Source organism: Micromonospora sp. NPDC005979, from assembly GCF_040614415.1.
Lineage (GTDB): Bacteria > Actinomycetota > Actinomycetes > Mycobacteriales > Micromonosporaceae > Micromonospora.
The window spans coordinates 1-113,666 of record NZ_JBEXUR010000018.1; the positions used below are offsets into that span (position 1 = coordinate 1).

At 72.3% G+C, this 113,666-nt stretch carries 101 protein-coding genes, 2 tRNA genes and 1 other RNA gene; 45 read left to right on the plus strand and 59 right to left on the minus strand.

What is annotated here, in order from left to right; translation table 11 throughout:
• Both ABZ272_RS25690 and ABZ272_RS25695 read left to right on the plus strand, forming a co-directional pair.
• Positions 1–538: SAM-dependent methyltransferase (locus tag ABZ272_RS25690; protein ID WP_355052480.1), on the plus strand; the 538-nt coding region annotated here is incomplete at its 5' end.
• On the plus strand, positions 535–1,722 hold the full coding sequence (locus tag ABZ272_RS25695; RefSeq protein ID WP_355052481.1) for an NADH-quinone oxidoreductase subunit D: 1,188 nt from the start codon (positions 535–537) through the stop codon (positions 1,720–1,722). The genes ABZ272_RS25690 and ABZ272_RS25695, both read left to right, overlap by 4 nt.
• 6 nt (positions 1,723–1,728) lie before the next feature.
• Here ABZ272_RS25695 and ABZ272_RS25700 read toward each other — a convergent pair whose 3' ends face one another.
• From ABZ272_RS25700 to ABZ272_RS25715, 4 genes are all read right to left on the minus strand, one after another.
• Positions 1,729–3,501 (minus strand): hypothetical protein, encoded by a 1,773-nt coding sequence (locus ABZ272_RS25700; protein WP_355052482.1) that lies wholly within the window; start codon positions 3,499–3,501, stop codon positions 1,729–1,731.
• A gap of 107 nt (positions 3,502–3,608) precedes the next feature.
• Positions 3,609–4,613 carry a glycine betaine ABC transporter substrate-binding protein gene (locus ABZ272_RS25705; RefSeq protein WP_355052483.1) on the minus strand — a complete coding sequence of 335 codons (1,005 nt, stop codon included), beginning with the start codon at positions 4,611–4,613 and terminating at the stop codon, positions 3,609–3,611.
• Positions 4,614–4,835: 222 nt separating this feature from the next.
• On the minus strand, positions 4,836–5,573 hold the full coding sequence (locus ABZ272_RS25710) for an ABC transporter permease (RefSeq protein WP_355052484.1): 738 nt from the start codon (positions 5,571–5,573) through the stop codon (positions 4,836–4,838).
• Entirely contained in the window at positions 5,570–6,256 is a 687-nt protein-coding gene (locus tag ABZ272_RS25715) for an ABC transporter permease (protein WP_355052485.1), read from the minus strand. The genes ABZ272_RS25710 and ABZ272_RS25715 overlap by 4 nt, the downstream gene beginning before the upstream one ends.
• Positions 6,257–6,258: 2 nt before the next feature.
• Here ABZ272_RS25715 and ABZ272_RS25720 point away from each other — a divergent pair, with 2 nt between their 5' ends.
• Positions 6,259–7,260: an ABC transporter ATP-binding protein gene (locus ABZ272_RS25720; protein WP_355052486.1), complete on the plus strand. Its 1,002-nt coding sequence runs from the start codon at positions 6,259–6,261 to the stop codon at positions 7,258–7,260.
• Positions 7,261–7,269: 9 nt separating this feature from the next.
• Here ABZ272_RS25720 and ABZ272_RS25725 read toward each other — a convergent pair whose 3' ends face one another.
• The 7 genes from ABZ272_RS25725 to folP form a co-directional block, all read right to left on the minus strand.
• A complete protein-coding gene (locus tag ABZ272_RS25725; protein WP_355052487.1) occupies positions 7,270–7,770 on the minus strand; it encodes a hypothetical protein in 501 nt (166 codons plus the stop codon).
• A 56-nt stretch (positions 7,771–7,826) separates the two neighbouring features.
• A complete protein-coding gene (locus tag ABZ272_RS25730; protein WP_355052488.1) occupies positions 7,827–8,135 on the minus strand; it encodes a hypothetical protein in 309 nt (102 codons plus the stop codon).
• A 52-nt stretch (positions 8,136–8,187) separates the two neighbouring features.
• Complete coding sequence (locus ABZ272_RS25735; protein WP_355052489.1) at positions 8,188–9,402, minus strand: ABC transporter permease; 1,215 nt, start codon at positions 9,400–9,402, stop codon at positions 8,188–8,190.
• 118 nt (positions 9,403–9,520) lie between these two features.
• Positions 9,521–10,051, minus strand: a complete 531-nt coding sequence (locus tag ABZ272_RS25740; protein ID WP_355052490.1) for a DUF3180 domain-containing protein — start codon at positions 10,049–10,051, stop codon at positions 9,521–9,523.
• A 19-nt stretch (positions 10,052–10,070) separates the two neighbouring features.
• Positions 10,071–10,598: a 2-amino-4-hydroxy-6-hydroxymethyldihydropteridine diphosphokinase gene (gene folK / locus ABZ272_RS25745; RefSeq protein ID WP_355052491.1), complete on the minus strand. Its 528-nt coding sequence runs from the start codon at positions 10,596–10,598 to the stop codon at positions 10,071–10,073.
• On the minus strand, positions 10,595–10,960 hold the full coding sequence (gene folB / locus ABZ272_RS25750) for a dihydroneopterin aldolase (RefSeq protein ID WP_355052492.1): 366 nt from the start codon (positions 10,958–10,960) through the stop codon (positions 10,595–10,597). The genes folK and folB overlap by 4 nt, the downstream gene beginning before the upstream one ends.
• On the minus strand, positions 10,957–11,844 hold the full coding sequence (gene folP, locus ABZ272_RS25755) for a dihydropteroate synthase (protein ID WP_355052493.1): 888 nt from the start codon (positions 11,842–11,844) through the stop codon (positions 10,957–10,959). The genes folB and folP overlap by 4 nt, the downstream gene beginning before the upstream one ends.
• A gap of 345 nt (positions 11,845–12,189) precedes the next feature.
• On the opposite strand from folP, the gene ABZ272_RS25760 reads away from it, so the two are divergent.
• Genes ABZ272_RS25760 through ABZ272_RS25790 form a run of 7 tightly spaced genes read left to right on the plus strand, consistent with a single transcriptional unit; the run spans position 12,190 to position 20,594 of the window.
• A complete protein-coding gene (locus ABZ272_RS25760; RefSeq protein ID WP_053654780.1) occupies positions 12,190–12,504 on the plus strand; it encodes a hypothetical protein in 315 nt (104 codons plus the stop codon).
• A gap of 13 nt (positions 12,505–12,517) precedes the next feature.
• Positions 12,518–12,880 carry a hypothetical protein gene (locus ABZ272_RS25765; RefSeq protein ID WP_204942430.1) on the plus strand — a complete coding sequence of 121 codons (363 nt, stop codon included), beginning with the start codon at positions 12,518–12,520 and terminating at the stop codon, positions 12,878–12,880.
• A 46-nt stretch (positions 12,881–12,926) separates the two neighbouring features.
• The gene (locus ABZ272_RS25770; protein WP_355052494.1) at positions 12,927–16,301 is read left to right on the plus strand and encodes an ATP-binding protein; all 3,375 of its coding nucleotides are present in this window, start codon (positions 12,927–12,929) and stop codon (positions 16,299–16,301) included.
• Position 16,302: 1 nt separating this feature from the next.
• Entirely contained in the window at positions 16,303–18,255 is a 1,953-nt protein-coding gene (locus tag ABZ272_RS25775; RefSeq protein ID WP_355052495.1) for an MFS transporter, read from the plus strand.
• Positions 18,252–18,809, plus strand: coding sequence for a hypothetical protein (locus ABZ272_RS25780; protein ID WP_355052496.1), 558 nt, complete (start codon positions 18,252–18,254; stop codon positions 18,807–18,809). The genes ABZ272_RS25775 and ABZ272_RS25780 overlap by 4 nt, the downstream gene beginning before the upstream one ends.
• Entirely contained in the window at positions 18,806–19,981 is a 1,176-nt protein-coding gene (locus ABZ272_RS25785; RefSeq protein ID WP_355052497.1) for a M23 family metallopeptidase, read from the plus strand. The genes ABZ272_RS25780 and ABZ272_RS25785 overlap by 4 nt, the downstream gene beginning before the upstream one ends.
• 13 nt (positions 19,982–19,994) lie before the next feature.
• Positions 19,995–20,594: a hypothetical protein gene (locus ABZ272_RS25790; protein WP_355052498.1), complete on the plus strand. Its 600-nt coding sequence runs from the start codon at positions 19,995–19,997 to the stop codon at positions 20,592–20,594.
• Positions 20,595–20,597: 3 nt separating this feature from the next.
• Here the strand turns inward: ABZ272_RS25790 and ABZ272_RS25795 are convergent, their stop codons facing one another.
• Positions 20,598–21,155 carry a hypothetical protein gene (locus ABZ272_RS25795; protein WP_355052592.1) on the minus strand — a complete coding sequence of 186 codons (558 nt, stop codon included), beginning with the start codon at positions 21,153–21,155 and terminating at the stop codon, positions 20,598–20,600.
• 194 nt (positions 21,156–21,349) lie between these two features.
• On the opposite strand from ABZ272_RS25795, the gene ABZ272_RS25800 reads away from it, so the two are divergent.
• Positions 21,350–23,983: an FtsK/SpoIIIE domain-containing protein gene (locus ABZ272_RS25800; RefSeq protein ID WP_355052499.1), complete on the plus strand. Its 2,634-nt coding sequence runs from the start codon at positions 21,350–21,352 to the stop codon at positions 23,981–23,983.
• 7 nt (positions 23,984–23,990) lie between these two features.
• Positions 23,991–24,710, plus strand: coding sequence for a hypothetical protein (locus ABZ272_RS25805; RefSeq protein ID WP_355052500.1), 720 nt, complete (start codon positions 23,991–23,993; stop codon positions 24,708–24,710).
• A gap of 37 nt (positions 24,711–24,747) precedes the next feature.
• On the opposite strand, the gene folE is transcribed toward ABZ272_RS25805, so the two are convergent.
• From folE to ABZ272_RS25825, 4 genes are all read right to left on the minus strand, one after another.
• Positions 24,748–25,413, minus strand: a complete 666-nt coding sequence (folE, locus tag ABZ272_RS25810; RefSeq protein WP_355052593.1) for a GTP cyclohydrolase I FolE — start codon at positions 25,411–25,413, stop codon at positions 24,748–24,750.
• A gap of 35 nt (positions 25,414–25,448) precedes the next feature.
• Positions 25,449–27,470, minus strand: a complete 2,022-nt coding sequence (ftsH, locus tag ABZ272_RS25815) for an ATP-dependent zinc metalloprotease FtsH (protein WP_355052501.1) — start codon at positions 27,468–27,470, stop codon at positions 25,449–25,451.
• A gap of 445 nt (positions 27,471–27,915) precedes the next feature.
• Positions 27,916–28,491: a hypoxanthine phosphoribosyltransferase gene (gene hpt, locus ABZ272_RS25820; protein WP_355052502.1), complete on the minus strand. Its 576-nt coding sequence runs from the start codon at positions 28,489–28,491 to the stop codon at positions 27,916–27,918.
• Positions 28,492–28,591: 100 nt separating this feature from the next.
• Complete coding sequence (locus ABZ272_RS25825) at positions 28,592–28,741, minus strand: hypothetical protein (protein WP_355052605.1); 150 nt, start codon at positions 28,739–28,741, stop codon at positions 28,592–28,594.
• Positions 28,742–28,879: 138 nt separating this feature from the next.
• Between ABZ272_RS25825 and ABZ272_RS25830 the strand changes: the two genes are divergently transcribed.
• Positions 28,880–29,860 carry a helix-turn-helix domain-containing protein gene (locus ABZ272_RS25830; RefSeq protein WP_355052503.1) on the plus strand — a complete coding sequence of 327 codons (981 nt, stop codon included), beginning with the start codon at positions 28,880–28,882 and terminating at the stop codon, positions 29,858–29,860.
• Here the strand turns inward: ABZ272_RS25830 and tilS are convergent.
• From tilS to dacB, 3 genes are all read right to left on the minus strand, one after another.
• Positions 29,847–30,839, minus strand: a complete 993-nt coding sequence (gene tilS / locus ABZ272_RS25835) for a tRNA lysidine(34) synthetase TilS (protein WP_355052504.1) — start codon at positions 30,837–30,839, stop codon at positions 29,847–29,849. The two genes, ABZ272_RS25830 and tilS, sit on opposite strands and share 14 nt — an antisense overlap.
• Before the next feature lie 10 nt (positions 30,840–30,849).
• Complete coding sequence (locus ABZ272_RS25840; RefSeq protein WP_355052505.1) at positions 30,850–31,920, minus strand: zinc-dependent metalloprotease; 1,071 nt, start codon at positions 31,918–31,920, stop codon at positions 30,850–30,852.
• Positions 31,921–32,056: 136 nt separating this feature from the next.
• On the minus strand, positions 32,057–33,601 hold the full coding sequence (dacB, locus tag ABZ272_RS25845) for a D-alanyl-D-alanine carboxypeptidase/D-alanyl-D-alanine-endopeptidase (RefSeq protein WP_355052594.1): 1,545 nt from the start codon (positions 33,599–33,601) through the stop codon (positions 32,057–32,059).
• 455 nt (positions 33,602–34,056) lie between these two features.
• On the opposite strand from dacB, the gene ABZ272_RS25850 reads away from it, so the two are divergent.
• Positions 34,057–34,563: an inorganic diphosphatase gene (locus ABZ272_RS25850; RefSeq protein ID WP_355052506.1), complete on the plus strand. Its 507-nt coding sequence runs from the start codon at positions 34,057–34,059 to the stop codon at positions 34,561–34,563.
• A 31-nt stretch (positions 34,564–34,594) separates the two neighbouring features.
• On the opposite strand, the gene eccD is transcribed toward ABZ272_RS25850, so the two are convergent.
• Positions 34,595–35,998 carry a type VII secretion integral membrane protein EccD gene (eccD, locus tag ABZ272_RS25855; RefSeq protein WP_355052507.1) on the minus strand — a complete coding sequence of 468 codons (1,404 nt, stop codon included), beginning with the start codon at positions 35,996–35,998 and terminating at the stop codon, positions 34,595–34,597.
• A gap of 101 nt (positions 35,999–36,099) precedes the next feature.
• Between eccD and eccCa the strand changes: the two genes are divergently transcribed.
• The 4 genes from eccCa to ABZ272_RS25875 all read left to right on the plus strand — a co-directional run bounded on the left by eccCa (position 36,100) and on the right by ABZ272_RS25875 (position 43,066).
• Positions 36,100–40,083: a type VII secretion protein EccCa gene (gene eccCa / locus ABZ272_RS25860; protein WP_355052508.1), complete on the plus strand. Its 3,984-nt coding sequence runs from the start codon at positions 36,100–36,102 to the stop codon at positions 40,081–40,083.
• Between the two features lie 74 nt (positions 40,084–40,157).
• On the plus strand, positions 40,158–41,489 hold the full coding sequence (gene mycP, locus ABZ272_RS25865) for a type VII secretion-associated serine protease mycosin (protein WP_355052509.1): 1,332 nt from the start codon (positions 40,158–40,160) through the stop codon (positions 41,487–41,489).
• Between the two features lie 52 nt (positions 41,490–41,541).
• Positions 41,542–42,333 carry a phosphatase PAP2 family protein gene (locus ABZ272_RS25870; protein WP_355052510.1) on the plus strand — a complete coding sequence of 264 codons (792 nt, stop codon included), beginning with the start codon at positions 41,542–41,544 and terminating at the stop codon, positions 42,331–42,333.
• Between the two features lie 37 nt (positions 42,334–42,370).
• The gene (locus ABZ272_RS25875) at positions 42,371–43,066 is read left to right on the plus strand and encodes a phosphatase PAP2 family protein (protein ID WP_355052511.1); all 696 of its coding nucleotides are present in this window, start codon (positions 42,371–42,373) and stop codon (positions 43,064–43,066) included.
• Between the two features lie 14 nt (positions 43,067–43,080).
• Here the strand turns inward: ABZ272_RS25875 and ABZ272_RS25880 are convergent, their stop codons facing one another.
• From ABZ272_RS25880 to ABZ272_RS25905, 6 genes are all read right to left on the minus strand, one after another.
• Positions 43,081–44,259 carry a MarP family serine protease gene (locus tag ABZ272_RS25880; RefSeq protein WP_355052512.1) on the minus strand — a complete coding sequence of 393 codons (1,179 nt, stop codon included), beginning with the start codon at positions 44,257–44,259 and terminating at the stop codon, positions 43,081–43,083.
• Positions 44,260–44,323: 64 nt separating this feature from the next.
• Positions 44,324–45,016: a CoA pyrophosphatase gene (locus ABZ272_RS25885; protein ID WP_355052513.1), complete on the minus strand. Its 693-nt coding sequence runs from the start codon at positions 45,014–45,016 to the stop codon at positions 44,324–44,326.
• Entirely contained in the window at positions 45,013–45,657 is a 645-nt protein-coding gene (locus tag ABZ272_RS25890) for a TlpA disulfide reductase family protein (RefSeq protein WP_355052595.1), read from the minus strand. The genes ABZ272_RS25885 and ABZ272_RS25890 overlap by 4 nt, the downstream gene beginning before the upstream one ends.
• A gap of 5 nt (positions 45,658–45,662) precedes the next feature.
• Positions 45,663–46,451 (minus strand): endonuclease III, encoded by a 789-nt coding sequence (gene nth / locus ABZ272_RS25895; protein ID WP_355052514.1) that lies wholly within the window; start codon positions 46,449–46,451, stop codon positions 45,663–45,665.
• Positions 46,452–46,491: 40 nt separating this feature from the next.
• Positions 46,492–47,670 (minus strand): CapA family protein, encoded by a 1,179-nt coding sequence (locus tag ABZ272_RS25900; protein WP_355052515.1) that lies wholly within the window; start codon positions 47,668–47,670, stop codon positions 46,492–46,494.
• A 56-nt stretch (positions 47,671–47,726) separates the two neighbouring features.
• Positions 47,727–48,389: an adenosylcobinamide amidohydrolase gene (locus tag ABZ272_RS25905; RefSeq protein ID WP_355052516.1), complete on the minus strand. Its 663-nt coding sequence runs from the start codon at positions 48,387–48,389 to the stop codon at positions 47,727–47,729.
• 143 nt (positions 48,390–48,532) lie between these two features.
• On the opposite strand from ABZ272_RS25905, the gene ABZ272_RS25910 reads away from it, so the two are divergent.
• Together ABZ272_RS25910 and ABZ272_RS25915 are read left to right on the plus strand one after the other, a co-directional pair.
• Positions 48,533–49,210, plus strand: coding sequence for a Crp/Fnr family transcriptional regulator (locus ABZ272_RS25910; RefSeq protein ID WP_007466162.1), 678 nt, complete (start codon positions 48,533–48,535; stop codon positions 49,208–49,210).
• A gap of 110 nt (positions 49,211–49,320) precedes the next feature.
• Entirely contained in the window at positions 49,321–50,064 is a 744-nt protein-coding gene (locus ABZ272_RS25915) for a metallophosphoesterase family protein (RefSeq protein WP_355052517.1), read from the plus strand.
• 95 nt (positions 50,065–50,159) lie between these two features.
• Here ABZ272_RS25915 and ABZ272_RS25920 read toward each other — a convergent pair whose 3' ends face one another.
• A complete protein-coding gene (locus ABZ272_RS25920; protein WP_355052518.1) occupies positions 50,160–51,407 on the minus strand; it encodes an NAD(P)-binding protein in 1,248 nt (415 codons plus the stop codon).
• A 161-nt stretch (positions 51,408–51,568) separates the two neighbouring features.
• Between ABZ272_RS25920 and ABZ272_RS25925 the strand changes: the two genes are divergently transcribed.
• From ABZ272_RS25925 to ABZ272_RS25955, 7 genes are read left to right on the plus strand one after another with little or no spacing between them, the layout of a single operon-like run.
• Positions 51,569–52,174, plus strand: a complete 606-nt coding sequence (locus ABZ272_RS25925) for a TetR/AcrR family transcriptional regulator (RefSeq protein WP_355052519.1) — start codon at positions 51,569–51,571, stop codon at positions 52,172–52,174.
• Positions 52,175–52,210: 36 nt separating this feature from the next.
• Positions 52,211–53,008, plus strand: a complete 798-nt coding sequence (locus ABZ272_RS25930; protein WP_355052520.1) for a TIGR03084 family metal-binding protein — start codon at positions 52,211–52,213, stop codon at positions 53,006–53,008.
• On the plus strand, positions 53,005–54,669 hold the full coding sequence (locus tag ABZ272_RS25935; RefSeq protein ID WP_355052521.1) for an acyclic terpene utilization AtuA family protein: 1,665 nt from the start codon (positions 53,005–53,007) through the stop codon (positions 54,667–54,669). The genes ABZ272_RS25930 and ABZ272_RS25935 overlap by 4 nt, the downstream gene beginning before the upstream one ends.
• A complete protein-coding gene (locus ABZ272_RS25940) occupies positions 54,666–55,862 on the plus strand; it encodes an acyl-CoA dehydrogenase family protein (RefSeq protein WP_355052522.1) in 1,197 nt (398 codons plus the stop codon). The genes ABZ272_RS25935 and ABZ272_RS25940 overlap by 4 nt, the downstream gene beginning before the upstream one ends.
• Positions 55,859–57,460 carry a carboxyl transferase domain-containing protein gene (locus ABZ272_RS25945; protein WP_355052523.1) on the plus strand — a complete coding sequence of 534 codons (1,602 nt, stop codon included), beginning with the start codon at positions 55,859–55,861 and terminating at the stop codon, positions 57,458–57,460. The genes ABZ272_RS25940 and ABZ272_RS25945 overlap by 4 nt, the downstream gene beginning before the upstream one ends.
• Before the next feature lie 9 nt (positions 57,461–57,469).
• Complete coding sequence (locus tag ABZ272_RS25950; RefSeq protein ID WP_355052524.1) at positions 57,470–59,464, plus strand: biotin carboxylase N-terminal domain-containing protein; 1,995 nt, start codon at positions 57,470–57,472, stop codon at positions 59,462–59,464.
• Positions 59,464–60,627 (plus strand): acyl-CoA dehydrogenase, encoded by a 1,164-nt coding sequence (locus tag ABZ272_RS25955; protein WP_355052525.1) that lies wholly within the window; start codon positions 59,464–59,466, stop codon positions 60,625–60,627. Before ABZ272_RS25950 ends, ABZ272_RS25955 begins: the two co-directional genes overlap by 1 nt.
• Here the strand turns inward: ABZ272_RS25955 and ABZ272_RS25960 are convergent.
• The gene (locus ABZ272_RS25960; protein WP_355052526.1) at positions 60,621–61,784 is read right to left on the minus strand and encodes a hypothetical protein; all 1,164 of its coding nucleotides are present in this window, start codon (positions 61,782–61,784) and stop codon (positions 60,621–60,623) included. The two genes, ABZ272_RS25955 and ABZ272_RS25960, sit on opposite strands and share 7 nt — an antisense overlap.
• Complete coding sequence (locus tag ABZ272_RS25965; RefSeq protein ID WP_355052527.1) at positions 61,781–62,722, minus strand: transporter substrate-binding domain-containing protein; 942 nt, start codon at positions 62,720–62,722, stop codon at positions 61,781–61,783. Before ABZ272_RS25965 ends, ABZ272_RS25960 begins: the two co-directional genes overlap by 4 nt.
• A 169-nt stretch (positions 62,723–62,891) precedes the next feature.
• Here ABZ272_RS25965 and ABZ272_RS25970 point away from each other — a divergent pair, with 169 nt between their 5' ends.
• Entirely contained in the window at positions 62,892–63,233 is a 342-nt protein-coding gene (locus tag ABZ272_RS25970) for a hypothetical protein (RefSeq protein WP_355052528.1), read from the plus strand.
• Here ABZ272_RS25970 and ABZ272_RS25975 read toward each other — a convergent pair.
• From ABZ272_RS25975 to ABZ272_RS26005, 7 genes are all read right to left on the minus strand, one after another.
• Positions 63,220–64,728, minus strand: a complete 1,509-nt coding sequence (locus ABZ272_RS25975) for a serine/threonine-protein kinase (RefSeq protein WP_355052529.1) — start codon at positions 64,726–64,728, stop codon at positions 63,220–63,222. The two genes, ABZ272_RS25970 and ABZ272_RS25975, sit on opposite strands and share 14 nt — an antisense overlap.
• Positions 64,729–64,758: 30 nt before the next feature.
• Positions 64,759–65,214 (minus strand): hypothetical protein, encoded by a 456-nt coding sequence (locus tag ABZ272_RS25980; RefSeq protein ID WP_355052530.1) that lies wholly within the window; start codon positions 65,212–65,214, stop codon positions 64,759–64,761.
• A gap of 145 nt (positions 65,215–65,359) precedes the next feature.
• On the minus strand, positions 65,360–68,995 hold the full coding sequence (locus ABZ272_RS25985; protein ID WP_355052531.1) for an adenylate/guanylate cyclase domain-containing protein: 3,636 nt from the start codon (positions 68,993–68,995) through the stop codon (positions 65,360–65,362).
• A complete protein-coding gene (locus tag ABZ272_RS25990) occupies positions 68,992–69,828 on the minus strand; it encodes an MBL fold metallo-hydrolase (RefSeq protein WP_355052532.1) in 837 nt (278 codons plus the stop codon). The genes ABZ272_RS25985 and ABZ272_RS25990 overlap by 4 nt, the downstream gene beginning before the upstream one ends.
• A gap of 113 nt (positions 69,829–69,941) precedes the next feature.
• Complete coding sequence (locus tag ABZ272_RS25995) at positions 69,942–70,403, minus strand: RidA family protein (RefSeq protein WP_355052533.1); 462 nt, start codon at positions 70,401–70,403, stop codon at positions 69,942–69,944.
• A gap of 55 nt (positions 70,404–70,458) precedes the next feature.
• On the minus strand, positions 70,459–70,614 hold the full coding sequence (locus tag ABZ272_RS26000; RefSeq protein ID WP_007466198.1) for a DUF4177 domain-containing protein: 156 nt from the start codon (positions 70,612–70,614) through the stop codon (positions 70,459–70,461).
• 44 nt (positions 70,615–70,658) lie between these two features.
• Positions 70,659–71,144: a hypothetical protein gene (locus tag ABZ272_RS26005; RefSeq protein ID WP_355052534.1), complete on the minus strand. Its 486-nt coding sequence runs from the start codon at positions 71,142–71,144 to the stop codon at positions 70,659–70,661.
• A 711-nt stretch (positions 71,145–71,855) separates the two neighbouring features.
• Here ABZ272_RS26005 and ABZ272_RS26010 point away from each other — a divergent pair.
• The 3 genes from ABZ272_RS26010 to ABZ272_RS26020 are packed head-to-tail and all read left to right on the plus strand — an operon-like array spanning position 71,856 to position 74,710.
• Positions 71,856–72,500 carry a hypothetical protein gene (locus ABZ272_RS26010; protein ID WP_355052596.1) on the plus strand — a complete coding sequence of 215 codons (645 nt, stop codon included), beginning with the start codon at positions 71,856–71,858 and terminating at the stop codon, positions 72,498–72,500.
• Positions 72,501–72,526: 26 nt separating this feature from the next.
• On the plus strand, positions 72,527–73,504 hold the full coding sequence (locus ABZ272_RS26015) for an ArsA-related P-loop ATPase (RefSeq protein WP_355052535.1): 978 nt from the start codon (positions 72,527–72,529) through the stop codon (positions 73,502–73,504).
• 57 nt (positions 73,505–73,561) lie between these two features.
• Positions 73,562–74,710, plus strand: coding sequence for an ArsA-related P-loop ATPase (locus ABZ272_RS26020; protein WP_355052536.1), 1,149 nt, complete (start codon positions 73,562–73,564; stop codon positions 74,708–74,710).
• A 6-nt stretch (positions 74,711–74,716) separates the two neighbouring features.
• Here the strand turns inward: ABZ272_RS26020 and ABZ272_RS26025 are convergent, their stop codons facing one another.
• Positions 74,717–75,037: a WhiB family transcriptional regulator gene (locus tag ABZ272_RS26025; protein WP_355052537.1), complete on the minus strand. Its 321-nt coding sequence runs from the start codon at positions 75,035–75,037 to the stop codon at positions 74,717–74,719.
• A 403-nt stretch (positions 75,038–75,440) separates the two neighbouring features.
• Between ABZ272_RS26025 and ABZ272_RS26030 the strand changes: the two genes are divergently transcribed.
• Positions 75,441–77,879, plus strand: a complete 2,439-nt coding sequence (locus ABZ272_RS26030) for a transglycosylase domain-containing protein (RefSeq protein ID WP_355052538.1) — start codon at positions 75,441–75,443, stop codon at positions 77,877–77,879.
• A gap of 87 nt (positions 77,880–77,966) precedes the next feature.
• Here the strand turns inward: ABZ272_RS26030 and ABZ272_RS26035 are convergent, their stop codons facing one another.
• Positions 77,967–78,422 carry a GatB/YqeY domain-containing protein gene (locus tag ABZ272_RS26035; RefSeq protein ID WP_355052539.1) on the minus strand — a complete coding sequence of 152 codons (456 nt, stop codon included), beginning with the start codon at positions 78,420–78,422 and terminating at the stop codon, positions 77,967–77,969.
• A 25-nt stretch (positions 78,423–78,447) separates the two neighbouring features.
• Here ABZ272_RS26035 and ABZ272_RS26040 point away from each other — a divergent pair, with 25 nt between their 5' ends.
• Both ABZ272_RS26040 and ABZ272_RS26045 read left to right on the plus strand, forming a co-directional pair.
• Positions 78,448–79,341 carry a metallophosphoesterase gene (locus ABZ272_RS26040; protein WP_355052540.1) on the plus strand — a complete coding sequence of 298 codons (894 nt, stop codon included), beginning with the start codon at positions 78,448–78,450 and terminating at the stop codon, positions 79,339–79,341.
• Positions 79,342–79,512: 171 nt separating this feature from the next.
• Positions 79,513–79,589, plus strand: a tRNA-Pro gene (locus ABZ272_RS26045).
• 62 nt (positions 79,590–79,651) lie between these two features.
• On the opposite strand, the gene ABZ272_RS26050 is transcribed toward ABZ272_RS26045, so the two are convergent.
• Positions 79,652–80,503, minus strand: coding sequence for a hypothetical protein (locus ABZ272_RS26050; RefSeq protein WP_355052541.1), 852 nt, complete (start codon positions 80,501–80,503; stop codon positions 79,652–79,654).
• 93 nt (positions 80,504–80,596) lie between these two features.
• On the minus strand, positions 80,597–81,070 hold the full coding sequence (locus ABZ272_RS26055) for a hypothetical protein (protein WP_355052542.1): 474 nt from the start codon (positions 81,068–81,070) through the stop codon (positions 80,597–80,599).
• Positions 81,071–81,197: 127 nt separating this feature from the next.
• Between ABZ272_RS26055 and ABZ272_RS26060 the strand changes: the two genes are divergently transcribed.
• Positions 81,198–82,475, plus strand: a complete 1,278-nt coding sequence (locus ABZ272_RS26060) for an MFS transporter (protein ID WP_355052543.1) — start codon at positions 81,198–81,200, stop codon at positions 82,473–82,475.
• Positions 82,476–82,862: 387 nt separating this feature from the next.
• Here the strand turns inward: ABZ272_RS26060 and ABZ272_RS26065 are convergent, their stop codons facing one another.
• The 3 genes from ABZ272_RS26065 to ABZ272_RS26075 all read right to left on the minus strand — a co-directional run bounded on the left by ABZ272_RS26065 (position 82,863) and on the right by ABZ272_RS26075 (position 86,296).
• Positions 82,863–84,569 carry a bifunctional metallophosphatase/5'-nucleotidase gene (locus tag ABZ272_RS26065; protein ID WP_355052544.1) on the minus strand — a complete coding sequence of 569 codons (1,707 nt, stop codon included), beginning with the start codon at positions 84,567–84,569 and terminating at the stop codon, positions 82,863–82,865.
• Positions 84,570–84,852: 283 nt separating this feature from the next.
• Positions 84,853–85,506 carry a histone deacetylase gene (locus ABZ272_RS26070; RefSeq protein WP_355052545.1) on the minus strand — a complete coding sequence of 218 codons (654 nt, stop codon included), beginning with the start codon at positions 85,504–85,506 and terminating at the stop codon, positions 84,853–84,855.
• A gap of 10 nt (positions 85,507–85,516) precedes the next feature.
• On the minus strand, positions 85,517–86,296 hold the full coding sequence (locus tag ABZ272_RS26075; protein WP_355052546.1) for a phosphodiesterase: 780 nt from the start codon (positions 86,294–86,296) through the stop codon (positions 85,517–85,519).
• 163 nt (positions 86,297–86,459) lie between these two features.
• On the opposite strand from ABZ272_RS26075, the gene ABZ272_RS26080 reads away from it, so the two are divergent.
• A complete protein-coding gene (locus tag ABZ272_RS26080; RefSeq protein ID WP_355052547.1) occupies positions 86,460–87,869 on the plus strand; it encodes a sensor domain-containing diguanylate cyclase in 1,410 nt (469 codons plus the stop codon).
• A gap of 148 nt (positions 87,870–88,017) precedes the next feature.
• Here ABZ272_RS26080 and ABZ272_RS26085 read toward each other — a convergent pair whose 3' ends face one another.
• Both ABZ272_RS26085 and ABZ272_RS26090 read right to left on the minus strand, forming a co-directional pair.
• On the minus strand, positions 88,018–89,079 hold the full coding sequence (locus tag ABZ272_RS26085; protein WP_355052548.1) for an aspartate-semialdehyde dehydrogenase: 1,062 nt from the start codon (positions 89,077–89,079) through the stop codon (positions 88,018–88,020).
• Positions 89,080–89,084: 5 nt separating this feature from the next.
• On the minus strand, positions 89,085–90,350 hold the full coding sequence (locus ABZ272_RS26090) for an aspartate kinase (RefSeq protein ID WP_354856481.1): 1,266 nt from the start codon (positions 90,348–90,350) through the stop codon (positions 89,085–89,087).
• Positions 90,351–90,618: 268 nt separating this feature from the next.
• Here ABZ272_RS26090 and ABZ272_RS26095 point away from each other — a divergent pair, with 268 nt between their 5' ends.
• Positions 90,619–91,404, plus strand: coding sequence for a hypothetical protein (locus tag ABZ272_RS26095; RefSeq protein ID WP_355052549.1), 786 nt, complete (start codon positions 90,619–90,621; stop codon positions 91,402–91,404).
• Positions 91,405–91,488: 84 nt separating this feature from the next.
• A complete protein-coding gene (locus ABZ272_RS26100) occupies positions 91,489–92,019 on the plus strand; it encodes a nitroreductase family protein (protein WP_355052550.1) in 531 nt (176 codons plus the stop codon).
• Positions 92,020–92,021: 2 nt separating this feature from the next.
• Here ABZ272_RS26100 and ABZ272_RS26105 read toward each other — a convergent pair whose 3' ends face one another.
• The gene (locus ABZ272_RS26105) at positions 92,022–93,008 is read right to left on the minus strand and encodes a MarR family transcriptional regulator (RefSeq protein WP_355052551.1); all 987 of its coding nucleotides are present in this window, start codon (positions 93,006–93,008) and stop codon (positions 92,022–92,024) included.
• Between the two features lie 80 nt (positions 93,009–93,088).
• Between ABZ272_RS26105 and ABZ272_RS26110 the strand changes: the two genes are divergently transcribed.
• Together ABZ272_RS26110 and leuA are read left to right on the plus strand one after the other, a co-directional pair.
• Positions 93,089–94,360 (plus strand): MFS transporter, encoded by a 1,272-nt coding sequence (locus tag ABZ272_RS26110; protein WP_355052552.1) that lies wholly within the window; start codon positions 93,089–93,091, stop codon positions 94,358–94,360.
• 247 nt (positions 94,361–94,607) lie between these two features.
• Positions 94,608–96,359, plus strand: a complete 1,752-nt coding sequence (gene leuA / locus ABZ272_RS26115) for a 2-isopropylmalate synthase (protein WP_355052553.1) — start codon at positions 94,608–94,610, stop codon at positions 96,357–96,359.
• A 66-nt stretch (positions 96,360–96,425) separates the two neighbouring features.
• Here the strand turns inward: leuA and ABZ272_RS26120 are convergent, their stop codons facing one another.
• The gene (locus ABZ272_RS26120) at positions 96,426–97,919 is read right to left on the minus strand and encodes an MFS transporter (RefSeq protein ID WP_355052554.1); all 1,494 of its coding nucleotides are present in this window, start codon (positions 97,917–97,919) and stop codon (positions 96,426–96,428) included.
• 137 nt (positions 97,920–98,056) lie between these two features.
• On the opposite strand from ABZ272_RS26120, the gene ABZ272_RS26125 reads away from it, so the two are divergent.
• Together ABZ272_RS26125 and ABZ272_RS26130 are read left to right on the plus strand one after the other, a co-directional pair.
• On the plus strand, positions 98,057–98,671 hold the full coding sequence (locus ABZ272_RS26125; RefSeq protein ID WP_355052597.1) for an HNH endonuclease family protein: 615 nt from the start codon (positions 98,057–98,059) through the stop codon (positions 98,669–98,671).
• Entirely contained in the window at positions 98,671–99,063 is a 393-nt protein-coding gene (locus ABZ272_RS26130) for a hypothetical protein (protein ID WP_355052555.1), read from the plus strand. The genes ABZ272_RS26125 and ABZ272_RS26130 overlap by 1 nt, the downstream gene beginning before the upstream one ends.
• Positions 99,064–99,114: 51 nt before the next feature.
• On the opposite strand, the gene ABZ272_RS26135 is transcribed toward ABZ272_RS26130, so the two are convergent.
• From ABZ272_RS26135 to ABZ272_RS26175, 9 genes are all read right to left on the minus strand, one after another.
• Positions 99,115–100,215, minus strand: coding sequence for an oligopeptide/dipeptide ABC transporter ATP-binding protein (locus tag ABZ272_RS26135; RefSeq protein ID WP_355052556.1), 1,101 nt, complete (start codon positions 100,213–100,215; stop codon positions 99,115–99,117).
• The gene (locus tag ABZ272_RS26140; protein WP_355052557.1) at positions 100,212–101,198 is read right to left on the minus strand and encodes an ABC transporter ATP-binding protein; all 987 of its coding nucleotides are present in this window, start codon (positions 101,196–101,198) and stop codon (positions 100,212–100,214) included. The genes ABZ272_RS26135 and ABZ272_RS26140 overlap by 4 nt, the downstream gene beginning before the upstream one ends.
• A gap of 52 nt (positions 101,199–101,250) precedes the next feature.
• Positions 101,251–102,210: an ABC transporter permease gene (locus tag ABZ272_RS26145; RefSeq protein WP_355052598.1), complete on the minus strand. Its 960-nt coding sequence runs from the start codon at positions 102,208–102,210 to the stop codon at positions 101,251–101,253.
• A gap of 65 nt (positions 102,211–102,275) precedes the next feature.
• Positions 102,276–103,283 (minus strand): ABC transporter permease, encoded by a 1,008-nt coding sequence (locus ABZ272_RS26150; RefSeq protein ID WP_355052558.1) that lies wholly within the window; start codon positions 103,281–103,283, stop codon positions 102,276–102,278.
• A 97-nt stretch (positions 103,284–103,380) separates the two neighbouring features.
• Positions 103,381–105,054 carry an ABC transporter substrate-binding protein gene (locus ABZ272_RS26155; protein ID WP_355052559.1) on the minus strand — a complete coding sequence of 558 codons (1,674 nt, stop codon included), beginning with the start codon at positions 105,052–105,054 and terminating at the stop codon, positions 103,381–103,383.
• 254 nt (positions 105,055–105,308) lie between these two features.
• Positions 105,309–105,752, minus strand: a complete 444-nt coding sequence (locus tag ABZ272_RS26160) for a hypothetical protein (RefSeq protein ID WP_355052560.1) — start codon at positions 105,750–105,752, stop codon at positions 105,309–105,311.
• 86 nt (positions 105,753–105,838) lie between these two features.
• Positions 105,839–106,432, minus strand: coding sequence for a recombination mediator RecR (recR, locus tag ABZ272_RS26165; protein ID WP_355052561.1), 594 nt, complete (start codon positions 106,430–106,432; stop codon positions 105,839–105,841).
• 8 nt (positions 106,433–106,440) lie between these two features.
• Positions 106,441–106,749 (minus strand): YbaB/EbfC family nucleoid-associated protein, encoded by a 309-nt coding sequence (locus tag ABZ272_RS26170; RefSeq protein ID WP_007466279.1) that lies wholly within the window; start codon positions 106,747–106,749, stop codon positions 106,441–106,443.
• 153 nt (positions 106,750–106,902) lie between these two features.
• Positions 106,903–108,105, minus strand: a complete 1,203-nt coding sequence (locus tag ABZ272_RS26175; RefSeq protein WP_355052562.1) for a hypothetical protein — start codon at positions 108,103–108,105, stop codon at positions 106,903–106,905.
• Positions 108,106–108,227: 122 nt separating this feature from the next.
• Between ABZ272_RS26175 and ABZ272_RS26180 the strand changes: the two genes are divergently transcribed.
• Positions 108,228–108,968 carry a DUF998 domain-containing protein gene (locus tag ABZ272_RS26180; RefSeq protein WP_355052563.1) on the plus strand — a complete coding sequence of 247 codons (741 nt, stop codon included), beginning with the start codon at positions 108,228–108,230 and terminating at the stop codon, positions 108,966–108,968.
• On the opposite strand, the gene ABZ272_RS26185 is transcribed toward ABZ272_RS26180, so the two are convergent.
• Positions 108,865–111,840 carry a DNA polymerase III subunit gamma and tau gene (locus tag ABZ272_RS26185; protein ID WP_355052564.1) on the minus strand — a complete coding sequence of 992 codons (2,976 nt, stop codon included), beginning with the start codon at positions 111,838–111,840 and terminating at the stop codon, positions 108,865–108,867. The genes ABZ272_RS26180 and ABZ272_RS26185 overlap by 104 nt on opposite strands.
• A 204-nt stretch (positions 111,841–112,044) precedes the next feature.
• An RNA gene (ffs, locus tag ABZ272_RS26190) (signal recognition particle sRNA small type) lies at positions 112,045–112,134 on the minus strand.
• Positions 112,135–112,216: 82 nt separating this feature from the next.
• On the opposite strand from ffs, the gene ABZ272_RS26195 reads away from it, so the two are divergent.
• A tRNA-Ser gene (locus ABZ272_RS26195) sits at positions 112,217–112,301 on the plus strand.
• A gap of 76 nt (positions 112,302–112,377) precedes the next feature.
• Positions 112,378–113,214 (plus strand): class I SAM-dependent methyltransferase, encoded by an 837-nt coding sequence (locus ABZ272_RS26200; RefSeq protein ID WP_355052565.1) that lies wholly within the window; start codon positions 112,378–112,380, stop codon positions 113,212–113,214.
• Between the two features lie 78 nt (positions 113,215–113,292).
• Here ABZ272_RS26200 and ABZ272_RS26205 read toward each other — a convergent pair whose 3' ends face one another.
• Complete coding sequence (locus tag ABZ272_RS26205) at positions 113,293–113,535, minus strand: flavin reductase (protein WP_355052566.1); 243 nt, start codon at positions 113,533–113,535, stop codon at positions 113,293–113,295.
• Positions 113,536–113,666 lie beyond the last annotated feature (131 nt).

Consider the following 113,666-nt stretch of genomic DNA (forward strand, 5'->3'; position numbering starts at 1 on the left):
GGCAGCCCGGCCGGCGCAGGGATCAAGCCTGACCGCCCGGAGCCGGCCGGGCTGCCCCGAAACCCCCCACGGTGACCACCGGGCAGAGATCGGCAGACCGCGGGACGAGGCGTGGGCCGACGCGGTGCGGCAGATCAGCCGAGGGTTGGCGGTGGCGGTCGACTACGGGCATCTGCGGGAGGGGCGGCCGGTGGACGGGACGTTGACGGGTTACCGGGGTGGGCGGCAGGTGCCTCCGGTGCCGGACGGGTCGAGCGATGTCACCGCGCACGTGGCCATGGACTCGGTCGCCTCCGCCGGCGCAGCGGTCGCCCGGTGTGCGTACTCCCTGGTCTCTCAGCGGGAGGCGCTGCGGGCGCTCGGGGCCGACGGCGGCCGACCGCCGCTCAGCCTGGCCGGCACCGACCCGGCGGGGTACGTGCGGGCGCTGGCCGCGGCGTCGGCGGTGGCCGAGCTGACCGATCCGGCCGGGCTCGGCGGGCACTGGTGGCTGCGGCAACCGGTCGGCATCGGGCTACCGCAGGCCGTGGCACGATGACGGGCATGAGCACCGACGCCGGGGACCTCCGCGAACTGACCGTCGGCACCGGGGCCGGGCTGGTCGCCGGCACCGGCGGTCAGCAGCTCGGCACCGACATGGTGCTCAACATCGGCCCGCAGCACCCGTCGACGCACGGCGTGCTGCGACTGAAGCTCGTGCTCGACGGCGAACGGGTGGTCGCCTGCGAACCGATCGTCGGCTACATGCACCGGGGTGCGGAGAAGCTCTTCGAGGTACGCGACTATCGGCAGATCATCGTGCTGGCCAACCGGCACGACTGGCTGTCGGCGTTCTCCAACGAGCTGGGCGTGGTGCTCGCTGTGGAACGCCTGATGGGCATGGAGGTGCCCGAGCGGGCGACCTGGCTGCGGATGGCTCTCGCGGAGCTGAACCGGGTGCTGAACCACCTGATGTTCCTCGGCTCGTACCCGCTGGAGATCGGCGCGATCACACCGGTCTTCTACGCGTTCCGGGAACGGGAGACCATCCAGGCGGTGATGGAGGAGGTCTCCGGGGGCCGGATCCACTACATGTTCAACCGGGTGGGCGGCCTCAAGGAAGAGGTTCCGTACGGATGGACGGGACGGGCCCGTGCGGCGATCGGCGAGGTCCGTCGGCGGCTGCCCGACCTGGACCACCTGATCCGGCGCAACGAGATCTTCCTGGCCCGGACCGTGGGAGTGGGCGTGCTGTCCGCCGCGGACGCCGCCGCGTTCGGCGCGTCCGGGCCGGTGGCCCGCGCCTCCGGCCTCGACCTGGACCTGCGCCGCGATGACCCCTACCTGGCGTACGACGAGCTGGACGTGCCGGTGGTCACCAAGACCGCCGGGGACTGCCACGCCCGCTTCGAGGTGCTGCTCGACCAGGTGTACGCGTCGCTGGACCTCGCCGAGCAGTGCCTGGACCGGGTGGACCGGCTCACCGGGCCGATCAACACCCGCCTGCCGAAGGTGCTCAAGGCGCCGGAGGGCCACACGTACGCGTGGACGGAAAACCCGCTCGGCATCAACGGCTACTACCTGGTGTCCCGGGGTGAGAAGACGCCGTGGCGGTTGAAGTTGCGCACCGCGTCGTACGCGAACGTGCAGGCGCTGGCCACCCTGCTGCCCGGCTGCCTCGTACCGGACCTGATCGCCATCCTCGGCTCGATGTTCTTCGTGGTCGGCGACATCGACAAGTGAGCGGGATCAGCGCCAGCGGTCGGTGATCGGGGCGCCGCCGGCGCGGGGCGCGTCGTCCTGCGGCGGGTAGCCGTACCGTTCCTCGACCCGGCGGCGGCCACCCCGCTCGGGGGCGGGTTCCGGCTCGTGCCCGCGCTGACGCGGCGGACGCCACTCGTCCGGTACGGCCACGCCGCCGACCGGCAACGCCGGCCGACGATCGTCCTGCCGGCGCGGATCCTCCTGCCAGCGCGGATCCTCGCGGCGGCGGGCGTCCTCGTGGCGACGCGGGTCCTCGTGACGGCGTGCCTCTTCGTGGCGGACGGACGCCCAACGGTCCGCCACTCGGTACTCGGTGCCCGTGGCGTCGGCGTGCACCTCGGCCCGGCGTTCCCCGACGTGCAGCTCACGGCCGTTGTCGTCGTCGCGGACAGCCGCCCACCGGTCGCCGGCCCGCAGCTGGGACCAGTACTCGCCGGTGTCGTCCGCGCGCAGGGCGGGACCGGGCTGCGGGGCGACCGCGCGCTCCGGCTCGGCCTGCTCCGACCAGCCACGGCGCTGCGAACGACCGTCCCACGCGGACTCGTCGGCCGGCGCGTACGCGTCGCGCTGGTCGGTCCACCCCGGCTCGTCGCCGCGACCCGTCCTGCGGGGGTCCTCGTCGCCACGCTCGGGTCCACCCCATCCCGAACCGTCGCGGGGGCCCACCGGGGCCGACTCCCCCCGAGAGGCGTGCTGCGCACCCCAGGACCGGTCGTCGGCGCGGCGGTCGCGGTCGTCGTCGGCGTACGCGGACCGGGGCTCCTGCGCGTCGTCCCAGGAACGGGCACGCCCCTGGGCGCCGCCGCCCCGGGTCCATTCCTGGGCCGGCGGGGTCCACTGGCCGCCGTACCCGGCGCCGTAGCGACCACCCGACTCGGCGGGACCGCCGTCGACGACGGTGTGCCGGGTCGTGACGTGCACGGTCTCGGTGTGCCGGACCACGCCGACCGGCCGGTGCGTCGACTCCGGGCGCTCGCGCTCACGCGGGCGGTCGTACTCCCGCTGCGGGTCGTACTCCCGCGCCCGGTCGTGCTCCGGCGGGCGCGCAGCGGCGCCGTACACGCTGCCGGCGGTGGGCTCGGGAGCGTCCGCGGCGCGGTGGCGGTACGCCGGTTCGTCGTCGGCACGGTCGTCGCGTCCCCACCGACCCGCCTCGTCCGGTGCCGGCACCCGCACCCGAGGGGCGTTCTCGTCCGTGGCCGGGGCCGGAATCCGACCGGCGGCCTCGCCCGGAGCCGGTACCCGCACCCGGGCGGCCGGGATGTCGCCGGGGACCGGTACCCGGCTGCGGGCGGGTGGGGTGTCGTCCACCGGCTCGACGGACGACACGCGGGCCCGGCTGGCCACCGCCGGCTCGGCGGCCGGGGCGCCGCCAGCGAGGGCCGCACCGGTGGCGTCGAGGCGGCGACGGACCGCGGCGATCCCCTCCTGGGCGCGCTGCGCCTGGTCGAGCGCCTGGTTACCGCGCTGCGCGGCGGCCACGATCTCGGCGCGTAACTCCCGGCGCAGCTCCTCGATCTCCTCCAGCAGCTCGTCGGCCCGCGCCGACGCGCCGTCCCCGTCGGGGCGCAGCGCGATGGAGAGGCCGATCAGGACCACCGCCACGATGGCGAGCACCGCCGCGAGACGCAGCGGACCGTTACCGTCAGCCACCAGGAGAATCAACGCCGCTACGGGCGCCAGCGCCACGCCGCCCCAGAAGAGCACGGTCAGCAGGAGCGGTTGACGCCGGGCGTCGGAGGTGACCGGGGCTGGCATGGAAGAGCAGCCTACCGACGATCCGCACCGGAGGGAACGGTTCCCGGACGCACGGACGCCCCCGCCCCTGCGGGGCGAGGGCGTCCGTCACACGCCGTAGCAGAACGTCAGCTCGTGGCGAACGCACTGTCCGAGGAGAAGACCAGACCCACACTGATCTTGCCCTCACGCAGACCGTTCTTGGTCAGCGGTCCACCCTGGTCCAGGGAGGAGAACGAGCCCACCGACAGACCGTAGGTCTTCTCCAGGCCCGGCTTGCAGAACGGCCGCTGCTGGCACTCCGGCGGGCCGCCCAGCACGGTGGCGCTGCCGGAGCACTTCGCCGCCAGCTCGGAGAGGGTCCGTACGCCGTACTTGTCGGCGAACTCCTGGGTCACCGCGAAGGCGTTCTGGTCCTGCGCGGCGGCCGGCGCACCGAAGGTGATGCCCACCTTGTCGCCCTCGGCCTTGAGCGCGGTCACCGTGGTGTTGATGTCGGGCGAGGAGACGGGCTTGGGGTTCTGGCCGTTGGCCTTGGTGTTGAGGAACTCGGCCATTGTCGACGCGTACTCCGGGACGACCTGGACCTCGCCCTTCTCCAACGCCGGCTCGTACAGCTCCCGGTTGCCGATCTGCTGCACCTTGACCTGGTAGCCGGCGGTGGTGAGCGCGATGCGGTACAGCTCGCCCAGGATCTGGCTCTCGCTGAAGTTGGCGGCGCCGACCACGATCTCGCCACCCGGGCCCTTGGCGATGCCCGCGGTGAGGTTGTTGGCGCTGGCGAACTCCTCGGCCGCGACCTTGGGGGTCTTGCGGTCGACGTCGACGGCCTTGTTGAGCTGGACCAGCTTCGGCGTGTCGAGAGTCGCGGAGACCTTGTCGAGCGCGGCGATCAGCTGCGGGTTGGCCACCTTGCTGTTGACCGCCGGGATGACGTTGTCGGAGTTCTGGAGCTTCTTGTCGTCGGTCAGCGCGATGAGCTGCTTGCCGGCGACCGGTGCGCACCCGGCGCCCGAGGCGCTGGTCTGGGGAGCGTCGGTGCCGGACGAGCCGGCGTCGCCACACCCGGTGAGAAGTGCTGCCCCGGCCACGACGCCGACGGCGCCGATCGCGAGACGTGTACGTGCGCGCATATGTGCCGCCCGCCTTCCGTGTCCCGGCGCGGCCCGTCCCGGGCCGGCCGCGTGTCCGACGGGCGATCCTGGATGTCGGTCGCCCGCAATTCCCACCCAACATGGTCCACGGCCGACCGACAACTCGGGATGGGCTTCGTCACCGCATCGTCACCGACCGGCCCGCCGCTGGTCGCCGCTTCGGCGTCCGCTCACCCGGACGAGAGCACGCCCGGTGACGCGTCAGGCCCGGCCGGTGGCGTCCGCCGGTCGCGGACGGCCCGCGCGCTGCCGGCCCCGGCGCAGTGGACGCGGGGTGACCATGCGTTCCACGATCCCGAGCAGCAACTCGGCCAGCAACGCCAGCCCGGCCACCAGCACACCGCCGGCCACGATCTGCCCACCGCCGACGGCGATGCTCAGGCCGAACCCGGTGCGGATGATCTCGCCGAGCCCGCCGCCGTTGACGAACGAGGCCAGCGCCGCCGTGGCGATGACCTGCACGGCCGCGGTCCGGAAACCGGCGGCCAGGTACGGCACCGCCAACGGCAGCTCCACCCGCCGCAGCAACTGCCCGCCGGACAGACCCATCCCCCGGGCCGCGTCGCGCGCCTCCGGGTCCACCTGGCGTACGCCGGTGTAGGCGTTGGCCAACAGCGGCGGTACGGCGAAGACGGCGAGCGCCACCACCACCGGCGTACGTCCGAAACCGAGGAACGTCAGCGGCAGGATGGTCAGCAGCGCCAGGGTGGGGATGGCCAGGGTGGCGTTGGACACGAGCACCACCAGGCCACCGCCCCGCCCGGCGTGCCCGAGCCAGAGCCCGACCGGCCAGGCCACCAGGCAGCCGAGCGCCACCGCCAGGGCGGAGATCGTCAGGTGCTCGCCGAGGCGATCCAGGATGCCGCCGGGGTTGGTCCAGTTCAGCGGGTCGTTGAGCCAGAGCACCCCCTGCTGCAGGGGGTTCGCGGCGGCGCTCACCGAACGCCCCGAGCGGCCCAGGGGGTGACCAGCCGGCCGACGAGCACCAGCAGCAGGTCCAGCAGCACCGCCAACGCCACGCTGAGCACCGTCCCGGTCATGATCTCGGCCTTGTAGAGGTTGTTCTGGAAGCCCGCGAAGATCAGTTGCCCGAGACCGCCGTGCCCGACCAGCACGCCGACCGTGACCAGCGCGACGGTCGACACGGTGGCCAGCCGCAGCCCGGTCAGGATGCCGGGGATGGCCAGCGGAAGGTCGATCCGGAACAGCCTCCGCCACCGGCCGTAGCCCATGCCCTCGGCGGCCTCGCCGACCTCCGGCGGCACCTGGTTGAGCCCTGCCACCACGTTGCGGACGATCAGCAGCAGCGCGTACAGGACCAGCCCGACCAGTACGGTGGTGGCGCCGGTCCCCAGGTATGGCGCGATGAAGGCGAACAGCGCCAGCGACGGAATGGTGTAGATCACTCCGGTGACGCCGAGGATCGGGCCGGCCAACGGGCGGAACCAGTACGCGAGCACGGACAACGGCAGGGCGATGAGCACCGCGATCAGCACCGCGCGCCCGGTGAGGGAGGCGTGTTCGCGCACGGCGGCGAGGATCGTGTCAGAGTTGTCCCGCACGTACTGCCAGGAGAACCAGGGGTTACCCGGGTCGGCCCGGTAGCTCAGGCGGAAGGACATACGTGGACGTTACCCCGGAGGCCCCCGGCGCGGCCGAATCCCCTCGTGCGGCGTCGATCTCCCTGCAGGGCATCCAGAAGCGCTATCCGAACGGCACCGAGGCCGTCCGGGAGCTGAGCCTGGACGTCAGGTCCGGCGAGCTGGTGGTGCTGATCGGCCCGTCCGGCTGCGGCAAGTCGACCGTACTCCGCATGATCAACCGCTTGATCGAGCCGACGGCCGGTCGGATCATGCTCGGTGACGAGGACGTCACGGACGCCGACCCGGTGCGGCTACGCCGCCGGATCGGCTACGTGATCCAGAACGTCGGACTCTTCCCCCACCAGACGGTCCGGGCCAACGTGGCCACCGTCCCGGGCCTGCTCGGCTGGTCCCGCCAGCGGACCCGCGCCCGGGTGGACGAGCTGCTCGACCTGGTGGGACTGGACCCGAACCAGTTCGGCCGCCGCTATCCGCACGAGCTGTCGGGCGGTCAGCGGCAGCGGGTCGGGGTGGCCCGGGCGCTCGCCGCCGACCCGGTGGTGCTGCTGATGGACGAGCCGTTCTCGGCCGTGGACCCGATCGTCCGGGCCCGCCTGCAGGAGGAGTTCCTCCGCCTACAGGCCGAGGTCCGCAAGACGATCGTGCTGGTCACCCACGACCTCGACGAGGCCGTCCGGCTCGGCGACCGGATCGCGGTGCTGTCCGAGGGCGGGCATCTCGAGCAGTACGACACGCCGGCCGCGCTGCTCGGCGCCCCCGCCACCGCGTTCGTCCGGGAGTTCGTCGGCGCCGACCGGGGCATCCGCCGGTTGGCGGTCACCCCGCTCGACCGGGAGTCCCTGGAGCCCGTGCCCGGTGACGCCCCCGCCGACCTGCCCACCGTGGGGCTCGACGGCACGGCGTACGACGCCCTGGCGGCACTGCTGACGTCGGGACAGGACCGGCTCCTGGTAACCGACGACGGCCGCCCGGTGGGCGCGCTCAGCCGCCAGAGCCTGCTCGGCCCCGGGGCCGGCTCCTAGGAACAGGTCCTAGGCGCGGCCGCCGAGGCTCGCGGTGCCGATGATCCAGCCGGTGAGGAAGCCGTAGCCGGCGCCGCTGCTCGCGTCCTGCAGCGCCTTCAGCAGCGACGGGTCTGGGCCGAGGAGCGCCGCCAGCACGGCGGCGAGCCCTCCGGCCAGCACGTACGCGGCCCAGCCGGAGAAGAACTGGCTGACCGGCCCGGGTACCCGGGCCACCTGCGCGGCGGGCAGCAGGTAGAGCAGCGCCACCGCGAGGAGCACCAGCGCGACGGCCCGCAGGTCGGCGGCGAACAGGCCGCCGGCCTGCCCGTCCGCGTCCAGTCGCCAGGCCGGCCAGGCGAGCAGGCGCAGGTAGAAGCCGCCCGCCGAGGTCGGATCGGTAAGCGTCGCGGCGGCCCAACCGGTGTACGCCGGGCTGCCGCAGATGCCGACCAGCAGCAGGACGGCGAGCGCGCCGGTGCCGGCGGCCGTCCCGTAACCGCTGACCGGGCCCGTACGGACGAACCCCATGATCCGCCCAGGGCCCCGGCCAGCCGGCCGGGTGGACCTGGGCTGCGTGGGGCGGCTCAGTGCTTCAACAGGTAGTCGATGAAGGCGGCCCGCAGCAGCGGCGCCGACTCCTCGTAGCCGTGCCCGGTCAACTCCCGCCACAACGCGTTCGCCTCGTCGATGGTCGGGCCGATCGAGTTCGGCGCGCCGTCCAGCACCGTGGCCTCGTCCGCGTTCGGCAGGTGGCGCAGCACCGACCAGTAGAAGCCCACGTCGCGGCGCTCCCGGGCCAGGGCGAACGCCCGCTCCCGCAGTTCCTCCGTGGACAGCGCGTCGAGTTCCTCGAACGAGGTTCCGCCGGGGGCGGCGGCTGGTGTGTCGGTCATGCGGCGAGCCTAACGGTCGAGATCACCGCCGGCTCGGCGGACGCCACACGGCTCACCGGTCGCCGGCATCCCAACGCCGCGGGCCGTCCTCCCAGCGGGGATCGCGCCACGGGTCGGCCGGTTCCGGCGCGGGCGGCGTCGGCAGCGTCGGCGGCCAGTTGTCGGCCAACTGGGGCCGGGGCACGCTCCAACCCGAGCTGATCGTGCCGTCGCCGACGGGCTCGGGCTTCTCCACCACACCCGGCCGGGGCCGCCCGAACGTCTCGACCAGTCGGGTCGCCAACAGCCCGACACCGAGCGCCACCCCGCCCACCGCCCAGCGGCTCACCGACCAGTCGCGCTCCGGCGCGTACGCCTCGAAGACGGTGACCAGGCCGACCGCCAGCACCGTGCCGAACACGCCACCGCGCCGGCCGTACGCGCTGGTGCCGCCGAGCAGGGACACACCGATGGCGAGCACGGTCCAGTCCAGCCCGGAGGTGGGCGTGACGACGCCGGGAGGGTTGGCGGCGAGCAGGACCCCGGCGAGCGCGGCCAGCACGGTGGAGCCGACGAGCGCCAGCGCGGTGACCACGGCGGCCAGCGGGCCCCGGCGCCGAGCCGGATCGGCGACCGGCCGGTACCGGCCCACCAACCGGCGGATCGCGCGGATCGTACCGAACAGACCGCCGAGGACCGCGACGGCGGCGAACCCGGCGAAGAGGTAGCCGGCCGTACTCCTCGGGTCGTAGTCCCCCTGCACCAGCACCGGCGCAGACCGGCGTTCGATGTACACCACCACGCCGGCGGCGCCGGCCAGGCTCGCCGCCCACGCGGGCACCTGCAGGGCCACCACGGCGAGCGCCAGCACGAGACCACCCACCGCGGCGACCACGACGGCCGACCCCACGGACGTGGCCAGACCCCGGTCGCCCTGCTCCGCGTAGTGCAGCGCGGCGGCGACGGCCACCGGCCCGATGGCCAGGTTGGGGGCGGCGGTGCGCAGGCTCAGCCCGGCGGCGAGAGCGAGCAGCCCCAGGCCGACCGCGTCGACCAGCAAGGTGCGCAGGTCCGCACCGCGTAGCGCGTCCGGGTCGGCCCGCCAGAGCAGCCAGCCCAGGGCAGCCAGACCGGCCAGCAGCAGGAACTCCCAGAACACGTGCACGCTGACGCGGTCGCGGCCCGGCTCGCCGTGGGTGGGATCGTCGAAGACGTTCTCCAGGACGGCGGCGGGAACCGCGGGCGTGGGGTCGACCGACCGCTCCCGGCCCGTGTCTTCGTACCCCATGGCACCGCCTCCCCAGTGGCCGGCCGCTTCCGTCCCGGCACACGGACGGACCGGGGCGGCCGTTGCTCTCCGATCGGAGGCACCGTACCCGCGGTGGGAGCCGGACGTAACCCCCTGCTCAGCGCTGGCCGGGGCGGCTCTCGCGCTGGTCCTGCTCGTGCTCGTCGTCCGGGCGCTCCGGGACGCGGCAGGAACGTTCCAACCACAGCGCGGCGCCCACCAGCGCCAGCGACGCCAGCAACCCGCCCCCGGCGGCCGGCCGGTCCTCGGTGGCGGCGCGGGTGGTCTCCACGAAGAGCCACCCGCTGAGCCCGGCGTAGAAACCGGCGAAGATGGAGCCCGCCAGCGCCGACGCCTTGGCCAGCACCACGAACCGGGCGACCAGCAGCGGATTGACCGGATCCCGGCCGGGCTTGCGGTCGATGCGGCCGCGGGTGTTGACGGCCGCGTACGCCTCCAGCACCGCGAGCGCGGCCAGCGTCACCACCGGCAGCCACGGCAGGCGGGGGATGCCGCTGTAGTAGAACGCACTGATCAGCAGCCAGGCCACCGCCGCCGCGGCCAGGGCCGCCACGACCAGCGTCGAGATCCGGGTGGGCCCCATCCGCGACCCGTCGGGGCCCGGCGGTGGGGACTTCGCCTGACTCATGCCGGCCGGCTCCACTGGGTCATGTCGTCGACTCTAACGTCAGTTCCGGCCGGGGACGCAGTTCCAGCGCGTCGTCGGCGGCCGGGCCGGAGGTGAGCAGGTCGGTCAGCCAGCCATGGCCGGGCAACCGCCCGTACGGTTGGATGTCGATCCACGGCCGCAGCACGAACGCGCGCAGGTGTGCGCGGGGGTGCGGCAGGGTCAGCTCCTCCTCGTCGCTGAGCAGCGGCTCGTCGTCGTCACCCCACACCGCGATCACGTCCACGTCGAGGGTGCGCGGCCCGAACCGCCGCCCCGGGTCACGGACCCGACCGGCCGCGCGCTCCGCGTCGTGGGCCCGCGCCAGCCAGTCGCGCGGGGTCGCGCTCCCGTCCTGGGCGAGCACCACGGCATTGAGGTACGCGGGCTGGTCGGCGTCTCCCCACGGTGGAGTCTCGTACACCCCGGAGACCACCAGCACGGCGTCACCCAGCATCGCGACGGCCGTCCGGAGGTGGTCCAGGCGATCGCCGAGGTTGCTGCCGAGCGACAGCACGGCCCGGGTCATCGGGTACGCGTCCGCGTCATCGTGACGGCCACGTCGGTGAACGTGTGCGGCACCGGCGCCTCCGGCTTGTGCACGGTGACCGTCGCGGTGACGACCCGCTCGTCGGCCAGGCAGACCGCGACCAGCCGGTCGGCCAGGGTCTCGATCAGGTTGACCGGTTCTCCGGTCACCACCGCCACCAGCCGCTCGGCCAGTTCGCCGTAGTGGACCGTGGCGGTGACGTCGTCGCTGGCGGCGGCCGGGCCGAGGTCCAGTTCGAGGACGGCGTCGACCACGAAATCCTGCCCCTGCTCCCGCTCGAAGTCGTACACCCCGTGCCGGCCGTGGGCCCGCAGGCCGGTCAGCTGGATCCGGTCACTCATCGGATGGCCTCCGCACGGCCGACGGACCGGCCATCGGGACGGACGGGCGTGAGGCGCGGCCTGCCGGTGGCGGTCCAGACGGCGAGCGCGTCAGCGGTGGCCCGCACGTCGTGCACGCGTACGCCCCAGGCGCCGGCCGCGACGGCCAGCACGCTGGTGGCCACGGTGGCGGCCTCCCGCTCGGCGGTGGGTCGCGGTGTGCCGTCGGCGGCGGCGAGCAGGCGACCGAGGTAGGACTTGCGGCTGGCGCCGAAGAGCAGCGGGTAGCCGAGGTCCAGCAGCTCCGGTAGGCGCGCGCTAAGTTCCCAGTTGTGGGCGGCCGTCTTGGCGAACCCGAGGCCGGGGTCGACGACGATGCGGTCGGCGGCCACCCCGGCGGCCAGCGCCGCGTCGACGCGCTGCCCGAGCTCCACGCGTACGTCGGTCACCACGTCGGTGTAGCTGGCCAGGTCACGCATCTGCCGGGAATGGCCACGCCAGTGCATGAGGACCCAGGGGCAGCCGGCGTCCCGCACGACGCGGGCCATGTCGGGGTCGGCCAGTCCGCCGGAGACGTCGTTGACCACCACGGCGCCGGCGGCCAGCGCCGCCTCGGCCACCCGCGCGCGGCTGGTGTCGATGCTGACCGGCACCCCGGCGGCGCTCAGCTCGCGGATGACCGGCAGTACGCGTTCGGCCTCGGTCGCCGCGTCGACCCGGTCGGCGCCCGGGCGGGTCGACTCGCCGCCGATGTCGATCAGGTCCGCCCCGGCCTCGCGCAGACGGACGCCGTGTCCGACGGCCGCGTCGAGGTCGGCGTACCGTCCGCCGTCGGAGAAGGAGTCCGGCGTGACGTTGAGGACGCCCATCACCACCGGGCCCGGAGCCCGTACCAGATCGGTCACGACTAGACGGTACCGGTCGTGACGACGGAGCTCGGCGACCCGGGTCGACCATCCCTGACGTGCGCATTGGAACAGGTGTACGATCGGTCGTCCGGGCAGCAACAGGCAGCCCCTTCGCGGCTTGTCGCAATCCGGGGCGGCCCGTACGCTTTGGAATTGGCCAGCATGGAGATGGCGAAGCCTGGAGGGAGGGCCGAAGCGGGGAAAAACCGCCCAAAGCTCACCACCCTCCGTGGTGAGTAACGAACACAGGGTCGAAACCGCTGCGCCCTGTGAGCAGATTTCCCGCCAGGCTTGCCTACTGCACCGCCGCGGCTCCGCCGGCCGCGATATGGGGAGGTTCCAGTGATCGCCTTCGAGCTCATGGAGACGGCGTCTTCCGGCGTCGCCCACGCGCTCTCCACCCTGGCGTCGGCTCCGCTCGCCGAGCCGGCGCCGAAGGGGATCGACACCAACGGTGTGGTCACCTTCTTCGCCAGCAAGATCGCGCCGATCCTGCTCGCGGTCCTGGGCGTCATCTTCATCGGTCGCGCCAGTCGGGGCGAAATTTCCAAGGTCCTGACGAGCTCGGCCATCGCCATCGTCGGACTGGCCTTCATCGCCGGCGCGGCAACACTCTTCTTCGTCGGCGATTACCTGATCGACCTGATCTTCGAATAGGCGCGGTCACCAGATGCGGCTGCGCACCGACGACGACATCTACCGGGCCCGCCTGGTCTACCTCGGGCCGCCCGGCTACACCCTTCCGGTCCACCTGCCCTACGCCCAGTACGGGCTCTTCATCCTGCTCGTCCCCCTCTACATGTTCATCCACTGGCTGTTCACGTTGACGGTCGACCTCTTCCCGGCCTGGGAGATCGCGCTCGCCATCGTGACCACGTCGTTCATCTTCCGGCACGTTGATCCAGATCGGCCGGCGCGGGTGGTCATCCGCACCGCGCTGACCGACTGGCGACGCACCCGGGAGCCGGCGATCGAGCAGCGCGACCCGCGCCTGGTCGGCAGCCGGATCAGGATCCGGGAGGAGCTGGCATGACCGGGGGTACGTCGATCGGTCTGTTTCACGCGGGTGAGGCGGTCGCATGAGTCGCTCTTCCACGCCGGGCTCCCCGGCCGGCCGCCCGGCCGTGCCGGCCAGTCACCGTGCGCAGTCGTTCGACTACCCCGAGACCGAGGATGAGGTCGCACTCGATCCCGCGCTGGTGACCTCGCCCGGTCACGGCGCGGTCGGCGTGTTCCAGGCACCCCGGCCGGTCGCCCGCCGGACGCCTCCCGCCGAGCCGAGCACGGTCTCGGCCGGCGAGAACGCCGACATCGACTCGCCCTTCCTGGACCTGTTCGGGGGCGCGCGGCCCTCCGGCCCCCGGGCCGTGACGGCGGCTCCCGCCAGCCGGCCCCAGCCGGCGATCCCGCAGCAACCCCCGACGCCGACCCGGCCGGCTCCCGAGCTGGAGCCACCGTGGACACCCGACGAGTCGCGCAGCGCCGGGCGCCGGGCAGACACCCATCCGACCGGCGAGACCCGGGTGCCGCACCAGGCGGGCGACCGCCGTCCGACGCTGCAGCCTGCGGCCGAGGTCGAGCAGACCGCCGCGCCCGCGTCCCCGTCGGCGGTCACCGCCCCGGCGCCCCGGGCATCGGGTACCACGTCCGTCGGGCAGCCGGCAGCCCCGGTGGAGCGCCCCGTCGCCCCGGCCGAGCGGCCGACCGCGCCGACGGCCCGCCCGGTCAGCGCCGTTCCGGGCGACCGGCCGGCTCTGGAACGCGGACCACGTCGCACTTCCCGGCCGGAGCATTCCACGGACGCCGGCAGGGAAGTGGCCACGCCTCGCCAACGGGTCACGAAGCAGCAGGACCGGCCGATCAAGCCGGTCCGGGTCCGCGCCCCGAAGATCAAGTTCGGTGACCGGGACCCGTCGGTCGAGCTGGCCATCACCGAGATCGCCGGTCACCTGACCTTCACGCCGAACACCGTTACCGCCTGGTACTGGCTGCCCGAGGTGCGCTGGGCCTTCCGCCCCGACGCCGAACGCGAGGCGCTGCTGTCGGCGATCTCCGAGCAGTACGCGGGCCTCGCCGGCTTCCGGCTGCACCTGCGGCGGACCACCCGGCCGTTCCCGGCCGACGAGTGGGCGCGCACCATCGACACCCACACGGCCGCCCCGCTGCCCGACGTGCCCGGCACGACCGGCTGGGCGGACCACCTGGTCGCCGCCCAACGGCACCTGATGGCGGTCAACCACGCCGAGGGGCAGACCTACCTGGGCGTCACCTTCGCCCGGCGTTCCCTCGGCGACTCCATGACCGAACGGTTGCTCCGCACCTTCGGCCGGGGCACGGCGGAGGGCGAGCGTCGCAAGCTGGGTCGTACCGTGGAGCAGTTCGACGAGGTGCTCGGCGCGTTCGGCATGCGTGGCCGACGGGTCACCGCGCAGGAGCTGGAATGGCTCCTCTACCGCTCGGTCGCGCTGTGCATGGCGCCCCCGGGCCGGCTCTCGCCGGTGACCGACGGGCACTGGGAGCGCGGTGACCTGCTCGCCCTCACCGAACAGGTCGAGCGCTACCGCACCCCGTACGGCTCGACGGTCAAGCTGGTCAACCGGATGACCGGCGAGGAACGGCACGTGGCCGTGCTCGCCGTCGGCCGGATGGAACCGCTGGAGATCCCGGAACGGCACGAGCCGTGGCTGCACTTCCACGAACGACTGCCCTGGCCGATGGAGATCTCCACCCGGGTCGACATCCTCGGCTCCGGTGACTCGTTCCGTAACCTCGAGCACCGGCTCCGCATGATCCGCTCTCAGCAGCTCGACTACGCCGAGCACGGCATCGACGCTCCCCCGGAGCTGGAACGCCTCGCCAAGCGGGCGCTGGTGATCGGTGACGAGATGACCACCGGCCTGCCCGTCGACTCGGCGCGCGCACACGGCTGGCACCGCATCGCCGTCGGCGGCCGGACCAGGGAGGAGTGCCTGGAGCGGGCCCGCCGGCTCATCCAGCTCTACTCCCGCGAGCTACGTATCTCACTGCAGCACCCGAAGAACCAGGACTGGCTCGCCCGCGAGTTCATCCCCGGCGAGCCGATCGCCAACACCGGCTACGTCCGCCGGATGCCCGTACCGCTGCTCGCCGCCGCGCTCCCCCAGGCCGCTTCCACGGTCGGCGACCGCCGAGGCGACCTGATCGGACGTACCGCCGGCACCTGCCGCCGCCCGGTCTTCCTCGACCTGCACTTCCCCATGGAGGTACGCGAACGCTCCGGGCTCGCGGTGTTCGTGGCCGAGCCGGGTGGTGGCAAGTCGACCCTGCTCGGCGCGCTGGGCTACCTCGCCGCCCGACGGGGTGTGCAGGTGACCCTCCTCGACCCGTCCGGGCCGCTGGCCCGGCTCTGTGCCATGCCCGAGCTGCGCCCGTACTCCCGGGTTTTGAACCTGACCGGCTCCGAGCACGGCACCCTGGCGCCCTACTCGCTCATCCCCACGCCCCTGCGCAGCGAGTTCGCCAGCGGGGCCGCCGGCGACCGTGAGTTCGAGATCGCCGTCTCCAACGCGCGGGCCGAACGCCGCATGCTGGTCCAGGACATCTGCATGATGCTCGTGCCGCCGCAGGTGGCCCGGGAGGCATCGACCGCCACCCTGTTCCGGCACGCCGTCCGGCAGGTACCCGCCGAGGAGACGTCCACCCTGGACGACGTGGTGAGCTGCCTCGGGCGGCTCGACGACGACGCCGGCAAGGAGTTGGCGAACCTCCTCCTGGACACCGCCGAGATGCCGCTCGCCATGCTGTTCTTCGGCCGGCCACCCGAGGGGCTGCTGGGCGCGGACGCGGCGCTAACCGTGATCACCATGGCCGGGCTCCGGCTGCCCGACCTCAAGATCGAACGTGAGTACTGGTCGGCCGAGGAGGCCCTCGCCCTGCCGATGCTGCACACCGCGCACCGGCTCGCCGTCCGCCGCTGCTACGGCGGGTCGATGTCGTCCCGCAAGCTGGTCGGCCTCGACGAGGCGCACTTCATGGAGGGCTGGCGGTCCGGGCGTTCGTTCCTGGTCCGGCTCGCCCGCGACTCCCGGAAGTGGAACCTCGCCGCGCTGGTCGCCTCACAGAACCCCCGCGACATCCTCGGCCTCGACGTGCAGAACCTGGTCTCCACCGTCTTCGTCGGCCGGATCGCCGAGGACGCCGAGATCGCCTCCGAGGCGCTGCGCCTGCTGCGGGTGCCGGTCAACGACGGGTACGAGGCCACCCTGGCCTCGCTCTCCGCCGCCGACAGCAACTCGGCCTCCCGCCTCGGCTTCCGGGAGTTCGTGATGCGCGACGTCGACGGCCGGGTGCAGAAGGTCCGGGTCGACGTCTCGTACGTCGAGGGCCTGCTGGACCACCTCGACACGACACCCGCCGCGATCGCCGCGGCGGCCGGAGTCCTACCGAGCATCTCCCTGCCCGATCTGGAGGCGTGACATGGCTGGGGCCCGGGTTCGGATCGCGTCGTTCCTGCTCGCGCTCGGCGTCCTGGCGGGGGCCACCCTCAGTTGGCCGCTGCTCGGCGCGGAAGCGGCCGCAGCCGCCCCACCAGTCACCCAGGCCCGGGCCGAACTCTGCACCACAGCCGAGTGGCAGGCCGACTTCCGGGCCTGCGTGGGGAAGCTCCAGGCGGTCAGCGAGGACGAGGTCAAGTGCCGCAACGCGCCGACCCCGGGCACACCCGACTCCGGCCTCGCCGGCTGGTTCGCCGCAGCACCACCGGCTGAGGCGGCGAACGGCATAGCCGGTCGCTACAGCCTCTATGGATACGCGGGTTACAGCTACAACACCTACGACATCGACGGCGGCTGCGCATCGAGCGTCCTGCATCCCGACTACAAGTTCACGACGACGATCGCCAACGGGGAGTTCATGATCGCCACGGCGGTCATCGGCGCATCGAACGCGTTGCGCGAGCGCGCCTGGGATCCCCGGTCTATGTGGGGCTGGGCGGACCCGCTGGTAGAGAAGGCAACGAAGTCCGTCTACGAGAAGGTGTTCAGCGTCTTCGGGATCGTCACGCTGTGCGTGGTGGGCCTCTACCTACTCTGGCGCTCCCGCCAGTCGGACATGAGCAACGCGATGACCACCGCGGGCTGGGCACTCCTGGTGATGGTCGCGGTCACCGCGCTGGCCGCCTGGCCGGTGAAGTCGGCGAACATCGCGGACGGCACGCTGATCACCAGCCTCGGTGTGGTCCACGACGCGGTAGGCCCGCAAGCGAAGGAGCCTGACCCCGGGCGATGCATTGATCCGGACCGCTGCAAAGACCTGCGCACGCCGGCCGTTCGCGCGAGCGACACCGCTACCGAGACCATGCTCTACCGGAACTGGGTCCGGGGCGTCCTCGGGTCGGCCGACAGCGAGACCGCTCGCAAGTACGGGCCGGCGCTGTACGACGCCAAGGCGCTGTCGTGGGACGAGGTGGAGAAGCTGCGTGCCAACCCGGCCACCCGGGAGGCGACGATCAATGCGAAGCAGCAGCAGTGGGCGCGGGTGGCCCAGCAGATCCAGACCGAGGACCCGGAGGCGTACGAGTACCTCCAGGGCGTCCGGGACATGGACCGGGTCGGGGCGGGGTTCATCGCGGTGCTGGCCTCGGTGCTGTTCGCCATGTTCGACCTGACGGCGTCGCTTCTGGTCCTGCTGGGGTTCCTCATCTTCAGGTGGGCGGTGATCGCGGCACCCATCCTGGGCACCGTCGGGCTGCTCCGACCGGCCAGCGCCGGCCTGCGACGGCTGGCGAACGCCGTCGTCGCCGCGATCTTCAACATCGCCATCTTCGGCACCGGGGCCGCCATCTACCTGTTCGCGGTCGATCTGATCATGAGTACGCCCACCCTCCCCGGATGGCTCCAGGTGGTGCTGGTGTGGTTGTGCGGAGTGGTCGGTTGGCTACTGCTCCGGCCGTACCGGCGGATCACCCAGCTTGGCGGTAAGGACAGCAGCGAGGCGGTCAGTTCGGCCGGCTCCTGGCACCGCCGCTTCTTCCGTGACATGCGGGTCGCGGCGCGACTCGACGTCGTGGAGCCTGGGGGCACGGTGGAACCGGTGGGCGGGCGCCGCCGGTCACCAGACGCCGAGCAGACCCGGCTGCGCCCGGAGGCCCGCCGGGAAGACGCGGCCCCGACGCCGACGCCCACGCCGGCCGGGAACCGACGCACCGACGACGTCCGACCGGATGGTCACGAACGCGCCGACGAGGCACCGATTGGGGAGACCGGCGGTCGAGACCGTCCCGTGCCGCCGCAGCCTCGTCGCCGCCAACCGGCGACGTGGACCGAACCGGATGTTCCGGCGGAGAACCCGTCATTCGTGGTCTATCGGCCGGGCTCCACCGAACGTGCGCCGGATCGCACCGGACCACGGGTGCGTTCCGAGGCTCGGTGACAGCGATGCGACGGGCCCTGGAGTTTCTCTTCAGCCGGGCACTACGATCCCGGCTGGGGGTGGCCGCGCTGATCGCGGTCCTCATCCTCGGGGTGATCGGAGCGGCGCGCCTGGTGTCCGGTCCGACCGACCCGACCGATGGGTTGAGCAACCGGCCGAACCGGCCGATCACCACGGTCGACCCGACCGCTGGTGACGATGGTCTGATCGCCACCGAGGCACCCCCATCGCCGCTCACCCCACCCGGTGCTCGTTCGCCCGAGCAGATCGCGGACCGGTTCGCCTCGGCCTGGATCGGCCGACCCGGCATGACAGCCGACCAGTGGCACGCCGGGCTGCGGCCGATGTCGACGCCGGCGCTCACCGAGAAGCTGGCCGGTGCCGAGCCCGGCGGGGTGCCGGCCGAGGAGGTGACCGGCCCGCCGACGGTGCGGTCGCGCACCGAGACCTTCGTCGAGGTGCTGCTACCGCTCAACACCGGCCGTCTCCGGTTGGAGCTGGTGATAGCGGACAAGAGTTGGCTGGTCGACGTGGTCGACTGGGAGCGACAGTGACCGCCGGCCGAGCAGGCCGCGCTCTTCGTCGGCCGATCCGGGCCGGCGTGATCGCCTCGGTGCTGACCGGCGTGCTGCTCCTGCTCTGCTGCACCGGGGGGACGGCGGCATTCTTCCTCAGTGGTCTCGGGGGCGACGCGGAGAACGGGGACGCCCTCGCCGGCTGGGGCTGCGGGCCGGTGCGTCCCGTCGACATCACCGGCGAGCTACCGCAATTCAGCGAGTACGGCGACGCGCAGGTCCGCAACGCGGCGATCATCATCAAGGTCGGTCAGGACATGGGGGTTCCCTCGCGTGGTTGGGTGATCGCCCTCGCCACGGCGATGCAGGAGTCCGCCCTGCGCAACCTGGCCAACAAGGACGTGCCCGAGTCGCTGTCCCTGCCACACGAGGGCGTCGGCGCCGACCACGACTCGCTGGGCCTCTTTCAGCAGCGTCCGGGGTGGGGCTCGATCGCCGAGCGGATGACGCCCGCGTACACCGCCCGGAAGTTCTACGAGAAACTCGTGAAGGTGCGCAGCTGGCAGCGCCGGCCGCTGACCGTCGTGGCGCAGCAGGTCCAGGTCAGCGCCTATCCGGACGCGTATGCCAAGCACGAGGAGTTGGCCAGCAAGATCGTGGACGCACTCGCCGGTGGTGCGGCCCGTACCGTTCAGATCAACGGCAAGGCGGTGTGCGACGCGGCCGAGCGCGGCGAGATCGCCGCTTCCGGCTGGACGGCCCCGATCTCCGGCGACGTCGGCTCCGGCTTCCGGACCACCGATCGACCCAGCCACAACGGTGTCGACATCGGAGCGGCGAAGGGCACCGAGATCCGTGCCGCGGCCGCCGGCCGAGTGCTTGTTTCCCGCTGCGACCCGGACAACAAAGGACGCCGGAGTTGCGACGTGGACGGTTATCCGGGCAAGGGTGGCTGTGGCTGGTTCGTCGACATCCTGCACGCCGGTGGCTACATCACCCGTTACTGCCACATGGTGGTCCAGCCCCGCGTCTCGCCGGACCAGATCGTCCCCGCCGGTGAGGTGATCGGACAGGTCGGCAGCAGCGGCAATTCGTCCGGACCGCACCTGCACTTCGAGGTACACCTGCGCAGCGACCGGTCCAGCCGGGGCGCGACCGACCCGATCCCCTTCATGCGCCAGCGGGGCGCTCCGCTGCGCGCCGCGGAGTGAGGCCGTCACTGGCATGACCGGACCGCTGCCGGACCCGTTCGCCGACCAACCCGACTGGGCGCCCCGGCCACCCCGCCCCCTCACCATCGTGCCCGCCACCGGGCGGGTGGAGCTGCGCGGGCAGCGGGTGCTCGTGGGTCTGCCCGGGCTGGGCTGGCGTGGAGACCTACGCGCGGACGACCGGGTCGTGCAGGGCGCCCGCACCTACGTGCCGGTCATCCCCGAACACGAGTGGTACCGGGCCGAGGCCGACCAGGTCGAGGTGTTCGCACCGCTGGTGCCGGTGGAGCGGGTGTGGGTGGAGACGGTCGGTGAACGACCCACATCCGAGGGCGGACGGGACACCGGCATCCGGTTGGTCTCGCTCGACGGCCCCTCCCACCGCGCCCCCACCCCCGTGTTCGAAGCGGACGCGGTCACCGGACGCCGGGTGGTGCACGTCGAGGACGGACGCGAACACCGGGACATGCGAGCGGTGACCGAGACCTACTCGGGAGCCGAGGGCGACATCTGCGTGCGGATCACGCCCGAGGTGGAGTGGTACCGCTGGGCTTGGCGCGGCCAGTCACCCACCACGCTGGAGGTACCCGTCCATCTGCTGTGGATCGAGTAACCGTCAACTAACCTCGACCGCGCCGCAAACCCGCCAACCGTCCTGCTCGCGGACCTCGAACTGCCATATGTCAGTCAGGCTTTGCTGGGCTCCATCGACAGTTGCGCTGCGCCGAATTGTTGTTACAACGGAGGCATCCTTACCGTGCTTCTCGACGGCAAGGCTCCCCCAACTGACCATGATCGTGACATCCAATTGCTGCTCACGAGCGACGAGGTCGGTTCTTAGCGAGCGAACTGCATCCAGTTGCGTTGGACCTTCGCACGTATACAAGTTGGCTCGAGCATCGTTGCGGTCTACGAGGAAGGCCCGCAGGTAGTTGTCGACGACCACGTCGGGGGCGCTGCGGTCCGGAGCAGCGGCGCGGTTGTACAGCACGAAACCTGTCACCACCCCACCGAGCAGGAGCAGCGCGAGCACACCACCGACAACGATGAGCACGGTGCGCAGCCGGCGGCGTCGTGGCTGTGGAGCCGGCGTTGGCGGGGCCGGCGGCAGCTGTTCGGACGGAGTCCGCTGGGCCGGTACGCGGGATACCTGGGAACCGGCGGGGGGCTGCACTGATTCCACCTCCTGACGTTAACGGCTGGACGGCCCGGAGCCAATGCCTCAGATCCAGCGGATCGTGACGGACCACTCCCCACCGGTGACATCCGCGACAACACCGGCGCACCGCCGCAGTACCTCCCGGAGGTGGGGCTCTGGCTGGGATACCGTCACTGCTCGGGGAGGGGTTGCCGACCTCGGGTGAGGGGGTGGACACGGTGGCCGGTCCGAAGGCACGCACGAACCGCGCTGCGGCGTTGCATCGCCGGGCTGCCGCTGTCGTCACCGCCGCCGCCGGGATACTCGACGAGGTGCGTCCGGCCCCTGCCGATCAGCGTCGCCAGTACGAGTTGGCCGAGCGGCTTCAGCTGGTTGCCGCGCGGCTGGCCCCGGGCTGGTCGGGGGCCGCTCTGGATTCACTCGACGTGGGGTCTCCGGCGGGTGACGGCCCACCACCGTTCGTACGGGTCGGCACGGCGGCGCCCTTGGACGACGCCCGGTTCCCCGCCCTGGTGCCGCTGGTCGGCACGGGCCATCTGAGCGTGGATGCCGATGGGCGGGAGCCGCGGGTGGCGGGGCTGCTGCGGGCCGTGGTGCTGCGGCTGCTGGGGGCCGCGCCCGCGGGCGCGCTGCTGGTACGCGCGGTGGATGCCACAGGTGCCGTGCTGACGCCGTTCGGCGCGCTGGCCGACGCCGGGCTGCTGCCCCCGCCGGCGGTGGACGTGGCGGGTCTGCGCGCGGTGTTGATGGAGGCGGAGCAGTGGGTGACGCCGGGGGCGAGCGGACGGCGTCGTCACGACCGTACGCTGCTGCTGGTGGTCGCCGCGCTGCCGGAATTGACCGGCCCGACCGACCTGGCGCGGATCGAGACGCTGGCCGAGCAGGGACCGGCGGCGGGGCTGCACCTGGTGGTGGCGGGGTGGCCGCCGCCCGGCCCGTACGCGTCCCGGGATCCGTTGCCCCGGGCCACCTCGCTGGTGTTGCGCAACGCGTACGCGCTGCTCGGCGACCCGCCGGGCGCATCGTTCGCGAGCCCCGGGGCCGAGGCGCCGGGTGGGATGAACTCACCGGTCTTCGTGGAGACGGACCCACCGGCGGATCTTGTCGACGCGGTCTGTCGACGGCTTGCCGCCCAGGTCGAGGCGGGCTCCCGGTTGGCGTTGGCGGATCTGTTGCCGGAGACGGGCGACAGCCTGTGGGCGGCGGATTCCTCGGAGAGCCTCACCACGATGGTGGGGGACGCGGGTGGTCGGCCGGTGCCGCTGGGCTTCACGGAGCTGACGCCACACTGGCTGGTGAGTGGCCGGTCCGGTGCGGGTCGTGCCGCGTTCCTGACCACCGCCCTGCTGGGGCTGGTCGCCCGGTACGGCCCGGACGATCTGGCGCTCTACCTGGCGGACCTCGGCGACGGCGAGTCGTTCGTGGAGTTTCTGCAGACCGAGCGGGACCGCTCCTGGGTCCCGCACGTGCGGGCGGCGGCCATGGCGGCCGACCGGGAGTACGTCCGGGACCTGTTCGACCAGTTGACGGCCGAGGTACGGCACCGCGCGGAGGCCGCGGAGCGGGCCGGCGGGCAGCGCTTCGCGGAGCTGCGCCAGCACCGCCCGCTGCCTCGCATCGTCTGTGTGGTGGACAATGTGCCGCTGCTCTTCGCCGAGCGGGACCGGCTGGCCACCGAGCTGGCCGCGCAGGTGGACGCGCTGGCCCGGTCCGGTCGGGCGTACGGCGTGCACCTGGTGCTGGCCGGCGCGGGTGAGCTGGGGTTGAGTGCTCGCCCGGACGCCGGGCACCGGGATTCGGTGCTCGGACAGTTTCCGGTACGGGTGGCGTTGCCGGGCGGTGGCCCGGTGTTGGAGCCGACGAACGATTCGGCCGCCGGTCTGCCGGTGGGCAGCGCGGTGGTGAACACCGCCGGTGGGTTGGGCGGCCCACGTGGCGCCATCCGTGGTCACGAGCGGTTGGTCCGCCACCCCGATCCGCTCGACGATCCGGCGGTGGTCGGGCGGCTGCGACACGAGCTGTGGGCGGCCCGACCGTCGGATGCGGTGCCGCCGGTGGTGTTCGCCGGGTACGCCCGTCCGCTGCTGGGCAACGATCCGCGTCACCGGGCGGCCCTGGCCGGACAGGCAGGTTGCCCGGCAGCCCTGCTGGGCCGGGCGGTGGACGTGGCCCGTACGACGGTCGCCGTACCGTTGGGGCCCGCTCCTGGACGTAACCTCGCGGTGCTGGGCTCGGGCGCGGCGGCGGGTGGCCTGCTGGCGACGGCGGCCCGGAGCACCGCGAGCCACCATGCGGCGGGCACCGCCCGGTTCGTGGTGGCCGTGCCCGACCAGGGGGCTCGCCCGCTGGCGGAAGCATTGACGGCCGAGCTGGCCGCCCGTCATCCGGCCCGACTGGTGGACCTGCCGGCGCTGTTGGCGGACGCCGACGACGAGCTGCCGACGTACCTGGTGGTCTTCGGGTTGGATCGGCCCGGTCCCCGGGATCTGCCGGCGGATCGGTTGCGGGCGCTGCTGCGGGACGGGCCACCGGCGGGCCGGCACCTGCTGGGTTGGTGGCGGGCGGTGCCGCCGTTCGCCGCGCTGCTGGAGCCGGACGGCGAGGTCGACAAACTGGCCGCCGTCGTGGCACTCGACGTGCCGGCCACGCAGCTCGCCGCCGTGTTCGGCCGGCCGGTCCAGTGGCGGGCGCGCCCGGACCGGGCGGCGCTGTGGGATGGTCCCGACGAACGGGGCACGATCCTGGTGCCGTTCGCGGACCAGACCGGCCACACGGACCAGACAGGCCGCGCGGGCCAGGCAGAGCGCGTGGACGAGACGGGTCGACCGGACGATGCGGGGTGAGACGGCGATGCGTGCGGAAGGTGCCGAGGTGACGGCGACGGTGACCGGTCCGGGTCCGCAGCGGACCGCCGGTCCGGACGCTGGCACGCCGCCCGCCGACGCCTGGGCCGAGTACCTGGCGGCGGCCCGTCAGCTCGATGCGGTCCGTCGCAGCGCGGCGACCGCCGCCGGTGAGCAGGCCCGCTCGGCGGAAGCCGCCCGGGAGGAGCTGACGGTGGTGCGCGCCGGGCTGGCGACCCAGCAGGAGCGGTTGCGGGAGCGGGGCGTACCGGCGATCTCGCTGGTGCCGTCGCCACCGGAGCTGACGGAGGCCGCCCGGTCGATGGCCGGCGGGCCGGCCGCCGTCCTGGCGGCGCTGCGGACCGCCCGGGGTCGGGCCGATGCGGCGGACGCGGCGTTGGCCGCGCGGCGCGGCCTCCGACCGACCTCCTGGCCCGCGCGGGCCCGCAACATCCTGGTGTACGGGCCGCTGGCGCTGCTGGCGCCGCTGATCCAGATCATCGTGTACGCGACGACCGGGTCGGGCCCGGCCAGCGTGCTGGCCCTGGTCGGCGGGCTGCCGATGCCGGCGGTCGCCTTCGCCGTCGGCTGGGTGTGCGTCGGCCGGGTGTTCCGTGCCGCCGCCGACGACCAGGTGGATCGCACGGTGCGCTTCGGCGTGCTGGTCTGCCTGGTGCCGGCGGTCCTGGTCACGACCGGCCTGCTGTTGGCCCTGCTGGCCGGCTGACCCGCCGAGGGCGGGCACGGCCAGATCAAGAGATGGGTCAGCGGGGAAGGATCAGGGCCATCGCCTCGGCCCGCGACTTCGAGTCCGTCTGCAGGATGCCGCGCACCGCCGAGGTGATGGTCTTGGCGCCGGACTTCTGGATGCCGCGCATCGCCATGCACATGTGCTCGCATTCCAGCACGACCACGACGCCGCGCGGGGCCAGCTTGCTCATCAGCAGGTCGGCCACCTGCGAGGTAAGCCGCTCCTGCACCTGAGGTCGGCGGGCGAACACCTCGACGAGGCGGGCCAGCTTGGACAGGCCGGTGATCCGCCCGTCCGGGCCGGGGATGTAGCCGATGTGCGCGCTGCCCCGGAACGGCAGCAGGTGGTGCTCGCAGAGGCTCATCACGTCGATGTCGCGGACGATCACCAGCTCTTCGTGGTTGGCCTCGAAGGTGGTGCTGAGCACCTGTGCCGGGTCGACGCGCAGGCCGGCGAAGAGTTCGGCGTACGCGCGGGCGACCCGGGCGGGGGTCTGTTGCAGGCCGTCCCGGTCGGGGTCCTCGCCGACCGCGATCAGGATCTCGCGGACGGCTCTCTCGATCCGGCCGAGGTCGACCGCGTCCTCGACGGGACGGCCGGTCAGCTTGCCGCTGATCAACCGGGCGGCGACGTAGTCCAGCTCGTCGTCCCCATCGGGTTCGGTCGCGGAAACGGCCAGCTCCCGGTGAGGGGAGCTGGCCGTCGGGTCGTTGCTCAGTGCGTACCGTCCGAGTTGTTGCTGGACGGCGACCCGCCGCCGACGGACGCCTGCGCGCCGTCGGCCTCGGCCTGCGCCTTGAGCTTGTCCTTCTCCGCAGGGGTGAGCACGGGCGGCTCGGTGGACGGCTGGCGCTTGCCGAACCCGTTGTACGGGGCGAGCGGCGGGCGCTTGACCACCCGGGAGCAGATCCGCGCCATGTCGGCCGTGGAGAGGGTCTCCTTCTCCATCAGCTCGAGCACGATGTTGTCCAGGACGTCCCGGTACTCGACCAGGATCTCCCACGCCTCGTCGTGCGCCAGCTCGATCAGGGCCCGCATCTCGCCGTCGATTTCGGCGGCGACCGAGTCCGAGTAGTCCCGCTCGTGGCCCATGTTGCGGCCGAGGAACGGCTCGTCCCCGCTGGTGCCGTACTTGATCGCGCCGAGCTTGGAGCTCATGCCGTACTGGGTGATCATCGCGCGGGCCAGCTGGGTGGCCTTCTCGATGTCGTTGCCGGCACCGGTGGTCGGCTCGTGGAAGACCAGTTCCTCGGCGGCCCGGCCGCCCAGCGCGTACGCCAGGGTGTCGATCATCTCGGCGCGGGTCTGGGTGTACTTGTCCTCGGTCGGCAGCACCAGGGTGTGGCCCAGCGAGCGGCCACGGGACAGGATCGTCACCTTGTGCACCGGCGCGGCGTGCGGCAGCGCCCAGGCGACCAGCGCGTGCCCACCCTCGTGGTACGCGGTGATCTTCTTTTCCTGGTCGCTCATCACCCGGGTCCGTCGCTGCGGACCGGCGATCACCCGGTCGATCGACTCCTCCAGGGAGTCGTTGTTGATCGCCCGCTGGTCCTTGCGGGCGGTGAGCAGGGCCGACTCGTTGATCACATTGGCCAGGTCGGCGCCGCTGAAGCCGGGGGTACGCCGAGCCACCGAGTCGAGGTCGACGTCCGGCGTGAACGGCTTGCCCTTGGCGTGCACCCGCAGGATGGCCTTGCGGCCCTCCATGTCGGGGGCGTCCACCGGGATCTGGCGGTCGAACCGGCCCGGGCGCAGCAGCGCCGGGTCGAGGATGTCCGGCCGGTTGGTGGCGGCGATCAGGATGACGCCGCCCTTGGTGTCGAAGCCGTCCATCTCGACGAGCAGCTGGTTGAGCGTCTGCTCGCGCTCGTCGTGGCCGCCACCCATGCCGGCGCCACGGTGCCGACCGACGGCGTCGATCTCGTCGACGAAGACGATCGCCGGAGCGTTGGTCTTGGCCTGCTCGAACAGGTCGCGGACCCGACTCGCGCCGACACCGACGAACATCTCGACGAAGTCCGAGCCGGAGATGGAGTAGAAGGGCACCCCGGCCTCGCCGGCGACCGCGCGGGCCAGCAGCGTCTTACCCGTTCCGGGCGGGCCGAACAGCAGCACGCCCTTCGGGATCTTGGCACCGAGCGCCTGGTACTTCGCGGGGTTCTGCAGGAAGTCCTTGATCTCGTGCAGCTCCTCGACGGCCTCCTCGGCACCCGCGACGTCCGCGAAGGTCGTCTTCGGGGTGTCCTTGGTGATCATCTTCGCCTTGGACTTGCCGAAGTTGAGCACCCGGGAGCCGCCGCCCTGCATCTGCGACATGAAGAACAGCAGCAGGAGCACGAGCAGCGCGATCGGCAGCAGGTTGACCAGCAGGCTCACCCAGATGCTGTCCGAGGAGACCTTGGCGTCGGCCGGGCCGGTCACCCGGTTGGCCGCCTTGGCCGCCAGCACCTCGTTCCAGATCTCGTCGCCCACCTGGTACGGGAACTGGGCTTCGATCCGGTCGGTGGTGGTGTCACCGAACTTGGTCTTGTTCTTCAGGTCGAGCTGGAGCGTCTGCTCCTTGTCCTGGAAGATGACCTTGTTGATCTGGGCGGTGTGGAGCTGGTCGAGCGCAACGGAAGTGTCCACGCGGTGGTAGCTGGGACCAGCGGTGAACAGCTGACTGAGCACAACGGCGCCGAGGATGACCAGGATGATCCAGACCACCGGTCGGCGGAAGAAACGCGTACGTTCCATACTGTTGTCGAGCGCCGGAGCGCCCGCATCCTCCTGATCGACGTCCTGACCGTCTGATGGTGTCGCCGCGGTGAGCGGCGGCCGGAGCCGCCGTGCGGGCCGGCCTCGACCCCGAGGCACCGAAACTGCCGCGCCGCGGTCATTCGACGGTACACCGTGTACGCGAGGAGTGAGCTTGCGAGCCCCGCAGTCGTACACAATCCCAGCGGTTGAGCCCCGCGGTCGTGCACCATCGAATCGGGTCCGGGTAGGAACCGGCGTGACGGGGAGTCCGGCCCGGCCACCCGAACGCCCGGTCACGCGGTCGAGGGGTCGGACGCGGAGTTACCTCCACGCCACCGGGGTCCACCGTAACCGTAAGAGCTGAGAGCCCGCTGAACGTCGGCTTGATGAACGCCGATACGAATCGTCCTCGCCCGGGTCGGCGGCGGGCCGACGTGGTGGCTCAGGAGCGGGCGTAGACCTCGGGCTTGAGCACCCCGACGTAGGGCAGTTCCCGGTAGCGCTCGCCGAAGTCGAGGCCGTAGCCGACCACGAACTCGGTGGGGATGTCGAAGCCGACGTACTTCACCGGCACCGGCACCTTGACCGCCTCCGGCTTACGGAAGAGCGCGACCACCTCGACGCTCGCCGCCGAGCGCGACTCCAGGTAGCGCAGCAGCCAGGAGAGCGTCAGACCGGAGTCGACGATGTCCTCGACGACCACGACGTGCCGACCGGCGATGTCACGGTCGAGGTCCTTGAGGATGCGGACCACCCCGGAGGAGGTCGTGCCCTGGCCGTAGGAGGAGATGGCCATGAAGTCGAGTTCGGCCGGCGGGCCGCTTCGGCCCAGAGCCCGGGCGAAGTCCGCCATGAACATCACCGCGCCCTTGAGCACGCAGACCAGCAGCAGTCCGTCGCCCACGTGGGCGTAGTCGGCGGAGACCTGCTTGGCCAGTTCCGCTGTCTTCTCGCGGATCTGCGCCTCGGAGATGATCACGTGGTCGATGTCGGCGTCGTACCAGGAGCCGTCAGCCATGACTCCTAGCCTGCCGTACGTCGGATGGCCTCCGTCGGCGGGGCCGCACCTTTCGGCACGGTCCCGCCCAGGATTTTCACCGCAAAGGGCACTAAAGGCATCAGCTGGTACGGGACCGCCAGCGGCGCCCGTCCTCGCTGGGCTTCCAGTCGGCCGAGTCGTGGCTGTCCACGGTGAGGTTCGCCGCCGAGGCGGCGACGAGCAGGACGAGGAACAGGAGGAAGAACAGGAACTCCATGGCGGCGCTCACTTTCGCGTGATTGCTGTCGGTTTCGCCGCCGGTGCGCACCGGACTGAGACCAGTCTGCGCCGATGCGCAGCGCCCGGACAGTGGCAGAGATGCCATTGGTCATCGATTTACTGCCACCTTTCGGGTTACCCTCGTCACATGCTCCGATCCGTCGCCGTCCTCGCCCTGGACCAGGTCGCTCCCTTCGAGCTCGGGGTGCTCGCGGAGGTCTTCGGCACCGACCGGACGGCCGACGGTTTCCCCGCGTACCGCTTCGACGTGTGCAGCCCCGACGGCGCTGCCGTGCGCACCTCGGCGGGCTTCCACCTCACGCCGAACGCCGACCTGGCCCCGCTAGAGGAGGCCGACCTGGTGGCCGTTCCGGCACACGGTCAGGGCACCGTCGTACCCGACTGCGTGCTCGACGCGTTGCGTCGCGCCGACGCGCGCGGGGCCCACCTCATCAGCGTCTGCTCCGGTGCCTTCCTGCTCGGCGAGGCCGGACTGCTCGACGACCGGGAGTGCACCACCCACTGGCGGTACGTGGACGAGCTGCAACGCCGGCACCCCCGCGCCCGGGTGCGCTGCAACTCCCTGTACGTCCAGGACGGTCGGCTGCTCACCAGCGCCGGCACCGCGGCCGGCATCGACGCCTGCCTGCACCTGGTCCGCCAGGTGCACGGCTCGGCCACCGCGACCCGGCTGGCCCGGCGGATGGTGGTTCCGCCGCACCGCGACGGCGGCCAGTCGCAGTACGTCGAGGCGCCGATCCCGAAGGCCCCCGAGGCGCCCACCCTGGAACCGGTGCTGGAGTGGCTGATGGGGCACCTGGACCGGACGATCACGGTGGAGGAGTTGGCCGCGCGCGCCGGCATGGCCCCCCGGACCTTCGCCCGGCGGTTCCGGGCGGAGACCGGCACCACCCCGCACGACTGGCTCACCAACCAGCGGGTGCTGCTCGCCCGACGCCTGCTCGAGGAGACGCCGCTGAGCGTGGAGGCCGTCGCCGATCAGGCCGGTTTCGGTGACGCCGCGGCGTTGCGCCACCACTTCAGCCGCCGGGTCGGCGCCACCCCGCACAGCTACCGGACCACGTTCCGGGACCGGACCGACGGCGCGGCGGCCCTCAGCCCGAGGTGAGGACCGCCAGTCGGTCGCCCCGACGAAGTACGCGAATGCCCCCGGGCAGATCGGTCGGACCCTGACCGTGCCAGTCGGTGACCAGGGCTTCCAGCGCGCCGACGTGGCGGTGCGACAGCGCGCCCCCGACCGCGCCCAACTCGAGGGCCCAGGCGTGCAGCACCCGACCGCGTACCGCGGCGGTCAGGCCGGCCAACTCCGCCACCGCGAGCCCACCGGCGGGGTGCCGGGCCGCCACCAGCGCCGCCGCCGCGATCTCGTCGAGCGCGGCGTTGTCCGCCGCCACCAGCCGGGCGGTACGCGCCAGGTTGTCCACCACACCCGGTCCGAGCGCCCGTACCAGCGTGGGCAGCACGTCGGCCCGCACCCGGGAGCGGGCGTACGACGGGTCGGTGTTGTGCGGGTCCTGCCACGGGCTGAGCCCCAGGACGGCACAGGCGGCGCGGGTCTGCTCCCGGCCGACGTCGAGCAGCGGACGCAGCAGCGGCACGCCCGCCAGCTCCCGTCGGCCGGGCATCCCGGCCAGCCCGCGCGGGCCGGCGCCCCGGGCGAGCGCGAGCAGCACCGTCTCCGCCTGGTCGTCGCGCGTGTGGCCGGTGAGTACCGCGACGGCCCCGTGCTGCCGTGCGGCCTCGGCCAACGCCTCGTAGCGGGCCTGGCGGGCCGCCGCCTCCGGCCCGCCGGGACGGCCGGCCACGTCCACCCGCACCGCCACGGCCGGCGCGAAACCGGCCTCCCGGGCCCAGGCGGCCACCGCCTCCGCGCGCCGTGCCGAACCGTCCTGGAGGCCGTGGTCGACGGTCACCAGGCCGGCGGGAAGACCCAGCCGGGGCGCCACGAACACGGTCGCCGCCGCCAGGGCCAGCGAGTCGGCCCCACCGGAGCAGGCGACCAGCACCGGACCGCCGGACGGCAGGTGGGTCAGCGCGCGACGGACCGCCACCCGGATCGCGGCCACCGGTGGGGCGAGCGCGGCCACCGGCGGACGGTCAGCCGGCGGACGGAACGGTGCCGGCCGGGCCGTGCACGCGTGCCACCCAGGCGTCCGGGTCGCCCAGCTCCGACAGCCGGGGCAGGGTGAGCGGTGAGTTGAAGATCTGGTTGAAGCCGTCCATGCCGACGCGCTCGACCACGCCGTGCACGAACTTGCGACCCTCGGCGTACTGGCGCATCTTGACGTCCACCCCGAGCAGCCGGCGGATCGCCTTCTCCAACGGGTTGCCCGCCTCGCGGCGACGGTTGAACGAGGCCCGGATCCGCTCCACGCTCGGGATCACCTGCGGGCCGACGCCGTCCATCACGAACTCGGCGTGCCCCTCCAGCAGGGTCATCAGCGCGGTGAGGCGGTCGAGGACGGCCCGCTGCGCCGGGGTCTGGACGATGTCCAGCACGCTCGTCCGGCTCTCCGGGTCGCGGACCGCCTCGGACAGCGTCGCGACACCGCGCCGCAGCCGCTCGACGAGGTGTTCGCCGCCGGCGGACGAGGCGTCCACGAACGCCTGGACCTCGCCGAGGAAGTAGGCCCGCATCCAGGGCACGGCGGTGAACTGGGTCCGGTGGGTGACCTCGTGCAGGCAGACCCACAGCCGGAAGTCCCGGGAGTCGGCTTCGAGCTTGCGCTCCACCTCGACGATGTTGGGCGCCACCAGGAGCAGCTGGCCCGGGTCGGCGGAGAAGACCTCGTACTGGCCGAGGACCCGGCCGGACAGGTAGGCCAGGACGGTGCCGGCCTGCACCCCGGTCAGCCGCGACCCGATCGCCTCGGTGAGCGCGCCGGGCTGCTTGTCGCCGGACAGCCGGCTGACCAGTGGGGTGATCACCTCACGCAACCCGGCGATGTTGGTGGCCGCCCAATCCCGGCGGTCGACCACCCGCACCGGCGGGTGCGCCACCTGCGCCCGCAGGCCGGTGTAGTCGGCCACGTGCCCGGCGGCCTCGTCGGTCAGCCGACGCAGGTCGCCGACCACGTCGGTGGCCTCGGTGTACGACACCCGGGGGCCCGACTTGCTCAACGCCCCCGCGGTGGCGGCGGCCAGATCCCAGTCCACGAACTGCGCCATGAACCCACCGTACCCGCGTCGCGACACCCCGGCCCGGGCTCGCGTCGGCGATCGACGCCGGTCGCGGCCCCGCGTTCCGACCCGGACCGGGCCCCGGAGCTGGTCAGCGGCAGCCGCAGCCCGCCCGGGCGGACGGTCAGCGGCAGCCGCAGCCGGCCAGTGCGGAGGCGATACGGTCCAGCGCCGGTTGGGCGGTGTCCGTTCCGCCGGGCACCTTGTCGGTGAGCACCGCGAAGGTGAGCAGTCGGCCGTCGGCGGTGGTGACCAGGCCTGCGATGGCGTGCACCCCGGTCAGGGTGCCGGTCTTCGCGCGTACGGCGCCGGCGCCGGCGGCGGTCCCCGGGGCACCCCGGTAGCGCTCGCCCAGCGTTCCGGACCAGCCGCCCACCGGCAGGCCGCCGAAGACGCCGGCCAGTTCCGGATGATCCGGACTCGCGGCCAGTCGGATCAGGTCGGTGAGCAGGGACGGGCTGATCCGGTTGCGACGCGACAGCCCACTGCCGTCGGAGAGGGTGATCTCCTCGGCGGGCAGGCCCAGCTCCGCCACCTCGGCGTCCATCGCGGCGGCGCCGCCGTCGAACGACGCCTTCTGGCTGCGTGCCAGGGCCACCTGGCGGGCCAGCGCCTCGGCCAGCAGGTTGTCACTCTCGCTGATCATGATGTCGACCAACCGGATCAGCGGTGGCGACTGCACCACACCCAACTCCGTACCGGCTGGCGGGGTGCCACCGGCGGCGGTCGCCAGAGCCGGGGCCGTACCCCGCTTGACGGCGCTGGTGGGTACGCCGAGCAGCCGGGCGAACGACCGGCCGGCGGCCAGGTCGGGCTCGGGGACCCGCTCGGCGCCTCCGGGCTCGGCGCCCGGGTCCTTGCGCGCCCCGTCGGTCATCAGCGCGGTCACCGCGCCGCCGTACCCGCCGGTCGGGATGTCGTCGTCCCAGCCGGGGCCGTACAGCGGGCCGGAGTAGATCGTGCCGTCGACGGTGACGCTGGTCGGGGCGGTGCCGCCGAGGGCGGTACGCACCTGCGCGGCCAGGTCGTCCAGGCGTGCCGCGCCGGGGTAGTAGCCCTTCTTGTTCACCGCGAGCGTGGGGTCACCGCCGCCGACGATCACCACCTCGCCCGGTTTGGCACCCGCCACCGCCCGGGTCGGGATGCGGAATCCGGGGCCGCGGGCGGCCAGCACGGTCACCGCCGTCGCCAGTTTGGTCACCGAGGCGGGCACCGTTCCGTCGTCCGCGCCCTTGCCGTAGAGCGTCTGGCCGGTGGCCACGTCGGCCACCGAGACGTTCACCCTGTCACCCAGGGCGGGTACGTCGACCAACGGGTCGAGCGCGGCCCGTACCGCGTCGGCGCTGGGCAGCGGAGCGTTCGGGTCGGGTCCGTTCAACACGTCCGACGGGTCGGGTTCGGGGCTGGGGTCGGCGGCGGTCGACTCGGACCCCCCGTCGTCGCCCAGCCAGCCCGCGACCGGGCCGGGACGGGCCACCACGATCCCCACACCGGCCAGCACCAGCAGCACCACGACGGCCAGCACGGTCACCAGTCGCCCGCGACGACGGGGCGTGGTCGGCGGCGTCACCGGCGGTTCGACGTCGGCCGTCGAGGGCAGCGCGGAGATCGGCGGACCCAGCGGCGGTACGCCGCGCGGATCGCCGGCGGTCGGCCGCTCGCCGGGCATCGGGCCACCCCAGGTGGGGCCGCTCGGGGCGGGTCGGACCGACGCGCGACCCGGGGGGTGCGCGCCGCCGGCGGGGCGGTCCGGGCCGAGGACCGGGAAGCGACCGTTGTTCGGTCCCGCCGGGGCCGAGCCGGACGGACGCCACGGCAGCGGCGGTGGCCGCTCGGGAACCGACTCCTCGGGGGTACGGGGGAAGTGCGCGTCCGGCACCGGGACTCTTCCGGTCGCCCCACCGGAGCCGGATCGTCCGGTACCGCCTGCGGCGCCCCCGTCCGGACGGTAGTGTGAATCTTCCCTCCCCACGACCCCCTCCTCCCCCGACGAAAATCGGCTTGGGTGACACTACTTCGGTCCGAAGACTATGCGGCGGCCGGAGTCGGCGGGTGGGCATTCACCTGTCCGGAGGGCCGCCAGTGGTTCCGTTAGCCAGCGTGGGCAGACGAGGGAGCGTGCAGATGGATTTCGACGTGACGGTTGAGATCCCGAAAGGTCACCGCAACAAGTACGAGGTGGACCACAAGACCGGCCGGATCCGGCTGGACCGCACCCTGTTCACGTCCACCCAGTACCCGGCCGACTACGGCTTCATCGAGGACACGCTGGGCGAGGACGGCGACCCGCTGGACGCGCTCGTGCTGGTCCCCGAGCCGACCTTCCCGGGCTGCCTCATCCGCTGCCGGACCATCGGCATGTTCCGGATGACCGACGAAAAGGGCGGCGACGACAAGGTCCTCTGCGTTCCCTACGAGGACCCTCGCCAGGAGCACCTGCGCGACATCCACCACCTGGGCGAGTTCGACCGCCTGGAGATCCAGCACTTCTTCGAGGTGTACAAGGACCTGGAGCCCGGCAAGTCGGTCGAGGGCGCGACCTGGGTCGGCCGCACCGAGGCCGAGGCCGAGATCCGCGCCTCCTACCAGCGGGCGCGCGACGCCGAGGCGCGCGGCGAGTCCACCCACTGACGTACGACGACCGGCCGGGCCCGGGAGCTGCTCACCCGAGCAGACCCCGGGCCTTGTCGTACAGGTCGAGCACCGCGCAGGCGACCGGCACCACGGCGACCACCAGGGCCGTGTCGGTGAGGTCCGCGACCCGCCCGAGGTACGGCGAGACGGGTCGCCGGGCGTACCCGGTGCCGGCGGCCACGGTCACCAGGCCCAGCGCCGCCCCGCCGAGGACCAGCGCCAGGCGGCCGGTGTCGTCGGCCCGGTCGACCAGCACCGCGCCCAGCACCGCGTAGCCGGCGAGCCCGGCGAGCACCGTCGGCACCCGGTGCCGCAGCGCCACGAACAGCCGCGACCGCAGCAGCAGCACGGCCGAGACCACCGCCACCAGCACCGGGCCGGCCGTCCCACCAACCGCCCCGAGTACGACAGCGGCCCCGACCGCCAGCACCGCGTGCCCGAGCAGCATCCCGGTGAGCATCTCCTCGGTGCGGGCGACCGCCGCCTGCACGCGGCCCCGGTCCGGTAGGTCCCCGGGCCGCGCCGGCTCGACGGCGGGCGAGGTGCCCGGCAGGGTGATCGGCGGCAGCGGCAGCTTGCCGAGCCGGATGGCCAGCAGCGGGATCGCCCCGATGGCGAAGACGAGTGCGCTGAGCAGCACCGCCGCCGTGCCGGCCGGGGTCAGCGGCAGCGCGCCGAGAGCCGCGCCGGCACCGAGCAGGCCGGCCGTTACGCCGGCCACGAAGATCCGCTGTCGGCTCGCCACCCCGAGCAGCCCGACCAGCGCCACGAGCAGCAGCGCCACCGAGCCGGCCAGCAGTTCGGCCGCGCCGACCCAGCGCACCGGTACGAGCGGGCCGACCGGGTCACCCGAGCCGACCGCGAGGGCGCCGGCCACGAAGGCGTACGGGAGCGCGTACCCGCCGAGCGTCGCGCCGGCCGCACCGTCGCCGTTGGCACGGCTGGCGACCGTACCCGCAACGGTGAGCAGCAGCGCCACCACGGCCGCCGCGACCCAGCCGCTGGTCGAGGTCGGACCGCTGGCGAGCAGGGCGAGCAGCCCGACGGCGAGCGGTACGGCGGCACCGGCCAGACCGGCAATCCGGGTGGCAGCGGGTGACCAGGCTCCGCCACGTCGACGGGCGCCGTCGGCGATCGCCTCCACGACGTCGTCGTACTCCAGCTCGGGCCAGTGGGCGCGGGCCGGCACCAGGTGCAGCACCTCGCCGTCGCGGACGCCCTGCGGCAGCAGCGCCTGCGCGGTCGCCAGCAGCGCCCCGTCGGTGCGGCGCAGCACCCAGCCGCCGTGCCGTTCCCCGTCGTCGGCCAGTCCCTCGCCGGCGTGCCGGAGCACGTCGGGCAGCAGCTCGGCCAGGGGGACCTGCTCCGGCAGGGCGACGTCCACCCGCCGCTGGGGGGCGCTGATGGTGACGCGGGCCAGTCCGGTTGTCATCGACCGGTCTCCATATCGAACGGCATCGGAGGCTGCGGGGACGACAGGACTTTACCTACCATGAGCCAGGCTCGGGTTACCCAGCGCAGTCAGGAGGCCGAGTGTCCACCGTCGTCATCAAGCGCCCACCGCGTCGGCCAGCGCCGGAGATCCCCGTCGGCGAGCTGCCCGTCGAGGCGCCGCCGGAGATCCCGGCCGTGGCCGGCGGCCGGTGGCAGCAGGCGCTGATGGTCCTGCCCATGCTCGGCGGCACGGTGGCGATGGCGATGATGTTCGGGCGGGGCGGCGGCGCGTACTCGTACGTCGTGGGCGGCATGTTCGGGCTCTCGTCGCTCGCGATGCTGGTGACCACGTGGGGCAGCGCCTCGGGCACCCCGAAGAAGTCCGAGATGATGGCGGCCCGCCGCGAGTACCTGCGCCACCTGGCGACGCTGCGCCGCCGGGTCCGACAGACCGCCGGACAGCAGCGCGCGGGCCTGTACTACCGCCACCCCGACCCGGGCCGCCTGTGGTCGACCGTGGACAGCCGCCGGGTCTGGGAGCGCCGCCCCGGCGACCCGGACTTCGCCGTGGTTCGTGTCGCCGTCGGGCCGCAGACCCTGGCCACCCCGCTGGTGCCGCCGGTCACCCGGCCGCTCGAGGAGCTGGAGCCGATGACGGCCGGCGCGCTGCGCCGCTTCCTGGACGCGTACTCGGTGGTGCCGGAGCTGCCGGTGGCCCTGTCCCTGCGCAGCTTCGCCCGGGTGCACGTACGTAGCGCCGCCGGCAACGGCCCGACCACCGGCGGGCCACCCACGCCCACCGGTGACCCGGCCGCGCAGGCACTGGCCCGGGCCGTGCTGATCCAGCTGGCCGTCTTCCACGCGCCCGACGAGCTGCTGATCGCGGTCTGCGCCGGCCCCGAACGCCGTGCCGCCTGGGAGTGGGTGAAGTGGCTTCCGCACGCGCACCACCCCGCACGCACGGACGCGCTCGGACCCGCCCGGCTGGTGACCTCGTCGGGCGCGGAGCTGGAACGGCTGCTCGCCGACGTGGTGGCCAGCCGCTCCCGGTTCAGCCCGGCCGGTCCGGCCACCGACGGCCCGCACGTGGTGGTGGTCCTCGACGGCGGCGACCTGACCGGTGCCACCGACCTGACCGGCGACGGCGGCATCGACGCGGTCACCGTGCTCGACCTGGAGACGCCACCGCCACGCCTGCTCGACCGGTACGCGCTGCTGCTCGAGCTGCGCGGTCGGCGGCTGCATTCGTGGTCGGTCGAGGGACACGCCGAGGTGGGCAGCGCCGACCACCTCGACCTCGCCGACGCCGAGGCCGTCGCCCGACGGCTGGCGCCACTGCGGCTGGCCGGCACGGCCCGCGGCCCGGACGCCCCACTGGAGATCGAGCTGGGCCTACCGGAGCTGCTCGGCCTCGGCGACCCGGAGAGCTTCACCGCCGAGCAGGGTTGGACGCCGCGCTCGCCCCGGGACCGGCTGCGGGTGCCGATCGGGGTGGGCGTCGACGGTGGCGCCATCGAACTGGACCTCAAGGAGTCCGCCCAGGACGGGATGGGCCCGCACGGTCTGCTCATCGGGGCCACCGGGTCGGGCAAGTCCGAGCTGCTCCGCACTCTCGTGCTGGGGCTGGCCGCGACGCACAGCTCCGAGCAGCTCAACTTCGTCCTGGTCGACTTCAAGGGCGGTGCGACCTTCGCGCCGTTCGACCGGCTGCCACACACCGCCGCCGTGATCACCAACCTGGCCGACGCGCTGCCCCTGGTGGACCGGATGGTCGACGCGATCAACGGCGAGCTGGTCCGCCGGCAGGAGCTGCTGCGCCGCGCCGGCAACTTCGCCAGCGTGCGCGACTACGAGCGGTCGCGAGCCGCCGGCAGCCCGCTCGCCCCGCTGCCGTCGCTGCTGCTGATCTGCGACGAGTTCTCCGAACTGCTCTCCGCCAAGCCCGACTTCATCGACCTGTTCGTGCAGATCGGCCGGCTGGGTCGATCACTCGGCGTGCACCTGCTGCTCGCCAGCCAGCGCCTGGAGGAGGGCCGGCTGCGCGGGCTGGACACGCACCTGTCGTACCGGATCGGGTTGCGCACCTTCTCGGCGCTGGAGTCCCGCACGGTGCTCGGCGTGCCGGACGCCCACGAGCTGCCCCGCTCGCCGGGCCACGGCTACCTGCGCGCCGGCACCGATCCGCTGGCCCGGTTCAGGGCCGCGTACGTCTCCGGCGCCGTGCGCCGCCGGGCGGCCACGGCCGGCGGCGCGGCCGGCGAGGAAGCCCGCCTGCTCACGTTCACCACCCACGCCGTACCGCTGCCCGCGCCGACGACACCGGCCCTGCCCATGGTGGCCGAGGACGAGCCCGACCGGGAAACCCTGCTCGACCTGCTGGTCGACCGGCTCGTCGGGCAGGGCCCGCCCGCGCACCAGGTGTGGCTCGCGCCGCTCGGTGACCCGCCGACCCTGGACGAGTTGGTCGGCACGGTCGAGGTGGACCCGGCGCGCGGGTTGACCGTGGCGAATCCCGAGCTACAGGGGGCGCTGGGCGTGCCGGTGGCCGTCGTGGACCGGCCGTTGGAGCAGCGCCGGGACCTGCTCTGGCTGGCCCTGGACGGTGCGGCCGGGCACGTGGCGGTGGTCGGCGCTCCGCAGAGCGGCAAGTCCACGGCGCTACGGACGCTGATCTGCGCGCTGGCGCTCACCCACACCCCGGCCGAGGCGCAGGTCTACTGCCTCGACTTCGGCGGTGGCGGTCTCGCGGCGCTACGCGGCCTGCCGCACGTGGGCGGGGTGACCGGTCGCACCGACCCGACCGCCGTACGACGCACCGTCGGCGAGCTGACCACACTCCTGGCCGACCGGGAACGCCGCTTCGCCGAGTTGGGCGTGGAGTCGATGGCCACGTACCGGCGACGTCGGGCCGCGACGACGACGACCGATCAGCCGGACGCCGACCCGTACGGCGACGTCTTCCTGGTGGTGGACGGATGGAGCACCCTGCGCAGCGAGTACGACGACCTGGAACCGCTGGTCACCGATCTGGCGACCCGTGGTCTGTCGTACGGGCTGCACGTGGTCGCCACTGCCCTGCGCTGGCTGGACTTCCGCCCGGCGATCCGGGACCTGTTCGGCTCCCGGCTGGAGCTGCGCCTCGGCGACCCGGCCGACTCCCTGGTCGCCCGGCGGGCCGCGGCGAACGTGCCGGAGCGTCCCGGCCGGGGGGTGACGGCCCAGAGCCTGCACTTCCTGACCGCGCTCCCGCGACTGGCGGGGCCCGGCGGGGGCACCGCCGAGCTGGTCGAGCGAATCACCGACAGCTGGCCCGGGCCGGTCGCGCCTCCGGTCCGACTCCTCCCGCCGGTGCTGCCGTACGCCGATCTGGATCTCACCGCCACCACCGGGCTGCGGCTGCCGATCGGTGTCGCCGAGGCCGACCTACGGCCGGTGCGGCTCGACTTCGCGGCCGAGCCGCACTTCGTGGTCTTCGGGGACGCCGAGTGCGGCAAGTCGTCGTTCCTGCGGGCGCTGGCCACGTCGATCACCACCCGGTTCACGCCGGAGGAGGCCCGGGTCATCCTGGTGGACTACCGGCGCAGCCTGCTCGGCGCCATCGAGACACCGCACCTCATCGGCTACGGCACCGCGGCCGCGCACACCGCGGACCTGGTCGAGTCGGCCGCCGGTTACCTGCAGCGGCGGGCGCCCGGGCCGGAGGTCACGCCGCAGCAGTTGCGCGACCGCTCGTGGTGGTCGGGGCCGGAACTGTTCGTGCTGGTCGACGACTACGACCTGGTGGCGACCGGGCCGGCGAACCCGTTGCGGGCGCTGGAGGAGCATCTGCCACACGCCCGCGACGTCGGCCTGCACCTCGTGCTGGTCCGCCGGTCCGGCGGCGCGGGCCGGGCCCAGTACGAGCCGATCGTGCAGCGGCTGCGGGAACTCTCCACCGCCGGACTGGTGATGGCGGGCAGCCCGGAGGAGGGCGCGCTCGTCGGGCCGGTACGACCCGGGCCGCTGCCACCGGGCCGTGGTCGGTTGGTCACCCGGCGAGAGGGCGTACGCCTCGTCCAGCTCGCACATTTGCCGCCACCGTGACCTGTCTTCGCGGTTCCCCCCGTGACGCGTGGGGAAACCGGTAATCTCCGATCGTCATGGTTCCGTCGGGATGAATGGCAGTGGATGTGACTGGGGTTCGGCACAGCGCTCCGGCGGTGGCCCGGCGGGCCGGCCGGGCGCTGCTCGGCATGGCGGCGCTGGCCGCTGTCGCGGTTCCGAGCGCCGCACCCGTCGCCGCGCCGAGCGGCGGTGGGCAACTCGCCGGCGCGCCGGCCGCGTTCGCCCCCAGTGACAGCATCTCCCGCACCGACCAGGTTCGCGACGAGCAGTGGCAGCTCGACGAGCTGCGGGCCGACACGGCCTGGCGCACCTCGACCGGTCGGGGCGTGACCGTCGCCGTGGTCGACTCCGGCGTGGACGCGAACCATCCCGACCTGGCCGGTCAGGTGCTGCCCGGGCTCGACCTGGTCGGACCGGCCGGCGGCGCCGGTCCGGATCCGGTGGGCCACGGCACCACGGTCGCCGGCCTGATCGCCGGGCGCAACGACGACAAGCGGGGTGTGGTCGGCCTGGCGCCGGAAGCCCGGATCCTTCCGGTACGCGTGCTGGACGAACGCAACAAGTACGACGACGCGCTGATCGTCGCCAAGGGCGTCCGGTGGGCGGTCGACCACGGCGCCCGGGTGATCAACCTGTCGCTGGGCGGCAGTGGCGACAGCCCGGCCCTGGCCGCGGCTCTGGACTACGCGTTCGCCCGCGACGTGGTGGTGGTGGCCTGCACCGGCAACCTGGCCACGTCGACCGACTCCAAGCCCTGGTACCCGTCTCGCGAGCCGGGCGTCATCGCGGTCGCCGGGTTGGAGCGCAACAGCGACAACCTGTGGTCCGGGTCGATCACCGGTCGGGCGACGGTGCTCACCGCTCCGGCCACCGGCCTGGTCGGCGCCCGCCCGACCGACGGGTACTGGCGGGTGCAGGGCACCAGCTTCGCCGCGCCGCTGGTGGCCGCCACCGCCGCGCTGGTCCGGTCCCGCTACCCGGACATGCCCGCCGGCCAGGTGGTCAACCGGCTCGTGGTCACCGCCCGGGACATCGGCCCGACCGGCCGGGACGACCGGTTCGGGTACGGGGTGGTCGACCCGGTGGCCGCGCTGACGGCGGATGTCCCGCCCGTCGCCGCCAACCCGCTGGACGATCAGACCTCGCCCGGCGTGGTCGGCTTCGGGCCGGCGCCCGGCTCGGGCGACGACGACCCGGTGAGCGGCGCCGGCAGCGACCCGCTCGGTTTCACCGCTCCCCGGCAGCAGACGGGGTGGACGGCACGACCGGCGGGCGTGCCGGCCGAATCCGCGCCGGAGCGACTGTGGACCGGCGCCGTGCTCTTCGCCGCTCTGGTCACCGGCGCGGCGCTGATGGTGCGCCGGTTCCGCCAGCGCGCTCGCTGAACGCCGCACCGGACAGGCCTGATTGCCCGGCGGGTGGGGTAGAACCGACCGCATGAGTACGCCCGCCACCCGTACCCTCGCCACCGCTCGACGCCCGTCCTGGGGGCGGCGTCGCCTCGACCCGGACCACTCGCTGGGGTTGCGGCTGACCCTGGCGGCGACGGCGGCGTTCCTGGTGCTGGTGCCGTTCGCCCTGCTGGCGCTGCTGGTGCTCGGAGCGTGGGCGCCGCTGCACCGGCTGGACTCGACGATCACCGACGCGCTGCACGAGCACGCGGTGGACCATCCGGCCTGGGTCCTGCTGATGCGGGTGTGGAGCGAGGTCTTCGCGCCGATGCCGCTGCGGGTCGTCGTGCTGCTGGTGGTGATCTGGCTGGTGCGCCGACAGGCCCGCCGGTTGGCCCTCTGGGCGACCACCACCATGGTCGTCGGCGGATTGATGGGACCGCTACTCAAGCTGCTCGTCGGCCGGGACCGACCGGAACTGCTCGACCCGGTGGCGCGGGCCGCCGGCTACTCGTTCCCCTCCGGGCACGCGCTGAACGCCACCCTGGCCGCCGGCGTGCTGCTGCTGGTGTTCCTGCCGTACGTCCGGCGCGGGGCCGCGCAGGTCGCGCTCTGGGTCGCCGCGGTGCTGGTCACGCTGGTGACCGGGCTGAGCAGGGTGGTGCTCGGCGTGCACTTCGCCAGCGACGTGCTCGGCGGTTGGCTGCTCGGGGTGGCGGTGGTCGCGGCGACCACCGCCGCGTTCACCAGTTGGCGGGCGCACACGGGCCTCCGGCCGGTGCGGCCGACCCGTGATGGCGTCGCGCCGGAGGTCGAGCGGCAGCCCGACGCGACCTGAGGCGTGACGAGGACGCCGGCCGGGTATTGGCCGGCTCATGTCCGACACCGTGGTCCAGATCGTCCGGCGGGTGCTGCTGCCGGTGTCCCTCCTGTTCGGCGTCATGGTGCTGCTCGGGGTACTGGTCACCCGGGTGTTGAACCGAACCTGGCCGTTCACCGTCGAGGACGCGGTCAACCGGGAGTTCGCCGGTGACCGCACCGGCGGCTGGAACGACGTCTCGCTGGTGTTCAGCACCCTCGCCAGCACTCAGATGATCGTCGTGGTCACCGTGCTGGTGGCGCTGGGGCTGCGGCTCTGGCTGAAGCGCTGGCGGGAGCCCCTGTTCCTGGGCGCGGCCGTGACCGCCCAGGCGCTGGTGTTCCTGCTGACCACGATGGTGATCGACCGGCAGCGGCCCGCGGTGGAGCACATGGACACCTCACCGCCCACGTCGAGCTTCCCGTCCGGGCACACCTCGGCGGCGGTCGCGCTCTACGTCGGCATCGCGGTGCTGATGGCCCTGCGGGCGCGCAGCACCGGCGCGAAGGTCGCCTGGTGGACGCTGCTGCTGATGGTGCCGGTGGGCGTGGCGCTGACCCGCATGTACCGGGGAATGCACCACCCGAGCGACGTGACGGCGTCCTTCCTCAACGGCGGCGCCTGCGTCGCGATCATGGCGCGGGCGATCCTGGACCGGGGACTGCGCTGGGGACGCGCGAAGCTGCCGCTCGCCGAGCCTGCTCGCACCTGATCCGGTACAGGCGCTCAGGTGCACTCGCCGGTGGCGACGGCCCGGTTGCGCTCGGCACCGGCCAACGCCACCGGGCGGGCCTCGGCGGCGGTCACCGCGAAGCCGGTGTTGGGGTCGTCGGCCGCCGCCGCGAAGATGACACCGAGCACCAGGCCGTTGGCCGACAGCAGCGGGCCGCCGGAGTTGCCGCTGCGCACCAGGGCCCGAATCGTGTAGATCTCCCGGGTGACGTCCCCGGAGGAGTAGATGTCCGGGCCCTTGATCCGGTCGACGTCACGGACCCGGGCCGACTGCGCGTTGTACGGGCCGTCGAGCGGGAAGCCGAGCACGATGGCGTCCGAGCCGCTGCCCGCGTTGCCGGCGGCGAACCGCAGCGACGGGCCGGGAAGCCCCGGCACCAGCAGCACGGCCAGGTCCCGGTTGGGGTCGTACACCACCACCTGGCCGTCGTACCGTTCGCCGCCCAGCTCCACTGCCACCGAACGGGTGCCGGCGACCACGTGGGCGTTGGTCATGACCCGGTCGTCGGCGTACACGAAGCCGGAGCCCTCGATCCGACGCGAGCAGCTCGGCGCGGAGCCGAGCACCTTGACCACCGAACGCTGACCGTTGACCACCACCTGGGAGCCCGCGAGCGCCGGGTCGGGCGGCTCGACCTGCCGGGCCCGGGTGGGCGCGAGGCCACCGAAGACGTCCGGGAAACCGTCGGTGTCGACGGTTTCCTCCAACGCGGTCGAGAGCCGGTGTGCCTCCTCCGGCAGGATCCCGTTCACCACGCTGATCAACGCGCTGTTGCGTACCGAGGCGGCCAGCCAGGGCACCGACGACGATCCGAGCGGTACGGCGACCAGCCAGGCCAGCAGGAGCACCGCGAACAGGGAGACGAAGGCCCCACCGACGTCGTCGATGCGCCGACCCACGTCGCTGGTGATCGTCTTGCGCAGGTGCGAGCCGAGCCAGCCGGCGAGCGCCTGTCCGATCACCGCCAATCCGAAGATCGCCACCAGTGAGATCAGCACCCGGGTGCCGGCGTCGACGAACTGCCGGGCGAACAGCGGCCCTAGTTGCAGGCCGAGCAGGAGACCCAGGAAGAAGCCGGACAGCGAGGTGATGCCGATGACAAAACCCTGACGGTATCCGCTGATCGCGAACACGAGCATGAGCAGCAGCAGGACGAGATCCACGACGGACACGGGGTCCAGCGTACGGGCACCGCGCCCACCGGATGACCATCGCTTGCGGAAGGTGACCGGGTGGTCAGCGCAGGGCGGTCTCGTCGACCTCGTCGGTGCCGGCCGACGGCGCGGGAGTGGCGCCCGTGGGCGGCAGGTCGACGAGCCGGCCGGGCGACCACGGGCGGGCCCAGCCGCCCATCTCGAGCAGGGCCGCCAACACCCCGGCGGTGAAGCCCCAGACGAGCATGCCGCGCGACGAGAACGCCGGCCCCACCCAGCCGCTCGGGTGACGGACCCGAAGCCGGTTGGCCGGGTCGACCAGCTCGCGGATCGGCAGTCGTGCCACGTGGGCCACCTCGGCGGGTTCCCGGGGATGCACCGGATGCGGGTCGTGCCACCAGGCCAGCACCGGGGTGACCACGAAGTCGCTGACCGGAATCCACAGCTTCGGCAGCTCGGCCAGCACGGTCACGCTGGCCGGGTCGAGACCGACCTCCTCGTTGGCCTCGCGGAGCGCGGTGGCCCGGGCGTCGGCGTCCTCCGGGTCGGCCGCGCCGCCGGGGAAGGCCGGCTGGCCGGCATGGTTACGCAGAGTGGCGGCCCGTTGCAGGATCAGCACGTCCGGTCCGGTGTCGGGCTGCTCGCCGAGCAGCACCAGCACGGCGCTCTCCCGGCCGCCCTCGGCGGGGGTGGTGAGGCGGGTGAAGTCCTCGACGCGGGCCGTGCCCAGTCGGCTCAGCAGCGGGTCGATCCAGCCGGGAGGTCGACGGGTCACGCCGCCACGCCCAGGTGCTGGCGTACCAGCGTGGTGAGCGAGGCGTCGTCGAGGGCTCCGGTGGCGTCGATGTGCCGGATCCGACCCCCCGCGTCGACGAAGAGGGTCAACGGGAAGGCGTTGCGCCTCAGTTCCCGTTGCAGCGCGTCACCCTGGTCGACGAGGATCGGAAACCGTACGCCGAAGTCCTCGCCGATGGACTGGGCGCCGCTCCGGCTGTCGCGGGTGTTGACACCGACCACCTGGAGCCGGCCGGTGGTCCGCTCGCTGAGCCGCTGGAAGGCCGGCAGTTCCTTGCGGCACGGCCCGCACCAGGACGCCCACACGTTGATCACGGCTGGCCCGGCCACGTCCCGCAGCGCGACCGGCGCACCGCCGGTGAAGCAGGCCAGGGTCAACGCCGGTAGTTCCTGCCCACCGACGGCCGCAGCGGTCGCGCCCGCGCCGGGCGACACGGAGACAGCCCCGGGGCTGGACGTCGGTGCCGTGCCCAACGCGGCGCAGTCCCGGAAGGGCGACGGTCGTTCGGCGGCGGCGGCCGACTTGGGTGCAGGGTCGTCGGCCGGGCTGTCGGTGCAGCCGCCGACGAACAGCGTCAGCGGCACGGCGAGCAGGGCGAGCCGCCGGGTGACGGCGCCCAGGCGGCTCACGGCACCTCCGCTGCGACCGCCTGCGGCGGCACCAGATCCGGGTCGACCCCGGCCGCCACGGCCAGGTCACGCGCCCGGGGGCCCTTGAGCAGCTTGGCGGCGGCGGCCGGCTCGGTCGGGCCCGTGCCGTACGAGGGGCAGAGCTTCGCGAGCGTGCACGCCCCGCAGGCCGGTTTGCGGGCGTGGCAGACCCGCCGGCCGTGGAAGATGATCCGGTGCGACAGCATCGTCCAGTCGCGCTTGGGGTACAGCGCGCCGATCGCGTGCTCGATCTTGACCGGGTCGGTCTCGGTGGTCAGCCGCCACCGGTGCACCAACCGCTGGAAGTGCGTGTCGACGGTGATACCGGGCACGTCGAAGGCGTTGCCGAGGATGACGTTGGCGGTCTTGCGGCCGATCCCGGGGAGCGTCACCAGGTCGGCGAGCCGGCCGGGAACCTGACCGTCGTACCTGTCGACGAGGGCCTGCCCGAGCTTGAGCAGCGAGTCCGTCTTGTTGCGGTAGAACCCGGTGGGCCGGATCAGCTCCTCCATCTCGCCCCGGTCCGCACCGGCGTACGCGGCGGCGTCCGGGTAGCGGGCGAAGAGCTTCGGGGTGACCTCGTTGACCTTCTTGTCCGTGCACTGGGCGGACAGGATGGTGGCGACGGACAGCTCCAGCGCGTTGGAGTGGTCCAGCTCGCAGTGCGCGTCGGGGTGCGTCTCGGTCAGCACCCGGCCGATCCTGCGGGCGCGGCGGGTACGCCCGAGGTCGGTCTCGCTGGCGCCGGGAGGGCTACTGGTCACGACGGTCAGCCTACGTCGCGCCCCGGACGTTCCTCCCGGGTCAACCGCCGGTCGGCGCGGTGATCCTGCCCTGCCCGTCGAGCCGGGCCCCGCTGCGGGGGAAGTCGGTACGGCTCAGCTCGGCGACGAGCCCCCGGCCCCGGTCGTCCGGGTCCATCGTCGGCTTGCCGGCCGAGTTCATGTACGTCGAGGTGAACGAGCCGCCGCTCCAGCTTCCGTCGGGCTTGAGCGACACCTTCAGCACACCTCCCCAGCCGAGCCGGCCGGCGTTGCTCAGCGAGTTGCCGCCGCCGGCGAAGTTGCCCAGGCTGTACGCGATCAGCCGCCCCTTGTAGAACTCCATGCCGCGCAGCACGTGCGGCCCGTGCCCGACGATCAGGTCCGCGCCCGCGTCGATCATGGCGTGGGAGAACTTGACCGGATCGCCCCGGTTCTCGCCCAGGAACAGCTCGGTGCCCGGCTTCACCCGGGTCTTGTCCGCTCCCTCGCCACCCATGTGCACCTGCACCACGACCAGATCGGCGAGGGTGGCCGCCTTCGCGACCACCGTCTTGGCCTTGGCGATGTCCACCAGGCTGTTGGACCAGACGTACGAGGAGAAGCCGGCCACGGCGACCTTGACGCCCTTGACGTCGACCACGGTGATCTCGTCCGGCGCGCCGGTGTGCTCCAGGTCGTACTTCTCCAGCGCCTTCTGCGTGTTCTGGTAGCCCTTCGGCCCGTAGTCGTAACCGTGATTGTTGGCCTGGTTGAGCACCCGGAACCCGGCGTCGCGCAGGTGCGCCGCGTACTCGGGCGGCGCACGGAACTGGAAGCAGCGGGTGGAGTTGGCCCCGCACTTGCCGGCGCCGGTGTCCACCGTCAGCGGCTCCTCCAGGTTGCCCATGACCAGGTCGGCCTTGAGCGCCCCGGTGACCGAGTCGAAGAATCCCTTCCCACCGGCGGCGGGCAACCGGCCGGGCGCGTTGCCCATGATGATGTCGCCGGTCGCGGAGAGCGAGATGGCGCCGCCCCCGCTGGCGGCCGTCGCGCCTCCGCTGGCCTTCGGGCCGGCCGTGTTCAGCGGCGCGCCCGTGCCACCGCCACCGGCGCCCGGCTGCCACACCGGGGCGTCCGCGCTGTCGGCGCAGCCGGCGACGAGCAGGGCGGCCAGGAGCGCCGCGAGGCCGACGGCGACGCGGCGGAACGGGCGGGACGCGGAAGGGGCGGTAGCGTACATCGCCCGCGACCCTACCGACCTCGGAACGCGCCGACGAGGGCCGATCGGTCGGAAGTTCAGCCGGGCAGCCGGTCTGACCAGGGCACGACCGGCCGTTCGCCGCCCGCGCGCACGGCGGCGTGGACGGCTCGGGCCAACGGGGCGCCCCACGTCGAGCGTGGCCCCCCGTACACGGCCTCCGGCCCGTCCACCGGGCAGAGCACGGTGACCGCGTCGGTGGGCGTGCCCGTCCCCGGCAGTCCCAGCTCTCCGATCGCCTGGGTCTTCGCCTCGGTGGCGGTGGCGACGGCGTTGACCAGCGCCGAGTCGGCGAGCCGGGCCGGCACGTACACCACGATGTTGACCGTGCCCACCCGCTGCGTGAGCGCTCCCGCGGCCGGCGCGGCGGCGGGCACCGGCGTACCGAGCCCGACGGTCGCCCACGCCCGCACCCCGGTGTCCGTCCGGGCCACCACCTCGGTCACGTCGACGCCGGTCAGCAGACCCACCCCGGGCCCGTCCAGGGCCAGGTCCGCGGCGAGCGCGGCCAGGTGGGCGGCGGGATCTTCCCGGTCGTACGACATGGGCACGGTCGCGTTCAGCACCCACCGCCGGACGCCGACGCCACCACCGAGCGGGCCGCTGCTGACCGCCCGCAGGGGCCCGTCGGCCCGCCAGACGAGCAGCGGTACGTTTCGCCCGTCCTCGACGCGGCTGGTCAGAATCGGGTCCCTCAGCACGTCGGGCAGGTTACGCCCACCGATCAAGATTCCAGGGGCGACCTCTGATTCGTGCTCACGTGCGCCTAGACTTGGCGGCGCGCGAGGGGATCAGCGGACGGCGGCCCCGGCCGACGGACGGCACGCGCAACCGGAGGTGCGCAATGGACGAGGTACTGGCCCGCAGCGGGATCTTCCAGGGTGTCGACCCGGAAGCTGCCGAGGCGCTCGCCAAGGAGATGGAGACGATCGAGGTCCGCAAGGGCGAGATCGTCTTCAATGAGGGCGAGCCCGGTGACAGCCTCTACATCCTGCTGTCCGGGAAGATCAAGGTCGGCCGCCGGGCGGCGGACGGCCGACAGAACCTGATCGCGGTGATGGGCCCGTCGGACATGGTCGGTGAGCTGTCGCTCTTCGACCCGGGCCCGCGTACGGCGACCGCCACCGCGGTGACCGACACCCGGCTGGTACGGCTGCGCAAGCAGGCGCTGCGGCCGTGGCTCAACAACCGCCCGGAGATCGCCGAGCAGCTGCTCCGGGTGCTCGCCCGACGGCTGCGCCGGACCAACGACTCGCTCGCCGACCTGATCTTCACGGACGTGCCGGGCCGGGTCGCGAAGAACCTGCTCCAGATGGCCGGCCGGTTCGGCACGCGCGACGGCGGCGTGCTGCGCGTGACCCACGACCTCACCCAGGAGGAGATCGCCCAGCTCGTCGGCGCCTCCCGGGAGACGGTCAACAAGGCGCTTGCCGACTTCGCCTCGCGCGGCTGGCTGCGGTTGGACGGCAAGAGCATCATCATCCTGGACCCGGAGCGTCTGGCTCGCCGCGCCCGCGTCTGAGACATCGGTACGTCCCCGCCTTCCGTCACCGACGGCAAGGCGGGGACGTATTTGTCTGCCCGGCGCAGAATCGCTGGTTCGGGACGGCTGGCGGGGTTAAGTGTGGGGGCATGCTGAACCGGGTCGCCGTGCTCTCCGACATCCATGGTGTGCTGCCCGCGCTGGAGGCGGTGCTGGCCGAGCCGGACGTCGCCGAGGCCGACCTCATCGTGTTGACCGGTGACATCGCGGCCGGTCCGCAGCCGGTCGAGGTGCTGGACGTGCTCGCCGGGCTCGGTGACCGGGCCTGCTGGGTGGGCGGTAACTGCGAACGTGAGCTGGTCGAGGCGCGTGCGGGCCGACCCGCCTCGATCGAGGTGTCGAACTGGGCCGCCGGCCAGCTTCGGGACGATCAGGTATCCCGGCTGGCCGCGCTGCCCGCGACCGTGACGCTGGAGATCGACGGCCTGGGCCCGACCCTGTTCTGCCACGCGACGCCCCGCGACGACGAGGAGATGGTGCTCGTCGACTCCCGGATGGAACGCTGGGCGGAGGTGTTCGCCGGCCTGCCGGCCGAGGTCTCCACGGTCGTCTGCGGTCACACCCACATGCCCTTCACTCGGTTGGTCGACCGACGGCTGGTCGTGAATCCGGGCAGCGTCGGCATGCCGTACGGGGGCGCGGGCGCGTGGTGGGCCCTGCTCGGGCCGGGCGTCCAGCTCCGCCGTACCGCCCTCGACGTGGATGCGGCCTGCGCCCGGGTGACGACGGAGTCGGGCTATCCGGACGCCGCCGCCTGGGCCGACGAGTACCTGCGCTCCCAACACAGCGACGCCGACGCGCTCGCCGTCTTCGGCCCCGGGGACGGCCGCTGAGGCACACGTCGGGGCAGCCCACGCATCGGGTCGAGTGGGCCGCCGGCACGCCCGAGTGACCCGGGGACGGATGTGAATGGCAGCGGTCGACGCTGTCACAGGTCAACGGGTTGCGGTCTGCTGACGGCAGGTCGGTCCTGACTCTCGTGCTGCTCCCCGTCGCGCAGCGACGCCACGACCGCCCGGGCGAGGTCGTGCTGGGTCAGCTCTGGCACCGTCACGTGTTGCTGGCGGTAGGCGAGCACCGCTATCTCACTGTCTGCCGGCAGCCAGATCACCGGGAGGTCGGGGCGGGCGCTGCGGGCAGCCATCATGATCTCGAGGCCGGTGTCGTCGTCGGGAGGCAGGACGAGCACCGCACGGCTGCGTTGCAGGGCTGCCTGAAGCAGGGTCTCACTCCACCTCGCGTCACCGATGACGACCTGGACGCCTTGCTGCCGGGCGGTCGACACGCCACGCGCGGTAGGTCGGGCGTCGACCGCGACGAGATCCTCACCGACGGCGTGCAGCTCCCGCATCACGTGTGTGCCCCGTTCGCCGAGGCCGACGAGGACGAGGTGCCCGCTGATGCGCGCTGGCGGTACGCCGGCCGCGGCCAGTGCGCGGCCGTGTTGCAGGGCGTCGCCGAGGTACACACCGGTCATCACGCTGCCCAGCACCGTGAGCACCGCGAGGCCGAGTTGGTAGGCCTGCGTGGCAGCGCTGGCGTCGAAATCGACGTCAACGCCGTAGAGCTGCATCATGAGCGTGTAAATGAAAGCGTCGCCGACGCTGACCTCCAACAGCACCCTGACCACCAGGGAATTCACCGCGGCGAGGACGAGCGCGACGACAGCGGCACGAGCGACGCGGGCTCGCAACTGGTCCCGGACAACCCGCCCTGCATAACGCGGTCGTACGGCGCGCAGGATTGTGGTCAGCCGACGGTGAGGTCGGGGTGCCACCATGGCCACCGTGGCCACGTAGGCATGCGCGGTCAGCGCGGCGGCCGAGAAACGCCGTACGCCCTCGCTGGCAGCGGGGTCGAGGTCGCGGCGCACCACAAGCCGTGCCCGAGGGTACGTGGCGCTGACGAGCATCTCGTCGCGGACGGCGGTCTCCCGGCGCAACAGCGCCACCGCGTCGACTGGTCCGCAGCGGGCGAGGGTCTCAGGATCGAGGCATGCGCTGACGAACACCGTGCTGCTCGGGAGCTCCTCGCTGGCGAAGAGATCCGACGCCCGCGGTGGAACGACAACCGTGACCAGCGCACCAGGTACGGCGAGAAGCTGTCGCGTCACTGCCTGGGCGAGCACGTCGTCGCCATGGACCAGGTAGCGAATTGGTCGATGCTCATCGGACATCCCTTAACGCTAAGTAGTCAGGTCAATACCGAAGCGCAGGTGCGCGGTGTGGCGAATGCTCGGACCGGCGCGTTTCAAACTGCCCCGTCGCCGCCACCCCCGGGTCGGTTCCAAAAAAAGTCAGTCTTGACTGTTTGTTTCGTGGGCAGCAGGCTTGTCGCGTGTCCCCCGCATCGACGCGTGTCCCCCAGCAGGAGCGCAGCCGCGCCACCCGGGCCCGGCTGCTGGAGGCGACTGTCGACTGCCTCGTCGAGCACGGCTGGTCCGGCACCACGACCACCGTCGTGGCCGCCCGGGCCGGCGTCTCACGGGGTGCCCAGTTGCACCACTACCCCACGAAGGCCGCGCTGGTCACGGCCGCCGTCGCGCACCTGGCCGAACGTCGCGCCGACGAGCTGCGCACCGAGGCCGAGGCGTTGCCGGCCGGCCCGCAGCGACTGGACCGGGTGATCGATCTGCTCGGGGTGGCCTTCACCGGGCCGCTCTTCGTCGCCGCGCTCGAACTGTGGGTGGCGGCCCGCACCGACCGCGAGCTTCGCGACGCTCTCGTGCCGTTGGAGGCGACGGTCGGCCGGGAGATGCACCGGCTCACCGTCGCGCTGCTCGGGGTCGACGAACGCCGACCTGGCGTCCGCGAGGCGGTGCAGGCCACCCTCGACCTGATGCGTGGGCTCGGGGTGGCCAACCTGCTCAGCGACGACTCGGCCCGCCGTACCGCCCTGCTCGTCACCTGGAAACGTCAGCTCGCCACCCTGCTCACGCCCTGACCCCGCCCACCGGGGCCCGCACCGACCGGAGGCACCATGGTCGACCTCAGTGACCTGCTCGCGGATCTGACCGACGAGTGCGCCGACCTGGACGCGCTGGTAGCGCCGCTGTCCGTGACCGACTGGGCCCGCCCGACCCCGGCGGCCGGCTGGACCATCGCGCACCAGATCGCCCACCTGGCCTGGACAGACCACGTGGCGCTGCTGGCCGCCACCGACGCCGACGCGTTCTACGCGACGGTGACCGGCGCTCCGGACGTGACCCGGCTGGTGGACGCCGGGGTCGACGAGTTCCTGGCACCCCCCGCCGACCTGCTGGCCCGCTGGCGGGCCGGCCGGGCCGCGCTCGTCGACGCACTCGCCGCCGTTCCGGCCGGCGAGAAACTGCCCTGGTACGGCACCCGGATGTCGGCCACCTCGATGGCGACCGCCCGGATGATGGAGACGTGGGCGCACGGTGAGGACGTGGCCGACGCCCTCGGTGTCGCCCGTCCGGCCACCGAGCGCCTCCGCCACGTGGCGCACCTCGGTGTGCGTACCCTCGCCCATGGTTTCGTCGCCCACGGCCGGGAGGCGCCGACGACGCCGGTCCGGGTCGAGCTGGCCGCGCCCGGCGGCGACACCTGGGCCTGGGGGCCGGCGGACGCCGCCGACCGGGTGACCGGTCCGGCCCGGGACTTCTGTCTCCTGGTCACCCAGCGCCGACACCGGGCGGATCTCGCCCTACGGCCCACCGGCCCGGTCGCCGACGAATGGCTCGACGTGGCCCAGGCCTTCGCCGGACCGCCGGGCGACGGCCGGACGCCAGCGAGCAGGGACGGGGTACGCCCGTGATCCGTATCGGCAACGCCTCCGGCTTCTACGGTGACCGGTTCACCGCCTGGCGGGAGATGCTCGACGGCGGCGAGCTGGACGTGCTGACCGGTGACTACCTGGCCGAGTTGACCATGCTGATCCTCGGTCGGGACCGGCTGCGCGACCCCGACCTCGGCTACGCGAAGACGTTCCTGCGCCAGGCGGAGGCGTGCCTCGGCACGGCCCTCGACCGGGGGGTACGGATCGTGACGAACGCCGGCGGGCTCAACCCGGCCGGCCTGGCCGCCGCCATCGAGGCGCTCGCCGGCCGCCTGGGCCTGACGGCGAAGGTCGGGTACGTCGAGGGCGACGCGCTCCAACGGGCCGACGCGCTCACCGCGAACGCGTACCTGGGCGCGTTCGGGATCGCCGCCTGTCTCGACGCCGGGGCCGACGTGGTGGTGACGGGCCGGGTCACCGACGCGTCGCTGGTGGTGGGCCCGGCCATCGCACGGTACGGGTGGAGTCGTGACGACCTCGACGAGCTGGCCGGGGCCACCGTCGCGGGGCACCTGGTCGAGTGCGGCGCACAGGTCACCGGCGGCAACTTCAGCTTCTTCACCGAGCTGCCCGACGGCGGACGCCGGCCCGGCTTCCCGATCGCCGAGGTGCACCCCGACGGCTCGGCCGTACTCACCAAGCATCCGGGCACCGGTGGCGCGGTCACCGTGGAGACGGTCACCGCCCAACTGTTGTACGAGGTCGGCGGGCCGGCGTACCTGGGGCCGGACGTGGTCACCCGGCTGGACACGGTGACCCTGCACCCCGACGGACCGGACCGGGTGCGCGTCACCGGCGTGCGGGGTACCCCGCCGCCGCCCACGCTCAAGGTGGGCGTCAACAACCTCGGCGGCTTCCGGAACTCGATGACGTTCGTCCTGTGCGGTCTCGACATCGAGGCGAAGGCGGCCCTGGTACGGGGGCAGATCACGGAGGCGGTCGGCAGTGACGGGCTGGAGTTCACCCTCGCCCGCACCGACCACCCTGACGCCGCCGACACCGAGGCGGCCAGCGCCCTGCTGCACGTACACCTGCGCAACAGTGACCGGACGCGGGCCGGGCGGGCCTTCTCGGCCGCCGCCGTGGAGCTGGCGCTGGCCTCGTACCCGGGTTGCACGCTGACCACCCTGCCGGGCGACGCCACCCCGTACGGCGTCTTCACCGCCGACACCGTGCCGCAGGACGCGGTCGCGCAGGTGGCGGTCCTGCCCGGCGGCGAGCGGGTGTCGATCGCCCCGCCGGTCCGCACGGCCCCGATCACCATGGACGAGACGACGTCGGGTGGCGACGCGGCGGTCACCGGACCGACCCGGCGCGGAGCGCTCGGTGAGCTGGTCGGCGCGCGCTCGGGCGACAAGGGCGGGGACGCCAACCTCGGCGTCTGGGCGCGCTCCGATGCCGGGTACGCGTGGCTGCGCGCCTGGTTGACCGTCGAGCGGCTGGCCGAGCTGCTGCCGGAGACGGCGGCACTCACCGTCCGGCGCTACGAGCTGCCGAACCTGCGGGCGGTGAACTTCGTGATCGAGGGCCTGCTCGGGGCCGGGGTGGCCGCGTCCACCCGGTTCGACCCGCAGGCCAAGGCGCTCGGTGAGCTGCTCCGCGCGCGGATCGTCGACCTGCCGGCGGAGGTCGCCCGATGAGCATCGTGGACACGCCGGAGCGTCGACAGCTCCGCGAGTTGACCCGGGCGTTCGTCACCCGGGAGGTGCTGCCGCACCTGGACGACTGGGAACGGGCCGGCGAGGTCCCCCGGGCCCTGCACGCCACGGCCGCGAAGCTGGGCCTGCTCGGCATCGGCTTTCCCGAGTCGGTCGGCGGCAGCGGCGGCGACCTGCTCGACTCCATCATCGTGACCGAGGAGCTGATCCGTTCCGGCGGGTCGTCCGGCCTGGTCGCGGCCCTGTTCACGCACGGCATCGCGCTGCCGCACATGGTCGCCGCCGCCGGTGCCCGCACCGGTGGATCGCTCGGCGGTCGACTCACCGGCGTCCCCTCCCCGGGTGACGACGGCCTGATCGAGCGGTACGTCCGACCCACCCTGGCCGGCACGATGATCGGCGCCCTGGCCATCACCGAGCCGGACGGCGGTTCGGACGTGGCCGGCATCCGCACGACCGCCCGCCGCGACGGCGACCACTACGTGGTGAACGGGTCGAAGACCTACATCACCAGCGGTCACCGGGCCGACTTCGTGACCACGGCGGTGTGCACGGATTTCCCGGGAAGCGGCAACCTGACCCTGCTCGTGATCGACAAGGGTTCGCCCGGGTTCACCGTGGGACGCCGGTTGGAGAAGTTGGGTTGGCACTGCTCGGACACCGCCGAGCTGTCGTTCGTGGACGTACGGGTGCCGGTGACCAACCGGATCGGCGCGGAGAACACCGGCTTCCTGGCGATCATGCAGCACTTCGCGGCCGAGCGGCTCTCGCTGGCCACGCAGGCGTACGCGACCGCGCAACGCTGTGTGGAGCTGGCGGTGCGCTGGTGCCGGGACCGGCAGACCTTTGGGCGTCCGCTGGTCGGCCGGCAGGTGGTCCGGCACCGGTTGGCCGAGATGCACACGCGGGCCGAGGCGGCCCGGTCGTACGTGCACGAGGTGGCCGCCCGGGTAGCTGCGGGCGAGCCGGTGGTGACCGAGGTGGCCATGGCGAAGAACGTGGCCGTGGCCGCCTGCGACCACGTCGTCGACCAGGCCCTGCAACTGCACGGTGGCTTCGGCTACCTGCGCGACGCCGAGGTGGAACGGCACTACCGCGACGCGCGGATCCTCGGCATCGGCGGCGGCACCACCGAGATCATGAACGAGATCATCGCGAAGGGCATGGGCCTATGAGCACCCTGGACAGCGCGATCGACCCGACGACGCCCGGGTACGCGGCGAACCGGGCGGCGTTGCTGGAGCGGCTGGCCGAGTTGGACGCCGCGCTCGACCAGGCGCGGGCGGGCGGCGGTGCGAAGTACGTGTCGCGGCACCACGCGCGCGGCAAGCTGCTGCCCCGGGAGCGGATCGAGCTGCTTGTCGACGCGGACAGCCCGTTCCTCGAACTGTCGCCGGTCGCCGCCTACGGCACGGACTTCCCGGTGGGGGCCAGCGTGGTCACCGGCATCGGCGTCGTCGAGGGCGTGGAGTGCCTGATCGTCGCCAACGACCCGACGGTACGCGGCGGCGCGGTCAATCCGTGGTCACTGGCGAAGACGCGGCGGGCCGGTGAGATCGCCCTGGCCAACCGGCTACCCATGGTCAACCTGGTCGAGTCGGCCGGGGCGGACCTGCCCACCCAGGCGGAGATCTTCATCCCCGGCGGTCGCGTGTTCCGTGACCTGACCCGCCTCTCGGCAGCGGGCATCCCCACGGTCAGCGTGGTCTTCGGCAACGCGACGGCCGGCGGCGCGTACGTGCCGGGGATGTCGGATCACGTGATCATGATTCGGGACCGGTCACAGGTCTACCTGGCCGGGCCGCCGCTGGTGAAGATGGCGACCGGCGAGATCACCGACGACGAGTCGCTGGGCGGCGCGGCGATGCACGCCGGCACGTCCGGGTTGGCCGACTACCTGGCCGAGGACGAGCGCGACGGCATCCGCCTGGCCCGTCAGTGCGTACGCCGGCTGAACTGGCGCAAGCGGGGTCCCGCGCCGCGTACGGCGGTGCCGCAGCCGCCGAAGTACGACCTGGAGGAGCTGCTGGGCATCGTCAGCTCCGATCTGAAGGTGCCGTTCGACCCGCGCGAGGTGCTGGCCCGCATCCTGGACGGCAGTGACTTCGACGAGTTCAAGCCGGCGTACGGGGACTCGCTGGTCACCGGCTGGGGCGAGCTGCACGGTTATCCGGTGGGCGTGCTGGCCAACGCGCGCGGGGTGCTGTTCAGCGCGGAGGCGCAGAAGGCGGCCCAGTTCATCCAGCTCGCCAACGCCTCCGACACCCCGTTGATCTTCCTGCAGAACACCACCGGCTACATGGTCGGCACCGAGTACGAGCAGCGCGGCATCATCAAGCACGGCGCATTGATGATCAATGCCGTGTCCAACTCGACGGTGCCGCACCTCACGGTGAACCTCGGGGCCTCGTACGGGGCCGGCAACTACGGCATGTGCGGCCGGGCGTACGAGCCGAGGTTCCTGTTCACCTGGCCGAACGCCAAGTCGGCGGTGATGGGCCCGGCGCAGCTCGCCGGGGTGCTGTCGATCGTGGCCCGGCAGGCTGCCGCCGCCCGTGGACGTGACTACGACGAGGAGTCCGACGCGGCGATGCGGATGATGGTCGAGCAGCAGATCGAGTCGCAGTCGGGTGCGCTGTTCCTCTCCGGCCGGCTCTACGACGACGGGGTGATCGACCCTCGGGACACCCGTACCGTCCTCGGCCTCTGTCTGTCGGCGATCCACAACGGACCGGTGCAGGGCGCCGACGGCTTCGGCGTCTTCCGGCATTGAGAGGCTGACATGATTCGCAGACTGCTCGTGGCCAACCGGGGCGAGATCGCCCGCCGGGTCTTCGCCACCTGCCGGGCGATGGGCGTGCAGACCGTCGCCGTGCACTCGGACGCGGACGCCGACGCGCCCTTCGTCGCCGAGGCCGACCAGGCGGTCCGGCTGCCGGGCGCCACGCCGGCCGAGACGTACCTGCGGGTGGATCTCATCCTGGACGCGGCGCGGCGCAGCGGCGCGGACGCCGTCCATCCGGGTTACGGGTTCCTCGCCGAGAACGCCGAGTTCGCGGCGGCGGTGACCGACGCGGGCCTGACCTGGGTCGGTCCGCCGGCCAAGGTCATCGCCGCGATGGGTGACAAGCTGGCGGCGAAGGCGCTGCTCGCCGATGCGGGCGTGCCGATGCTGCCGAGCTGGACCGACGCCGACCAGGTCACCGACTTCCCGGTGCTGGTGAAGGCGTCCGCCGGTGGCGGTGGCCGGGGCATGCGGATCGTCCGGGACGCCGCCGAGCTGGCCGAGGCCGTCGCCTCCGCACGCCGCGAGGCGGCTTCGGCGTTCGGTGACGGCACGGTCTTCATCGAGCGGTACGTCGAACGCGGCCGGCACGTCGAGGTGCAGATCCTCGGCGACACCCACGGGACCGTGCACGTGCTCGGCGTCCGGGAGTGCTCGATCCAGCGCCGGCACCAGAAGATCATCGAAGAGGCGCCCGGTCTCGTGCCAGCCGAGGTGCGGGAGCGTCTGCACGAGGCGGCCGAGACCGCCGGACGAGCTGTCGACTACGTGGGCGCGGGCACTGTCGAGTTCCTGCTGACGCCCGACGGGGCGTTCCACTTCCTCGAGATGAACACCCGACTCCAGGTGGAGCATCCGGTCACCGAACTGACCACTCCGGACGGGCTGGACCTGGTCCGGATGCAGGTGCTGGTGGCCGAGGGTGAGCCGCTGCCCGCGCGTCAGCACCGTGCCGCCACGCGTGGCCACGCGATCGAGGTGCGGCTCTGCGCCGAGGAGCCGGCGCGGGGTTGGCGGCCCGCCACCGGCACCCTGCACCGCTTTCACGTGCCGGGCGTGAACCGGGAGTTCGGCGGGATCCAGCCGGCGGGCCTGCGACTCGACTCCGGCGTGCTGGCCGGCTCGGTGGTGGGCGTGCACTACGACTCGCTGCTGGCCAAGGTGATCGCCGTGGCCCCGACCCGGTCCGAGGCCGTCCGCGCGCTCGCGGGCGCGCTGGCGCGGGCCGAGATCCACGGCGTCGCCACCAACCGGGACCTGCTGGTCCGGGTGCTGCGCAGCCCGGAGTTCGCGGCCGGCGAGATCGACACCGGCTTCCTGGACCGCCACCCGGAGGTCTTCGCGCCGCTGCTCCCCGCCGACCAGCTCCCGGTCACCGCGCTCGCCGCCGCGTTGGCCAACGCCGCACACCGCCGATCGACCGCGCCGGTGCTCGCCGGTCTCCCCTCCGGCTGGCGCAACGTGCCGGCCGTCGGACAGGTCACCCGGTTCACCGGTCCGGACGGCGAGATCGAGGTCCGCTACCGGCTGGACCGCACCGGCGGCCTGGTCGAGTGGTCCGCCGAACGCGACACCGACGAGCGCGCCGCCGGCCCGTCCACCGTCGAGCTGGTCGAGGCCACCGGAGACCGCGTGGTCCTCGACTTCGACGGGGTGCGGCGGTCGTACCGCGTACACCGGGTGGGGTCGGAGGTCTTCGTGGACGGCCCGGACGGGGCGGCGAGCCTGGCCGAGCTGCCGCGTCTGCCCCTGCCGACCGCGGAACTGGCCGCCGGGTCGCTGCTCGCGCCCCTGCCCGGCGCGGTGACCCGGGTGCACGTCGAGGTCGGCCAGCGCGTCGCGGCCGGCGACCTCCTGCTCACCCTCGAAGCGATGAAGCTGGAACATCCCGTGCTCGCCCCGACCGACGGCGTGGTCGCCGAGCTGCCGGTGTCCGCCGGCGGTCAGGTACGCACGGGCGCCGTGCTGGCCGTTATCGGAAAGGACCACTGATGACCTTCGACCTCACTTCCGAACAGGACCAGTTGCGCGACGCGGTACGGGCGCTCGGCCGCCGGTACGGGCACGGCTACTTCGTCGAGAAGGCGAAGGCCGGCGAGCACACCACCGAGCTGTGGGCCGAGGCGGGCCGGCTCGGCTACCTGGGGGTCAACATCCCCACCGAGTACGGCGGCGGGGGCGGCGGCATCACCGAGCTGGCCATCGTCTGCGAGGAGTTGGCGGCGGCCGGCTGCCCGCTGCTGCTGTTGGTGGTGTCCCCCGCCATCGCGGCCACCGTGATCGCCCGACACGGCACCGAGGATCAGCGCAAACGGCACCTGCCCGGTCTCGCCGACGGCTCGGCGAAGATCGTCTTCGCGATCACCGAGCCGGAGGCCGGATCCAACTTCCACCGCCTCGGCACGGTGGCCCGCCGAGACGGCGACGACTGGGTGCTCAACGGCCGCAAGTGCTACATCTCCGGGGTCGACGAGGCGGGTCACGTGCTCGTCGTCGCGAGGACGGAGGACTCCGCCACCGGCAAGCTCAAGCCCGCGCTCTTCATCGTGCCGACCGACGCGGCCGGGCTGACCCGGTCCAAGCTGGACATGGAGATCGTGTCTCCGGAGAACCAGTTCCTGCTCTACCTGGACGACGTGCGGGTGCCCGCCGAAGCGCTGGTCGGCGAGTCCCTCGACGCCGGGCTGCCGGCCCTGTTCAGTGGGCTCAACCCCGAGCGGATCACGGTGGCCGCGATGGGTGCCGGCACCGGCCGGTACGCCATCGAGCGCGCCAGCGAGTACACCGCCACCCGCAAGGTCTGGGGTGGCCGGAGCATCGGCTCGCACCAGGGGGTGTCGCATCCGCTGGCGCACGCGGCCGTGCAGGTGGAGCTGGCCCGCCTGATGATCCAGAAGGCGGCCACGCTGTACGACGCCGGCCGTGACCTGGAGGCCGGGGTAGCCGGCAACATGGCCAAGTACGCGGCCGGCGAGGCCGCCGCGCTCGCCGTGGACACCGCCGTGCAGGCCCTCGGCGGCGCCGGCATGACCACCGAGTACGGGGTGGCGACGCTGTTGGGCGCGGTGCGGGCGGGTCGGATAGCCCCGGTCAGCCGGGAGATGATCCTCAACTTCGTCGCCCAGCACGTCCTGGGTCAGGAGAAGTCCTACTGAGGCGAGGTGGTCAGGCCGGGGGCGCGGCAGGCGGCGTCGATGCGGTGCACCGGGCGGACGCGGCGGCCCAGCCCCTCCAGCAGCGAGTCCTCGACGTGGAAGTCATGGATGCGCAGCCGGTGCCGGGGCAACTCCTCCTCGCTCGGGCAGAGCACCTGCGCCCGGACGAGGCCGACGGGCACGTACCGGACCCCACCCCGTTCCTGCAGGATCACCATGTTGACGTCGTCGGTGGTCACCACGTGCCCTCGTACGTCCTCGGTCGGGCCGTTCTCGGCGCCCACGGTGGTGACGGTGAGCGGCAGGACCGGTGTGCTGATCACCGGCAGCGCGGCCCAGAGCAGCATGACCAGCACCGCCATCTCGGTCACCGACGCCAGCGGACGGATGACCACGCCGGGCAGCGGCCCGGCGATGAACAGCGCCAGCACCGGCGGGACCGTCAGCAGCGCCAGCACCAGCAGGTCACCCTCCGCGCCGGCGGCGCGCAGCGTGGGCACCATCAGCCACCCGTACCCGGCGAACAGCGCGATGATCGCCAGGAACCGGGGTACGACCCATTCGTGCAACCGCTCCGGCCGGAGCTGGAACGCGGCCGCGAACGCCGGCAGCAGCAGCGGCAGGTAGAGCAGCGGCCAGGTGAGTAGGGCGAGCAGAAAGCTGGCAAGCACGAACCAGGCCGGGGTGAGGTCCGCCCAGCGGGCGAAGAGTGGACGACGTCGGGTGCCGGGTGGCAGGCGCTCCACGCTCACCGCCAGCACCGCGCCGAGCGCGAAGACGGCGACCAGCCCGGTCGAGAGCAGTCGGGCCGCGGTGGTGAGGAAACCCGCGAGCAGGTTCACCGTCCCGACGTTGGCGACCAGCAACAGGGTGGTCTGCAGCTCGCCGCCCGCCTCCACGCCAAGCCGGAGCACCGAGAAGATCGCCGGCACGCCCACGACCGCGGTCCAGAACGACTGGCTGGCCCGCGCCCGCCGCTCCGCCGGGTCCCACCGCACCGGCACGGCGTCGGCGGCCTGCTCCGTCTCGACGGCGGATGCGGCGCGCGGACCGTCGTCGACGCCCCGATCGAGGTGATCCGTCGGTACGGACGCGCGTGGCGTCGGCACCGGGCCGTCGGCGCCCGCGTCACCCGTCGCCGTCCGCGCCGCGCTCACCGCCGGGGCGCCTTGTCGTCGAAGTCGACGAGCTTCGGTACCTCCAGCGGTTGCGGCTGACGCTTCTCGGCCTTCAGCCACGGACCCAGGGTCCGGTTGTACGCGGTCTGCCAGGGGCTCGCCTCCCCGTCGCGGCCCTGCTCATAGCTCTTCTGTAGGAAGAACGCGACCAGGTCACGCAGTGCCGGGTCGCCGATCGGCACGCCGATGCCCAACAGCTCGCTTGTGCCGAAGGGCAGGTCGACGATCTCGAACTCCTTCGGGTACGTGGCGAGGAAGCCCGCGAGGATCGTCTCGTCCGAGCTGACCGCGTCGTACCGGCCGGCCCGGATGCCGTCCACGCAGTCCCAGACGTCCTTCACCACCAACGCCTTGACCTGGCGCTTCTCCAACTCGACCTCGGTGGTCGAGCCACCGCTGGTGCAGATCTTGTACTTCGGGTTCCGCAGGTCCTCGATGGTGCGGATCTCGTCCTTGAGCCGGACCGGCACCAGTACCTCCTGGGTGGTGACGAAGTACGGTCCGGCGAAGCTGACCCACTTCTTGCGCTCCTCGGTGATCGAGAAGCTGGACACCACCAGGTCGACGGTGCCGCCCTGCAGGTACGGAATCCGGTCCTCGGTGGCCACCGACACGAACTCCAACTGCTGCTCACCCTGGTAGCCGAGGGAGGCGGCGATGTACCGGCCGATCTCGACGTCGAAGCCGATGTGCTGGCCGTTACGAAGGTCGCCCATCAGCGGCTCATTGGTGGCGACGCCGATACGCAGCTTGGACTGGCCGTAGATGTGCGACTCGCGCATCTTCTCCTGCACGGACGGCAGGTCGGGCTCCTTGCGGCTGTCGCATCCGGCAGCGGCGGCCAGGGTGAGGGTCAGGGCGACCGCCAGCGTCGTCGCGACCGAGCGGAGCCGGGACCGGGGCATGCGTACGTTCATGGGCGACCTCGCTGACGGACCAGCCTGCGGAACACCGAGAGTAGCGAGACGAGTCCACTGCGTACGCGTGCCGTTCGGTCAGGTTGCCCCAACCGTTCGATCGACGCCGATCGGCGTGGCGGATCGGCTATGCGGTTGACAGCGAGCCGGGTCACGACATGCTGGAAGGGTGAATCGACTCTCCAGGATCGATGCGCGGATGGTGGCGGCGGTCACGGCGCCGGGTGCCCTCGCGCTGCTGATCCTGCTGGTCGTCCTGCGCCGGCAGGATCTCGTCGGGGTCGTTCTCGCGCTGTTGTGCGTGCTGCTGGCGACGGTTGCCACGGTCGCCGTGTCGGCCGCCCGCCAGCGCGACGAACCGGAGCCGGTGGAACAGCCACACCCCGCCACCCCACCGGATCTGATGCCGTACGGCATCGACGCGGACACCCTCGACGCCCTGGACAGCCGGGACGCGTTGCGGGTGGTGCGGGAACGGGGACGGGCGCGCGGCGGGTTCAGCGACCGGTGAGAGTGGGGGCGGTGAGCGCGTCGACGCCCCGGCCGGCCAGGCAGCGGTAGACCCGGTCGATGTTGCCGTCGACGGGCGGTAACACCTCCAGGTGCCAGCCGGCCGGCTCGGTGATCTCGGTGGTCAGTCGGAACGTCGTGGCGCTGCACACCTGTCGTACCTGCTCGGCGGCGACCACCGCGTCGTGGTCCGCGCCCACCAGCGGCACCGGCAGGATGCCCTCGGCGTACGCCTCCCAGGTGTGCCGGCCGTCGCAGGGGACCCGCGCCGCCTCCGCGTGTTCGCCACGGATGCGCACCGGGCCGAAGCACTCCAGTTCGGGCAGACAGCGGGCGCCACTGGGCAGTGCGGTCGGCACGCCGGCACAACCGGGCAGTGGTCCGGTCGCCGGGGCCGCGACCCGGGTCACCGAGGGAGACGGGCTGGGCGACCCGTCACTGCTGGCGACCCAGGCGCCGGTGGTGGCCGAGGCGGCGAGCGCCAGCACACCGGCGCCGCCGAGGAACCAGCGTCGCCGCCAGCGCCGGCCGCCGGTTACGCCGGGGCGGGTCTCCTCGACCGGTGGACGGGGACCGGGCTGGCCCGTGCCGTACAGGCCGGACCTCGGCGAGCCACCGCCGATCGAGGCGCCGCCGCTGATGGGGGCGCCACTCACCGGGGCGGCCGGCCCGCCGAACGGCAGGGTGGCGAGCAGGTCGTGCAGTTCGAGGGCGGACGGCCGCTCGCCCGGATCGTTGGCCATGCCGAGCCGCAGCACGTCGATCAGCTCGTCCGGCACGCCGGGCAGGGCGGGGATCGGCTGGTTGAACATCTCCAGCACGGTCACCAGACTTGGGTTGCGCTCGGACTGCCAACGCGGCGGTCGGCCGTGCATCACCGCGTAGAGGGTGGCGCAGAGCGCGTACACGTCGACGGCCGGCGATGGCGGGCTGTGGCTGAACATCTCCGGTGGCGCGTACGCCGGGGTGAGCACCTCCAGGGTGACCGAGGCGTCCCGGGCCTCGGCCAGCACGGCCAGCCCGAAGTCGGCAAGCACCGCCGAGTTGAAGTGCGAGTAGAGGATGTTCGCGGGCTTGACGTCCCGGTGCAGCACCCCGGCGCCGTGCGAGTGGGCCAACGCGTCGGCGATCTTGATGCCGAGGTCGCGGGCCTCCACCGGGCCGAGCGGCGAGTTGCGCATCCGCTCGGCGTACGACCCGTCGCAGAGTTCCATGATCAGGTACGGGTGCTGGTCGACGGTGACGCCGACGTCGAAGAGGTCCACGACGTGCGGGTGCGACGACATCCGTCCGGCCGCCCGCGCCTCGCGCAAGAAACGGGCCTGGTCGCGTTCGCTGTCCAGCGTGCGATTCTCGACCTTGACGGCGACCTCGCGGTCGACGGAGATCTGGGTGGCCTGGTAGACGGTGGCGTAACCACCTCGGGCAAAGACCCGCAAATCAGTCAGACCGGGCACGATCGGCACCGGCAGGCCGCCGGTCGGGGTGTCGGTCACCGCTCGAAAATACCCAACCCTGCCGGTGGCTCAGCGCGCCGCGTCCGCCGAAGCGGCCGGCGCTGGAGCGGCAGAGGCGAGCGGCGCGCCCCGGCGAGCGTCCACCCGCAGGCCGACCGCGGTGGCGACCGCACCGAGCCCTTCCCACGCGGCCACGCCGAAGAACCTGTCGGGAGCGATGTCGGCCAGCACGGCGATGGTGAACACCGTGAAGGTGACCAACCGGAACACCACCGTGAACCGGTAGAACGACCGCCACTCGGTGACCGTCGCGAGCAGGTAGTAGACGCCCATGTTGAACGAGGCCATCGAGGACGCCAGCAGGAAGGTGCCGGTGTAGTCGCCGGCGGAACGGGTCGCCGGCACCTCGAAGCCGAGCATGCGCAGCTGCGCCTCCGGCCAGAGCAGTCCGACGGCGCCCATCACGAGCGCCAGGACGCCGAAGACCGCGATGGTCCAGCCGGCGACGGAACGCGGCAGCTTCATGGTGGGCCTCCCCCAGGCACGGCGACGGTCACCACTGTGGAGCACCGCGCGGTGGTGACACGCTAGCCGCTCCCCGGTACAACCACATCCCCAGAACCGCCAAAACCAACCGAACCCCACCCGCCTTCGGGCGACGATCATGAAGTTATCGCGTCGACACACCGGTGTCGCTGGCAACAACTTCATGATCACCAGGCGGGGGGTTCGTGGGGGTCAGGCGTTCCTGGAGGGCTTTGGCCGCCCGCCGTTCGCTGCGCTGTTCCGTCGCGTACGCCAGGCGGACCGCCTCGTCGGCGCAGGACCGGGCCTCGGCCGGGTGACCGCAGGCCGCCAACGCCTCGGCGAGCACGCTCGCCGCGATCACCTGACTGCGTACGTCCTCGGCGGGTGCGGCGACCGCCCGTCGGGCCCAGTCCAGCGCCTGCTCCCGCTGACCGTGGGCGAGCAGCGCCGACGCGTACCGGGCCATGGTCTGGCGGCGGGACAGGAGCAGGGAGGGCGTGGTGGCGGCGGCCGTCGCCACGGGGGCGAGCAGCCCGACCGCGGTCGCCGGATCGCCGGCCGCCAGTCGGGCGGTGGCCAGCAGCACCCGGGGCGCGACCTGCGCCGGCGCCTGCGGGTTGTGCGGCTCGACGGCCGTCAACACCGCCCGGGCGGCCTGCTCGGCGGTCTCGTGGTCGCCCATGTCCAGCGCCACCGAGCCGCGCAGCGTGCCGGCCATTCCGGTGAGCAGCGGGTGGGAGGTCTGTTCGGCGTACACCAGGGCGTCGCTGAGCAGGTCGGCCGCGTGTTCCGGCTCGCCCAGCCCGCGCGCCACGACGGCCCGGACCACCAGCGCGAACCCGCGCCCCCAGTCGTCGGAGGCGGCGGCGAACTCGCGGTACGCGCGGCGGGCCTCCCGGTCCGCCTCGGCCAGGTCGCCCAGCTCCGCGGTGGCGAACGCGGCGACCGCGCGCAGCGTACCCACCGCCCACGCCTCGCCCACCCGCTCGCCGAAGGGCAGGAAGACCTGCGCCAGGCGGCACGCCTCCCGCAGCCGACCGGCGAGCAGCCGGGCGAAGGCGGTGGTGCCCCGCAGCCACGCCCGACCGTACGGGTCCTTCAGCTCGGCGAAGAGCCGTGCGGCCCGACCGAGCACGGCGTCGGTGCCGGCGAAGTCACCCCGGGTGGTGGTCACCCACGCCAGGTTCTGTAGCGACCAGGCCTGCCCTCGTCGATCCTGCGCGGCGAGGCTGACCTGGTACGCGGCGGCCAGCCGACTGCTCGCCTGGCTCAGCCGACCGGCCACGAAGTCGCCCATGCCGAGCCGGCGCATGGCGGACGCGCGCAGCGTGGGCAGCCCTTCGGCGGTGGCCACCTGCAACGCCTCCTGCCAGGCGGCCTCCGCCCGGCCCTGCTCACCGAGGGTCTGCTGGGCCTGCCCGGCGAGCAGTAGAGCACTGGCCCGGGTGGCGTCGTCCCCCGCGTTCGCGGCGATCTTCTCGGCGAAGGCGAGCGCGTCCACCACCCGACCGATCTGCAACAGCGCGCGGGCGTGCGCCACCCGGTCGGTCGCCGGCACCCCGTCGCGGGCCAGTTCGCTGGCGCGTTCGGCGTACTCGACGGCGAGGGCGGGCTCCCCGGCGGAAAGCGAGCGGCGGGCGGCCCGGCCGAGTGCGGCGATCCCGAGCGGGACCACGGCGCGGGCCGGCGCGTCCGGTCGCAGTTTCACCGCGTCGGCGAGCGTGGCCGCCCGCTGCACGTGTGCGGCGACGAAGTCGTCGCGGGCCTCCTCCGAGAAGCCGCCCGCGGTGACACCCTCGGCCGGCGCGGCCCAGCGGGCCAACGCGGCGTGCCGCTCGGCCAACTCCGCCTTGCTCACCCCGGCGTACGCCGCCTCCCGCATGAGCGGGGTGGCGAACGCGTACCCGGAGCGGGTGCGGTGCAGCATGCGGCGTTGCAGCAGCTCCTCGACGGCCCGGTCGAACTCGACGGCGACCACCGCCGACGGTCTGCCGTCCCGGCCGGCCCGCTGCTCGCGGAGAGCTTCCAACGCACCGGTCGGCACGGTGTCGCCGACGACTGCGGCGTCGCGCAGCACGGAACGGGCGTCCGGGGGCAGCGCGTCGATCCGGGCGGCGAGGACGGCCGCGAGGTCGCGGGAGAGCAGCCGGCTGCCCAGCGAGCCGGGTACCAACCGCCAGCCGGACGAGTCCTGGTCCCGCGTGTTGGCGGCGGTGGTCAGCGCGCCGCGCTCGATCAGCAGGGTGACCAACTCGGCCAGGTAGAACGGGTTGCCCTGGGCGGTGGCGAGCAGCCGGTCGGCGTCGGCCGGCGGCAACTTCCCGCCGCCGAGATAACTGGTGAGCAGGCGGGCCGCGTCGGCGCCCCGCAGCGGCGGCAGGGAGTGCACCTCGGCGTCCGCGACCCGGGTCAACGCACCGGCGGTACGGACCAGCTCGGGGCGGCCGAGCAGCAGGACGAGCACCGGGCCGGTGAGTCGGGAGAGGGTCGACCCGAGGGCGCTGATGGTCTCGGCGGTCGCGTCGTGCAGGTCGTCCACCACGATCACCAGCGGCGCTTCCGAGGCGAGCCCACTGAGCAGGTCGGCCACGGCGTTCGGCACCGCCTCGGCGTCGGCGGCCGCCGCACCCGCGGCGCCCCACTCGCCGTTGTCGGTGCCGGCGTGCGCGGGCAGTTCGGCGTAGCCGAGCAGGGCGAGCAGTTGGTCGTTGGCGATCGGAGCCGTCTCACCCGAGCGGGCGAGACGCTGGCCGAGTCGGCGTAGCCGCTCCTCCACGGCCGGCCGGGTCAGCGCGGTGGCCGCGTCGCTGGGGAGACCGACGGCGGCCCGGACCAGGTCGGCCAGGGGCGCGAGCCGACGCCGCTCGCCGAAGGCGGCACAGCGCACCGACAGCACCCGAGCGCCGGTGTGCGCCGCGTACCGGCCGGCGCCCACGTCGTACCCGGCCGCGAGGCGCTCCACCTCGGCGGCGAACCGGGACTTGCCGATGCCCGCCTCGGCGGTCATCAGCAGCACCCGCGGATCACCCTGGTCGATCACCTCGGCGAGTCGGCCGGCGACCCGCCCGATCTCGGTCTCCCGGCCCACGTATGGTGCCTCGTCGCCGAGACCCGAGCGGGTGCCCGGCGCGTCCAACAGGCCCAGCAGCTCGTACGCCTCGACCGGTTCCCGCTTGCCCTTGAGCCGCAGCGGGCGCAGCGCCCGCCAGGAGGCGACGTGCCGGGTGGCGGCGGCGGTGCGCCCGCCGGCGTAGACCGCGCCGACGGCGGCGGCGTCGGCCAGCCGGGCGGCGGTGTTCACCGTGTCGCCGATGACCGTGTACTCGATGGCGGCCTGGATGCCCGCGATGACGTCGCCCGTGTTCAGGCCGACGCGCAGACCGAGCGGCGCGCCGCCGCCCCGCTCGTCGTCGAGCACCCGGCGCACCGCCCGCTGCATCGACAGGGCGGCCCGGACGGCCCGCTCGGCGTCGTCCTCGTGCGCCACCGGGGCCCCGAAGACCGCCATGATCCCGTCGCCGGTCAGCTTGTCGACGTGCCCGCCGAAGGTCTTGACGGCACCGGCCAGGGCGGCGAGCACGCGGTCGGTGACCGCGCCGACGCGTTCCGGGTCGAGGTCCTCCGACCAGGAGGTGAATTCGGAGAGGTCACCGAAGAGAACGGTGACGACCCGGCGCTCGGCCGCCGGCAACGTGGCGGCCGCCGGTAGCGCGGCGCCGCAGTTGTGGCAGAACCGTGCGCCGGGGACGGCTACGGTTCCGCACACCGGGCAGGTCACGTGTGCTCCAACCCACTGACCCCCGGCGCGGATTCCCCGCTGTCGACGCCCAGATACTCCAGCTGGGCACGGACCGACCATTCCGCCGCCCACCAGAGCGAGCGGTCCACGTCCGCGTAGACCGCCGCGACCACGTCGGCGGGCGTCCGAGCGCCGGCGTCGACCGCCGACCGGACCTGGTCGAGCCGGGCCCGCCGGTGGGCGAGGTAGAACTCGGCGGCGGCGGCGCAGTCGGCCAGCGCCGGGCCGTGGCCCGGCAGCGCCGCGATCCCGGTGTACGCGGACAGCAGCTCCAGGCTGCCCAGGTAGTCGCCGAGGTTCCCGTCCGGGTGGGCGACCACGGTCGTGCCCCGCCCGAGGATGGTGTCACCGGTGAGCACCACCCGCTCGTCGTCGTGCTCGACGAGGAAGCAGACCGAGTCGGCGGTGTGCCCGGGGGTGTTCAGCAGGCGGATCTCCAGCCCGAAGCCGCCGAGGTGCTCGCCCGGCTCGGTCAGCGGCTCGCCGCCGATCGTGTGCGCCGGGTCGGCGGCCAGGACGTGCACGCCGCCGAGCAGCTTGCTCAGCCGGACGGAGCCCTCGGTGTGGTCGGGGTGGCCGTGGGTGATCAGGACCAGCCCGATCGGGCCGTGCTCGGCGATCCGGGTCAGGTGCCCCTCGTCGGCCGGCCCCGGATCGATCACCACTGCCGGCTCATCCGGAGCCGCGCGCAGCACCCAGGTGTTGGTCCCGTCGAGGGTCATCGGCCCCGGGTTTGGCGCGCGAAGCAGCGAAACCCACGCCGGCAGTTTGTCGGCCAATGCCGCCACGGCCCCCGTCACGTGCCCGCTCATGGCTGCGATCGTACGACCCCGCCCGACACTCCCCGCGATCTTGCACTTCCTGCTGTTACTTCATGCCTGTTCACGGCATTCGTCGGGACAGGAAGTGCAAGATCGCGGTGGGGTCAGGCGACCTCGACGATCAGTTCGATCTCCACCGGGGCGTCCAGGGGGAGTTCGGCCACGCCCACCGCGCTTCGCGCGTGACGGCCGGCCTCGCCGAAGACGGTGCCGAACAGGTCGGAGGCACCGTTGATCACGGCGGGCTGGCCGATGAACCCGGGGGCCGAGGCCACGAAGCCGGTCACCTTGACCACCTTGACCACGTTCTCCAGGCCGACCAGCGAGTCGACCGCCGCCAGCGCGTTGAGCGCGCACCGCTGGGCGAGATCCTTGGCCTGCTCGGCGGAGATCCCCGCACCGACCTTGCCGGTCGCCAGGAGCTTGCCCTCGGCGATGGGCAACTGGCCCGAGACGTACACGTGCTGCCCGGACTGCACGGCCGGCACGTAGCTGGCCACCGGCGGCACCACGTCGGGCAGTTCGAGACCCAGCTCGGCGAGCTTCGCGTGGGGACCGTTGCTCATCGCGTCACCTCGTCGTTCGCGATCGCGCAGCGTCGCCACGCCGGAGTACCGGCGCTCACGCCTTGGGCCGCTTCAGGTACGCCACGAGCTGGTCCGGGTTCGGGCCGGGGACCACGGCGACCAGTTCCCACCCGTCCTCACCCCAGTTGTCGAGGATCTGCTTGGTCGCGTGGACCAGCAGAGGGACCGTGGAGTATTCCCACTTCTGCATCGCTGGAGGGCTCCCTCGTGGTGCGGACTTCGTCGAGGCACAGCCTACGGTCCGCTGGCCGGGCGGGGCGCGGGACGTTGCTCCGGCGTGGCCGGCAGCTCTCCACAGGGCCCCTCGTGCCCGTATCCCTGCGGGCAACGCGAGCGGTCGGGCAGCAACAGGTCGCAGAAGACCCGGTGCCGGTTGTTCTGGTCGTCCGCGTTGGACACGGTCGTCTCGCCCGCGTCCAGTTCCGGCAGGAAGCCCAGCGACACCGCGACCCGCCCGGCCAGCGTGGTCGCCGCCGCCAGATCGGGCACCCGGATCGGCAGATGGATGACGAAGCCCGGCTCGTCGTCGTCCCGCAACCGCTCGACCGGCCGGTTCGACGCTCGGGCGATCTCCGGCGGCTCCGAAACCCGGCGGTACGACCGCTCGTTGATGGGCAGGTTGCCAACCAGCCCGCCGGCCACCTCACCCGTGGACCCGAGCCGCCGTTGCCGGTCGTTCGTCGGGAACTGGGTGCGAGGGATGTTGTCCGCGTCGCGCATGAACTGCCTCCGGTCGTACCTCTCGGATCACGCTTCCGGTCGGGTTCAACCAACCGTTCCGGTCCCCCGCACCGGGACGAAGGTAGGTCCACGGGGGCGGTCCCGCCAACAGGACGCGCACGATCAGTCACCCAGAGTCACATATGTGACAGACCGGAGGCAGGAATCCCGACTGCGTCGGATGTCACCATCGGCTTCTCCGGGTCGAGAAGTGACGTACGGCGCGGTAGGGGCGACACCGAACCGGCGGCCGGCCGCTACCCTCTCGGTCGGACGGTCGCGCAGCGCCCGGCCGCCCGCTCGATCTCGCTCGGCGCCCGGGGTGGCGGCCGGGCGCCGCACCCCCGGGGGAACGAGATGACCCAACCGCCCAGCGGCGACCAGGCCGGCCCGCGCGCTCTTCCGCCGTCCCACCCGGACCCCACCGGCCAGCCCCAGGCAGCGGCCAGCCCCGGGCAGTCCGACCCGACGACCTCCACCGGTGAGCCCGGCGCGCCGGCGACGCCGGACCAGCCCGTCATCCCGGCCCAGCCCGGCCCGTCGGCGCAGCCCGCCCAGCCCGCTGGGGCCAGCCAGCCGGCGCTCCCCGATCAGAGCGCCGGGTCCGGTCAATCCACCCCCGGTGGGCAACTCGCCCTCCCCGGCCAGCCCGCCTCTGGTCAGCCCATCTCCGGCCAGCCCATCTCCGGCCAGCCCGTCCCCGGCCAGCCCATCTCTGGTCAGCCCGCCTCTTCTGGTCAGCTCGGGGCCGGGGCGTTTCCCGCGCAGCCGGGAGCGCCGGCCACCCCCGCCCCGCCCGGTGGCGTCCCGCCGACCGGGGGCCCGGCCGACCCATCGGCGCTGCCCGTCTCCCCGGGCGCGATTCCGCCGCCCCCGCCCGGCTACCCGCCGTACGCCGGCGGCGCCGAGCCGAAGAAGAAGCGCGGTCTGCTGATCGCGGCCATCGCGCTGGCCGTGATCATGGTGCTCTGCGTGGGCGGTGGCGTCGTGACGTTCCTGACCCTGCGTAACGCCGAGTCCGGTGAGGGCGCGAAGGAGCCGGCGGTCGCCGTCGACGAGTTCCTCACCGCCGTCTACAAGGATCGGGACGCCGGCAAGGCCGCCGACCACGTCTGTGCCGCCTCGCGCGACGACAAGAAGATCGCCGCCAAGGTGGCCGAGGTGGAGAAGTACGCCGCCACGTACCAGAACCCCCGGTTCAAGTGGACCACCCCGAAGGTCGACAACCAGACCGGCGACCGGGCCACCGTCTCCACCCGGATCACCATGACGACGGCCGACGAGAAGGTGGCCGACCAGGACCTGCGCTTCACCGTGGTGCAGAAGACGGGTTGGTGGGTCTGCGAGGTCGCGTGACCCGTCGCCCTGGATAGGCTCGACGGGTGCGTGCACCTGAGCGGCCGTCCGACCCGGCCGGTAGCGGATGGTCGGCCCGGCTCCACGTCGTGACCGGCAAGGGCGGCACCGGCAAGACCAGCGTGGCGGCGGCGCTGGCCCTGGCGCTGGCCGCCGGTGGTCGGCGCACCCTGCTGGTGGAGGTGGAGGGCCGACAGGGCATCGCCCAACTCTTCGGCCTCGACCCGCTGCCGTACGAGGAGCGACACCTCGCCGACGCGCCGGACGGCGGCGAGGTGCGCGCGCTCGCGGTGGACGCCGAGGAGGCCCTGCTCGAATACCTCGACATGTTCTACAAGCTGGGCGCGGCGGGGCGGGCGCTGCGCAAGCTGGGGGCCATCGACTTCGCCACCACCATCGCTCCGGGCCTACGGGACGTGCTGCTCACCGGCAAGGTGAAGGAGGCCACGACCCGCACCTCGGGGCAGCGGCGCGCGTACGACGCGGTGGTGCTGGACGCGCCGCCCACCGGTCGGATCGGTCGTTTCCTCAACGTGACGGCCGAGACGGCCCGGCTCGCCAAGGTCGGCCCGATCAAGACCCAGAGCGACGGGGTCTCCGCGCTGCTGCGTTCCCCGATGACGGCCGTGCACGTGGTCACGCTCCTGGAGGAGATGCCGGTGCAGGAGACGGTCGACGCCATCGCCGACCTGACCTCCCTCGGCTTCGGCATCGGGAAGGTGATCGTCAACGGCGCCCGGCCCGCGTTGCCGGCCGGCCCGGCGGTCACCGCGGCGGACCTGCGGCGGGGTCTGGTCGCCGCTGGCCTGCCGGCCGATCAGGACATCGTGGCCGGGTTGCACGACGAGGCACGGGACCAGCTCATCCGGCGCGAACTGGAGGATTCCCTCCGCGCCGACCTGGTGGAGCTGGGGCTGCCGATGGTCGAGCTGCCGTTGCTGCCGGACGGGGTGGACCGCACGGGCCTCGCGACCCTGGCCCAGGCCCTCGTCCACGCCGATTGACTCACACCTGAGCTCAGCACGGGCGCATGGACCGACGCGGCCCGATACGCTCGATTGGTGCCTTCCGAAGACGCGGCGCCGCAGCTGGACGTCGACCAGATCCTCGCCGACCCGGGCGTGCGGATCGTCGTGTGCTGCGGTGCCGGCGGGGTGGGAAAGACGACCACGGCCGCCGCGCTGGCGCTGCGGGCCGCCGAGCAGCACGGCCGCCGCACGGTGGTGCTCACCATCGACCCGGCCCGCCGGCTCGCCCAGTCGCTGGGCCTGACCGAGCTGGACAACACGCCCCGGCAGGTCAAGGGCATCGACGTCGAGGCCAGCGGCGGTGAGCTGCACGCCATGATGCTGGACATGAAGCGCACCTTCGACGACGTGGTGCTCCAGCACACCGACCCGACGAAGGCCGCGGAGATCTTCGCGAACCCGTTCTACCAGGCCATGAGCTCGACATTCGCCGGCACCCAGGAGTACATGGCGATGGAGAAGCTGGGCCAGTTGCACGCGCGCGGCGAGTGGGACCTGATCGTGGTGGACACCCCGCCGTCCCGCTCGGCGCTGGACTTCCTGGACGCGCCGGCCCGACTCTCCCGCTTCCTCGACGGTCGGATGCTGCGCCTGCTGCTGGCGCCGGCGCGCAGTGGCGGGCGGAGCATGTTCAGCCTGGTCACGGCGTCGTTCGGGATGTTCTCGAAGGTGGTGCAGAAGGTTCTCGGCGCGCAGCTGCTCACCGACCTGTCCGGCTTCGTGGCCGCCCTCGACTCGATGTTCGGGGGCTTCCGGCAGCGCGCCGAGCAGACGTACCGGATCCTCCAGGCGGGGGAGACGGCCTTCCTGCTGGTCGCGACGCCGGAGCCGGACGCGGTCCGGGAGGCCGCCTACTTCGCGGGCCGCCTGCGCGAGGAGAAGATGCCGCTCGCCGGCCTGGTGCTCAACCGGGTGCACCGCCCGGTGGTTCCGAAGCTGGACGCCGAGCGGAGTCGCGCCGCCGCGGAGCGGCTGGCCGAGTTGGGCGGCCACGAGGGCACCGCCGACGTGCTGCGGGCGCACGCGGCGCTGGCGCGTCAGGCGGTACGCGAGCAGCAGGTCGCCGCGCGGTTCACCGAGGCGTTCCCGGCGGTGCCGGCGGTGTCGGTGACGGCGCAGCCCGCCGACGTGCACGACGTCGACGGGCTACGGACGATCGGCGCGGCGATCAGCCGGTCGTGAGCGGCGTCAGGTTGCCGCGGTGACCAGGATCTTGTCCTTGCCGGCCTGGTCCTTGCTGTTCTTCTTCATCGCTGCCTCGAACATCTTGCGCCAGCTCGTCACCTGCGGGTGACGACGCAGCAACGCTCGGCGTTCCCGTTCGGTCATACCGCCCCACACACCGAACTCGATCCGGTTGTCCAGCGCGTCGGCCAGGCACTCGTACCGAACTGGGCAGCTCCGGCAGATCCGCTTGGCCACGTTCTGTTCGGCGCCCTGTACGAACAACGCGTCCGGGTCCCCGTTCTGACACGCCGCCAGCGACGGCCAGTCAGTGATCATGCCCATGTGTACTCGTCCCCCCTTGCAGTACCTACCGACCTCGTTGCACGGCAGCCGGCAATTTCCCCCCGGTCGCCCGGCTCGCCTTCCCCAAGGCGGCGCGGACGACATGTGGCGCTGTCGCCGCCATCATCATGCTCTGTAGTCGACCGATTACGCAACGTTGTCGGCGAAATCCATCATTCCGGACACTCCCGGCTTCCCGGGCTCTCGACCGCCGGTTACCCCGCCGAGGTCCACGAAAACGCTGCGCCGCCTCCACCGAACGGAGGAGACTCACGCCGATCACACGCAACCTCGTACCGGGGGTCATGCGTTTAGCACAACGAGGGCAGCGCGCGCAGGAAATGGGGAAAGACGCCCAGGCGCCCCTCGTTCCCTACTCGCGTACCATGCCGAGGTGACCTGGATGCGGAAACGTGACCACAATGTGCTGACCAACGCCGCATCGCTGCTCATATGTGGCCTGTTGGCCGGCGTGGTGGTCGCTGCGGCGGCCTTCCCCGCGGTGGCGATGTCCGGACTGGCCGCGAAGGCCGGCGCCGAGACATTCGGCAACCTGCCAACGGAGCTGACGGTGGCGCGCGCGCCACAGATCAGCTACCTGTTGGCATCGGACGGCAAGACACCGCTTGCGACGATGTACGACGAGAACCGCCGCGACGTGAAGCACGGCGACATCTCGCCGTACATGATCAAGGCCATCATCGCGGCCGAGGACCACGACTTCTACAAGCACAACGGCGTCGACATCAACGGTGTCGCCCGCGCGTTCGTCAACAACCAGAACGAGAGCGCCGGCCGCCAGGGCGCCTCGACGCTGACCATGCAGTACGTCCGGCTGGCGATCGCCTACTCGGCCACCCACCCGGCCGACGTGGTCGCGGCGACCGAGGACACCAGCGCCCGCAAGCTCCGCGAGATGCGCCTCGCCCTGCAGGTCGACAAGGAGTTCTCCAAGGACGAGATCCTGACCCGCTACCTCAACCTCGCCTCGTTCGGCAATGGCGCGTACGGCATCTACGCGGCCAGCCAGGTCTACTTCGGCAAGCCGCCGAGCAAGCTGAAGATCGAGGAAGCGGCGCTGCTGGCCGGCATGGTCAAGGCCCCGACGACGAACGACCCGACCACCAAGAGCGGTTACCCGCTGGCGCTGGACCGTCGTAACTACGTCATCCAGAACATGGTCGATACCAAGGCCATCACCCAGCAGGAGGCCGACGCCGCCAAGGCGGTCAAGCTCAAGGTCCAGGACAAGCGCACCCCGAACGGCTGCGTCGCCACCAACGTCAACGAGTGGGGCTTCTTCTGCGACTACTTCTACCGCTGGTGGATGCAGCAGCCGACGTTCGGCTCGACGCCGTACGACCGTGAGCGCCGGCTCAAGAGCGGCGGCTACACCGTTGTGACGTCGATCGACGTGCAGGCGCAGAAGGGCGCGGACAAGGCGGTCCGCAAGGCCAAGAGCGTGAACAGCAAGGAAGCCGCCATGGTCGCCGTGGTCGAGCCGGGCACCGGCCGGGTGCGGGCGCTGGCGGTCAACCGGCAGTTCAAGCTGGACGATCCGAAGAACCCGAAGAACAAGATCTCGAGCGATCCGGCGAAGAGCAAGCGGGGCATCAAGGGCAACTACCCGGCGACGGTCAACCCGCTGCTCACCGGCGGCGACGGCATCGCCGGCTACCAGGCCGGCTCGACCTTCAAGATCTTCACGATCGTGGCGGCCCTGGAGAAGGGCATCCCGCTCAGCTACTCGATGAACGCGCCGCAGCAGTTCAAGTCGGAGTACATCATCGACAGCAGCAGCCCGGCGGCCTGCCCCGGCACCCACTTCTACTGCCCGACCAACTCCGGCAAGAAGGCCGGTGGCGTGCAGAACATGTGGACCGCGTTCGCCCAGTCGGTCAACACGTACTTCGTGCCGCTGGAGCAGCAGGTCGGCGCGGAGAACGTGGTCGACGTCGCCAAGCGGGCCGGCATCCAGTTCCGGGCCAGCAACGACGCCAAGTTCGCCGCCACCAAGGACGCCGCCCACCAGTGGGGCGCCTTCACCCTGGGCGTCTCCGCCACCACGCCTCTCGACCTGGCCAACGCGTACGCGACCCTCGCGGCGGACGGCAAGTACTGCGAGCCGATCCCGGTGCAGGAGATCCGCGACCCGGAGGGCAAGAAGCTGGACATCGCCAACCCGCGCTGCGAGAAGCGGTTCAGCACCGAGGTGGCCCGCGCCGCCGTCGACGCCGCCCGCTGCCCGGTCGGCGACAACTCCAAGACCAGCAAGTGCGGCAGCAGCCGTACGGCCGCCGTGGTGAAGGGCATCGTCGACGCGCCGGTGGCCGGCAAGTCCGGCACCACCGATTCCGAGAAGACCGCCGCGCTGGTCGCGATGACCAAGCAGTTCGCGGTGGCCGGCATCATGGCCGACCCGGACTGGCCGCAGACGAACGTCAAGATGAAGCACGCCGAGAAGGACGGCATCAACCCGCCGGTGTACGAGACGCTGCGGGACGCCATGAAGAACAAACCGCGCGTCAACTTCGAACCCCCGGGTCAGAAGATCTCCGAGGGTGACCAGCGCAGCATCCCCGACGTGAAGTGCCAGCCGGTCGACACCGCGAAGTCCCGGATCAAGGGCGCGGGCTTCGAGCCGGTCGTCTCCGAAACGAAGGTGGCGTCGTCCTGCCCGGCGGGCACCGCCGCCGGCACCAGCCCGGACGGCCGCACCATCAAGGGCGGCGTGGTCACCATCCAGATCAGCACCGGCGCCGGCGGCACTCCGCCGGACAGCAACAAGCCGGGGCAGCCCGGCAACCCGCCCGGCCGACCCGGTAACCGTCCGGGCGGCTGAGGCCCGGCGACACCTGCGAACGGGCGGGCACCCTCTCTCGGGGGTGCCCGCCCGTTGCGTTGGGTCGAACCGGAGCCGCGTGGCGGATCAGAGGCCGAGCTGTCGCCGTACCTCGGCGGCCACCCGACCCCCCTCGGCCTGGCCGGCCACCGCGGCCTGGGCCGCCTTCATGGCCGGGCCCATCTGGGCCTTTCCGGTGAAGCCGCCTGCGGCGAGCGCCCCCGCGACCAGGTCGGTCAGCTCGGCATCCGAGAGCTGCTTGGGCAGGTAGCGGTCGAGCACCTCGCCCTCGGCGGTCTCCTTGGCGGCCTGCTCGGTGCGGCCCGCGTCGGCGAAGGCGGTGGCCGCCTCCCGGCGCTTCTTGGCCTCCTTGGTCAACACCGCGAGCACCTCGTCGTCGGTGAGCTCGCGCTTGGCCTTGCCGGCCACCTCGGCGGTGCCGACGGCGGCCAGGGCCATCCGCAGCGTGGAGGTCGTCAGCTCGTCGCGCGCCTTGAGCGCGGAACGCATGTCGGCGGTGAGGCGGTCCTTCAGCGTGCTCATGGACGGTCAAACTACCCTGAACGCCATGCGAAAGCGCACACTATTCCGCCTCGCCGCCGGAACCGCAGCGGTTGGAGCGACCACCCTCGCGTACGCGTCGCTCGTCGAGCGCAACCTGTTCACCCTGCGGCGGTACGACGTGCCGATGCTCCCGGCCGACGCGGAGCCGCTGCGCGTGCTGCACCTGTCGGATCTGCACATGATGCCCAACCAGGCCCGCAAACAGCGCTGGGTGGCGTCGCTGGCCGCCCTGGATCCCGACCTGGTGGTGGTGACGGGCGACAACATGGCGCACCCCGGGGCGGTGCCGGGCGTGCTGCGGGCGCTGCAACCGCTGCTGGACTATCCGGGGGCGTTCGTGTTCGGCTCGAACGACTACACCGGCCCGGTGTTGAAGAACCCCTTCAGCTACTTCCTGCCCGACCGGGAGTACACCGAGGGCGTCGAGCTGCCCTACGAGGAGCTACGCCAGGTCTTCACCGGCGCCGGTTGGGCAGACCTGAACAACGCCCGGACGAGCCTCAAGGCCGGCGGTCGCGAGCTGGACCTCGTCGGCGTCGACGACCCGCACATCGACCGGGACGACTACCCGGCCGTGTCGGGTCGGGTGGCGTCCTCCGCCGACCTGTCCATTGCCGTGACGCACTCCCCCGAGCCGCGAGTGCTCGACCAGATGGCCGCCGACGGCTTCGGCCTCCTGCTGGCCGGGCACACCCACGGCGGGCAGGTCTGCGTCCCGGGGTACGGAGCGTTGGTCACCAACTGCGGCCTGCCCCGCTCGATGGCGCGCGGGCTGCACCGATGGCCCGGCTCGGACTCGTGGCTGCACGTCTCCGCCGGCCTCGGCACCCACCCGACGGCCCCGGTCCGCTTCGCCTGCCCACCGGAGGCGAGCATCCTGACCCTCATCCCCCGCTAGCTTGATCGACCTCGACGTTGATCCACTCGACTTACCGCAAACCGGCCCATCCAGCCGGACCGGACACCGCGCTTTCACGGACGGCGAGTCGATCATCCCGGTCGGGCTCAGGCGGCGGGGGTACCGAGTTTGACCATCGGAGCGGGTGGGCTACTATTTGTCGGCACGCCTCGGGGTGTGGCGCAGCTTGGTAGCGCGCTTCGTTCGGGACGAAGAGGTCGTCGGTTCGAATCCGGCCACCCCGACCAGAGGTAAGAGGGCACATCCGATCGATCGGATGTGCCCTCTGCGTATGTCGTCAGGCCGCGACCTATCGACGTATCAACGCCTCGATACCCCGCAGTCGTTCGGCCAGTTCCGCTGCCGCCGACTGCGCGGACGCCAATGGCGGACCGAGTTGGGCGAGCTTTTGCACGTCCCGCAGCACCCGGGACTTCTGAATCGGCCGGTCCCGCGTCAGTTCCCGGACAAGGCCGTGCAGGAAGGCCATGTCGAGGTCACCCAATGTGAGTTGGTCGAAGGCGGCGGCCGTCCGATCGACCAGTTCGTGTGTCTCGGTCAACATCTGGTCGGCCAGCCCTGGCCTCCGCGCGGCCGGCAGAGCGGTCAGGGCGGTCCCGGCCGTCGCCCAGGCGTCCCGCAGGCCGGACACGGTTGCCGGCAGGTGCCCGAGGACCACCGAGTAGAGCGGCCACGTGGCGGCGAGCAGTTGCAACTGCCCGGCCAGCGCCGTCGCGTGATCGGGCACGAACGGCAGCATCTGAGCCCCGAGGATCACGTGTTGGAGATTGACGTCGTGCATGCCCTGCACGGCAGGGCCCGCCGCCGGTGCGGTGGCGGTGAGCGCCTCGGCGTACTCACGGGCCTCCCGTACGGCCTCGATCAGCTCCTCGCTGGCCAACCACTCCTGCCGGTACGACTCCTCACCGGCGACCAACTGTTGGATCACGACCAGCGCGATTGGCAACCCGAGTGCGGCGGTCGCCAACGACGAGGCGACGTTCGTCAGGAACGGCCGGTCGGACCAGAAGCCCTCCCGATCCCCGAGCCATCCCGCTGCCAGCACCACCACGCCGACAGCCCAGGACACGAGCGCGAGCAACCGGACCGTTGGGCTGGCCGCCCGCCACGAGATCGGGATTCGGTTCTGTCGAGGTCGCACGCCCACCCCTGACGGAAACTGTGGTCGTCAGACGGCCGGAGCGTACGGCCAGCACCGTGACCGACAGCGCCCCGAGTCGGGAGACGGACACCGTCAGTCGTGTCGCTCGGTGCGCTCGATCTCGCTGAACGCGGCGGCCAGGTAGTCGGCCAGCGGCGCACCCGTCACCGCCAACAGATCGGCCACGAGCAGCGGAGCATGCCGCGCCAGGGCGGACGCGCCGGGAGGCGAGTCGTCGCCCTCGGGGTCGTACACCCCCAACGCGCCAGCCAACAGTACGAGCACCACGTGCGGGTCCACATCCGAACGCCAGCGCGCCGCGTCCTGCACGCAGCGTGCCAGAACCTGGCGGATGTCGTCGCCGTCCAAGCCGTCCGGGTGGCTCTCCTCCAGCAGGAGCCGGACCACCGTGCCGAGCACCAGCCCGGACCGCTCGTCGGCCGCCAGGTCGTCCACCGTCTCGTCGTACGCCTGGCCGTCGCGGGCCTGGGCGGCGGCGACGGCTGCCGTGGCGGTCACCGCGATGGCGCGGGCGGACGCGGGCAGGTGTCGCCAGGTGCCGGTCATCGGGCCAGCATCGCAGACCGGGCCGACACCGGCGGACGTCGTGGCATTGGTCACGCCGCGCCGGGGCAGCGCGATGTTGGTCCAAAACGGTTCGCGTGCGTCACACCCACCGAACAGAATGCCGGACATGTTGCGCCGCGCCCTGCCTCGCCGTCCAGAAGCCCGCCGTATGCTCCTCGGCACCCTGCTGTCGGCGATCGGGCGTGGCCTGACCCTGCCGTTCCTGTTCATCTACCTGACCGACGTGCGAGGGCTCACCGACACCCGCGCCGGACTGGTGATCGGCTGGTACGGCGTCGTCACCCTGGCGCTGTCACCGCTGGGCGGGACGCTGATCGACCGGATCGGGGCGCGCCGGGTGGTGGTGCCGTGCCTGGTGATCGAGGCGATCGGCACCGGTTCGCTGGCGCTGGTCCACTCGACCGGCTCGGCCCTGCTCGTGATGACGGTGATCGCCATCGGCAGCTCGGCGATCTGGTCCGGCGGGAACACGATCCTCGCGTCGCTCACCGACGACGGCGAACGGCAACGCGTCTTCGGGCTGAACTTCGCGCTGCTCAACCTCGGCATCGGCATCGGCGGGATGACCTCCGGGGCGATCGTCGACACGGCGCGACCCGACACCTTCCAGACGATCTATCTGCTGGACGCGATCAGCTATCTGATGCCGGCCCTGATCCTGCTGACCCTGCCGGGCGTCGGCCACCGACTCGGTCACCGCTCGACCGACGCCGGGCCGTCGAGCGGGGGCTACCTGACGGTGCTGCGGGACCGCCCGTTCCGCCGGCTCGTGATCTTCGGCCTGGTCCTCACCACCTGCGGGTACGCCCAGGTCGAGGTCGGATTCGCCGCGTACGCCATCCGGGTCGCCGAGGTGAATCCCCGCGTCGTCGCCTGGGCGCTCGCGGGCAACACGGTGACGATCGTGCTCGCCCAACTCCTGGTGATCCGCCGGATCGAGGGCCGCAGCCGCACCGGCGCGCTCGCCGTGGTCGGGGCGGTGTTCGCCGCCGCCTGGCTGGTCCTCGGTGTCGCCGGCGTCGTCAGCACCGGCAACGCCCTGGTGGCCGCCCTGTGCGTGGTGGCCTGTTCGGCGATCTTCGGTTTCGGCGAGACGCTGCTGTCGCCGGTGATGCCGGCGCTCACCAACGCCCTGGCAACCGACGAACTGCGCGGCAGGTACAACGCCATGAGTTCGATGATCTTCGGCATCAGCGGGGTGATCGGTCCGGTGACCGCCGGCCCGCTCATCGGCGCGGCGAACGGCATGGTCTGGGTGGCGGTCGTCGTCGGCGGCTGCCTGGCCGCTTCACTCATCGCGCTCTCGCTACGCCGGCTGCTCACCGTCGAGCAGGACGGCCGCGTGACGATCGTTCCGCCCACCCCGGCACCCGCCTCCGCCTGACCCGCACCCGTGGGCGCCCCGGGCCTCCCCGCCCGGCGGGCTGCGCCGCTCGCATCCGCAAGCACCCCCGACCCGGCGAGCAACCCGGCGTCCCCGCGCCCGGTGAGCACCCCTTCGGCCACTCCGCAACTTCACCGATGCTGCTGCCTCCGCCGCGTCGGAGACGGCAACATCCCCGATACTGCGCGGATCTTGGCCGCACTCCGCGCTTGATCGTGCTCGATCCTGGATGTAGTGGCATCCCGGCACTCGCAGGCCACTACATCCATGATCGAGCGTGATCTTGCGGCACAGACCGCGTACGGCCGCACAGGCAGCGCGGGGCCGCCGGGGACGGGTCGGGCCCCGGAGCGTCCGCTCCGGGGCCCGACGTCGCGGGGTCGGCCGTCAGGCGGCGGGGACCTCGGCGGTGGTGCGGATACGGTCGAGCGCCGGGGCGGAGACCGGCGACTGCGCGGTCAGGTACGCCACCAGAGCGTCCAGGTCGATCTGGCCGGTGACCTGGTTGGTGCCGCCGGTGAGGGCGCTGAAGCCGTCGCCGCCGCCGGCCAGGAAGTTGTTCACCGTCACCCGGTAGGTGGCGGCCGGGTCGACGGCGGCGCCGCCGATGGTGAGGCTGCCCCGGACCACGCGGGTGCCGGCGCACGGGTTGGCCGCGGTGCCGGTGGCGCCGGCCGGGTCGACGACGTAGCCGACGGTCGACGACGGGTACAGCGTCCGGCCGGTGACGAACTGCTGCTCCAGTACGCAGTAGAGCTGCGCCCCGGTCAGGTCGAGGGTCACCAGGTTGTTGGCGAACGGCTGCACCGTGAACGCCTCCTCGTAGGTGACCGGCCCGGCGTCGAGGTCGGCCCGGACACCTCCGGGGTTCATGAAGGCGGCGACCGCGTTCTGTTCGTCGTCGGTGGCGGCGAGCTGCGCGTCGGCGACCAGGTTGCCCAGCGGGGATTCGCCCAGGGTCGTACCGAAGAGGGTTTCCTGGGTCTTGGTGATGGCTTCGGTGGTCTCGCCGACCTGGCGGTCGGCGACCGGGCCGAGCACGGTCTTGTAGCGGTCGATCAGGGCGGTCTGCTTCGGGTCCTTGGCGACGTCCCGGGTGACGACCACGTTGTTCGCGGCGGCGGAGATCACGTCGCCGCTGCGCCGGTCGATCTTGAGGTCGATGTCGGTGACGAGGCGGCCGAAGGAGCTGGCGCTGGTGACCAGCTTGCCGTTGATGTTGCAGTTGTACGCCTGGTGGGTGTGACCGCTGACCACCACGTCGATCGACGGGTCCATCCGGTTGGCGATGTCCACGATGGGCCCGGTCATGCCGACGCAGTCGTTGATGCCACCGGTCGCCGCCTGGGCGCCGCCCTCGTGCAGGAGCACGACGATGGTCTGTACGCCCTTACGGCGCAGCTCGCGGGCGTACCGGTTGGCGGTCTCCGCCTCGTCGGCGAAGGTGAGACCGGCGACGCCCTGCTGGCTGACGATCTGCGGGGTGCCCTCCAGGGTCATCCCGATGAAGCCGACCTTGACGCCCTGCACCTTGTGGATCGCGTACGGCGCCATGAGCGGCTTGCCGGTGGCGGTCTTGAAGGCGTTGGCGGAGAGGTACTTGAAGCCGGCACCCCGGTACGGGGTGCCGTCGGCGCAGCCGTCCACCGGGTGGCAGCCACCGTTCTGGATGCGCAGCAGCTCGGCGGCGCCCTCGTCGAACTCGTGGTTGCCGACGCTGGCGTAGTCCAGACCGGCCATGCTCAGCGCCTCGATGGTCGGCTCGTCGTGGAACGCGGCGGAGAGCAGCGGCGACGCGCCGATCAGGTCGCCGGCGGCGACGGTGATGGTGTTCGTCTTCTTCGCGGCGGCGCGCAGCTCGGCCAGGTGGGTCGCGAGGTATTCGACGCCGCCCGCGGTCTGGCCGGCGATGGTGCCGCTGGAGCCGCTCGGCGGTTCGAGGTTGCCGTGGAAGTCGTTGAGGGCCAGCAGGGTGACGTCGACCGGCTTCGGTCGCGCGTCGGCCTGCTCTCCGGTGGTGGCGACCGCGCCGAGCGCTGCCACCGCGAGCGCGGTCAGGCCGACAGCGGCCCGACGCATCCCGGGTACGGACATGGAACTCCTCGTGAGAATCGACGCGTACGGTGCCCGGCCTGTGGGTCGACCGGGCCGCCGACCGACACCGTCGGTGAGGGTCGGCCACGGTTGCGAAACGCCTCCCGCCCGGACAGCCTCTCATCCGGACGCCGGCCGGTCGAGTCGAGCGACGGATCGCGACCGACGCGTCGGGCTGAGCGTGAGAGCTGCGGAAATGCCCATCGTCGGACCAGGTCCACCTGACGAACAATCGATGACCGGTGGCGGAACAGCGTCGGTCGAAGGTACAGAGGGGACGGATTCAGCCGACCACGGTGAGCGCTTCGGCGACCAATGTGGCGACCGCTTCGGGCCGCCAGCCGTCGACGACTCCGGGTCGCCGCGCCAGGTAGTCGACGATCCGCTCGGCCGGCCAACCGTGTGACTCGTGCAGCCCTTGAGCGATCATGCGCAGGTAGGCCGGTGCCGGTGGCCGGTGCGGCACGGCGGACGCCGGTTCGGGCGCGGTGAAGGTGAGCATCGGGATGCCGGCACGCCGACCGGGGCAGACGAGGGTTTCGTAGCGTCCCGGACCGAGCGTCGCCCGTCCGTGGGTGACGGCCGCGTCGATGGCCGCGCTGGTCGCCGGGAGCAGGTCGGCGGTGTCGCCCGGTGGGCGGTACATCTCCTGGGCGGCGATGTCGGTGAACTGGTCGATGGTCACCAGGTAGGCCCGCGCGGCAGCCTCGCCCGGCAGCTGCGGGTCGTAGAACGCCATGCCGCCGGTCCACGCACCGGACTCGCCCGCGAAGTAGATCCCGCCGGGCATCCAGACCGGAGCCGACCGGCTCGGTGGACGGGTGTCGCGGCAACCCGGGTACGTGCGCCGGCCGCCGGGTGGACAGCCGCCGCCGATGTACCAGGCCAGCCTGGCGGCGTGCATGTTCGACCCGTACGCGACGTACCAGACGAGCATGGCGGCTACCTCAGAAGCCGCAGGTCTGCCCGGCCGAGTGGCTGACCTGGACGGTGTGCGTCACGCAGGCGTCCGGCTCGATCCGGTGCAGCAGGAAGGCGCTCGGCTCGGCGACCCAGCCGATCACCTCGTCCGTGGCCATGGTGAGGGTGCTCTGCTTCCAGGTGCTGGGCGCGACGGTGAGCACGGTGCCCGCGTACCCCGTGGTGACCGTGCGGTGCAGGTGGCCGGCGGCGACCCGCACGACGTGCCGGTGCCGGCCGATCACCTCGGCCAGGGCGGGCCCGTCGGCGAGCCGGATGGCGTCGGCCGCGGGGATGCCGACCGCGACCGGCGGGTGGTGCAGGCAGAGGATGGCCGGCACCTCCGGACGGCCCGCGAGGACCCCGTCGAGCCAGCTGAGCTGCTCCTCGCCGAGCTGGCCGGCGTCGCTGCCGGGAACGAGCGAGTCGAGCACCACGATGGTCGCCGCCTCGTGGTCGACGTGGTAGTAGGCGGAGAACCCGTCCCCGAGCCAGGGCGTGCCGCCGAACGCGTCGAGCAGCGACTCGCGGTCGTCGTGGTTGCCGGTGGTCAGGTAGATCGGCAGTGGGAACCGCCCGATCAACTCGCGCAGCGCCGCGTACTCGTCGGGTCGGCCGTGGTCGGCCAGGTCGCCGGTGATGACCACGCAGTCCGGTCGCGGGTTCAGGGCGAGCACGCGGCCGAGCGCCCGGTGCAGCCCGGCGGCGGGCTCGGCGGCGAGCAGACCGGTGGTCAGGTGCGGGTCGCTGATGTGCGCGATGAGCATCGGCTCGCCTCCAGGACGTCGGGACCCCACGCTATCGCCCGGCACCTTTACCCACAGGCCCGTCCACAGCCTGTGGATAGCACATGTGTACGAAGCCGGAAGCCCCTCCGGAAAACGTGAGTACGCTTGATCCAGCCCCTCCCCTACCTGGAACGACGTGCGAGTGGATCATCAGCGAGTCATCCGTGACGTCACCGTCCGCCTGTCGATGGCGTCCAGCGCGCCGGAAGCCTGTCGGTGGACGGTCAGCGCACTGTCCCACCACACCCCGGCCACCATCTCGGTGCTGCTCGAAGCCCACGACCGGCTGCGGTGCGTGGCGGCGACCGGCGCGTGGCAGGTCTTCGCGACCGTGCCGGCACGCACCGGGATCGTCGGCCGGGTGTACGCCACCGGCACCGCCGCCGCGGTCCCGGACGTCACCGTCGACCCGGACTACCTACCGGTACGCCCCGACGTCACGACCGAGCTGTGCGTTCCGGTACGCGACCCGAGCGGCCGGGTGATCGGCGTACTGGACCTGCAGTGGAGTGACCCGGTCGACCTGCGGCCCTGGCGGGAGACCGCGCAGCGGCTGGCGGCCCGGCTCGGGGCGCGGATCGCCACGCTGGGCGGCCCGCCGTCCGAGAGCCGCAGCGAGAAGCTGCTCCGGCACGCCGCGGCGCTGTCCGCCGCCCCCACCGAGGCGGCCGTGATCAGCGCGGCGACCGAGGCCGCCCGGGAGGTGTCCACCCTCTCCACCGCGGTGCTGTTGATCGGCGGTCAGCTCGGTCCGTCCCCGGCTGAGTCGAACGAACTGGAGACCCGGATCCGTGCCGAGCTGGCCGGCGCGGGCCCGGCCGCCCTGGACCGCATCGTCGAACGGGCACACCGCTACGGCGCCGGATACACGCTGGGCGAGGCCGGGCATCCCCCGACCGAGGACTACCGACCGCTGACCCGGGCGGGGGTACGCACGCTCGTCGCCGTGCCGGTCGGGCCGGCGGACGCCGACGGAGTGCTGCTGGTCGCCGACGGCCGCGCCCTGCACCCGGACCCCACCACGGTCAGCCTGATGGAGCTGCTCGCCGGGCAGGCGTGGACCAGCCTGGACCGGCTGCGTACGCTCGCCCGACTGCGGGAGCAGGCCAGCTCGGACCCGCTCACCGGGCTGCGGCACACCGGCCCGTTCGGGCAGCGGATCGCGGCGGCCACCCCGGGGCGTACGGCTCTGCTGGCGATCGACGTGGACGGCTTCAAGACGGTCAACGACACGTACGGGCACCAGGCCGGCGACCAGGTGCTGGTCGGGTTGGCGCGGGCGCTGGAGGGCGCGCTGCGGCACGGCGACGAGCTGTACCGGATCGGCGGTGACGAGTTCGTCGCGGTGATCGAGGTGAGTCGCCCCGAGGAGGCGGTCCGGATCGCCGAGCGGTTGGCCGAGGCGGCCCGCCGTACCGGCCGCACGATCAGCGTGGGCGTCGCACTCCCCCGCCCCGGCGAAACCCCCGACCGCACCCTGAGAAGAGCCGACCAGGCCCTCTACGCGGTAAAACGCCAAGGCCGAGACGGAGTCCACCTAGCGGCGGCCTAACCCCATCCCCACCCCCTGGCCCCCAGCCCCGCTGAAGCCCGTCGATCTTGCACCTTCGGTTGCCGTTTTGTCACCTTCACACCTTATGCGGCGACAGGAAGTGCAAGATCGACGCGGTGGAGAGCGCGGGGGCGGGGCACGGGGGGGGTTAGGGGGTGCGGAGTTCTTTGGCTAGGAGTTCGGCTATCTGGGCGGTGTTGAGGGCTGCGCCCTTGCGGAGGTTGTCGCCGGTGACGAAGAAGTCGAGAGCGCGGGGGTCGTCCAGGGCACGGCGGATCCGGCCGACCCAGCTCGGGTCGGTGCCGACCGCATCGATCGGCATCGGGAACTCACCTGCTGCGGGGTCGTCGACCACGATCACGCCGGGCGCGTTGCGCAGCGCCTCGCGGGCGCCCTCGGCGTCGACCTCGGTGGCGAAGACGGCGTGTACGGCCACCGAGTGCGCGGTGACCACCGGCACCCGGACGCAGGTGGAGCTGACCTTGAGATCGGGCAGGCCGAGGATCTTCCGCGACTCGTTGCGGATCTTCATCTCCTCCGACGACCAGCCGCCGTCGGCGGACGAGCCCGCCCAGGGCACCACGTTGAGCGCCAGCGGCGCCGGGAACGGGCCGAGGTCGTCGCCGACCGCCTGGCGGACGTCGCCGGTGCGTGAGCCGAGCGCCCGATCGCCGGCGACCTTGGCGAGTTGGTCGTGCAGGATGTCCACACCGGCCTGGCCGGCCCCGGAGACCGCCTGGTAGGAGGCGAGCACCAGCTCCCGCAGGCCGTACTCGCGGTGCAGCGGCGCGACCGCGATGATCATCGCGAGGGTGGTGCAGTTGGCGTTGGCGATGATGCCCCGGGGTCGGTTGCGGACCTGCTCGGGGTTGATCTCCGGAACGACCAGCGGGACGTCCCGGTCCATCCGGAAGGCGCCGGAGTTGTCGACGGCGATCGCGCCCCGCTCGACGGCGATGGGTGCCCACTGGGCGGAGACCTCGTCCGGCACGTCGAACATCGCCACGTCGACCCCGTCGAACGCCTCCGGGGTCAGCGCCTGGACGACCATCTCCTCGCCCCGGCAGCGCACCCGCTTGCCGACCGACCGCTCGGAGGCGAGGAGCCGGATCTCGCCCCAGACGTTGCGTCGCCCGGTGAGCAGCTCGCACATCACGGTGCCGACGGCACCTGTCGCTCCGACCACGGCGAGGGTGGGCAGCGCCGTCATCGGCGCTACCTACCCGTCCCGGCGTAGACCACGGCTTCGGTGTCGCCACCCAGCTCGAACTGGTCGTGGATGGCGCGGACGGCGGCGTCGAGGTCGGTGTCCCGGCAGACCACGGAGACCCGGATCTCGGAGGTGGAGATCATCTCGATGTTGACCCCGGCGGCGCCGAGCGCGGCGAAGAAACCGGCGGCGACCCCGGGGTGCGAACGCATGCCGGCGCCGATCAGCGAGACCTTGCCGACGTGGTCGTCGTAGAGCAGGCCCTTGAACTTGACCGGCTCCTGGATCTTGCTGAGGGCGGCCATCGCGGTCGGACCGTCGGCCTTGGGCAGGGTGAACGAGATGTCCGTCCGGCCGGTGCCCTCGGTGGAGACGTTCTGCACGATCATGTCGATGTTGATCTCGGCGCCGGCGACGGTGTCGAAGATCCGCGCGGCGGCACCCGGCTCGTCAGGTACGCCGACGATCGTGATCTTGGCTTCGCTGCGGTCGTGCGCGACCCCGGTGATCAGTGCCTGCTCCACGGAAAGGTCCTCCATCGATCCGGTGACCATCGTGCCGGTGTTGGTCGAGTATGACGAACGGACGTGGATCGGCAACCCCGCCCGGCGGGCGTATTCCACGCTACGCAGGTGAAGCACCTTCGCGCCGCACGCGGCCAGCTCGAGCATCTCCTCGTAGGTGATGTCCTTGATGTGCCGGGCGTTGGGCACGATCCGCGGGTCGGCGGTGAAGATGCCGTCCACATCGGTGTAGATCTCGCAGACGTCGGCGTGCAGGGCGGCGGCGAGCGCCACGGCGGTGGTGTCCGAACCGCCCCGGCCCAGCGTGGTGACGTCCTTGGTGTCCTGCGAGACGCCCTGGAAGCCGGCCACGATGACCACCGAACCCTCGTCGAGCGCGCCCTTGAGCCGCCCCGGGGTGACGTCGATGATCCGAGCACGGCCGTGCACCGAGGTGGTGATCACGCCGGCCTGCGAGCCGGTGAACGAGCGGGCCTCGTACCCCAGGTTGTGGATGGCCATGGCCAGCAGGGCCATGGAGATCCGCTCCCCGGCGGTGAGCAGCATGTCCAGCTCGCGGCCCGGCGGCAGCGGGCTGACCTGGTTGGCCAGGTCGAGCAGCTCGTCGGTGGTGTCCCCCATCGCGGAGACCACCACCACCACGTCGTCGCCGGCCTTGCGGGCGGCGACGATGCGCTCCGCCACCCGCTTGATCCGCTCGGCGTTGGCGACGGAGGACCCGCCGTACTTCTGCACCACGAGTGCCACGACGGTGCACTCCCTCCCAGCGACCCTGAGCGTGCCGACGCCGCCGGAACCGGGGCCGGCGGCGCGTGTCAGACCCCTTGAGCGTATCCGGCGGGTCAGGAGGGCGGGTCGGGTGATCCCACCATCCGGCCCGCGCGGCCGTCCGGCCGACGCGCGTGGCCAGGTCCGGGAGAGGCCGGGGGTACGCGGACAAACTGCCCCGACACGCCGGGAGGCGGCCCCTGTGCGCCGTTGCCCACAGGTGCCCCGCACCCACCAGAATGGGCCGGTGCCCGTCCTCCTCCGCCCGGCCGGCCGCGTGCTCGGACCGCTCGTGCTCGCTCTGCCGGTAGCCCTGGTCGCCTGCGACAGCGCCCAGCCCTCGCCTCCGCCGCCGGCCGATCCCGGCCCGGTCCAGGTGGACGGCACCCGTGACGAGTTGGCCGCCCTGGCCGCCGCCGCGCAGGATCGCCACCTGGTGGCGCAGTACGTCTTCAGCCGGAGTGGCCAGCCCGACCGCACGATCGTGTTCACCAGCGCGAACGACGGCAGTTGGCGGGTCGACGTGCCGGGCGGGGCGCTCGGCGGCACCGCCGACGTCTCGCTGGCCGCCACCTCCGACGGGCTGTTCCAGTGCGCCCTGCCCTCGACGGGCCACCCGGAGCCGGCGCGCTGCGTACGCCTCGGCGACCGCGACGATGCCATCCCGCGCCGGTTGGATCCCCGGATCCAGCACCCGCTCACCGACTGGCTGGACGTGTTGACGGATCGGCGCGCGCCGCTCGCGGTGGCCGTGGCGACCACGCCGAAGGGCCTCACCGGCGCCTGCTACTCGGTGGACTCCACCTCCGCCTCGCTCAACGCGCCGCTGGACGTCGGCATCTACTGCTACGACCCGGACGGCACGCCGACCGGCGCCCGGACCGACGCCGGGACGCTACGGCTGGCCGCCCCGCCGGGCGCGGCGCCCGCCACCGTGCAGTTGGCGGGCCCGGTGGTGGATGCGGAACCCCTGGACACGGCTGCTCCGCCGACTCCCGACCCGGCATTCAGCCCGAGCGCGGGAACGTCCTGATCTTCGTGCCGTTACGGGTGCTCTTGCCCACATCTCCGCAGCCCACTTTCCGCCGCTAAACGCCCATACGGGACGATTGCCGACATGGCTGACCTGACTCCACTTCTCGCCTTCCGCTGGAGCCCCAGGGCCTTCGACCCGAGCGCCACCCTGACGCCGCAGGAAGCGGCATCGCTGCTGGAGGCCGCGCGGTGGGCGCCGTCGACAGACAACGGGCAGCCCTGGCGGTTCGCCCTCGGGCACCGGGACGACGACAACTTCAAGCGGATCCTGATCAACCTCCCGGACGGCGACCAGTGCTGGGCCCGGCACGCCGCGACGCTGGTCGTCGGCGCGCACACCGGCGGCGACGCCGAGCGGGCCGCGTACGATCTCGGTCAGGCGATCGCCCACCTGACTCTCCAGGCCACCGCCCTCGGCCTGCACGTACGCCAGCTCACCCGCTTCGACCGGGCCGGTCTCGCCACCGAACTCGACCTTCCCGGCGGCGTCCGACCGCTGGTCGTCACCGCCGTCGGGCGACTCGGGGACCCGTTCGCTCTGCCCGCCGAGCTGCGCGCCAGCGAGACCGGCCTGCGGCACCGCCGCCCGGTCGCCGACCTGCTGCTCGCCTGACGTCAGCCGCCCCGACTGGCGCGGAGCAGCACCGCCGCCGCGTCGGTGTTGCGGTAGAGCACGTGCCGACCCTGCCGAACGCGGTCGACCAGGCCGGCGGCGTGCAGCGCGGTCAGGTGCGCCGAGACGTTCCCGGCGGACATCCCGGTGCGTCGGGCCAGATCGGTGGTGGTGGACGCGGTGTCGAGCAGGTACAGCAGCGCGGCCCGGCCGGAGCCGACCACCCGGGCCAACCGGTCGCCGGGTGGCGACGCGGCCGTCTCCCAGAGCGTCCCGACCGCCCGGACCGGGTACGCGGCGGCCGGCAGCGAATCCTCGAGCAGGTTCCACAGCACCCGCCGCTCGGAGAACACCGTCGGGTTCAGCGCCAACCCCCGGTCCCGCAGGTCGAAGTCCCGCTCGAACGGGTCGTCGCTGACCACCCGGTCGCCGAGCCAGCGCAGGCTCGGGTGGAGCTGCTCGAAGAACCGACCGGCGCCGTTCTCGGCGAGCTGGGCGGCGCGGTACACCACGTCGGCGTCGAGCAACGCCCGCATCCGCGACCAGTCCGGGGCGATCGCCTCGTCATACCAGACCCGCATCGCGTCGACGAGCTGCGGCAGCAGCCCACGGGGGTCGGCGAGCAGCGCCTGCCCGAACGGGCTCAGCGGCCGGCGCGGGGTGGTCGCCAGCAGGTCCTGGACGACCACGGCCGGCGGTGTCGCGGCGATCTGGTCGAGCTGCTCGGCCATCTCCACGTTCGGTCGGGCCGCCGGGGTCAGGAAGTCGGGCAGCCAGCAACGCGGCCGGGCCAGCTCCACCAACGGTCGGACCCGGGCGGCCACCTCGGGCCGACGCATCGTCACCCGGGCGCGGTCGATCCAGGGCAGGTGCACCGCGTGGTAGACGGGGCTGGCCAGCGCCCACATGCTCATGACCGTCTCGTTGACCGGAGACACGGCGAGCCGCACGCCCGCCACGTCCGCCAGGCTGAACCGCAACTCGGACACGTGCCCTCCCCCGGGAGCAGGATTCGGCCCAGCCTAAAAGGCTCGACCGATCTTTTGGGGACACGGTTGACTTTCCCGCCATGGGGGCCAGAGAGAGCATTCGTACCGCCGTCGCCAACGTCGTACCGCCGGCGGGCTTGACCCGCGCGCTGGCCGTGCAGGCCATGGTCTACGCCGTTGGCAGCGGCCTGTTCCACGCCGGCAGCGCCGTCTTCTTCACCCGGGCGCTGGGGCTCAGCGCCGCCCAGGTTGGGCTGGGCCTGTCCATCTCGGCGGGGGTGTCGCTGCTGGGCACCGTGCCCTTGGGCGGGCTCACCGACCGGTTCGGGCCCCAGCGAGTCTGGGTGGTGGGGCTGGTGCTGGACGCGGCGCTCTTCGCGTCGTACCCGTTCGTGGGTGGCTTCGCCGGTTTCCTCGCCGTGGTGGTGGCGTTGGCGGCGGTGGAGGCGTCGACGGGCGTGGCTCGGCAGGTCTACTCGATCAACGCGCTCCGGCCCGCCGAACGGGTCACCGCGATGGCGTACCAGCGGTCGTCGTTGAACGTGGGGTTCGGGCTGGGCGCGGTGATCAGCGGCCTGGTGCTGGCGGTGGACACGATCGAGGCGTACCGGGCGATGGTCTGGTTCATCTCGGCGGTCTTTCTGGTCACGGCCCTGTTCGTGCGGCGACTGCCCCGGCTGCCGCAGGTCGCCCGACCCGAGGAGCCGATGAGCCGGCTCGCCGTGCTGCGGGACCGCCCGTTCATGGTGGTGTCCCTGCTCTCCGGGTTGCTCACCGCGCACCAGCCGCTCTATCTGACGGTGCTGCCGCTGTGGATCCTCACCCACACCGACGCCCCGAAGACGCTGATCGCCGCCCTGGTGCTGCTCAACACGGTCCTGATCGTGCTGCTCCAGGTACGCGTCAGCCGGGGCGCCGACACCGCCTCGGGCGCGGCGCGGGCCTCCCGACGGGGTGGCCTGCTGATCGCCCTGTCCTGCCTGGTCCTGCCGATCTCCGGGCTCACCCGGGGCGCGCTCACCGTCGTGGTGCTGGTGGTCGGCGCGGTACTGCTGATCCTCGCCGAGCTGATCGACTCGGCGGGCACCTGGGGTCTCGTCGCCACCCTGCCGCCGGCCGCCCAGCGGGGCGCGTACGTGGGGGCGTTCGAACTCGGCAGACAGGTGCAGTACCTGATCGCCCCGGCCGGGTTGACCGCGCTCGCGGTGAGCACCGGCGGCTGGGGTTGGTTACCCACGGCAGCGATCTTCGTGCTGGTCGCGGCGGCGATCGTGCCCGCCGTGGCCTGGGCCGAACGGACGCCGAGGCTCGGTGCCCAGGCCCCGAAGCCGAGCATGACACCGGTCCCATAGTCCGGACCAGCCTTTGCACCCCTCGATCCATCACGTAGGGTGACCTGGTCATGTGGCAGGCGCTTCTCCTCCTTAGCCGCCGCGACGAGGCCTGACCGGCCGGCACCTCGTCGCGGAGTCGCATCGCGCCGTCCAGCACATCTGAGTTTCCTCTCGGCACCGCCGCGCACCGTCGCGCACCGTCGCCTGGCAATCCGCCGACACCTTCCGATCTGCTGACGCCACATGTCCCAGGGAGCACTCCGAGATGGCTCAACCTGTCACCGACGCCGAGACCGATCCCATCGCCCGGCAACGCCCCAGCCGGATGCCGTACCACCGCTACCAGCCCTATGGGGAGCAGTTCCGGGTCGACCTGCCGGACCGCACCTGGCCCACCCGCACCGTCGAGACCGCGCCACGCTGGTGCGCGGTGGACCTGCGCGACGGTAACCAGGCGCTGATCGACCCGATGTCGCCCGAGCGCAAGCGGCGGATGTTCCAGCTGCTGGTGCAGATGGGCTACAAGGAGATCGAGGTCGGCTTCCCGTCGGCCAGTCAGACCGACTTCGACTTCGTCCGTCAGCTCATCGAGCAGGACATGATCCCGGACGACGTCACCATCCAGGTACTCACCCAGTGCCGGGAGCACCTGATCGAACGGACCTTTGAGTCGCTGCGCGGCGCGAAGCGGGCGATCGTGCACTTCTACAACTCGACCTCCACGCTCCAGCGGCGGGTGGTCTTCGGCCTGGACCGGGACGGGATCGCCGACATCGCCACCACGGGCGCGCGGCTCTGCCAGAAGTACGCGGAGATCCACACCCCGGACACCGAGATCTTCTACGAGTACTCGCCGGAGTCGTACACGGGCACCGAGCTGGAGTACGCGCTGGAGGTCTGCAGCAAGGTCATCGACGTGATCGACCCGACGCCCGACCGCCCGCTGATCATCAACCTGCCGGCCACCGTCGAGATGGCCACCCCGAACGTGTACGCCGACTCGATCGAGTGGATGCACCGGCACCTGCCGCGCCGCGACAGCGTGGTGCTGAGCCTGCACCCGCACAACGACCGGGGCACCGGCGTGGCCGCCGCCGAGCTGGGCCTGCTGGCCGGCGCGGAACGCATCGAGGGCTGCCTGTTCGGCAACGGCGAGCGCACCGGCAACGTCGACCTGGTGACGCTGGGGCTCAACCTCTTCTCCCAGGGCATCGACCCGATGATCGACTTCTCGAACATCGACGAGATCCGCCGGGCCGTCGAGTACTGCAACCAACTGCCGGTGCACGAGCGCCACCCGTACGCGGGCGACCTGGTCTACACCGCGTTCTCCGGCTCCCACCAGGACGCCATCAAGAAGGGCTTCGACGCCCTGGCCGCCGACGCGAAGGCCGCCGGCGTACCGGTCGACGAGCACATCTGGGCGGTCCCGTACCTGCCGATCGACCCGAAGGACCTGGGCCGCACCTACGAGGCGGTCATCCGGGTCAACTCGCAGTCCGGCAAGGGCGGCGTCGCGTACATCATGAAGAGCGAGCACCAGCTCGACCTGCCGCGCCGGCTCCAGATCGAGTTCTCCGGCGTCGTGCAGCAGGTCACCGACCACGACGGCGGCGAGGTCGACCCGGCCGCCATGTGGGAGATCTTCGCGACGCACTACCTGCTCGACCACCAGCCGGACCCGGCGGTCCGCTTGACCGGCTACACGATCGGCACCGCCGACGGCAAGGTCGAGATCGAGGCCCAGGTCGGTGTCGGTGGCGAGCAGCGGTCGCTCACCGCGATCGGCAACGGTCCCATCGACGCGTACGTCAACGCGCTCCAGGCGGTCGGCGTGGGCGTACGGGTGCTCGACTACCACGAGCACGCGCTGTCCTCCGGCGGTGACGCGCAGGCCGCCGCGTACGTGGAGTGCGAGGTGGACGGTCGGACGGTCTGGGGTGTCGGCACCGATGCCAACATCGTGACGGCCTCGATCAAGGCGGTCACCAGCGCCGTCAACCGCGCCCGCCGCTGATCTGTGAGGAAGGGCCCCTTGTTAGCGCCTAGGCGCTAACAAGGGGCCCTTCCTCACGTCGGGGCGCTACTTCGGGGGCGTGGCGGCGGGCATCGAGTGGCAGGGCTGCGACGGCGGGGCCTCACGAGGTGGCCGGTGCACCAGGACGAGGGCCAGCACCGCGCCGGCCAGCAGCAGCCCCGCGCACCAGGCCAGCGCCCCCCGGAACGCGTCGGTCAGTTCGGCCTTCTGCTCGTAGCCGCCACCTGACAGGCCCACCAGCAGCGGCAGCGCGGCCACGGCGAGGAGACCGCCGGCCCGGGACGCGGCGTTGTTGAAGCCGCTGGCGACCCCGGAGAACCGATCCTGCACGGCCGCGAGCACCGACGCGGTCAGCGGCGCCACCACCAGGGTCAGTCCGAGGCCGAAGAGCAGCACCCCGGGCAGCACGTCGGTCCAGTAGGACGCGCCGGGGCCGACGCCGCGCAGCAGCAGCAGTCCGACGGCGGCGATCACCGGCCCCACGGCCAGTGGCAGCCGGGGACCGATCCGGGCCGACATCGCACCGGCCCGGGCCGAGCCGACGAGCAGCAGCACCGTCATCGGCAGCAGCGCGATCCCGGTCCGGAACGCCGACCACTCGACGACGTTCTGCAGGTAGACGGCGAAAAAGAAGGTGAACCCGCCGAGCGCCGCGTAGACCACCACGGTGAAGACGTTCAGGACGGAGAAGAGCCGGCTGCTGAACAGCCCGGTGGGCAGCATCGCGGTGTCCCCGCGCCGCCGTTCCAGCAGCACGAAGGTCACCGCGGCCACCACACCGACCAGCGCGGCGATCAGCACCGGCGCCGAGGCGAAGCCGCGCGCGGGCGCGTCGATCAGGGCGTACGTGACGCCGGCGAGCGCCAGTGCGCCGAGCACCGCCCCGGCCACGTCGAAGCGGCGGCGCGTACGGCCCGGCCCGTGGGTGCGGGAGGCGTTCTCGTCGCGGCTCTCCGGCACCCAACGCAGCGCGGCCAGCACGACAAGGACGGCGATCGGCAGGTTGAGGAAGAAGATCCACCGCCACGAGAGCGTGTCGATCAGCCAGCCGCCGATGAACGGCCCCAACGCCGTGGACACTCCGGACAGTCCGGCCCACGCGCCGATCGCCCGACCCCGATCGTCGGGGTGGAAGCTGGCCTGGAGCACCGAGAGCGATCCGGGCGTGAGGAGCGCTCCGCCCGCGCCCTGCACGATCCGGGCGGCGATGAGAGTGCCGGTGCCCTGGGCCAGCCCGCACAGCACCGACGCGACGGTGAACCAGAGCACCCCGATGAGGAACACCCGCCGCCGGCCGAAGCGGTCCCCGAGCGATCCGCCGAGCAGGACGAACGCCGCGAGCGTCAGCAGGTACCCGTTGATGGTCCACTGAAGATCGGCGACGTTGGCCCCGAGATCCTGGCCGAGTTTCGGCAGCGCCACGTTGACGACCGTGGTGTCCAGGAAGACCATGCCGGAGGCGAGCACCGCGGCGAGCAGGGTTCCCCGGCCGGCGGCGGTGCCCATCCGCAGTGCGGGCGACGGTACGGAGGAGGTCATCCCACCAATCTTGCTTGCACATTGTGGGAGACGCCACGAAACGCCGAAACCGCCCCCGGGTACTGTGCGCAAGCGCCGGGAGCCCGCAAGCTGGAGAGGTGTCGTCTGTGCGTACCAGATCAGGAACGCGTGCGTCGATGGCCGCGCTCGTCGCGGCGCTGGCGCTCGTCATGGCCGGCTGCGTCCCGCCCGAGGAGGCGGAGACCACGCCGACGCCGGGTGGCGGCGGCGGTAACGCCGTCGAGCAGTTGGGCCAGTTGACCGTCGCCACCGCTGGCTCGATGAAGGGCTACAGCCGGGAGCGCTTCCCGCACTGGCGGGACACCGGCAAGAACTGCGACGTGCGGGACACCATCCTGCAACGTGACGGCAAGGACGTGAAGCTCTCCGGCTGCAACGTGGTCGGGGGTCGCTGGGAGAGCGTGTACGACGGCCGCAGCGCGACCGATCCCTCCGAGGTGGACATCGACCACACGGTGCCGTTGGCCAACGCGTGGCGCTCGGGCGCCGACGAGTGGGACAACGCCAAGCGTGGCGACTTCGCCAACGACACCACACGTCCGCAGCTCATCGCGGTTTCCGCGTCCTCCAATCGGGCAAAGGGTGACCAGGATCCGTCCCAGTGGAAGCCGGCGAACCGGTCGTACTGGTGCCAGTACGCCAAGGACTGGGTGACGGTGAAGCACTACTGGAAGCTGACGGTGACCAGTGCCGAGAAATCCGCGCTGACCGACATGCTGGAGGGCTGCTGATGAGCGAGGAACCTGCGACAGACGCCAAGGCGAACCCGGCCACGGCCCCGTCCGCGGCCGGGATGACCGCCGACGGCACCGGCGACACGCCGGCCGCGGTGCCGGGGGCCGGTATGGTCGCGGACTCGACCGGCGCCAGTGCCCCGCAGAGCCGGACCGCCGACATCGTGCCCGGCCCGGGTGGGGTGATGACCGACGAGGTCGGCGTCGTCACCGGTGAGCTGACCCTGCGCACCGAGTACGCGGACGGCAAGGTCACGCTGCGGGTGCAGTACAAGGACGCGGACGAGTGGTACGTGGTGACCGGCGGGCTGGTCGCGCTGCCCGATCCGGCGGGGTTGGACGCGGTGCACGCCGTGGCGGTCGCCCTGCTGAACCGCCCCGAGGGCTGACAGCGCGTACGACGCTCAGGGGCCGTCCGTGCCGGACGGCCCCTGACCGCGTCACGGGGTGGGGATCAGCTCGCCCGGCGGGTCGAGCGGGCCGGTGCCGTCGGTGGGGCGCACCAGCTCCACCTCGACCTCGTGCGGACGGATCCGACCGGCGGCGATGTCCTCGGCGAAGTGGCAGGCCACCCGGTGCCCGCCGACCACGTCGCGCAGCTCCGGCCGCTCGCTCGCACAGCGGGTCGGCTGCGCCCACGGGCACCGGGTGTGGAACCGGCAGCCTGACGGCGGGTTGGTGGGCGAGGGCAGGTCACCGGCGAGCAGGATGCGCTCGCGGCGGTCCTCGACGACCGGGTCGGGCACCGGCACGGCGGACATCAGCGCCCGGGTGTACGGGTGCATCGGCTCGCGGTACAGGTCGTCGCTGGACGCCTCCTCGACGAGACCGCCGAGGTACATGACGCCCACCGTGTCGGCGATGTGCCGGACCACCGCCAGGTCGTGCGCGATGATCAGGTACGTCAGGCCGCGCTCGTTCTGGAGATCCTCGAGCAGGTTGAGCACCTGCGCCTGGATCGACACGTCGAGTGCGGAGACCGGCTCGTCGGCGACGATCAGGTCCGGGTTGAGCACCAGGGCCCGGGCGATGCCGATGCGCTGGCGCTGACCGCCGGAGAACTCGTGCGGGTACTTGCTGAGGGCGGACGCGGGCAGGCCCACCGCCTCCAGCGTCTCGCGCAGTCGCCGGTTCGTCTCGGCCTTGTCGCCGGCCAACCCGTGCGCCTTCAGTCCCTCCACCAGCAGCGACTCCACCGACTGCCGGGGGTCGAGGCTGGACAGCGGGTCCTGGAAGATCATCTGCATCCGGCGGCGGGCCTGCCGCATGGCCTCGCCCTTGAGCGCTCGGACGTCGGTGCCGTCGAACACGATCTCGCCGTCGGTGGGTTCGACGAGCCGCAGCAGGCCACGGCCGAGCGTCGACTTGCCGCAGCCCGACTCGCCCACCAGCCCGTACGTCTCGCCCTTGCGGATGCTCAGCGAGACGCCGTCCACCGCGTAGACGTACCCGACGGTCCGGTCGAAGAGCAGACCGCTCTTGATCGGGAAGTGGACCTTGACGTCGCGCAGCTCGATCAGCGCAGTGGTCTCGTCGGTCATCGGACCGCCACCTCCTCGGAGACGGGGTTGTTGCAGCGCAGGTCGCCGCCGGTGGCGGTGGGTTCGAGCGGCGGGGGCCCTTCCAGGCACGCGTCCACGACGTTGTCGCAGCGCGGCGCGAACGCGCACCCCTCGGCCCATGGGATGTTGTCGGCGACCGACCCGCGGATCGCGTGCAGTCGCTCGCCGCGCGGGGAGTCCAGCCGCGGCACCGAGTTGAGCAGCCCGTGGGTGTACGGGTGCCGGGCGTGCGCGAACAGCTCGTGCCGTCGCGCCCGCTCGACCACCTTGCCGCCGTAGAGCACGTTGACCGTGTCGCAGAGTCCGGCCACCACGCCCAGGTCGTGCGTGATCATGACCAGCGCGGTGCCGGTGTCGTCGACCAACTGCTTGAGCAGCGTGAGGATCTGCGCCTGGATGGTCACGTCGAGGGCGGTGGTCGGCTCGTCGGCGATCAGCAGCCGCGGCTTGCAGGCCAGCGCGATCGCGATCAGGGCGCGCTGGCGCATTCCGCCGGAGATCTGGTGCGGGTACTCGCTGAGCCGCCGCTGCGGGTCGGGGATGCCGACCGCGTCGAGCAGGTCCCGTGCCTCCCGCAGCGCCTGCTTGCGGTCCCGGCCCTGGTGGCGTTCCAGCACCTCGGCCACCTGCACACCGATCGGGATGACCGGGTTCAACGACGACAGCGGGTCCTGGAAGATCATGCTGATCTCCCGGCCACGCCGGTCACGCATGTCGTCCGGTCGCAGCTTCAGCAGGTCGGCGCCCTCGAACAGCACCTCCCCGGTGACCTTGTTGCCGCGCTTGGGCAGCAGGCCCATGATGGCGAGGCTGGTCACGCTCTTGCCGCAGCCGGACTCGCCGACCAGGCCGACGGTCTGCCCCGGCTCCACCGTGAAGCTGACCTTGTCGACGGCGGTGAAGGGTCGCTCGCCCCGCCGTTGGAACACGACGCTCAGGTCGCGGACGTCGAGCAGGCTCATCGGGTCACTTCCTCACTGCTGTGGTTCATCGCTCGCGATGCGCACACGACGGTCACCGCCGGTTCTTCGGGTCGATCGCCTCACGCATCGCCTCACCGAGCAGGGTGAAGCCGAGCGCGACCACGATGATCGCGAGCGCCGGGTAGTACGCGAGTTCCGGTCGGACCTCGAAGTACCGCTGACCGTCCACGCCCAGCATCAGACCCCACTCGGCCCGGTTGATGTCCGGGTCGCCGAGGCCCAGGAAGGAGAGCGCCGCGGCGTCCAGGATGGACACCGCGAAGGTCAGGGTGGCCTGCACGATCACCGCGGTCAGCGAGTTGGGCAGCATGTGCCGCAGCACGATGTTGCGCTCCTTGACCCCGAGCGCGCGGGCGGCGAGCACGTGGTCGCTCTCCCGCTGGGCCAGCATGGAGCCGCGCAGCAGTCGGGCGAAGATCGGCACGCTCACGATCGCCACCGCGAAGATCACGGTCCACTGGCTCGACCGACTCGCCATCGCGACCAGGGTGATGGCCAGCAGCAGGCTCGGCAGGGCCAGCATCACGTCGGTGAGTCGCATGAGAACCACGTCGATCCAGCCGCCGAAGGCACCGGCGATCGCGCCGATCAGCACACCGAGGGCCAGGCCGATGAGGGTGGCGAGCACGCCGACGAAGAGCGTCTGCCGGGCCCCGTAGATCATGCGGGACAGGAAGTCCCGGCCGAGCGGGTCGGAGCCGAGCGGGAACTCGCTGCTGGCACCCGGGATGCTGTCGACGGTCAGGTTCCTGGTCAGCTCGTCGAAGCGCTGCACCGGGTCGTGTGGCGCGATCAGCGGAGCGAAGATCGCCACCAGGACGAACAGTCCGACGATGCTGGCCCCGACGATGGCGACGGGGTTGCGCCGGAGTCGGCGTGCGGCGTCCCGGACGAGGCTGATGCCACCCCGGTCGGATGCGCTCGCCCGGGCCAGCTCGTCCAGCCGGGCCTTCTTGCGGTCGCCGAGCACGCCGATGCTGCGCTCGCTCATGCCAGGTCGGGGCTTGTCTTCTCCGCTGCGCGGCGCCGGCGTTCCGGGCTGGGTGATCGGGTCACTCATCGCACACGCACCCTCGGGTCGATGAAGGCGTAGGAGAGGTCCACCAGCAGGTTGACCACCACGAAGACCAGCGCGGCGAGCAGGATGATCGCCTGGAGCACCGGGTAGTCCCGGCCGCCGCTGATCGAGTCCGTGATCAGGGTGCCGAGGCCGCCCCAGTTGTAGACCTTCTCGGTGAGTACCGCGCCGGAGAGGAGCGCGCCGGTCTGCAGACCGATGGTGGTGACCACCGGCAGCAGCGCGTTGCGCAGGATGTGCCGGCCCCGGATGGTGCGGTGCCGCAGGCCCTTGGCCTCGGCGGTCCGTACGTAGTCCTCGTTGAGCACGTCGAGCACGCTGGCCCGGGTGATCCGCACGATCACGGCCAGCGGGATCGTGGCCAGCGTGATCGCCGGCAGGATCAGGTGCCACAACGCGTCGGCGCTGGCGTCGAACTCCCGGGTCAGCAGGCCGTCGAGGACGAAGAACCCGGTGACGTTCGTGTTGTCCAGTCCGGTGGTGAGCCGTCCGGAAGGCGGGAACCAGTGGATGTTCTGCGTGAAGACGTCCTTGAGCAGGTAGCCCAGGAAGAAGATCGGAATCGAGATGCCGAGCAGGGTGCCGGCAATGGTGAGGTTGTCCGGCCAGCGCCCCCGCCAGCGCGCGGCGAGATACCCCAACGGCACCCCGAGCCCGACGGCGATGATCATCGCGGCGATGGCCAGCTCGACGGTGGCCGGGAAGGCACGGCTGATGACCTCGGTGACCGGGTCACCGGTACGGATCGAGTTGCCGAAGTCACCGGTGAGGACTCGCTGCATGAACTTGCCGTACTGCACCAGGATCGGCTGGTCGTAGCCGAGCGCCTTGGTCAGCAGGGCGCGGCGCTCGGGCGTGGCCCGCTCGCCGAGCAGTGCCTCGACGGGACCGCCGGGCAGATTCCGCAGCCAGATGAAGATCAGCGCCGACAGGGCTATGAGGGTCACCACCAACTGCAGCAGGCGGCGGACTATGACTCGCAACATCTCTCACACCAGACTCTCGATGGTCGCGGAATCGGCCCGGGCAGGGGAGAAACCCCCAACCCGGGCCGATTCCGCCTACGGCGTCAGCCGATTGACGTCACTTCTTGACGCTGACGGTGTTGAACCGCTCGTCAGTCAGCGGGCTGGCCTTCAGGCCCTCGACGTCCTTGGTGACGACGATCGCCGGCGGCGCGTGCCAGACCGGCACGGCCGGCAGCCACTTGGCGGCGATGTCCCGGTTGACCTGCTCCCAGGCGGCCTTCTTGGCGGCGTCGTCGACGGTGCCGTCGGCCTTGGCGATCGCGTCGAACATCTCGTTCATCGACTGGTCGCCGAACTCGACCTTGCCCCGGCCGAAGAACGTGCCGACGAAGTTGCCCGGGTCGTTGTAGTCACCGGTCCAGCCGAGGATGTGCAGGTCCTGCTTGCCGAACTGCTGCACGTCGTCCTTAAAGCCACCGTTCCACGGACGAGGCACACCGTTGACCTTGATGCCCACGGCCTGGAGGTCGTTGGCGAGGACGGTGAAGATCTCCTGCGGGTTCGGCATGTACGGCCGGGAGACGTCCGGCGGGTAGTAGAAGTTGAGCGTCAGACCCTCGGCGCCGGCCTCCTTGAGGAGCTGCTTGGCCTTGTCCGGGTTGTACTCGTACTTCTGCACGTCCGGGGCGTAGCCGAGCACGGTGTCCGGCATGAACTCGTCTGCGACCTTCGCGCCACCCGGGCCCTTGGTCTGCACCAGCTGCTGACGGTTGAGCGCGTAGGCGATCGCCTGCCGCACCCGCAGGTCCTTCAGCTTCGGGTTCTTCTGGTTGATGCCCAGGTACAGGATGTTGAAGGCCGGACGGTTGAGGACCTGGAAGCCCTCACCCTCGAGCGCCTTGCGGTCGGCCGGCGCCGGGAAGTCGATGCCCTGCACGGTGCCGGCACGGAGCTCCTGCTTGCGGGTGCTCTCGTCCTTGATGACCTTGATGATCACCTTGTCCACCTTGGCCTTGTCGCCAAAGTAGTCCGGGTTCCGGTTGAGGGTGATCTCGTTCTTGGCCTTGTCCCAGCCACCGAAGGTGAACGGGCCGGTGCCGACCGGGTGCTCGTTGGCGAACGCGCTGTACGAGAACGAGTCACCGTTCTGCGTGACGGTGTCGGCGTCGTACTTCTTGAGCGCCTCGGGGCTCGCGATCGAGAGCGAGGTCAGCGCGAAGGCGCCGGGGAAGGCACCCTTGTACTTCTTGAGCGAGAGGACGGCGGTTCCGTCGTCCTTGGCCTCGCACTTGTCGTAGATCGACTCGCCAGCGCCCTCGGCCTCGTTCTTCGCGAACCCGCCGAAGGTGTCCATGTAGTAGATCATCTGGGACTGGGCGGCGGCGCCCTTCATGTTGTACCAGCGGTCGAAGTTGAAGCAGACCGCGGCGGCGTTGAAGGGGGTGCCGTCGTGGAACTTCACGCCCTGACGGAGCTTGAACGTCCAGACCTTGCCGTCGGGGTCGTGCTCCCAGCTCTCGGCCAGGCCGCCGGTCAGCTCAGCGGTGCCCGGCTTGTGGCTCACCAGGGTGTCGAACATCTGCCGGACCGGCCGGAACGACTCACCGTCGTCGTTGAAGATCGGATCGAAGTTCTTCGGGTCACCGGCACCCGCGAAGATGAAGGTGCCGCCAGTCTTGGCCTCGCCACTGTCGCTGCCGCGCTCGCTCTCCGCGCAGCCGGCCGCGCCGACCGCCAGAGCGGCAACGGCCGCGATGGCCATGGCCGTTTTGAGCCTTCTCGCCTGCATCTCTCACCTCTGTCATGCGCATGACCACGCCGAGCTGTGGCTCGGTCCGTGTGCGGGAGGCTATGACATGTAACACCGGAAGCGGAACGGCCGTCAGGCAATCGCTACCAAGCCGACACCTTGCGCAGACGTCTAACAGTCATCGGCAGGACGAACGCATCGAGCGACACATCGACCGCGTTGCTCTGGGGCGCGACGAGGCCACCGTCGGCCACCGGACGACGCGGGCCACGGACGGCATCCGGAGCGGTCGATCAGGAAACGGGCGGTGGGCAGACCTCCAACCGCTCGACGTCCGCACCGGCCCGGGCCGCGCCCAGGTCGTGGAACGTCACACGGTGGCACGCGTCGACGCTGACCCTGCCGAACATCGTGCCGTAGGGGGCGGAACCGTACACGGTCACCACCAGGTCAGGTGCCCGGCGGACCTCCCGCACCTCGACCCGGGTGCCCTCCGCGACCACCGCCAACCGTTCGTCGGTCGGCGTCGGGTCGTCGGTGGCGACCACCGCGTCGCCGAACGCCCGGGCGTTCCGCGTCACGGTGGCTTCGGCCGCGGCCTCACTCGCGCGACTCTTCGCCGCGACTCGCCGGCTCTCCACCTCGATCGTCACGAGGACGCCGACGAAGGCGAACGCCAGCACGGCCGACAGCACCGCCGGAGCCCAGGGCCCCTGGCCCGAACGCCGCGTCGCCACCCGCCACCTCCCCGGGTACGCCGATGGGCCCGCGCTCATCGCGCGGACCCACTCAGTTGTAGCCCACCGGTGACGATCTGTGGGGGTCAGACCGCCCGGCGCCCCTCGAAGGCACGACCCAGGGTGATCTCGTCGGCGTACTCGAGGTCGCCGCCGACCGGCAGACCGCTGGCCAGCCTGGTCACCGCAATCCCCATCGGCTTCACCATCAGCGCCAGGTAGGTGGCGGTGGCCTCGCCCTCGGTGTTGGGGTCGGTGGCGAGGATCAACTCCCGCACCGCGCCGCCGCTCAACCGGGTCAACAGCTCCCGGATGCGCAGATTGTCCGGGCCGATCCCTTCCAGCGGATTGATCGCTCCGCCCAGCACGTGGTAGCGGCCCCGGAACTCACCGGTCCGCTCGATGGCCACCACGTCCTTCGGCTCCTCCACAACGCACAGCACCTCGTCGGTGCGGCGCGGGTCGCGGCAGATCCGGCACTGCTCGGACTCGGCCACGTTGTAACAGGTCGTGCAGAAGCGCACCAGCTCCTTGACCTTGCGCAGCGCGCCGGCCAGCCGGTTGACGTCGGCCGGATCGGCCGAGAGGACGTGGAACGCGATCCGCTGGGCGCTCTTCGGGCCCACGCCCGGCAGTCGTCCCAGCTCGTCGATCAGATCCTGGATGGCGCCTTCGTACATCTGCCGGCTCAGAAACCGGGCAGGCCGAGGCCGCCCATGCCGCCGGCGACCGGGCCCATCTTGCGCTCGGTCAGCTCACGCGCCGCCTCGGCAGCGTTGTGCACGGCCGCCACCACCAGGTCTTCCAGCGTCTCCACGTCGTCCGGGTCGACGGCCTTCGGGTCGATCTTGATGGCCTTCAGCTCACCGGAGCCGGACACGGTCGCGGTGACCAGCCCACCGCCGGCCGTGCCGGTCAGCTCGGCCTCGGCCAGCTCGGCCTGAGCGGCGGCGATCTGCTGCTGCATCTTCTGCGCCTGCTTCAGCATCTGCTGCATGTTCGGCTGTCCACCTGGGCGCACGGATGGCTCCTTCTCGCACTCGTCTGCTCGGCCGCCGACCAGCCTAGCCGCTGGGACCGACGTCGCCGTGCCCGGTGCGTCCGCCCACGCCGGGGCTCCCCAGCTCCTTCGCCAACGGGACGCGGTAACTCAAAGTCGGTCGTACTGCTCGCGCACGAGCGACTCGACGACCGGTACGGTCCCCGGCGGGCCGCCGACCGCGCTGACGATCAGAACGACCTCGTCCCGGCCGGCGACGGCCCAGACACCGGTTCGCTCGGCATCGACGAAGACGGCTGATCCCGGCAGTTCAGCGAGCGGCGTCACCTCGCCGGGGGTTGCCTCCCGCAGATCGCTGTAGGAGCGCTGGAACTGGTCCGCCGAGCCCGCCGAACCGAACTCGAGCAGGGTGATCGACACGAGGGTCGCGTCCGGACCGGTCCAGGCCGACGCGGCCGTCTGGATCACGTCGCCGCCCGCCTGCTCGGCGAGCAGGTGCGCCCGCGCCTCGGACAGAGGCAGAACACGGCCCAGATCGACGTGATCGTCCCCCGCGGCCGGCGCGGCGGAGGCCCAGCCGGCGGGAGCCGCGACAATCAACGCGCCGAGCTCAGGGGTCTGATCGTCGACCGAGTTGATCGCCCGCCAGGTGACCGTGCTGAGGAGGACTGCGATGCCCAGGATTGCCAGGACGCCGACGACCGGTGCGGGTCGCCGCCACCAGGGTGCCGCCGGCCGGACGTTCGGGCGTGAACCCTGCCAGACGAAGGGCGTCGAATTCGCCGCCATTGGCGGGTTCGTCGCGGCCGGCTCGTCCACGGATACGACAGGGGCTGCCTCCGGTACGGCGGGCGCGGGCGGCTCGGGCAGAGTCGTGACGGCACGCGCGAGCAGTACCACCCCGAAGAGCCCGAGCGAGACGCCGTTGAGCAGGTCCGTACCGGGGTGATCGTCCACCGGGAAGCCGCTGACGTCGATGGCGGCCGTGGCCGGCAGGAGGGTGCCGACGCCCACCACCAGACCGAGCAGTATCGCGGCCAACCGCAGCCAGAACCGCCACACCGGGCGGACCCAGGCCAGCGCCAGCAATACCAGCAACGCCGCCCACCCGACCACCAACGGCTGCCAGTAGCCCGCCAGGTCGGTCAGCATGTACGTCCGCACCTCGCTCGAGGGAGCGCGGCCGAACAACCGATCCACGGCGTACTCGCCGCGACTCACCGCCACCCAGGGCAGCGACCACGCCGAGATCAGCATGACCAGGCCGATGACCGCCAGCACCGCAGTCTTCGCCTGGTCACGGCCGAACCAGCCGGTGTCGGTGACTTCCCCCGCAGTCGAGGTGATCTTCACGGCGCACATCCTGACAGCGCACGGGAAGACCGTCCACCCCGTGACGGTACGGCTACCACTACCCCGAACCGGCCGTCTGGCGGTAGTGCGGCGGGCACCCCCGCACTGGTCTGCTCGGGGGTATGAACCTCACCCGCAGTGGACGTGCCGCCGCGCTGTGCTGGGCAGTGGCCGCACCGGTCTTCCTCGTGGCCGGTCTCGTCACCGGCCTGCGTTGGCGCGAGCCCACCTACAGCTGGGCCACCCACAACATCAGCGACCTCGGCAACGTCCACTGCGGGATCTGGGACACCACCCGACCTCGCTTCGTCTGCTCGCCCTGGCATCCGCTGATGAACGCCGCGATGCTGGCCACCGCCGTCCTGCTCGCCACCGGACTGCTGCTGACCTGGCGGCTCCTCGGCCGGGGCGGCGTGGTGCGCTCGGCGCAGATCCTGCTGCTGCTGGCGACCGGCGGGTACGCCCTGGTCGCCCTCTATCCCGCCGACATCGACGAGAACCGGCACGTCCTGGGCGCGTTCCTGATCATGGGGGTGGGCAACGTCGGCCTGCTGCTCGCCGGCTTCGCGCCCGACTCCACGGTGCTCGGCCGGTGGCGACGGATCTCCCTCGCCGCCGGGCTCACCGCGCTGGCTGGGACCGTGCTGTTCACCGCCCAACAGGACGTCGGCATCGGGATGGGCGGCCTGGAACGCGTCGCCGTGCTGCCCTTCCCCCTGTGGGCCTGCTGCCTCGGCGTCCTGCTGGGCGAAGCGCCCGCTACCGCGCGTCCACCTCGTCGATCTTCTCGGCGCCGAAGGTCTCCCGCAGCAGCCGTACCGCCTGCTCCTCGCTCGACTCCCGGGCCGTCTTCTCGTCGATGACCTCGTCCAACGGCTCGTCGCCCGGGTCGAACCCCTCGTAGGTGGGTTTCGCCGCCGGAGACGCGCCGCCGGGCCGTCCGCCGCGCAACGGTCCGTCGAAGTCCGGGTCGTAGGGAGGTTCGCCCGCCCATTCCGCGTCCGCGGTGGGCCGGCTCGCCGATGGGGTACGCGCACCGCGTCCCGCCGCCGCCGCGCGAGCCGCGGCGATGGCGCTGCTCACCGGTGCGCCACCGGCTGACGCCGGCTGCCGGGTCGCCGGTGTCGGGTTGTCCCGCCCGCCCGGCTTACCGCCACCGGCCAGCGCGCCGGGGCCACCCGCGACGCCTGGTCCGCCGCCGTTCGCCCCAGTGCCGTTCGCGCCACCGCCGTTCGCGCCACCGCCGTTCGCGCCACCGCCGTTCGTGCCGGTCGATGCGGGGTCGCCCGACGTGGCGTCGGAGCGTGCGGCGCCTTCGGCTGACGCGCCGCCGGGGCGGGCAGCCTCCGGCCACGCCTCGTCATCGGCCGCCTCGGCGGCCGGGGCTCCGCCGCCGGGGCGCGCTGCCTCCGGCCAGTCGTCCTCCAGGCCGGCGGCGGTGGTCGAGGTCGACGCGGCCGGTGGGGTGCTGGTCGGGCCGGAAGCGGCAGTCGGTCCGGCGCTCGGACGGGGCGCCGCAGGCGGCGCACTCGACAGGCCGGAAGCGGCAGCGGGCGCGGCACTCGGACGGGGCGCCGCAGGCGACGCACCCGACGGGCCGGAAGCGGCAGCGGGCGCGGCACTCGGACGGGGCGCCGCAGGCGACGCACCCGACGGGCCGGAAGCGGCAGTCGGCCCGGCGCTAGGGCCGGGCTCGACGGGCGGCGCGCTCGTCGGACTGGCGGCGGCCGCGTTCGGTGTGGCGGGTCGGGTCGGCGCGGCCGCCTGGGGACGCGGGCCGGACAGCGACGCGGCACCCCGCTCGCCGGCCACCTCGCAGCGGATCTGCCAGCGCCCGCCCAGCTCCTCGTAGAGCGCGTCGGTGAGCACCGCCGCGTGGTCGGCCATCATCTTGGCCAGCACGGAGGACTTCACGGTCAGGACCAGCATGTCGCCGTCGAGTTCGCGGACCACCGCGTCACGCATGAGGGCGGCGATCCGCTTGTTGGTCCGGTTGACCTTGCCGACCACGTCGGGCCAGACCCGGCGCACCGCTACCGCGTCCAGCGCGGGGGCCGGGGTACCCGGGCGGGGCGGCGCGGGCGTCGCCGGATCGGGCAGCACGGCCGACGGCGGCACCGCCCGACGCGGGGTCGAGCCGGTGCCCGGTCCGGCGGGCGACACGGGCGCGGCCGTCGGGGCGGCGGCCGACGCGCCGGGCGACACCGGAATCGGGGAGTCCGCTCCCGAGGGCGCGTGCACACCTCGGATGCCCGAGGCGACATCGGCCGAGCCAGCAACGCCACCGGCACCCGAGGCGGCAGCGTCACCGGCACCCGAGGCGACGCCGGCGGCCGAGGCCGCAGTTCCGGCGGCCGAGCCGCCAGCGGTCGAGGCGGCAGCGGCCGAGGCGGTGGAAGCCGAGGCACCTGCGGTTCGCGGAGCCGGGGAAGCCGTCGGGTCGACATCCCACGGCGGGGCGGACGTCGGGGCGGCGGCGGGTGTGGGGGCTGCGGCAGCCGGGACCGGAGGGGCGTGCTGTGGGCGTACCCCTGGGGTGGTGGCCGGCGCGAACCCGGCGGGGTCGGCGCCACCCAGGGTGAGACGGCGTTCCATCCGTTCGAGGCGCTGGAGGAGGCCGCCGGTGGAGTCGTCCGCGCCGGGCAGCAGCATCCGGGCGCAGATCAGCTCAAGCAGCAGGCGGGGCGCGGTGGTGCCGCGCATCTCGACCAGGCCGTCGTGCACGATGTCGGCGCAGCGGGAGAGCGTGGCCGAGCCGAGTTGCGAAGCCTGGGCGGCCATCCGCTCGATCTGGTCGCCGGGGCCCTCGATGAGGCCCTTCGCGGCGGCGTCCGGCACCTGCTGGATCACGATCAGGTCGCGGAGCCGCTCCAGCAGGTCGGAGGCGAACCGGCGCATGTCGTGCCCGGCCTCGGCGACCCGGTCGACGGTGGCGTACGCGGCCGCGCCGTCACCGGCGGCCAGCGCGTCGCACATCTCGTCGATCAACGCGGAGTCGGTGACCCCGAGCAGGGAGACGGCCCGGGCGTAGCTGACGCCCTCCGGGCCGGCGCCGGCGATGAGCTGGTCGAGTACGGAGAGGCTGTCCCGCATGCTGCCGCCCCCGGCGCGCACCACGAGCGGGAAGACCGCCGGCTCGACGGTGATGCCCTCGGCCTGGGAGAGCTGCTCCAGGTACGGGCGAACCACCTTCGGCGGGAAAAGCCGGAACGGGTAGTGGTGGGTCCGCGACCGGATCGTGCCGAGGACCTTCTCCGGCTCGGTGGTGGCGAAGATGAACTTGACGTACTCCGGGGGCTCCTCGACCAGCTTGAGCAGGGCGTTGAAGCCCTGGGTCGAGACCATGTGCGCCTCGTCGATGATGTAGATCTTGAAGCGGCTGCTGGCCGGCGCGAAGAAGGCGCGCTCCCGCAGCTCGCGGGCGTCGTCGACACCACCGTGGCTGGCCGCGTCGATCTCGATCACGTCGATCGAGCCCGCGCCGTCGGTGGCGAGCGAGCGGCACGACGCACACTTGCCGCACGGTTCGGGGGTGGGGCCCTGCTCACAGTTGAGCGAGCGGGCCATGATCCGGGCGCTGGTGGTCTTGCCGCAGCCACGGGGGCCGGAGAAGAGGTAGGCGTGGTTGAGCCGGCCGCTGCGCAGCGCCTGCGACAACGGCTCGGTGACGTGCTCCTGCCCGATGACCTCGGCGAAGGTACGTGGCCGGTACTTGCGGTACAGCGCCAGCGTCACTCGTCCCGCCTCCTCTCGACCGAGCCATTCTGCGCCGGTCGGGCGCGGGTGACCACCCACCCCGCCGGGTCGTCTGGACCGTCACGCCTGATCGACCTGGGTTGCCGCGGCTTGATCGACTCGGCTTCCTGGAAACCGGGGTGTCCGCGCGCCTCTGACAGCCCGACATCATGCACATCGAGTGGATCAAGGCCCCGGGAACGAAAAGGCCTCCCGTGCACCCGGCAGAGCTCGCTTATCCTTGCTGCCTTCCGGCCCTGGGGAGGTTCACGAGATACCGCCGCACGGGAGGTGACGCCAACCCTACCCGACGGCTCGTCGATCTTCAGGGGGTGGTGGGGTGTCCCGGTCGACGGCGGCCTGTATCCTGGCTCGCGGAGGATTCGCCTAGAGGCCTAGGGCGCACGCTTGGAAAGCGTGTTGGGTTTACACCCTCACGAGTTCGAATCTCGTATCCTCCGCTCGCGGAGCATGATCGACGCCCGGCAGACCGATAACAGGTCGGCCGGGCGTTGTCGTTGTGGTCTCATCGATGCCATGGCTGACTCGACCTGGCAGTGGGACGAGACCTTGTACGCCGGCAGCGCCCGGCACTACAGCGTCGGCCGGTGGCCGTACCCACCCGAAGTCGCCGAGGCCGTCGGCACCGCGCTCGACCTGGACGGCACCGGCCGGCTTCTGGACGTTGGCTGCGGGCCCGGCTCATTGACGCTGCTGCTCGCGCCCCTGTTCGAGGCGGCCGTCGGGGTGGACGCCGACCGGGACATGCTCACCGAGGCGCGACGCCTGGCCGGCGAGGCCGAGGTCACCAACGTCGAGTGGCGGCACCTGCGGGCTGAGGAACTGCCCGCCGACCTGGGTACGTTCCGGGTCGCCACGTTCGCGCAGTCGTACCACTGGATGGATCGGCCGCTGGTGGCCCGCCGGGTCCGCGACATGCTCGCGCCCGACGGGGCCTGGGTCCACGTCGGCGCCACCACCCACCAGGGCGTTGCCGACGACGACCCGCTGCCGTATCCCCGCCCGCCCTGGCCCCGGATCAACGAGTTGGTGGCGCGCTACCTGGGGCCGGTACGCCGGGCCGGACAGGGCTCGCTGCCCTCCGGCACCCCCAGTGGCGAGGGAGAGATCATGCTCGCCGCTGGGTTCTCCGGCCCCACCCGACTGACCGTCGAGCAGGGGATGGTCGCGGAGCGATCGGTGGACGAGGTGATGTCGGCGGTCTTCTCGCTGTCCAGTTCGACGCCGCACCTGTTCGGCGACCGGCTGCCCGCGTTCGAGGCGGACCTACGCGATCTCCTGACGGCGGCGGCGCGGGACGGCCTGTTCGCCGAGCGCCGGCGCGACGTGAGCATCGTCATCTGGCGACCCTGACGACTGCCTCGGGCGGCGCGGACCGCTCAGCCCCGGAACGGGCCCGACCCCCTCGGCTTCGGGGCGGCCGAGAACCGCTCACCCCCGGGCGCGGGCCCAGGAGAGGAAGCGGTCGGTGAGCCGGGCCGGATCGACGTATCGGAGATGTTCGCCGGCCTCGGTCAGCAGCGTCGCCAGGTAAATGGTCAGCGCCACGCGATCGCCCCGGTACTCGCCGAGCAGCCGGAGCTTCGCCGCCGAGCAGGGCCACGCGATACCGCAGGCCTGACAGCGCCAGGTAGGTCGGGTCGGCAGGTGGTTGCGGTGGCGACGGCGCGGCATGAGTGGACCTCCTCTCCTGGTGGAGGGGTCACCCCGCCTCCGCGTCGGGGCGACCCCGGACTGACGCCGACCGCCGGGCTGCTGCGCCTCCACCGGCCACGCCGTCTTCTGTGGACCACAATGCGGCGCGT

Excerpts from the sequence above, each read along its gene's own strand:
- ABZ272_RS26025 (WP_355052537.1), bottom strand. The coding sequence starts at position 75,037 with ATGGGCATGATCACTGACTGGCCGTCGCTGGCGGCGTGTCAGAACGGG.
- ABZ272_RS26030 (WP_355052538.1), top strand. The coding sequence starts at position 75,441 with ATGCGGAAACGTGACCACAATGTGCTGACCAACGCCGCATCGCTGCTC.
- folK (WP_355052491.1), bottom strand. The coding sequence starts at position 10,598 with ATGACCCGGGCCGTGCTGTCGCTCGGCAGCAACCTCGGCGATCGCCTG.
- ABZ272_RS25735 (WP_355052489.1), bottom strand. The coding sequence starts at position 9,402 with ATGGGGTACGAAGACACGGGCCGGGAGCGGTCGGTCGACCCCACGCCC.
- ABZ272_RS26120 (WP_355052554.1), bottom strand. The coding sequence starts at position 97,919 with ATGACCTCCTCCGTACCGTCGCCCGCACTGCGGATGGGCACCGCCGCC.
- ABZ272_RS26170 (WP_007466279.1), bottom strand. The coding sequence starts at position 106,749 with ATGCAGCAGATGCTGAAGCAGGCGCAGAAGATGCAGCAGCAGATCGCC.
- ABZ272_RS25965 (WP_355052527.1), bottom strand. The coding sequence starts at position 62,722 with ATGAACGTACGCATGCCCCGGTCCCGGCTCCGCTCGGTCGCGACGACG.
- ABZ272_RS25695 (WP_355052481.1), top strand. The coding sequence starts at position 535 with ATGACGGGCATGAGCACCGACGCCGGGGACCTCCGCGAACTGACCGTC.
- mycP (WP_355052509.1), top strand. The coding sequence starts at position 40,158 with ATGGCAGTGGATGTGACTGGGGTTCGGCACAGCGCTCCGGCGGTGGCC.
- ABZ272_RS26060 (WP_355052543.1), top strand. The coding sequence starts at position 81,198 with ATGTTGCGCCGCGCCCTGCCTCGCCGTCCAGAAGCCCGCCGTATGCTC.
- ABZ272_RS25920 (WP_355052518.1), bottom strand. The coding sequence starts at position 51,407 with ATGTCCGATGAGCATCGACCAATTCGCTACCTGGTCCATGGCGACGAC.
- ABZ272_RS26205 (WP_355052566.1), bottom strand. The coding sequence starts at position 113,535 with ATGCCGCGCCGTCGCCACCGCAACCACCTGCCGACCCGACCTACCTGG.
- ABZ272_RS26035 (WP_355052539.1), bottom strand. The coding sequence starts at position 78,422 with ATGAGCACGCTGAAGGACCGCCTCACCGCCGACATGCGTTCCGCGCTC.
- ABZ272_RS25730 (WP_355052488.1), bottom strand. The coding sequence starts at position 8,135 with ATGACCGACACACCAGCCGCCGCCCCCGGCGGAACCTCGTTCGAGGAA.
- ABZ272_RS26135 (WP_355052556.1), bottom strand. The coding sequence starts at position 100,215 with ATGACCGACGAGACCACTGCGCTGATCGAGCTGCGCGACGTCAAGGTC.
- ABZ272_RS26130 (WP_355052555.1), top strand. The coding sequence starts at position 98,671 with ATGAGCGAGGAACCTGCGACAGACGCCAAGGCGAACCCGGCCACGGCC.
- ABZ272_RS26070 (WP_355052545.1), bottom strand. The coding sequence starts at position 85,506 with ATGCTCGTCTGGTACGTCGCGTACGGGTCGAACATGCACGCCGCCAGG.
- eccD (WP_355052507.1), bottom strand. The coding sequence starts at position 35,998 with ATGACAACCGGACTGGCCCGCGTCACCATCAGCGCCCCCCAGCGGCGG.
- ABZ272_RS26155 (WP_355052559.1), bottom strand. The coding sequence starts at position 105,054 with ATGCAGGCGAGAAGGCTCAAAACGGCCATGGCCATCGCGGCCGTTGCC.
- ABZ272_RS26125 (WP_355052597.1), top strand. The coding sequence starts at position 98,057 with ATGGCCGCGCTCGTCGCGGCGCTGGCGCTCGTCATGGCCGGCTGCGTC.
- ABZ272_RS25875 (WP_355052511.1), top strand. The coding sequence starts at position 42,371 with ATGTCCGACACCGTGGTCCAGATCGTCCGGCGGGTGCTGCTGCCGGTG.
- folB (WP_355052492.1), bottom strand. The coding sequence starts at position 10,960 with ATGAGTGACCGGATCCAGCTGACCGGCCTGCGGGCCCACGGCCGGCAC.
- ABZ272_RS26040 (WP_355052540.1), top strand. The coding sequence starts at position 78,448 with ATGCGAAAGCGCACACTATTCCGCCTCGCCGCCGGAACCGCAGCGGTT.
- ABZ272_RS25715 (WP_355052485.1), bottom strand. The coding sequence starts at position 6,256 with ATGTCCTTCCGCCTGAGCTACCGGGCCGACCCGGGTAACCCCTGGTTC.
- ABZ272_RS25995 (WP_355052533.1), bottom strand. The coding sequence starts at position 70,403 with ATGAGCAACGGTCCCCACGCGAAGCTCGCCGAGCTGGGTCTCGAACTG.
- ABZ272_RS25915 (WP_355052517.1), top strand. The coding sequence starts at position 49,321 with ATGCTGAACCGGGTCGCCGTGCTCTCCGACATCCATGGTGTGCTGCCC.
- ABZ272_RS26200 (WP_355052565.1), top strand. The coding sequence starts at position 112,378 with ATGGCTGACTCGACCTGGCAGTGGGACGAGACCTTGTACGCCGGCAGC.
- ABZ272_RS25805 (WP_355052500.1), top strand. The coding sequence starts at position 23,991 with ATGCGTGCGGAAGGTGCCGAGGTGACGGCGACGGTGACCGGTCCGGGT.
- ABZ272_RS26150 (WP_355052558.1), bottom strand. The coding sequence starts at position 103,283 with ATGTTGCGAGTCATAGTCCGCCGCCTGCTGCAGTTGGTGGTGACCCTC.
- ABZ272_RS25775 (WP_355052495.1), top strand. The coding sequence starts at position 16,303 with ATGGCTGGGGCCCGGGTTCGGATCGCGTCGTTCCTGCTCGCGCTCGGC.
- ABZ272_RS25705 (WP_355052483.1), bottom strand. The coding sequence starts at position 4,613 with ATGCGCGCACGTACACGTCTCGCGATCGGCGCCGTCGGCGTCGTGGCC.
- ABZ272_RS25830 (WP_355052503.1), top strand. The coding sequence starts at position 28,880 with ATGCTCCGATCCGTCGCCGTCCTCGCCCTGGACCAGGTCGCTCCCTTC.
- ABZ272_RS26075 (WP_355052546.1), bottom strand. The coding sequence starts at position 86,296 with ATGCTCATCGCGCACATCAGCGACCCGCACCTGACCACCGGTCTGCTC.
- ftsH (WP_355052501.1), bottom strand. The coding sequence starts at position 27,470 with ATGGAACGTACGCGTTTCTTCCGCCGACCGGTGGTCTGGATCATCCTG.
- dacB (WP_355052594.1), bottom strand. The coding sequence starts at position 33,601 with ATGCCCGGCGAGCGGCCGACCGCCGGCGATCCGCGCGGCGTACCGCCG.
- recR (WP_355052561.1), bottom strand. The coding sequence starts at position 106,432 with ATGTACGAAGGCGCCATCCAGGATCTGATCGACGAGCTGGGACGACTG.
- ABZ272_RS25940 (WP_355052522.1), top strand. The coding sequence starts at position 54,666 with ATGAGCATCGTGGACACGCCGGAGCGTCGACAGCTCCGCGAGTTGACC.
- ABZ272_RS25900 (WP_355052515.1), bottom strand. The coding sequence starts at position 47,670 with ATGTACGCTACCGCCCCTTCCGCGTCCCGCCCGTTCCGCCGCGTCGCC.
- ABZ272_RS25945 (WP_355052523.1), top strand. The coding sequence starts at position 55,859 with ATGAGCACCCTGGACAGCGCGATCGACCCGACGACGCCCGGGTACGCG.
- ABZ272_RS25765 (WP_204942430.1), top strand. The coding sequence starts at position 12,518 with ATGCGGCTGCGCACCGACGACGACATCTACCGGGCCCGCCTGGTCTAC.
- ABZ272_RS25980 (WP_355052530.1), bottom strand. The coding sequence starts at position 65,214 with ATGAAGCTGCCGCGTTCCGTCGCCGGCTGGACCATCGCGGTCTTCGGC.
- ABZ272_RS26100 (WP_355052550.1), top strand. The coding sequence starts at position 91,489 with ATGGCTGACCTGACTCCACTTCTCGCCTTCCGCTGGAGCCCCAGGGCC.
- ABZ272_RS25955 (WP_355052525.1), top strand. The coding sequence starts at position 59,464 with ATGACCTTCGACCTCACTTCCGAACAGGACCAGTTGCGCGACGCGGTA.
- ABZ272_RS26065 (WP_355052544.1), bottom strand. The coding sequence starts at position 84,569 with ATGTCCGTACCCGGGATGCGTCGGGCCGCTGTCGGCCTGACCGCGCTC.
- ABZ272_RS25740 (WP_355052490.1), bottom strand. The coding sequence starts at position 10,051 with ATGAGTCAGGCGAAGTCCCCACCGCCGGGCCCCGACGGGTCGCGGATG.
- ABZ272_RS25770 (WP_355052494.1), top strand. The coding sequence starts at position 12,927 with ATGAGTCGCTCTTCCACGCCGGGCTCCCCGGCCGGCCGCCCGGCCGTG.
- ABZ272_RS26005 (WP_355052534.1), bottom strand. The coding sequence starts at position 71,144 with ATGCGCGACGCGGACAACATCCCTCGCACCCAGTTCCCGACGAACGAC.
- ABZ272_RS26085 (WP_355052548.1), bottom strand. The coding sequence starts at position 89,079 with ATGACGGCGCTGCCCACCCTCGCCGTGGTCGGAGCGACAGGTGCCGTC.
- hpt (WP_355052502.1), bottom strand. The coding sequence starts at position 28,491 with ATGGCTGACGGCTCCTGGTACGACGCCGACATCGACCACGTGATCATC.
- ABZ272_RS26000 (WP_007466198.1), bottom strand. The coding sequence starts at position 70,614 with ATGCAGAAGTGGGAATACTCCACGGTCCCTCTGCTGGTCCACGCGACC.
- ABZ272_RS26055 (WP_355052542.1), bottom strand. The coding sequence starts at position 81,070 with ATGACCGGCACCTGGCGACACCTGCCCGCGTCCGCCCGCGCCATCGCG.
- ABZ272_RS25725 (WP_355052487.1), bottom strand. The coding sequence starts at position 7,770 with ATGGGGTTCGTCCGTACGGGCCCGGTCAGCGGTTACGGGACGGCCGCC.
- leuA (WP_355052553.1), top strand. The coding sequence starts at position 94,608 with ATGGCTCAACCTGTCACCGACGCCGAGACCGATCCCATCGCCCGGCAA.
- ABZ272_RS25700 (WP_355052482.1), bottom strand. The coding sequence starts at position 3,501 with ATGCCAGCCCCGGTCACCTCCGACGCCCGGCGTCAACCGCTCCTGCTG.
- ABZ272_RS25910 (WP_007466162.1), top strand. The coding sequence starts at position 48,533 with ATGGACGAGGTACTGGCCCGCAGCGGGATCTTCCAGGGTGTCGACCCG.
- ABZ272_RS25950 (WP_355052524.1), top strand. The coding sequence starts at position 57,470 with ATGATTCGCAGACTGCTCGTGGCCAACCGGGGCGAGATCGCCCGCCGG.
- ABZ272_RS25990 (WP_355052532.1), bottom strand. The coding sequence starts at position 69,828 with ATGAGCGGGCACGTGACGGGGGCCGTGGCGGCATTGGCCGACAAACTG.
- ABZ272_RS25790 (WP_355052498.1), top strand. The coding sequence starts at position 19,995 with ATGACCGGACCGCTGCCGGACCCGTTCGCCGACCAACCCGACTGGGCG.
- ABZ272_RS26180 (WP_355052563.1), top strand. The coding sequence starts at position 108,228 with ATGAACCTCACCCGCAGTGGACGTGCCGCCGCGCTGTGCTGGGCAGTG.
- ABZ272_RS26145 (WP_355052598.1), bottom strand. The coding sequence starts at position 102,210 with ATGAGCGAGCGCAGCATCGGCGTGCTCGGCGACCGCAAGAAGGCCCGG.
- ABZ272_RS25870 (WP_355052510.1), top strand. The coding sequence starts at position 41,542 with ATGAGTACGCCCGCCACCCGTACCCTCGCCACCGCTCGACGCCCGTCC.
- ABZ272_RS25840 (WP_355052505.1), bottom strand. The coding sequence starts at position 31,920 with ATGGCGCAGTTCGTGGACTGGGATCTGGCCGCCGCCACCGCGGGGGCG.
- ABZ272_RS26110 (WP_355052552.1), top strand. The coding sequence starts at position 93,089 with ATGGGGGCCAGAGAGAGCATTCGTACCGCCGTCGCCAACGTCGTACCG.
- ABZ272_RS25930 (WP_355052520.1), top strand. The coding sequence starts at position 52,211 with ATGGTCGACCTCAGTGACCTGCTCGCGGATCTGACCGACGAGTGCGCC.
- ABZ272_RS25850 (WP_355052506.1), top strand. The coding sequence starts at position 34,057 with ATGGATTTCGACGTGACGGTTGAGATCCCGAAAGGTCACCGCAACAAG.
- ABZ272_RS26140 (WP_355052557.1), bottom strand. The coding sequence starts at position 101,198 with ATGAGCCTGCTCGACGTCCGCGACCTGAGCGTCGTGTTCCAACGGCGG.